This is a genomic window from Flavobacteriales bacterium, assembly GCA_016704485.1.
Lineage (GTDB): Bacteria > Bacteroidota > Bacteroidia > Flavobacteriales_F > PHOS-HE28 > PHOS-HE28.
In genome coordinates this window covers 1,843,929-1,959,271 of the sequence record JADJAA010000001.1, presented here as the reverse complement: position 1 = coordinate 1,959,271, position 115,343 = coordinate 1,843,929, and the positions used below count along the sequence as shown (strand labels likewise).

Below are 115,343 nucleotides of genomic sequence, written 5' to 3'. Positions count from 1 at the left end.
CATCAACAGGATCAGCAGTGCGTAGGGGAAGCTTTGCCGCAGGACTACCCGTCCGAATGTCATATCCCACTTCGGGATCACCTTTCCACTAAGTCGCAGGACCAACACCAGAGCCACCACGGTCGTAATACCATATGAAATGGTCTGGGCCCAAACGAACCATTCGATCCGAAAAGGCGCGCCACCTACCCTGCCCCAAAGTGCCCAGCCAACCATGCCGATCAATAACAGGCGGTCCAACACACTCAGCAAACTATCGGTACGCAAATGTTGGGCACCAGCGATATTGCTACGGAAATAGAGAATGGTGGCTGCTAGGATCTGGTTCAATACCAGCCAACCGAGCATACTTAATTGGTCACCGGAATAACCCAATAGCAACCCGACACCCAAAGAGAGCACAGCATACAGACCAGCCAATACAAAACGAACACCCACCACCCCACTGAAGTACTTGCCCATGAGGTGGGTGTGTTGCGCGATATGGCGCGTATTGTAATTGGTAATGCCCAGATCCAACACGATGTTCAGCAAAAAGCCAAGACTGAGCAATGCCGCGTAGCCACCATAAGCCGTAGCACCTACAGCCTCCTGCACCCCGGCATCAATACCCAGAATGTAGAACGGCTTTACCAGTAGGTTCAACACCAGTATCAGGCCGAGGTTAGTGAGGAAGGTGCGTTGCATTAGCGGCCGTGAAGATGAGAAGATGATCGGAAAGGTGAGCAACGGCTAACTTGGCCGCTTTCTTATCCAGCATTATGAACATAACCCGAAATATTCTTATTGCCCTTGTTCTCGTGATAGGTTGAACTGCCAAAGCTTACAGTTCTAAAGAGAGGACGATGAGAACACTAGTGTTGCAGAAAGGAATAAGGTTCATTGAGTGATCTCAGGTATAAATTCAAGACCGATCCAATAACATTGCTACCTAGCAAATGCGCATCGCCATAAATACACGCCTTCTACTACCGGATAAGCTCGAAGGCATCGGCTGGTTCACGCATGAGATCATATCGCGCATAGTAAAAGCGCATCCGGAACATACGTTCATTTTCATCTTCGATCGCGCATTCGATCAACGGTTCATCTACGCCGAGAACGTTGAACCGGTAGTGATGTGGCCTCCCACTCGCCACCCGTTGCTCTACCGCATCTGGTTCAATTGGCTCTTACCACGAAAACTGAAAAAGCTGAAGGCCGATGCGTTCATAAGCCCGGATGGATACTTGGCGCTGCACAGCACGATCCCCACCTTGGCGGTGATGCACGACATCAATTTCGAGCATTATCCTGAAGATCTTCCTGGAGCCTATGGCAACTATTATAGGAGCTACTTCCCACGGTTCGCAAGGCATGCAACACGTTTGGCTACGGTGAGTGAATTCTCGCGACACGATATCGCCACTACCTATGGTGTCTCAGAGCCACATATCGATGTGGTCTACAATGGTGTCGGTGAAGTTTTCCGACCACTGACTGCTGAAGAGATAGCGAATTCGCGAACCGAATTCGCGCAAGGCCATCCGTACATCACCTGTGTAGGGTCACTCAATCCGCGGAAAAACATTGCACGTTTACTATTGGCGTTTGATGGCTTGATCACGGAACATGGATCCGAACTGCGTTTGGTGATCGTAGGCGAAAAATTCTGGTGGGACGGCAACATGAAACAAGCGTGGGACAAAGTCATCCACAAGGACCGTGTGATCTTTACCGGGAGGCTCGGCCAACCAAAACTACACAAGGCGTTGGGTGGTGCAGAATGCTTGGCGTTCGTGAGTTATTTTGAAGGTTTCGGAATTCCTGTTGCGGAAGCAATGCAATGCGCAGTGCCCGTAGTTGCTGCCGAAGCGACCAGCTTACCGGAGATCGCCGGAGATGCCGCGTACTACTGTGACCCCTTCAGTGTAAGCGACATTACGCGAGCCTTGCATGAGGTGTGTACCGATCCAGAGATCCAGGAAAAGCTTCGCGCAGCGGGTCCTCTTCGCGCAAAGCGCTACACATGGGACAAAGCGGCGACCGAACTTTGGAACAGCTTCGAAAAGATGTTGGATGATGCGGGTATTTCACAATGAAACCTTAGCCTGATCAACTCGGATCATTCCTGAAAAATGCCACTCGCACCTTACCATACAAAAGAGCTACTGGAAGCCGGTTGTGACGAAGCAGGTCGCGGCTGTTTGGCAGGCCCTGTTGTTGCCGCCGCTGTGATCCTACCACATGGAGTGCGCTTGCCGGGTTTGAATGACAGCAAAAAGATCTCGCATGCGAAACGCAGCGAACTTCGTCTCTTGATCGAAGAGCGCGCGATCGCTTGGTCCGTCGCATTCGTTTCCCCTGAAAAGATCGATGAGATCAACATTCTGCGGGCTTCCTTTTTGGCCATGCATAAGGCCATTGCAGTACTGAAGATCGCCCCGCAGCAATTACTGATCGATGGTCACCTATTCGACACCTACGCAGATATTCCGCATGTGTGCATGATCAAAGGGGACGGACGTTACCGCAGTATCGCAGCGGCCAGCATACTCGCCAAGACACACAGGGACGCCTACATGGCAGAATTGCACACTGCCCATCCGGAATACAATTGGGCCGTGAACAAAGGTTACCCTACTGCTGATCATCGCGCTGCGATCGAACGGATCGGATCATGCGTACATCACCGAACGAGTTTCCGGTTGATCAAGATCCGCTAGTTCAAAAAGCGACCAGCGGTATCCACACGCAATTGTGCGAAAGGACAACGGCATTCAACAGCGTTGGTCGAGCATCACGATACCTTCGCTGCCACCATGCGCCGCATCCTTACCATACTGATATTGATCGGGATCGTTGCCGCTGCCGGTTGGACACTTTATCGCTGGAACGGACCCTTGACCAGTGTAAAGGATCCGTGGAGTGCGATCCCTGCACAGGCCGCTGTGATCGTTGAAGTTCCGAATGCGTTGTCCACATGGGATCAATTCACCCATACCTCACAGCTCTGGAATGCAGTTGAACAGGTTCCGGGCGTGGCGGCCAGCGGAAAATTAGTGGCACAGCTCGTGGCCCAATTGGATACCGATGAAGCCTTTTCGAACAGCTTAAAGAATGTACCTGTTCTGATAGCTATACTGCGCGACGGAGGTGAGCAGATCGGCTCACTGTTCATCCTTGCTCCACAAACACCGGACAAGGGTTCCGTAGCAACCATAGCGCGCATTCTGCATGCGGATGAGAACGCTCTTGTAAGTGGAACACAACTGGAAGTTCGCCCGGATACCGCGTTGCCTGCGCTCTCCGTTCGGTTCACGAATGGGCTGTGGATGATCGCCTCATCTTCCAACGTATTGGATGAATCGGAATTCCAATTGGACAAGAACACATCGATCCTCTCGGATAGTGTGCTAACACGTGCGATCAAAACCTTGGGGGGCGGCACGGACGCTCACGTGCTGGTACATACAGGACGTCTGAAAAGCTTGATGAACACCTGGTGGAAACCGGAGGTCATGGAGCAATTCGACCTACCCGTTGGTTGGGCTGCTTTGGATCTTAATTCAAGGCCTGAAGCGCTTTTGCTTAGTGGACTTTTCGTACCCGAAATAAAGCATCCAGCGCTAGTGGCCTTGCAGAACCAAGGAACGCAAAAGATCACCCTATCACGCGTGCTGCCTTCAGCTGTCAATTGGATGGATGCGATGCAGGTGAAGGACCCGATGCGTTACCTCACCGATCGCTGGGGAAACAATGTGGAGGAGAGCAGCACAACGACCGCGCTGTTCGGCTGGGTGAATGGTACCGTGACCTCGGCCCGCAGCGCAACACAGAAGAACACCGATGAACACTGGGCCGTATTGCAGATGAGTGATCCGGGTCTAGCGCAGCGATCCTTGGTGAGCTTATGCGCAGACTCGTGCGATACACTTGCCTATCGGGGCGTGCAGATCACGCAGCTACCGGTGCAGGACCCCTATTCAAAATTGCTCGGGAGCGAATACACGTTCCAACAACCATGGTGGATGATCCTTGGCAACGCTGTGATCCTTAGTGATGATGTGAATTCATTACGAAAGAGCATTGATGGCTGGAATGATGGCAATACACTGGCTGAAGAACCACGAGCTATCGCGTGGTTACAGCAGATCGGAGCAGAGGCGGGAAGAACGATCTGGTGCGATGTGGCCAGAGCAGCACCACTGTTGAGCAGAGGCTTGCGCAAGGGACCATCGAATACGTTCGCCACGTATGATTCGCTCTGGACGCGATTCGGTGGGCTTAGCATGCAGGTCTCTCCGGGACAGCATGGCATGCAGCACATTGCACTGGGTGTCCAACACGCACCGATGGAAGCTAGCGGCACCCGTGAATTATGGAGCGCAACCGTGGGTCCATTGATCCAACGCAAGCCGACGATCCTCATCAATCACACCAACAACACACGAGAGGTCTTCGTGCAAGGCACGGATAATAAGATCCACCTGGTCGGCAGCACCGGCAAACAGCTTTGGTCGCGCGATGTGGGTGGAGCCATCATGGGCGATGTCCATCAAGTGGATCGCTTCAAGAATGGCAAACTGCAAATGCTCTTCAACACAGCTGAGCGGATCTATCTGATCGACCGAAACGGGAAGGATGTGGGTGGGTTCCCGGTTCCACTTACCAGCAATGCAACGGCACCACTAGCTGTCTTTGATTACGACGACAAGCGCGAGTATCGCATTCTATTGCCGACCGCGAATGGCAAGATCATGAACTTCTCGATGGATGGTGTTCCCGTGAGTGGTTGGGATCCAGCGAAACTGAACAATCCGTCGCGCGAGATGATCCAGCATGTTCGTATCAAGAACAAGGACTATTTGGTGGTGGTTGATGGTGACGGAAAAGTTTTGTTACTGGATCGCCGTGGCGAACAACGCGAGCGCGCTTCCTTAGCGCTGAAGAACGCAACCAACGTATTGAAAATATTGCCAGGGCTGGACATATTAACGACACGTGCGATCTGGAGGGACAGCACCGGTGCATTGTTCGAGAGCCAATTGAACGGCACAACAGAGCAGCTGGCTTCCGGAGGAAATGGCCAACTTTCGCTAGGCAACTTAGCAGACGATGGGCACTTCGATCTGATCAGGGTCGTTGCGGATAGTTTGATCGTTTCGCACACGGGTAAGCCAGTTTTCACCAAGACGTTCGGAGCGCCATTAACGATGGATCCCTTGTGCTTCGCAAAAGGAAGTACAGCATTGATCGGCGTTGTAATTCCATCACTCGATCAGGTCCATCTCATCAACGATCGCGGTCATCCACTAGACGATATGCCATTGCAAGGATCCCTACCGATCACCATTGAAGATCTCAATCGCGATGGTCACAATGAACTCATAACGGCTACAGCGGATGGCGTGCTAATGGTCTACCAGCTTTCACTCAGTAACGACCGAACAAAGTGAGCAAGGAAGACATCAAGACCCGAGCGGAGATCCGCAACCTGGTTGATCGGTTCTACGACAAACTTCTGGTGGACCCTTTGATCAAACACTTCTTCGTCGACCTCGATCTGGAGCATCACCTGCCAAGAGTAGCTATGTTCTGGGAAATGGTCCTGTTGGGCGATGCCGGCTACACCACCAATGTCACGGACGTTCACCTTCGGCTCAACCAACAAAAACCAATGAGCAAGGAACACTTCGACCGTTGGCTGGTACATTTCGAAGCCACAATGAATGAACTGCACGAAGGTCCTAAGGCCGAAGAAGCGATCTCCAGAGCACGGTCCATCGCGATCATCATGCACATTAAAGTAGAAGTGAATAATTAGGAGTCGGCAGCCTACAGTTGGCAGTTGGCAGTCCTAGAGCTTCGCGTTGCTAGACTCTGGTATTTGCGAGGTAACAAACAAGTCTGCAGTTGACATCCTACTTTACTCCTTGATGGTTGGCAGGAGCAATATGCAGTCGCGGTAGTTATTTCTTAGTTAAAATGTAGACTTCGGAAAGCGAAACCAGTCATAGCTAGCAATCAGCAAAAACCCAAAATCCGTGTTGATCCCTTCTTTCTGCGTTATCTGCGTGCCATCCCTTCCACCATCCCCGGTTGCAGTCATACGGATCACCGCTGCTTCTTCAACCAGACTTTTTGCCCTACGGTTAAAGGCGCATCCTCACTCACCGCATTGTACTTGGCCAGGCGTGAGAGCTTAACACCATACTCCTGGCTAATGCCCCACAGCGTTTCGCCCTCCTTCGCCACGTGCACCATAGGTCCTTTTGCTGCATTGCGCTTGGGTTGAATAAAGATCATCTGCCCTTCTTCCAACTGGCTATTCTTATCCATATCGTTCCAGCGCGCCAGCATGCCGTGGGTCATTTCCAGTTCCTGCGCCAGCTTGCGGAAATCCTCGCCATTCTTAGCACGCACGTATTTGATACGCCCTTGGAATTTCTCCACTGATCGGCCCATGGCCAAGGTGACGGTGCCACTTTCCACACGATTACTGCGGCCTGAATTTCGTGAAGATGGCTTCTTCCCTGTTGAGGCCGTCGTGTTCTTTGAAGGCTTGTAGGCCACATCGATACCCTTATCCAAATTATCCAACTGATAGCGTTCGATCAACGCGATCAACTTCGATGGATAGTTCGGATCGGTAGCATACCCAGCCTTTTTCAATCCTTTGGCCCAACCTTGGTAATCCGTCGATCTCAGCTCAAAAAGCGCAGCATACCTTGACCGTTGCAGGAATTTCGCATGGTCCTCATAACTATCGGCGGCATTCTTGTATTTCCGGAAACAATCGTTCTTCTTGTCGTCGTCGTGGTAGGTCTTTCCACCGGTCCAGTCGGGCGTGCACTTGATACCGAAGTGATTATTGCCTTCGCGGGCCAAGAGGCTATTTCCGTTACCACTTTCCAGCAACCCTTGAGCAAGCGTAATGCTCGCCGGAATACCATGCTCCTTCATTTTTGTCACGGCCACCTCCTTCCAGAGGGCGATATATTCCTCAGCGGTATACCGTTGACCACTGGGTTGCGCCTGGGCATACGACAAGCCAGAAAGCGCGCAAACGCACGCCAGCACCAACAATTTCATTGATCTGAAGAAGGACATGGATTCCAATTTGGAACGGTATCTCACGAAACTACTGGACTATGCTACACAGCGTATGCCCCTAGGCATCCCGCTATGAACCGCCGATCGTGAATAGTTAACGTAAAAACCAGCCATCTTAGCGCCCAATGGATAAGTCTCATCTACCCGACCCTAACGACCCGCGCAGTACTCGGCTAAAAGAACAGGGCTACGTGGATGGCGATTTCTACTTCAGCCCGGAAGGCTACGTGGTATTCACGGAACAATACCTACTGCGCCGCGGATATTGTTGCCAGAACGGTTGTCGGCATTGCCCGTATGGGAATTCCCCGGTGGACCGATAAAAAAAGAAGGCTCCGTAGGGCGATCCCACAGAGCCTTCTTGAACAAAAATGGAACCTAGCGTTCCAACAGCACCTTTACAAGGCCGACCTTGCCTTTGTACTCACTGCGGACAAGGTACAGGCCAGCGGAAAGTCCGGTGATCGGGAGCTGAACTTGTTCGCTTCGCACATTGTTCTTCCGCGCCACTTCACGTCCCGTGGCATCCAGTAAGCGCACAGCACCAAGCTGTTCAGAACCACGCACTAGAAGTGTTCCACTTCCATCCACCCACGCATTTATCGTGCTGGTACTTGTGTTGGTTTCGGAGATACCCACCACGCCTTCCGTAGCGAACAGTTCCACTCCAACTTCTTCACTGTTGGCAGCGAAAACGAAATGACCATCGAACGCGATCATGTTGGCATTCGAAGGATTAGGGCCTCCGTTCACTACATTCGGTTGGAAGTTGCTGATCATCACAGTGCCTGCTTCGGTACCATCGCTCCGCCAGTACTGACGGTGCGAATCGCCTTCGATCCCGAAGAAATAGAAGTGTGCACCCACCACACGGAAGCCGTAGAAATTCTGGTTGCTACCGGACCCGTTCGTAATGGGACCAAATGCCTTCACCGTAGTAGCTTGGCCCGTGGCCGGATCGAGCCGCAGAAGCGACGTATTGATACCGCCGGTGGTGGCGAAAGCGTAAAGCACGCCATTCAGTTCCGTCATGTATGGGTAGACCTGGGCTGGCACACTGGCATCCAGAACAGTTTCCGTAGTTGCCACGGTTCCTTTGGTCCGGTACAAGCGCCAAGGGCTTTCCGAGGCCAAGAAATACATCCAACCCTCCGCACTTACGGAGTAGGTCAGGCCGGGGATCTTTACGCTCACGTTACTGGCAGGATGCATCAATTCCGTGGTGGTCCCATCCGATGCAAGAACACCTTCTGGAGTGGTTATGATGAAATGATCATCGTTCTTGGACCATTCCAACGTGATGGCTCCGGTTTCGCCCGGATCATTGACCACGGCGAATTGGGTAGTACCCGCTTCGGTTCCATCACTCACCCATAACTGCATGCCATTGCTCTCATCCTGACCAAGGAAATAGGCCCTCCCCTGAAAATCGAATCCTTGGAAAAGCGGAAAGGGATCACCCAAGCTAGTGGAAGCTCCGGGCATGATGTCCTTCACCATATGGGTGCCGGTCAACGTACCGTCGGTCACCCAAGGTTCGTGACCATTCGCTTCGCTATGTCCGGGGAAGAGCAGCTTGCCGCCGGGAAGTGGGATCGCGGCAAAGTAGAACACGATAGCGCCGGGAAAAGTGCCGAGCATCTCCACCGTACCGTTGCGCACTACATAGAGCGAATAGTCGAACACATTGGGAGTGAAAAAGTAAATGTTCTCACCGCTAGTGATGATGCCGCCGTTGGTGGTGGTATAGCCCGCGGGCCCACCTACATGAGCCAGTTCTTCCATGTTTCCGGAAAGGTCGTCCAAGGCGAAAAGCTTCCCCAGTCCATCGCCTTCATTTGCAAAGAGCAACAAGCGATCGTTGTGAATGCGGAAACTGTTGGGCAGGCCGCTATTGAGGATGGTGGGGCCAATGCCACCGGGATAAAAATCACGGACGAGTGTAGGCGTTTGGGCGGTTGCGATCGATGTCTGAAGCAACAAGGCTATCGTGCCAAGGGAGGTAATTAGTTTCATGTTAGCTTGTTTTTGAGTGCTCGCAAGATCTTTCATCCACACCATTGAAAAGTGGTTCTTCACCAAAGTGATACACGATCATTTGTGGAAAATGCGGCAGTTTGTAAGGGCCGTGCAGCGTTTTGTTCGTTCAGTATATCTTGTACTTTAAAGAACAATGCGTTACAACATCCTCATACTCTTCTTGTCGATCGGTGTTCTGGCATCCGCCCAGAATTGGGCACTCATCAATCCCACTTACAAATACAACTATAGCAACGATGGCACGGACACCATCAGCAACCAGATCTTCGTAACGCACGTTGATACGTTGGGGGTTGATAGTTTCAGGTATGAGTTGAATAAGATCGCTAGAGTGTGTGATACTTGTAGCTCAATTGCTCAGATCCTTCTTCTCAACCAGCCGCAATTCATGGAACGCAGGGTGAATGTCGGGCCAACCATTTGGCACTTCCATGATCCGGGTTCCTTGGTTATTCTTCCTCAAGCTGGGATTGGAGAAACATGGGTCTTTGACACGCTGGCGGCGATCACAGCTACAGTAACTTCAGTGGATGTTGCACAAGTCTTTGGGAATGACGAGCAACTCAAATTGATCAGTTTATCAACGGGTGACTCGATCGTGATCAGCGAAACGTACGGATTGCTTAGTTGGAATGGCCGCGACCTCATTGGTGTGAATGGTCCGGATCTGGGGAGCTTAACACCTTCCTTGGAAGAGGTGTATCCTTACCAGGCTGGAGATATTATTGAGTATTCAACATTCGCTAATGAATTTGACGGGACTTGGTACTACAACGGATACGGCAGTAACTACAAGTTCACTTTTGGAGACGGTTTGCCGGGAACGGGTTCGATCACATTCACTGGCATGCGGATCACAAATACATGGGCTTGGACTACCCATTCGTTCGAGGGGGTGGAAATAGGAGCAAATAATTTTCAGGTTTCGTATGACAATACATGGATCGCGGGACCTCAAGAACTACCATGGGCACTGTTGGCAACATCGTATCCCGGTCAATTGGTGCGCTCTCAGCGAGACTTGACTTATGGAGTTGATACTATAGCCTGCATAGCTGAACATAAAATAGATTCATTAGGACGTTACACTTTCGGCTGCCGGTTCATTCCTTACGAATTAGGAGGTAGCTCGCCCTTTGGAGGGAACTTGATCAACTTTGATCCAGCTTTGCTGGAGTCCGCCGACCCCGTGCCATTCATTATTGAAAGTTCAGGAGGTGATCTCGGGCCGGTGCAGTATGCCGCTGGTGTCGGATTGGAATGGCTCGATGCTGGTTATTTCGAACGGTACGAGAATTACATATTGACCGGTGCAGTTATTAACGGCGACACGATCGGCACGGTCCACTCCGATGAATACCTCATTGGTCTATCTGTAGAGGAACATGGTGTTACATCCTCTGTTATTATCGGTCCGAATCCTGCCTCATACTTTATCCAGCTTTCATCCGCCACCCCTAACTCCATCTATTCCATCTTCGACCTCAATGGCCGGGTCCTTGCTACCCAAAAGATCAGGTCCACCAACGAACGCATCAATGTGGAGCAACTGCAACCAGGCGCCTACACGTTGAAAGTTGATGGCTCACTCCCCCAACGATTCATGATCATACGATGAAACTCATCAGGACACTTGCTACACTTTGTCTCTTGTTCATGATCAGCAATGGTCTAGTTGCGCAGAACTGGGCACTCATCAACCCGGCCTATAAATACAACTACAGCAATGATGGCACGGACACCATCAGCAACCAGGTCTTCGTAACGCATTTGGATACGTTGGGGGTTGATAGTTTCAGGTATGAGCTGAATAAGATCGCCGTGCAGTGTGATACATGCAGTGGTGGAAACTGGGGCGTTCTTATGCTCTTGGATGAACCGCAGTTCATGGGTGGGCATGTAACAGTTTCTCAAAGCGCTTGGCATTTCTCTAATGGACTATCCTACTTAATACTGCCGGAGGCGTTGGAGGGATCAACTTGGTTGTTGGATACCGCAAATGGCATTTGGGCCGAAATGGGCCCAACAGAAATTGGTACGATCCTCGACCCGGTAGAACCGCGACGGTCGATATTGCTTTCCGATGGCGACAGTATCGTCATCGGAATAGATCACGGTATTGTTCATTGGCCAGCGAACTACGACCTGCTTGGGATCAACGGACCGAGCTTAGGATCTACGATCCCTGGTATGGCAGATCTATTCCCTTACGCAATTGGCGATGTTTTGGAATACCATTACGGCGTTGGACGTTGCGATAGCGGCTTTGGCTGCTGTGGCGAAACTCATAAATACAAGTTCACAGTTGGGTCCGAAGGTGATCAGCAAGATAGTTCGATCGTATTTGAAGGGTCGACAGTGAGCTGGACCCAATTCCATTATCAAAATGGAGTTCAAAATCCCACGACCTATATAACTAGCCATGGCATTGGTACGAGCCCATGGACAGCTGGTATCCCAACATTCCCTTGGCCAGAACTGATGTTCTCTTATCCTGGACAGCTCATTCAAACCTCACGCTTAGTTCCGCACGAAGAAACTGGACCGTTTGCATGTTTCGATGTTCCATTGCCAATGGTCTGTATTGCGGAACATGGAATTAATGAAAATGGACAGTACATCATAGGATGTCGAAATTTGGGAGAAGGCTTCTTCGTCCATGGATATTCACCTCAACTGCTTCCGAACGGATATACCGAATTTTCCGGACCTGTTGATTATTTTCCCGGTACCACGGAGCCCGGTTGGGGGGTTCGATATGCGGCAGGTATTGGGTTTGAATGGTTCCGTGGAAGTTATTTCGAACAGTGGGAAGAGTACCAGTTGATCGGTGCCGTGTTAGGAGGAGACACGATCGGAACGCTCACTCCGGACGGCATTCTATTGTCGATCAACGAGAATCAAAAATCAGCAGTTGCGCCATATCCGAATCCGGCGAATGACCAGTTGACCATTGACGGTATTTCCCAAGGAACAGACAACTTGATAATTCTAGATGCTATTGGCCACACCTGTAGATCCATTCCTGTAAGTACTCAAGATCGGGTAACCGTCAATGTCTCGGACCTCTCGCCAGGACTTTACTTTTTGCAAGTTGGATCGAGTTCAGTTCCCCAACGTTTCATCGTCGCACGTTGAACTCAACTTCTTGCAAAAGGCGCCACTTCCTCACTTGGCCCTAGCATCGTAGCTTTGTATCCTGTCCTGATCATGACAAAAAAAGCCATTATAGAACGCACAGTTGCGGCATTGGATAAACTACCTCAGCAAAAAGTGGAGGAGATATTCAATTTTGTTGAGTACGTTCTGAGTCAGGTCGATGAGAACCTATTATCGGAAGGGGTCCAAAAAATTGCAGCTGAAGGAAGTTCTTTTGACTTTCTCCGGACGGAAGAAGATCTCTATTCCCTGAAAGATCTTAAGGAGGTTTACAATGGCAAAGGGTGATATCGTTCTGATCGCCTTTCCGTTCACTAACAAATCATTCCTTTAAAAAACTATTGCGTTATTAATCACTTAAGCGAATGCCTGCAATTTCCAGTGACACTGCTCTACTCCAAACCTCCATCCAAGAAGGAATCTCCACAACCCTTCCACCTGCACAACCAATCGATAATTCCGTGAGCCACGCCCCGGTGCGCAAGGACATTCTCAACGCGGAAGAAAAGAAGCTCGCTTTGCGCAATGCTTTACGCTACTTCCCTGCAGCACATCACGCCACACTTGCTCCGGAATTCGCGAAAGAATTGAAGGAATACGGTAGGATCTATATGCATCGGTTCCGTCCGGCGCATGAAATGAAAGCTTATCCGATCGACCAGTATCCGGCCAAGTGCAAACAAGCTGCGGCCATCATGCTGATGATCCAGAACAACTTGGATCCGGCCGTTGCGCAACATCCGCATGAGTTGATCACCTACGGCGGTAACGGGGCAGTATTTCAGAACTGGGCGCAGTACAGGCTCACGATGAAATACCTCAGCGAAATGGCCGATGACCAAACGCTGGTCATGTACAGCGGGCATCCGTTAGGTCTGTTCCCAAGCCATACCGATGCACCGCGTGTAGTGGTCACCAACGGCATGGTGATCCCCAATTACAGCCAACCCGATGATTGGGAACGCATGAACGCATTGGGTGTATCGCAATACGGCCAAATGACCGCTGGTAGCTACATGTACATCGGCCCACAGGGCATTGTGCATGGCACCACCATCACGGTACTTAATGCGTGCCGAATGCTCAAAGGCGATGACAAGACCACCAAAGGCAAACTCTTCGTAACTGCTGGCCTAGGCGGTATGAGCGGAGCGCAACCCAAAGCGGGCAACATCGCCGGCGTAGTTACCATCTGTGCAGAAGTGAATGCCACCGCAGCGCACAAACGGCAAAGCCAAGGTTGGGTGGATGAAGTGATCGAAAATGTGGATGCTTGCATCGATGCAGCACAGGCTTGGCAGAAAAAAGGCGAAGCGCATAGCATTGCATTCCTTGGTAATGTTGTTGACCTCTGGGAGCGCTTGGCAGAACGCAAGGTCAAGGTGGATCTAGGTAGCGACCAGACCAGTTTGCACAATCCGTGGGCCGGTGGATATTACCCCGCAGGTCTGAGTTATGAGGAAAGCAATGTGCTTATGGCGAAAGACCCAGCAACCTTCAGAACAAAGGTGCAAGAAACCTTACGCCGCCATGTTGATGCCGTGAATACACTCACCGAAGCGGGGATGTATTTCTTCGACTACGGCAATGCATTCTTGCTGGAAAGCAAACGTGCCGGAGCATCCATCGGCGGTTTAAATGGGGAAGAGTTCCGTTACCCGAGTTATGTGGAAGATATCATGGGGCCAATGTGTTTCGATCACGGATTTGGCCCATTCCGTTGGGTGTGTTCAAGTGGAGATGCGAAAGATCTGGCCATCAGTGACCGCATAGCTGGTGATGTATTGGAGGCCATGTTGAAGGAAGCGCCAACAGAAATAAAACAGCAGATCGCCGACAACCTGCATTGGATCCGCAACGCGCAACAGAACAAATTGGTAGTTGGTAGTCAAGCACGCATCCTGTATGCCGATAGCGAAGGCCGGATCCGCATTGCTGAAGCGTTCAACAACGCGATCAAGAGCGGCGAGATCAGCGCACCGATCGTTCTGGGCCGCGATCACCATGACGTAAGTGGCACCGACAGTCCGTATCGAGAGACCAGCAATATCCGAGATGGCTCACGCTTCACCGCAGATATGGCCGTCCAGAATTTCGTAGGCGATGCCTTCAGAGGAGCAACGTGGATCAGCTTGCACAATGGTGGCGGCGTGGGCTGGGGCGAGGTGATCAATGGTGGATTTGGAATGGTACTCGATGGCAGTGCCGATAGCGACCGAAGACTAAAAAGCATGTTGCTGTGGGATGTGAACAACGGCATCGCGCGCAGAGCATGGGCTCGCAACCCACATGCGGTCTGGAGCATTGAACAAGAGATGAAGCGGACCCCTGGCTTGAAAGTGACGTTGCCGAACGAGGCAGATGATGGGTTGATCGAGGACTTGATGAACTAAATTTGTGTCACCACCCAACCTTCAATGAAAACGTAACGTGTATAGAGACATAACCTTCGATCTCAACTAAACTACACAACATGAAAAACACATTCCGCTCACTCACCTTCGGAATAGCGACGATGCTTTGCATCGCTGCATTCGCTCAACCCTTACCTCCCTACCCGGTGATCCTTAGCGGGCACGTAAATGGTTGCTCACCAGCGAACAGCGTAGTGACTATTACCACCGTTCAGAACACACAACCGGCGATCACTATGACCGTGCAGCTTGATGCGAATTGTAACTACTTCGAAGTGTACTACATGGACTCGCCGTTGGGTTGGTTCGAAGTAAGTATTCCTTGCCAAGGTGCGATACAGAGCGGAAGCGGCTCGTACACCGTGAATTCCTTCGACACGATGATGGTCGTGATCGATCTGAATTGTGGTGGATCCACTGTCGATTGCCTTGGCGTACTGAACGGTTCCGCACTACCTGGAACAGTATGTACCACAGCATTCGGCTCCCAAGGAACGTGGAGTTCAGCTTGCAGCTGTGTCGCGAACACAGCAAGTTGCCAAGCTTGTTTCACGGTTGAACAAACCGGCACGCCGGTAAACGGTACTGTTCCATTCAGCGCGAGTTTCAGTAATTGTTCCATAGGTGGCGTTGCTCCATTCACCTATGCATGGACATTTGACGGTGGCGTCACGTTCGTTAATGATGCGAACCCGGTTATAGTGTTCACTGCGGGTACGTATTTGGCCTGCCTTACAGTTGCGGATGCGAACGGTTGCGTGAATACGAGCTGCGATAGCTTGGTAGTTGATTCCGATGGCACCATCAACCCAACGAATACCAATGTGGATTGCCTAGGCATACCGAATGGTCCGAATACCCCCGGTTCTGCGTGTTCGCTCACGTTCAACGAAATTGGCACATGGGACAACAATTGTATTTGCCAACCGGATTCAAGCGCAGTATGCGAAGCTGGGTTCTGGGTTTTACAAGCTTATACCATAGATAGTTTGAATCCCAATGGTTCCGGCACACCGATACCGAATGAAGTGTGGGTCTGGAATCTTAGTTCAGGCACCGGAAACATTTCCTATTCATGGGATTTCGGTGATGGAACGACATCATCGGATGCATTCCCAACACATATCTATGCAGATGGAGGCCCTTACCTGTTGTGTTTGACCATGACGGACGCTTCAAATTGCACGTCGACTTTCTGTGATACCCTATCCGTGGATAGTGATGGCTTACTGAGCGGTATGATCGGTCACAACGAAGACCGTGCTGCATTCACCGTGAATGTGTTGCAAGAACTCCCGACTACTATCAACGAACAAGAGCGTATAGAAGAGATCGCGTTATGGCCGAACCCGGTAGCAGATGCTATTACCTTGTCATTGCTTAGCACAACCAGTGGTCGATTGGATGTTAGCATTCTGGACCTCAACGGACGGTTGATCAATACCTTCAGTAACATCGTAAGCACCGGTAAGAACAGCATATCCGTTCCAGTGGAGCAATTGGAAAGCGGCATGTACGTGGTGCGCATCAGCGATGGTAGGACCACGGTAAGTCGTCGTTTCGTGAAGCAATAGGCTTAGTGAACACCTATTAGAAAAGGCCGTCCTATCTTGGTAGGGCGGTCTTTCTGTTTTAGCCATCCACTAAAAATGAAAGTCGGGCTAAAACTATTTTCAATCCCTACCCAACCTATTGCCTCGATGCTCCGTGTATAGAGTTGAAATCCGAACTTCCATTAAACTTTACAACATGAAGATCTCGATCCGCTCCCTAACCTTCGGCCTTGCTGCAACGTTGGCTAGTGCCGTCATGGCCCAAATGCCCTATACTGTAACACTGAATGGCATAGTCCCTGGCTGTTACGCTGGGCAGACCGTGAACTTACAGACCCTACAGAACACAGTGCCCGCGTATAACATAGACATTCCCGTGGAACCCAATTCATGCACATGGTCCGTTACGCTAGGGTTGACCAGCAATTTTATCTGGTACAGATTAAGCACCCCGTGTAATGGAGCCTTGGTCACTGTCGAGCAATCTTTATACTTCAACGGGCAGGACTCACTCTCTCGATTTGAGCTACTCTCCTGCTCTGGTGTTGCGGATTGCAACGGTGTTTTTGGCGGCTCTATGGGCCCTGGAACTTTATGTGGAGATGTAGGCAGTTATGGTCTTTGGAGTACTTCATGCATCTGTGTCACCGATAGTCTTAACCCGATAGACTGCATGGACGTAGCCGGTGGATTGGCGCAACCTGGAACGGATTGTACTACAGCACTTGGGCTACCCGGAACGTGGAGCGTAAACTGCACCTGCGAACCTCTTTCATCCATCTGCCAAGCTTGTTTTACGTCTACGCAGGCCAGCAACAACCCAAATGGCACTGACCCCATTCCCTTCACGGCAAATTTCAATAACTGTTCCCTTAGTAGCCTATATCCTCCATATGCGTATTCATGGTCTTTCGATGGTGGCCTTAACTACACCAGCTCAGAAGTCTCACCACAACACACGTTTAGCGTCGGCACCACGTTGGTATGCCTTCAATTCAGCAACTCAGATGGTTGCACATCGACGATATGCGACAGCGTTGTATTCGATGCCGCAGGCACACTTTTCCCGACTAGCGTCAACGAATGCAATGCAGGTTATTGGGCGATACAGGCTTACCAGAACGTGGATAGCACAGGTAGCAACCCCGGTGGAGTAGAACCTATCCCGAATGAAGTGTGGATCTGGAATACGAGCACAGGATCAGGTAACTATCAGTTCCTCTGGAATTTCGGAGACGGCACAACATCAACTGAAGCGTTCCCTACCCACGTGTATGCCAACGGTGGCCCATACGTGCTGTGCTTGACCATGTCTGATGATGCCAATTGTACTAGCACATTCTGCGATAGCCTATCGATCGACTCCGATGGTTTACTTGAAGGAATGATCATTGATGGCAACCAACATGGAAATACGAACGCCAGCGATCGTGCAGGTTTCACGCTGAACGTAATAAGTGAACTGCCGACCGCGATCACTGAACGAGAAACCCTGAATGATGTAGCATTGTGGCCGAACCCGGTTTCGGAAGCGATCACACTTACATTGATGAGCAGCCATAACAGCAAGTTGGAGCTAAGTATCCTGGACCTGAACGGACGGTTGGTCAGCGTAACCAATAACACCATTAACTCCGGGAACAACCGCTTAACGCTTCGAGTAAGTGAGCTGGAAGGTGGCATGTATATCCTACGGATCAATGATGGTTCAACAACCGTAAGTCGTCGCTTCGTAAAGCAATAACAATGATGGTTGTTTCCAAAGGGTCATTGCTGAAAGGTGATGGCCCTTCGGTACATCCTTGATCATGGTAAGTGAAGCCCTCATAGCCCGCTGCATCCGGGAAGAACCCAAGGCGCAGTATGAACTGTACCGGGTACTTCATGGGCTGATGATGTCCGTATGTAAACGATACGAACGCAATGAACAAGATGCAGTAGCATGCATGAATCAAGGTTATTTGAAAGTACTGAAGAATCTAAAAAAGCGCCGTCCTGAAGTACCCTTCGAACTCTGGGTTCGGCGGATCATGATCAACACCATGATCGATGCTTTCAGAATGAACAAAGAGCGAAAAGCACACGAAAAAATGGAGACGCCCATCGAAGAAAGTCGGTCTTCCGATGTGAACGAGTACCTGAAGCAAATGGAATCGGAAGCCTTTGCACAGTTACTTGACCGCGTCCCGGACATGTCGCGCAAGGTCTTTAACTTATTCGTGATGGATGGCTTTTCGCACAGCGAGATCGCGGAACTTTTGGGCATCAGCGCAGGCACTTCAAAATGGCATGTAAGCCATGCACGTCAAGTATTGCAGCAAGCTATTTCCCAACTCGCCGGCCGCAGCACTGTTAATACCGCTACCCTATGAGTACAGAGAACGAATTCGACGAATTGGCAAGGCAGAAGTTGGAAGGGCGCAGCATCCCTTTCGATGAGAACCACTGGGTGGAAATGCAAGCCGTACTGAATGCGCAGAAAAAACGCAAGAAACGGTTTGGTTTCTGGTTCGGTGGCGGAGCTGCGTTGTTGTTATTGATCGGTGGTGCTTGGTATTTGAATGGAACGTACAAGACGGATGATGATATACGGAATGAAGTGACTGAGTTGATAACGAAGAACGCGACCAATGCGAAGATCGAACCTTCGAATACTGCAGTAGACGGAGAGAACAATGGCAATTCAAGAACTGAAGGGAATAACCGCATCAGATCAGAAAATGTGGGTAGTGTTGATTCGACCTCAGCATCTGCAACGATTACGAATATTGAGTTGAATGACCGGCATGAAACCGCACCATCCAAGCAGGTGAACGTACCAACATTAAAAAGCGAACGCAGTACTGAAGTAAAGGCTAGATCACATCGTACTACAGGATCATTGGAGAGTAAGCCAAACTCAAACAACATACCTCGCGCTTCGATCGATCCTTCCATTGAAGAAGGAAACGGTCAAGTACGTCCAGATCCAAAAGTTGCAACGATCAAAGAACCAACGTTCAAGAAAACCAATGACCCAGTGGATAGCGCAGATATGAACCCTACAGACAAAAGAGTTAATGGTGATCCCGAAATTGATCACACTGGAACGGGTTCAGAGGTTCCACGTGCTGGGAACACCATTCGACCAGACCCTCAGATTCCGAATCCTGGATCTGCTGTTGGGTCGGACACTGTGACCAACATGAAAGAGCCCAACATTAATAATGAAAAAGGGTTCACGGCCAATACTGAAAATGGCGTTCCACCTGCTTTTGCCGATAGCACGTTGACGGAAAGAACAGAACTGCAGGTGGACAGCCCGGCAGTCGAACAAGCAGCAAACGATACATCACCAAAAACGCCTATGCCCACAGTTCAATTGATCACGCCAGCATCACCATGGGAGGTCAGTGCACTTGGAGGCATAATGCGCACCATCACACGATACACAGGCGCGAATAGTGATACCTGGAACAGCGGAGTACAACAACAATGGTCCATGAATGCGGGTATTGAAGTCATGCACATGGGCAGCCATATCGGTTTGGGTGCCGGTCTACATTACGGTACTTATAGCGAACGGATCAATGCTAATGCGGTCGACAACACGACATTCAACGTCACCAATTTCTGGTACTTGGTGCCTGTGGATACGACCATACTTACCATCACCGGAACCACAACGGTGGGCACGAACGAATACTTCACAGGCATTTCCATTGATACTACGATCAATGTGATAACGCGCGGCTCGGATTCAACGGCCGTGACAGAGCACATGCGGGACGCACGAGAGATCGCGAACAAGGTCAGTTACCTTGAAATACCCTTGCTGTTGGATGGTCATTTGTTGCAAGGCCGTTGGAGCCTCGGCCTACGCGGTGGACCAACGATCGGTTTGCTCACAGGGCGTCGAGGGTCATTACCGAACGGAACAGGAAATGGGTATACTGACTTTGCCGACCAGGCCTTCCGAGAAGTGGTATTCGGATGGACCGCGCGGGCATACGTTCGTTATCGGTTCAACGCCGCTTGGTCCATTGGTGTTGAGCCTATGGTGCGTGGCCAGTTCAACAATACACTTGGTAATGGCGATCTCATGCGCAGATCAACGGCCTATGGCGTTCTGTTGAGCCTAAGCTATCGGTTGCGTTGAGCTACTTGCGAATTTTCTGGGTTTCCTGTTAGCTAGAGCTACTTCAATGGAAAGCTCAGAAGTACCGCGTTGATCAGCCTCTCAACACTGCACCCACTTCCTTCTCCAATGCTTGGCGGATCCTTCCCATGGACTTATCCACTACCTGATCCGTAAGCGTTTTGTCCGGATCCTGGAGGATCAAACTCACTGCGTAGCTCTTCTTTCCGTGCGGCAGTTTATCACCTTCATAAACATCGAAAAGGTCAACGTCCACAAGTAGCTTCTGCTCTGCATGGAAAGCTGCTTTTTTGAGCGACTCGAATTTCACTTTCGCGTCGATCAATAGACTAAGATCACGCCGCACTGCCGGGAACTTGGACAACTCACTAAAGCCGATCTTTTGCCTCTTGCACACCTTCAAGAATACCTCTTCCGCTAGTTCAGCGAAGAACACCGGCTGAGAAATATCGAAGGATCTCAGTTGTGCTTTAGCCACTTCGCCGAGCACACCAGCTTTTCGGCCATTCAAATTAAGTGTGTACGCATTGCTCAGGAGCGGATGTCCGATCTCTTCCCAACTCGCTATTCCCATAATGCCCATTCGCTCCAACAACGACTCCACTTCTTCTTTCAGGTCAGCCAATTCCACTTTGCGATCAACACTGCGCCAGCGCTCACGGAAGCGATCTCCGGTAATGACCAAGGACAACGACTCTGTTTCAGTGATCACTTTTTCGCTCTGCACATAAACGCGTCCGCGCTCGAAGAACCGCAGATCACGTTGTTGCCGATTGATGTTGTAACCCGCCGCCTGCAGTGCACCATGCAAGAGCGTTGGACGCAACACATCAAGTTCAGCACTCAACGGATTCGCCATACGGATCAGCGCATTCATTCCGTCTGCAGAAGCGTGCTGCGCCTTTTCTCCGTTGGTGAGTGACGGTGTCATGATCTCCCGAAAACCACGTGCGGCCAAATGTTGACCGGTTCGTTCACGCAAACTTTCCAAGGTGAGCGCATCCTCTAGGATCGGTGGGCACAACAAGCGGTCAGGAACTGGCACTTGATCGAACCCATGTATGCGAAGGATCTCCTCGATCACATCTGCCGGTCGGGTTACATCTGCTCTGAACGAAGGCACGGTCACCACTACACCTTCATGATCGCGCTCTACGATCGTGAAATCCAGCAATTCCAACGCTTGTATGATGGCGTTGTGCGGTATCCGTATACCGGTCAGCGCATCACATTGTGCAAAACGCAGGTCAACTTTACGATCCACGTGCTGTCGTTTATCGACATCAATGATCTCCGAGACAATGCTCGCCCCCGCTACTTCCTTCAACAATAACGCAGCACGTTTCAAGGCATAGACAGTGATCTCAGGATCAACACCGCGTTCAAAACGGAAAGAGGCATCAGTGCTGAGTCCATGGCGGCGTGCAGTACGTCGTATGGTCGTCGGCTCAAAATAGGCGCTTTCCAGAAAAATGGATGTCGTTGACCCTGTTACGCCGCTCGTTGCACCACCAAAAACACCTGCAATACAAGCTGGTGCAACTTCATCCGCGATCACGAGGTCCTGTTCGCTCAACTTACGCTCCTTCTCATCCAATGTTGTAAAGGCTTCATTCTCGGTGGCCAATCGTACAACGATCTTTCCGCCCTTCAATTTATCCGCATCGAAAGCATGCAATGGTTGCCCTAGTTCATGCTGAACAAAATTGGTGACATCCACTACGTTATTGATCGGCTTCAGACCAATTGCTTTCAATGCACTCTGAAGCCATTCCGGTGACGGATCGACTTTCACATCCCCAAGTGTAACACCAGCGTACCGCGGGCAAGCAGTGCTATTCTCTACGGTCACTTCCACCGCTTTACCATCGCCATCCTTTCTGAAACCATCAACATTCGGCCATTTCACGCTAACATCAGCACCAGTGCGATAGACCATGGCAGCAACGAGATCACGGGCTACGCCGACGTGGCCCATTGCATCCGTTCGGTTCGGAGTTAGACCGATCTCCAAGAAATGATCGCTCTTCAAGCCCATTTGATCCACGGCGGGGGTACCCACTTTCGCCGATGCGGGCAGCACAAGAATGCCATCATGGCTTTGCCCAAGTCCTAGCTCATCCTCGGCACAGATCATTCCGTTGCTTTCCTTGCCGCGGATCTTGCTCTTTTTGATCACGATACAGGTACCATCCTTCATACACAGATCAGCGTCAACAGTGGCCACCAATACTTTCTGACCAGCTGCAACATTGGGTGCACCGCAAACGATCTGCACAGGATCACCGGTTCCAAGATCCACTTTACAAACGCTCAACCTGTCGGCATCCGGATGTTTCGCACATGCCAGAACATGCCCCACAACTACACCACGTAACATACCCTTGATCGGCTCATGCACTTCCACACCTTCAACCTCAAGCCCTGTGCTGGTAAGTATTTCAGCGGCTTTTTGAGGAGAGATATCGGTATCGATGTATTGCTTGAGCCAATTCCAGGAGATGCGCATTCGGGATCAAATTTTTACCGCTGGTTGCCAACGGGGCTGCAAAGAAAGCGGATCCGGCCGGGTGTTGATCCGTAATTTCGTAGCAGCACTAACATGGACTACATCGTTTATTCCATTCCCGTATTCCTCGTATTGATCCTGATCGAGCTCGGCTGGAGTGCATGGTCGGGCAACAAGGTGTACCGTTTCAATGACCTGATCTCCAATATCGGCTGTGGTATCGGTTCACAAGTGGTAGGAGCATTCACGAAGACCACGATCTTCACGGCCTACCTCTGGACCTACGATAATTGGCGCTTATTCACCATCGAGAACTCCATTCTCACGTGGATCGTCGCATTTCTACTTGTCGACCTGCTTTATTACTGGTTCCATCGACTAAGCCATGAAGTGAACTTTTTATGGGCGGCCCACATCGTTCATCATCAGAGCGAGGAATACAATCTAAGCGTGGCATTGCGCCAAAGCTGGTGGCAAGGTTTGTTCAGTTGGTGGTTCTATGTGCCGATGGCGATCATGGGTATTCACCCATTAATGATCGTAACGGTCGCTGCATTCAATACGCTCTATCAGTTCTGGATCCATACGAAGGCCATATCAACCCTTGGTCCATTGGAGTTCATCTTCAACACACCAGCGCATCACCGCGTACATCATGGAAGCGACCCTAAATACATTGACCGCAATCACGCAGGAACGTTGATCATCTGGGACAAGCTCTTCGGAACCTTCCAACAGGAAGAGGAAGAACCGGTTTATGGGATCACTGAGCAACTCGGTTCGTGGGATCCGGTCAAGGCCAATTTTCATTATTGGGGCGATCTTGGCGTACTTGCTGGCCAATGTAACAATTGGTGGGATAAAGTGCGCGTGTTCCTGAAGCCTCCCGGTTGGCGCCCGCTTCAACTGGGCGGGTTCCAAGGTCCAAAGAAAAAAGACCGGGCTACCTATCAAAAGTTCGATACGGTAACGGCACGTGCCATGGCCATTTATGTGCTTGTTCAGTTCATATTCTTACTTGGTGCAACATCCTTCTTTCTATTCCAGCAAGATCAATTGCGAACATGGCAGCAATGGGCGTTTTCCGCCCTGATCGTGTTATGGGTGATGGACCTTGGCCTGTTGCTGGAAGGAAGTCGAATTGCTAATTGGTTGGAGGTCTTACGGATCGCTGCGCTTGCGCTGCTTCTACTAAGTTGTGGCAACATGTTCCCTGATCCGATCACTTTCGGGTTGAATGGTGGTATAGTTCTGGTTTCACTTGCAATGCTTTGGTTGGGGATACGGAACCGATCGAAGATCACCTGGATCAATAAAGTGAAGGCCTTAGGATCCAGCCCTTAACAGACCCCTGTGAATGACGGGCCGCGAGTGATATTGACCTGATCCTACACAGAACCATACATTCACTCCCCGATCGGCTCTCCTCAACAAGCTCCGATCATTTTTCCGAATGAGAATTTTTAAGAACGATCTGGTCATCGGCATATTGTTCGCGGCAATTACGTTGAGTACGATAATTGCATTAGTACAGGGTTGGCATGGCCTGCTCTTTGTCAGCAAACCATTGCTGATGATCACGCTTTCGCTTTGGTTCTACTTCAAGAGCAGACGCGTAGGCGATCGATTCACCATTCTGATCCAAGCGGGGTTGTTCTTTTCCTTGATCGGTGATGTAACGCTGATGTTCGAGCACCTTGATGAATTCTATTTCATGATCGGTCTGGGAGCATTTCTGATCGCGCAGCTCTGTTATACCATCGCCTTCGCGCATAACATTGCGAATGCCGCAGCGCCGTTCTCTTTTCTGCCCTGGTTGATCGGAACCGGAATAACTGCCTACGGCGTATTTTTCGCAATGGACCTGATGCCACGCATAGATGAAGAGATCAAGGTTCCGGTGAGTGCTTATGCAGTTGCAATAACGTTGATGGGCCTCGCTGCTACATTTCGATTTGGACGCACATTCCCCCGCAGTTTCGTTCTTGTATTGATCGGCTCATTCTTGTTCATAGCATCGGATAGCCTACTCGCAACGAACCGTTTTCTTCGCAACCTTGATCATGCATCGTGGTCGATAATACTCACGTATGCCGTTGGTCAATACCTGATCGTTGCCGGATGTTTGGCGCACGTACTGGACCCCGAAGAGATCCGCCGACGCGCGTCCCTGACCACGTGAACCCAGAAGCACTTTAACTGATCCGCCCCCAAAGTGGGCGCGACTTCATGATAGCGCGTAATGTTCCGGAGATGCGAACATTGGCGGGATCTTTCAGGTCAGGATCGCGATCAAGGATCCGCAAAGCCAGTTCCCTTGCTTGTTGAAGAAGGCTAACATCCTTCACCAGATCAGCAATATGCAATTCGGGCAAGCCGCTCTGTTGTGTGCCCATTAGGTCTCCGGGCCCACGCAAACGCAGATCCGCCTCCGCGATCTCAAAACCATCGTTGGTGCGCACCATTGTGGAGATCCGCTCACGTGCATCATGTCCCAGTTTATCGCCGGTCATAAGTATGCAGAAACTCTGCTCCGCACCGCGGCCCACCCTGCCGCGCAATTGGTGCAATTGTGAAAGGCCAAAGCGTTCTGCATTCTCGATCACCATCATACTTGCATTAGGCACATCCACGCCAACTTCAATAACAGTGGTGGCAACAAGCACATTGGTCTCGCCTTTCTTGAATCGGGCCATTTCGTAGTCCTTGGTTGCTTGATCCAAACGCCCATGCACCATGCTCACAGCATATCTCGGCAACGGAAATCGCCTTGAAATACTTTCGAAACCATCCGTGAGGTCCTTCAGTTCCACACCGCGCATTTTTTCAGGATCCCCTTCCTCGATCAAGGGATACACCACATACACTTGGCGGCCTTTGGTGATCTCTTCTTCCATGAAACCGAAGACCGCATTGCGCGAACCATCGAACCGATGCACGGTACGGATCGGTTTGCGACCTGGTGGCAATTCATCGATCACACTGGTATCCAGGTCCCCGTACAACGTCATAGCAAGTGTGCGTGGGATCGGTGTTGCCGTCATGACCAACACATGAGGCGGCACAGTGCTCTTCGCCCACATACGGGCACGTTGGGCTACTCCGAACCGGTGTTGCTCGTCGATCACGACCAAGCCAAGCTTATCGAACACCACACGATCCTCGAGCAGCGCATGCGTTCCAACAATGATATGGATCTCGCCAGCTTTCAGCGCCATAAGAATGCTCCTACGCTCAGCGGTCTTTACACTACCAGTAAGCAACCGAATGGTGATCGGTAATCCTTCCAGGAACTTGACCAGCGTGGTATAATGTTGTTGGGCCAGGATCTCCGTGGGTGCCATGAATGCGCTCTGGAAGCCATTATCGAGCGCTATCAGCATACTCAATAATGCGACCAACGTTTTACCACTGCCAACATCTCCTTGAACAAGACGGTTCATCTGGTGACCGGTCACCATGTCCTTTCGGATCTCCTTAACCACACGTTTCTGCGCTTCGGTAAGTTCAAAGGGCAAATGATCGCTGTAGAACGAGTTGAAATGGTCACCAACATTGCTGAATACTTGTCCGCGGAGGCTCTGTTGCATCAACAGTTTTTGCTTCAGCAGTTGTAGTTGAATGAAGAACAGCTCTTCGAATTTCAAACGAAGAACGGCTGCATCCAACGCGGCTCTTGTTTGTGGAACATGGATCTGTCGGAACGCATCTTCGCGTGACATGCCACCTTGCAGATCGATCAAGTGCTGATCCAAAGTTTCAGGGATCAACCCTTCGCCTTGCAATAGAGCGGCTTTTGTGAGTTTACCGATCGCCCGACTGCCAAGCCCTTTGGCGGTCAATTTCTCCGTAGTGCTATATACGGGTTGTAATGCAGCCTGAAGTGCGGGCTCCACTCCTGCGGTCAGTTCCATTTCCGGATGGGGAATACTGTATCGCCCATTGAAATGGTTCGGCTTTCCGAAAACGATGTATTCCTGTCCAGGTTTCAGGGACATTTGCAACCAACGCGCACCTTTGAACCAGACCAGTTCTATTGAACCAGTTGCATCTTTAAGCGTTGCAGTTAATCTCCGGGAACGCGCTTCACCAACGGTTTTCAATGGCCCTAGCACACCTTTCAACTGCACTTGTTCCAGGTCGGCATTTATCTCCTTCACGGTATGGAACACGGTGCGATCCACATACCGGAATGGGAAGTGGGTCAGCAAATTGCCGATGGTCGCTATGCCCAATTCCTTCTCGAGCAGTTCAGCTTTTTGAGGGCCAACCCCTTTCAGGAACGCGATCGGTGTGTTAAAGAGATCCAGCACGCGGTGAAATTACGAGCACGCGCCAGAAAGTATTCTTGAGTTTGGCATCAAGCACCCGCTCACCAAACGAATGGGAACAAACGGGCAACACCTTTCATCAATTTCGGATATTCCGGATGAACTGTAGTTAGATGCTGTTCTTCAAAACGGATCTTCAATACCAGAACTACAAGACAAATCGCGAGCGCAGACCAACGCCAAACACTTGGAGCACCAAATGCCATGGCGCTTCCGCATATCAGCACAGCCGTATACATCGGATGCCTGATTACGCTGTAGACACCACGCTTCGAAAGGCTGTTCCCGGCTCGCGGGATCGGCATGATCGTGAAATTATTGGTACCGAGTGATGTTGCCGCTGCGAGAAAGACGACCAATCCCGTGCTGAAGATCAGCCATCCCCACCATGGCAATTCAAAACTCCCGCCGAACAACAATACGGCAATGCAGGCGAACTGGCAGAATACGAGAAGTCGGGATATCATTTCAAACTGGATCGGATCGAAACGTCCACTTTCTACAGTGGTCCTATGGACCGCATTACACCACACCAACCGAGAACAACAACGCCGGCTCCTCCATAAAGCTCTTGAATGTATTCAAGAAAGCAGCTCCCGTAGCGCCATCCACCACACGGTGGTCACAGCTCAACGTAACTTTCATGGTATGGCCAACAGCAAGTTGACCATTGCGCACAACGGGTTTCTCAATGATACCACCGACTGCCATGATACAGGCGTCCGGCGGGTTGATGATCGCAGTGAACTCATCGATACCGAACATGCCCAAGTTGGAAATGGTAAAGGTATTTCCCTCCCAGTCCGCAGGTTGCAATTTCTTGTCCTTGGCTCTGGCGGCGAGATCACGCACTTCACTACCTATATCACGCAAGGACTTACCATCTGCAAAGCGGATCACAGGAACTAGTAATCCCTCGTCAACTGCAACAGCTACGCCAATATGTACATGCTGATTGTAACGGATGCGGTCACCCAACCAACTGCTATTCACCTTTGGATGCTTCTTCAACGCGACAGCGGCAGCTTTTACGACCAGGTCATTGTAGCTGATCTTTTCCGGCTTTATCTGGGCATTGATCGCTTCACGCACTTGCATACCGCGATCCATATTCATCTCAATGGTGAGGTAGAAATGCGGCGCAGTAAATAAGCTTTCGCTCAATCGCTTGGCGATCGTCTTGCGCATTTGGCTCACGGGCACCTCCTCGAACGCTTCTATCTGTGGAACGCCATAGAGCGCACCGCCAGTAAAGTCCTCTATATCCTGTTTCACCACGCGACCATCATCACCAGTGCCTTGAACGCGCGCAATGTCAATTCCTTTTTCCTCTGCCAATCGCTTAGCTAACGGACTCGCTTTTACACGACCATTGGAATTTGCTGCGCTGCGAGCTGCGGGCTTCGCGGGCGCACTTGTTGTAGCTACCGGCGCACTAGTTACTGGACCTGGTGCTGCCTTTGGTTCTTCTTTTACTTTTTCAGCAACAGGTTCCGGTTTCTTGGTCTCTTCCTTCGGCGCACTGGCCGCTGCATCTGATAACAACTTGGTGATATCCTCACCCGCTTTTCCAAGGATCGCCAATATGCTATCCACGGGTGCGGCCTTTCCTTTTTCCACACCGATGTGAAGTAGAACGCCATCCGTGAAACTTTCGAATTCCATAGTAGCCTTGTCGGTCTCGATCTCCGCCAGAACTTCACCGCTTTTCACGGTATCACCCACTTTTTTATGCCAAGCTGCCACAACCCCTTCGGTCATGGTATCACTCAATTTGGGCATACGTACGATCTCTGCCATGGTCTAGTCTTGATCTATTCTGAATGCGTTATTCTTTTCGTAGGCGATATCATCAATCAATGATGAACGGGTAATCCCGCTCGAAATAGACATCATTATAAAGTTCATCAGCAGTTGCCATAGGGCTTTCCTCGGCGAACTTCACCGCTGCAAGAACTTCTTTTTTCGCTGCCTCGTCCAGTTTATCCAACTCAACTTTGGTAGCGTACTTTTTTTCAAGAATGGTATCTCGCACGTTCTCGATCGGATCCTGCTTTTTGTAGCCTTCCACCTCTTCCTTGGTGCGGTACTTCTGCGGATCGCTCATGCTGTGCCCCTTGTAGCGATAGGTCTTAATATCCAATAGATATGGCCCATTGCCGGCGCGGGCATGCTCACAAGCCATGCTAATGGCATCGTGTACATCTTCACAGCGCATACCGTTCACACTAAGGCCAGGCATGTCATAGCTCTCACCCAGCGTACTCAGGTCATGTACATTGCTTGTGCGCTCCACACTGGTCCCCATCGCATAGTTGTTGTTCTCTATGATGAAGACCACCGGCAATTTCCAGGTCATTGCAATATTGAACGTTTCGTGAAGGATGCCTTGGCGTGTGGCCCCATCACCCATGAAACAAAGCGTTACATGGTCTTCACCGCGGTATTTGTCCGCGAATGCGATCCCGGCACCTAGACCGATCTGTCCACCAACGATGCCGTGCCCTCCGAAAAGGTTCCGTTCCTTACTGAAGAAGTGCATGCTTCCGCCTTTGCCCTTGCTCGTCCCGGTGGTCTTGGCGTATAGCTCAGCCATTACGTTCTTGGGCGAAACACCCAGAACCAACGGGTGCGCATGGTCACGATATCCGGTAATGAAACGATCCGTTGTTCGCACCGCTGTGATCATACCGGCAAGAATGGCTTCCTGTCCAATGTATAGGTGGCAGAATCCACCGAATTTCTGCATTGTATAGAGCTGACCCGTCTTCTCCTCGAAGCGGCGCATCATGATCATTTCCTTGAACCAACGCAAATACGTTTCCTTACCGAACGTAGCTTTCGCTGGCGCTTTGATAGGTTTGTCCATTTTGCTTTTTAATACGGTCTTCGTGGTCATTTCAATCTCTGCGTCGATAGTGTACAAATATAGCCCTGCCTAAACAGCCGTTCTTCGTGTTGAACTCAACCTTTCAAAAAGGAGACGTCGAAAGAAAGAGGCAATAACGCTCTTGCGCTGGCAACTTCCTTCACCGGACCTTTGGGTAGACCCATGATGATGCGCATGGGTGCATTCTGTCTTACCTCCTGCTCCAATAAGGCTTGCCTACAGATCCCACAGGGCGACACAGGATCCTGTCCATGGGCGGTGGTTACGACAACGGCGATCTCCTTCACCACGGCATCAGGATCAAGGGACATTGCGGCATGAAGAGCTGTACGTTCAGCGCAGATACCCGCTGGGAACGATGCATTCTCCTGATTATTTCCGGTAACGACCTTGCCATTGGTCAAGCGAAGCGCAGCCCCAACATAGAACTTCGAATACGGAGCATAGGCACGCATTGCAGCCTGCTCTGCTTGATGCAGAAGATCGCGGTCCGCTTCTGGCATTTCTGCGCTGGATGCGTATTTGAGAAATTGTAATGTTAGGGAACCGTGTTCAGCCATTTTTCAAGAAAAGGATATCAAAAGTAGCAAGCAAGTAATGAACGCGTATCATGGTGGGGTGCGAACCAAAGGGTTCCATTAGCTTTGGCCTCCTTCACCGTGGATATAAAACACCAACATATCGCTGAATTCGACCCCATTTCATTGGAAGAAATGGATAACGTGAAGCTCCAGGATCGTGTGGACACCAAGTATGTTCTGGGAGCTGCTGAGCTTGATGACGTGTTGAAGGCAATGCTTCCGGATTATCGATTACTGGAGGTAAAGGGTTTGCGAGGCACCAATTACCGCAGCTTGTATTTCGACACACCGGACCTCAAGCATTATCAGGATCATCACAACAAGCGCACGTTCCGGGTGAAGGTCCGTTTCCGTGAATATGTCGGAAGTGGCCTCGCATACTTGGAGGTGAAACGCAAAACGGGGACAGGCCGCACGGATAAAGCAAGAATCAAGGTAACAGGCATTCCGGAAATGTTGGATGCTGTACAAACGGAGTTCGTTACGAAAGCCAGTAATTCGGATCAGGCGTTGCAGCCTTCGATCTGGAACAGTTTCATGCGCTACACGTTCGTGAACAAGCACACTCCGGAACGGTTGACCATGGATGTGGACCTAAGGTACAGCGATGCGGACACGGAAAAACAATTAGGGCCTATCGTAGTAGCGGAACTGAAACAATCACGTGCCGATCGAACATCACCTTTCGTGCGGATCATGCGATCGCGCGGAATACAGCCCAGCGGCCTGAGCAAATATTGCATCGGCGTTTTGATGCTTGGCAAGAACGTAAAATACAACGCATTCAAACCGGTCCTGCTCATGCTCGACCGTATCCGCAAAGCGGCTTAAATGAACACTACACGTAAATGAAGATCTTCGGTATGCCTGTTTTCCACGCGGATATGTGGGAACTCCTGTTCAAATTCGGGTTGGATGCAATTGTGCTGTTCATCCTGATCCGGCTGATCTACTATCCTATCCATCGCAAAAAGGATTATTTGTTCACTTATTTCCTGTTCAACATATTGATCTTCTTCCTGTGTGTTCTCTTGAACAGCGTGAAGTTGAGCATCGGTTTCGCGTTCGGTCTTTTTGCCATATTCGGCGTTCTGCGGTATCGAACGGAACAGATCAGCATCAAGGACATGACCTACTTGTTCGCGGTGATCACTGTGGCAGTGATCAATTCCTTGGCAAGTAAGAAGATCAGTATTGCTGAATTGGTGTTTACCGATGGCATGATCCTGATCTTGACCTATGCTTTGGAGCATTTATGGCTTACGCGTCACGAAGCGGTGAAGTTGTTGATCTACGAACGCATTGAGTTGATAAAGCCAGAGAATCGCACAGCACTCTATGCTGACCTGCATGACCGCTTAGGTGTAAAGGTTTCCAGGGTAGAGATCGGTAAGATCGATCTGCTTCGGGACACTGCGCAAATGCGTGTCTTCTATTTCGAAGATGAACAGGGGCATGGCTCGTTCAACGAGATGCCTACGGACGATGATGATTGAGTGCGCAAAGCACTAGTGGACCGAGCCGACCTACTTACGCTCTATCAGCGCCACTGCGTGCGCACAAGCGCCTTCTTCACGGCCTACAAAGCCCAGCTTTTCATTCGTTGTGGCCTTGATGCCGACCGCATCTTCTCCAACACCTAGGATCGCTGCGATCACAGCGCGCATGGCAGGTACATGAGGCATGATCTTCGGGCGTTCCATGACCAACGTGCTATCCACGTTTCCCACGGACCAACCTGCCTCAGTGAGCTTGATCATGACCAGCTTAAGAAGTTCTTTGCTATCCGCACCTTTCCATTCGGCAGCGGTATCCGGGAATTGAGTGCCGATATCGCCCATTCCTGCAGCGCCTAACAGCGCATCGCACAAAGCGTGAAGCAATACATCAGCATCGGAATGCCCTAGCAGACCTACGGAATGTGGAATTAAAATGCCACCTAGCCAGAGTTCACGGCCTTCTGCAAAGCGGTGAACGTCATACCCAAGTCCAACACGGATCATCCGTCCGTGCCTGGCTTCTTGGTGCCTTTATCGAATCGGAAACCGAGCGTGAAGCGCAGCGTGTTCGCAAGTGGGCTACGAGCGGTATTTGCAATGAGGTAACTGAGATCCAACGAGAAGACCTTGTAGCGAAGACCTGCTCCCAAGGTGAAATACTTGCGATTTCCTTTTGTGTAATGCTCCCAGAAATAGCCTGTACGGAAGGCGAATTGATCGGCGTACCAATACTCCAATCCACCAGCAACATTGATCTCGCGCATTTCCTCGCGGAACTTACTGCCTGACTCCACCACTACATTGCCATCGTCGTCATAACTCACGTTCCCAGGTGCATCGTTGAATGAACCGAAGATCCCAGTTGCCACTCCTACGTCCGGGTTGCGACCGCTTGCTACTTGCGGACCACCAGTTACCGGGTCTATCACCACAGCTCCATTCTGATCCAACAAATAAACCGGCGGGGTTGGCACAAGCAGTTTATTTGCGTCCACGTTGATAGTGATGCTGTTGAAATCATCAAGGTCCACCTTGAAAGAAGGTCCCAAGCGGAGGTTGATCGGTATGAAATTCTGCACGGAGGTCTCGGAGTAGGACATTTTTGCTCCGATGTTGCTCACATTGAGGCCAAAGTTGAACGTACCCTCTTTATCCCCAATTTCGATCTCCGGTTTATGATAGAAGAACGAAACATCGGCCGCGACCGTTTGGCCGGCCTTCGTATTAGCACCAGCAACACTAAGACCACCGGTGAGGTTGCTGTTCACATAGCGCAAGGCAAGTCCTCCCGCGAAATGATCACCGAACTGCTGTGCAAATGAAACATCAACCGCGAATTCCGCAGGTTTGAAATCACGAATGGCGGCGCCCGTATTGTCCGTGAAAAGGATGCTCCCCAAGTTGAAATAGCGCAACGAGAAACCTATCGCACTTCGCTTATTCTTCAATCGCTTGTAACCGGCCAAGTATGCCAAGCTCATGTCCGGCACAAGGTTCCTGAGCCATGGACTGTAGCTTGTAGTGAATTCAGCGTCGTGCTCCGCAAATGCCAATTTGGAAGGATTCCAGTGAATGGAATTCGCATCCGGCGATAGAGCTACTCCGGCGTCGCCCATACCACCAGCGCGCGAATCCGCATTGATCAGTAAAAAGGGGACAGCGGTGGTGATGGTATTCAATTGGTCGCCGCATTGCTGTCCAGCGGACTGGAATTGCGGATCACAGGGCTGAGCATGAAGTGCACCAGCTGCTGCAAGCACGAGAAGGGAACTGAAAAAGAAACGCTGCAAAAATGATCTCATAAGGGTAGTTCGGGCAAAAGGACGGCAAATATACGCCGGAAGGGGGGCGCTTATTGTGCAGCCTATCGTAGGATCACCAGTTTCTCAAACTTATCGGCCTTTTCTCCTTCGGGAGTCGTAACGCTCAATCGGTATACATAAACGCCTCTTCCGATCTTGTCTCCCATATCATCTCGCCCGTCCCAGGCCATCGGATCAGCACGGAACCCTTCGCATGCAATTTGACGACTAATGGTCTTTACCAATTTACCACTTACGGTGAAGACCTGCACCTGAACATCCAAGGATGTGCAAGCGCGGTTGTGCTCGAAATAGAACTCCGTATGTGTTGTGAACGGGTTCGGATAGTTCAGAACATGGGCCAATGCAAGTTCAGCGCTTTCAGCGACCACGAACTCCGTAGTGGCATCGGAAGAGTTGTTGAACACATCCCAAGCCTTGAGGGTCAGTGTATGTGATCCTTCCTCAAGGTTCTCGTACCTGTATCTCACCTCGCCACTTTTGTAGGCATCCAGATCGGCCTCGTACAGATCATTCAGAACCACGGCTTGTTCCGTGTTCACATCCAATGTTGCCACCAGGTCATGCCCAATGCTGTTACCCACCGTATTGATACCATTCTCGTCGAACAGTTTAGCATAAAGCATAGGCGACTCATCGGTCAATCCACCATGAACGAATTGATCGTCGTTCAAGTAAAGGTCTATCTGCGGCCCCTGCTCATCCAACGCCACGTCCGTTGCAGTGCCGCCCACCAAGGGATCATTCGTATATCCGCTCGCGTTGTACCATCCGCTTTCAGCATAACAGCTAACACGGCCAGGACCTATCTGGTAATTGATATCCTTCGGAACCACGAATGTGAAGTTGAACGTGCCATTGGTCACAGTGGCTTTTCCACGGTAAATGACATTCTTACGGATCTTGAACTGGAACGGTGTGGACTGCGGCGTAGGGTCGTTCACCAACGTAAGTTGAAGCTGTTCCTTATCATAGACCGTTGGCATTACAATTCCATTGAAATCCGTAAGTGGCTGGCCTGAACCGTCATCCACGAACCCACTGATACGGATCGTGGAAAGCGCTTTCAAGGTATCAACAGGGTTCCCAAGGGTATCCGCGATGGTAGTAATTCGAACATCGCCACGGGGCATGGCCAGTCGTTGACTAGGATCACCGAGCAAGCTGAAGTTCCGATGATTCACGGATCCGCTCACTGCCGCGGTTATATCCCGCTTCGTTTGCTCAAAAATATCTCCAAATCGTTGGTCCCTACCCAAGGCATCCTGGGTCACAAGCACGTGATCATAGAATTTTTGACCGAGAAGAAAATTATCATTGGAATACGCCAATCGTGTAGTGGTCATCAACGCAATGCCCCCACCATTCGGATTCAACAGGACGAGCTCGCCTGCTGAAGTACGCGCGGGGTCATCCCAACGGGAGAATTCACAGGTCGCGGTCATGAACAGTGGCAGACGGTCCTTATTGGTCCATCCTTGGATCGTACCATTATCCAAAAAGCGCTCATGGGCCCATCCTACCTCACCACCATGGCCAACATAGTTAACGATAAGAAGCCCTTTCTGAACTTTGTCCTTCAGGTCATCAGCACCTTGAGGATAGCGCTGGCCACCAGGGGTGCTAACTTGTTGATACGCATCCAAATAAACCTTGTCCACATTGAATTTCGGGTACGCGATCTCGATCTTTGATGCTAAGAAATCGCTTTGGAACATGTGAATATGCCCTTCATTGTTGTCCCCATCCTGATCATCCGATGCGAACAGAACATGCGTGCGCCAATCGGCTATACCCCCGTCACTAGCATCGGAACACACCGCTCCTGTAGCTGTAAGGAGTCTCAAACGATCATAATTCAGGACTTTGTTGACCACTTCATTTGCTTGTTGAGCGCTAGAAACACAGAACCGACCAATGCCGATATCAACCATATCCGACGGTAATTCTCCCTCACTCACATCCAATAGGCCGAAATAATCATCTGACGTATATGATCTCGAAAGATCAAGTGATTCCGCGGTCTGATATGCGGGTAGCCAATTCTGATTGACCGCACTGGTAGAGACGGTATTATAGGACCCATCACCGAACAACAATAAGTATCTCGGTAGTAGCACTGGATCGGTCCCTGCATTATCGTACAACAAACGCATGTACCGTTTTATGGCCGCCGCATCCCGGGTTCCACTGGAGAACTCGTTGTAAACCTGCTCAGGGGTCACAACTACCACCGATAGACCTTCATTGGCTCGAGCATCTGCCAACCGCATAGCATGAGAGATGAAAGGTGTAGGGCATACGATCACAAGGTCGGTAGGCAGTGAAGTAGCATGGAGGTTCTGCGCAGGAACCCGGCCAATTTTTACGGGGGTCAAATAACCACCATCCCGAAATGCAATGAACTGCCTTAGTGAATCCGAATTGAAACGGAACTGTTTCTGGCCACCATTGTCATCGAAATTCACGTTCCGAATAGCTGTAGGATCGGTTATTTCCCAAACACGGTAAACACTCTGTGCTTGGTCAAGGACCATCTCGGCCACGTTACCCATACCGATGGAACTAAGGTCCCGGAATGAAAGTTGATCCCCTATCATGCGCAGGTCCCTGCGGCAATTCAACTCCAGATAGTTCAACCAACCCTTGGACGTTATGGGGTCGTTCTTCGTGAATGTGATGGATACCGGCACGGCGCCTCCGGTAGGTTGAAAAGTGAATTCTTCATTGAATGGTCTCGCCTGAGCGTTAATGGAACTATTTGAGATGCCGACCACTGGGAAATCTTCATTCAATGCCGAGCCGGAATTGATATTGAAACTACTGCTACTTCCCGTACCAATGGTGCGAGCAATTCCATTGAACACAAGTACGGCATCTTCGCCTGGCGTAAGAAATGGTGTCGGGAACGAGAAATTATAGTTCAGTACGAGGTCGAACAATTCTCCATACCACGTACGCCCACTTTTGATCATGTTTATCAGATCGCGTTCAATGAACTGACGGTCATTGAAGCTTGTAACCGTATGCGTGGCTGCATCAGAAGAAAGCAAAGCTTGTTCGATCCGCTGTGGCAGATCCGTTCCGATCCCTATGAAGTAATGGGCAGAATCAGAGTAAACATGTTTGGTATGAACGAATAGGCCGTTGACCAGGTCCCAACGTTGCGGACCGGACGCATAGAATAAGATATGATCACCTTGACCAAAGACACCATCACCACCGTCTTCCACCTGTATGGCATTCAACGGAAGATCAGTAGGGCGATAGACATCATTCCTGAAAGGTAATAGACCCAAATGCCCTCCGTAGATATTGATCTGATCGGATGCCAGGTCAGACGACCCTACTCCCAATGACTGCAAGAACTCATAGGTGAGCTTATGAACGCCATCAGCTGCAACACTGAACTTGTACCAATCGCCATTCGCTAGTTTCGAATTTGCCGGATAGGCTTTTGGCGAGCCCATACCACCGCCTTTAGTGGTATTCACTTCCAACTGGAACGCAACTAATTTTTGAAGTTGTCCATTAGCTGGATCCCTACGGAAAGGCACGATATCGATCAACGCCTGAGGAATTTTCTTATGGATACCGACCATAGCGGTGATCACAGGTTCTGGACCTATGGAGTCCAATGCTGGCCACAGACCTAACTCTTCCTTGGTGAGCGGTTCAAATCGTGGATCGATAAGGCCAACGGCAATACCGGTAATATTACCTGAAAGCGGCATTCGTTCGTGATAGAATGGTAATCCACCACGTTGAGGATCCAAGAATGCGCCTTGAAAGGGTTCCACGACCAGTAAATGATCTTGTTCGGTCAACTTTTCACTTTTTGATGCAATCGCATCGTTCTGAATGCGTTCTTTGCTGACGATGTCAGAACTCTTCCACATCAACTTTCGGTCCGAACGAAGCTGCGCAAATGAGCCGAATGCTAGGCCCATGGCGAGAAAAGCAAGAAAAATGCGTCGGATGGTCATATGGTCTTTCAACAAGTTATCAACAGCGTTGGAGCGAAAGTACTACCTTCGACCCTTGTGTTCGGAATACCCCAACAACGACATGTTAAATGGATTATTGCGAAAGGAAATTGGAACCGAAATGCAAAGTGATCCGTATACTTGGCGCTGGCTTCCGAGCCCTGATCGATCGAGCATGAAGGAATGGACCGTTAGCCGTGCGGTACTCGGCTTAGTACTGTGCGTGTTTGCGAGCTTCACAGCAATCGCACAAGACCCGCAATTCACGCAATTCTACGCGAACCCGTTGTACCTGAATCCGGCGTTCGCAGGTACGGCCCGTTGCCCGCGTGTCACCATGAACTATCGTAACCAATGGCCTGCTCTTACAGGAACGTTCGTTACCACCAGCGCTAGTTATGACCAACATGTGGATGGGCTTATGGGCGGTTTGGGCTTTTTGGTCACCAATGACCAGGCTGGAAAGGGAACTTTGAACACGACGACCGTTAGTGGCATTTATTCTTATCAACAAGCCATCTCTCGAAAATTTTCTTTGAAGGTGGGCTTCCAAGCCACATACTTCCAAAAATCATTGGATTGGAGCAAGCTCACTTTTGGTGATCAGATAGACCCTCGCCGGGGCTTCATTTACAATACGAACGATGTACCACGGGGCGGAAGTGTTGGCAATGCCGATTTCAGCGCAGGTGTATTGGGTTATACCGATATTTTCTTTGTTGGAGTTGCAGTTAACCACCTTACCGAACCAAATGAATCACTGATCGTAGGAACCAGTAAGCTACCTATGAAGATCACCGGCCATGCTGGGGCAGCCATCCCTATCGGTCAAAGAGGAAAATATGGCGATGCACGCACAAAGATCTCCCCCAACGTACTATTCCAGCAACAAGCTGCGTTCCGTCAATTGAATATTGGTCTTTACGTGGACCATGGACCGATCACTGCGGGCGTTTGGTACAGAACGCGTGATTCGTTTATCGCATTGGTCGGTTTCCACACGGAAAAGTTCAAGTTCGGCTACAGTTACGACGTTACAACAAGCAAGTTAACAACCGCTACCGCAGGCTCTCATGAGATCAGTCTGCAACTTCAATTCAACTGCAAGCGTAAACAAAGAAGGTTCAGGCAGGTTGCTTGTCCTACCTTCTAAACCATTACCAAACCACAGGACCATGAGTTTTGTAAGGAATATAGGTATCGTAATAGTCGGGGCGACGCTGTTCAGCAGTTGTCAATTCGAAAAAAGCGGTGCCACAGGATGGAATTTCAATGATTCCAAGAATGGCGGATTTGAAAAGACCGGGTTTGAGGACCAAGAGACCGGTCCTGGGCTTATACTGATCGAAGGTGGCCAGTTCACCATGGGTCGTGTGACGGATGATCTGCGGCATGATTGGGACAATATCCCACGCACTGTAACGGTCTCGTCATTCTATATGGATGAAGTGGAGGTGACCAATCATTACTGGTTGGAATACCTGTATTGGCTGGATCGGGTGTTCGCGGCCGACTTTCCGGAGATCTTTAAGAAAGCACTACCCGACACCTTGGTATGGCGCAGCAAATTGGCATTCAATGAACCTTATGTTGAGTACTACCTCCGTCACCCTGCATACCGTGATTATCCGGTGGTCGGTATCAACTGGTTGCAAGCGAACGATTATTGCGCTTGGCGTACCGATCGCGTGAATGAGGTGATATTGATCCGTGAAGGTCTTTTTGAACACTATCCGAACCAGATCAACGAAGATCATTTCACAACGGATGCCTACTTGGCCGGCCAATATGAAAGCGGTAAGAAAGTAGATGGTGTAAGCGATTTCAATCCGAACCGTGATACGCGTAATATCAAGATCGAGGATGGTATTCTTATGCCCCGCTACCGCCTACCAACTGAAGCGGAATGGGAATATGCTGCATACGGTTTGGTTGGCAATACCGTTGATGAACGCGTCGTGGAGCGCCGTATCTATCCTTGGAATGGCCATTGGGTGCGTTATGATAGCAAAAAGAAAGGCGGTTCATTTTATGGAGATTTCCGTGGAAACTTCATGCGCGGCCGTGGTGACTACATGGGTGTAGCAGGAAGCCTTAATGACAATGCGGATGTAACAAGCCCTGTTTTCAGTTACTGGCCTAATGATTATGGTCTGTACAACATGGCAGGTAACGTGAGCGAGTGGGTTATGGATGTCTATCGCCCTCTAAGCCCAGAGGACAAGGATGATTTCCGTCCATTCCGTGGAAATGTATTCAAGACCAAGGTTCTTGATAGTGATGGTGCGATTCAGGACAAACATGATCTGGTCGTGTACGATGTGAATGGTATCAAATATTACCTCACTGAGTTCCAAACAACTATGCAAGGGCGCGCCACGGATGAGGAAGCAGCACTTATTGATCAGCTGTTGACCATGATCGAAGAGGCGATCGAATTCGACAACACCCGCAAACATGATCAGGGGATGCAGCGCGTGCAAGAAATGGTGGAAATGGTAAAATCATCGGAGATCCCGAGTGACATTCAACCAAAGTTGCTCAGTGGCATTAGCGATTACCAAGCTGACCAGCCCGGTGATATCCGCTGGAGGAACGTAACGCAAGAAGAGAATATCGACCGTCGTAATTACCGTGCTGCTGACAATATCGATTTCCTCGATGGGGATGTGGAAAGCAGCATTTATTTCGATCCAGGTGATTTCGAGGGTAATGCGATGTATGACTGGGGAAAGACCTCCTTGGTGAACGACCGCAGCCGGGTATACAAAGGCGCATCATGGGCAGATCGTATCTACTGGGCGAACCCGGGAACACGTCGCCACTTGGATGAACGTCAAAGCACTGCAACCATTGGTTTCCGTTGCGCGATGACCCGTGTAGGAAGCCCTGTTGGAATGGGTGATGATAAACGCCGTGAAAAATTGAAGAAATAAGTTTCTGCAGGAACCCCTAATTATCTTGGACCCCATCCGCTGAAAAGCAGATGGGGTCTTTAAGTTTATAAAAAAGGCATGCTTTCGATCGAACAGCTCCATTCCAAATTTCATGAGTGCTCAGGAATAAGTACCGATACTCGTTCCATTGCACCCAAGAGTCTGTTCATCGCACTCAAGGGTCCTAACTTCAATGCCAATGCCTATGCATCGGAAGCGCTACAGAAGGGCGCTCTTTATGCGGTTGTGGATGATCCGAGCGTTGTGAAGGACGAACGCTACCTCCTAGTAAATGACGGATTGGAAGCATTGCAGCAATTAGGACTTTACCACCGTCGAACCTTCGACATACCGGTCATTGGCATAACAGGCACCAATGGAAAGACCACAACAAAGGAATTGGTTCATGCGGTGTTAAGTTGTGACCGACGTACACTCGCTACATCCGGGAACTTGAACAACCACATCGGTGTACCGTTGACCCTGCTGCGGCTTAATAAAGAGCATTCCATTTCCATCATTGAAATGGGTGCGAACAAGATCGGGGATATCGCAGAACTTACCTCACTGGCAGAGCCTACGCATGGTTGCATCACCAACATCGGAAAGGCACACCTGGAAGGGTTCGGGTCATACGAAGGCGTTATCAAAGCCAAAACAGAGATGTATGCTTTTATTGACCACCACAAAGGCACCCTGTTCGTGAATGCCGATGATCTAGTGCTAATGGCGAAGAGCGAAGGTTTGAAACGAACCACCTATGGAAACGGTACCAATTCCGACTTCTCAGGAAAGATCACCAGCAACGGTCCGTTCTTGGGTATCTCGTTCATGGGAAAAGATGCAAAAGAGTATGCGGTTCAGACAAAACTGATCGGTGCCTATAACTTCAGTAATACGATGTTGGCCGTTGCGATCGGCCAGTACTTCGAAGTACCAGACGCAAAGATCGCTGAAGCGTTGTCCACTTATTCGCCTAGTAACAACCGCTCTCAGTTCACGGATACAGGCAAGAACCAATTGATCCTGGATGCGTACAATGCTAACCCAACAAGCATGGTGGCTGCGTTGGAGAATTTCGCTGTGATGCACAGTGAGCGACCAAGAACAGTGATCCTCGGAGATATGCGAGAGCTCGGCGCGGTGAGTAGCGCGGAGCACAAAGCCATTGTGGCATTGGTCGATCGGCTGAATTTGAAAGCGATCTTCGTCGGGACTGAATTTGGAGAAGCAGTGCAGCAAAGTGACCACGCGCATTACGCTACTTCGTCGGAATTGCTCTCCAACCTTGAAGAAAAGCCTGTCTCGGGGGAATTGATCTTGATCAAAGGCTCGCGCGGGATCAAGTTGGAAACGATCGTACCGGCACTATAGGAGGATCTGGCGGGGTAGCCACAGGCTACCTTATTCTGATCGTATTTCGCGTAGCCAAAGGCAACGCGATGTACCGTAACCGAACGCAACGCGCTGTTCCGCAGCCACAGGCGAAACACTGCAATGAAGCCTCCGAAGCGGTCTGAGAAAAACCAAATAAGATTCATACTACGAAGGCGGGGTCACAAACCGAGCCATCCACCAACAACAACCAACTAGTCCTTCAGCACACCGCGTGAGATCACGATCCGCTGAACCTCGCTGGTACCCTCATAGATCTGTGTGATCTTGGCATCGCGCATTAAGCGCTCCACGTGGTACTCTTTAACGTATCCGTAGCCACCATGCACTTGAACTGCTTCAACCGTGGTTCTCATCGCTACTTCACTGGAGAACACCTTTGCCATTGCGCTGGCTTGGTCGTAATTCAAATGTTGGTCCTTCAACCAAGCTGCTTTCAGGCATAACAAGCGAGCTGCCTCGATCTCAGTAGCCATATCCGCCAGTTTGAATGCGATCGCTTGGTGCTCGCTGATCGCTTTACCGAATGCTTTGCGCTCCTTGCTATAGGCCAAAGCCAATTCATATGCACCGCTCGCAATTCCAAGGGCTTGGGCTGCAATGCCGATCCTTCCACCACTCAATGTTCTCATTGCGAAGGTGAAACCGAAACCATCCTCACCAATACGATTTTCCTTGGGAACTTTCACATCGGTGAACATCAACGTATGCGTATCGCTACCGCGAATGCCGAGCTTGTCTTCCTTAGCCCCAACAACGAAACCGGGCATCCCTTTTTCAACGATCAAACAATTAATGCCTTTGTGCTTTTTGCTGGCATCCGTTTGGGCCATCACCAGATACGTGCTTGCACTGTTGCCGTTCGTGATCCAGTTCTTCGTACCGTTCAACAGATAATGGTCGCCCATGTCGATGGCTGTAGTGCGCTGACTGGTTGCATCACTTCCCGCTTCAGGCTCGCTCAGGCAAAATGCGCCGATCATCTCACCCTTGGCCAACGGCACCAAGTACTTCATTTTTTGTTCTTCGTTCGCGAACTCCTCCAGGCCCCAACAAACGAGACTATTATTCACGGACATCACGACTGAACAACTCGCATCCACCTTACTGATCTCTTCCATGGCCAGCACGTAGCTCATGGCATCCATGCCGCCACCACCGTATTTAGGGTTCACCATCATACCCAGAAAACCCAACTCACCCAATTGCTTGATCTCATCCTTCGGAAAGCGTTGCTCGCGATCACGGTCAATGACACCGGGCTTCAGCACGTTCTGTGCAAAATCGCGCGCAGCATCGCGTACTGCGATCTGTTCTTCTGAAAGTTCGAAATTCATTCCGGCTTGAGTGAGGGTCTCTGACATGGTATTCTTTTTGATCGAGGGATGCAAAAGTAGCCGATACCTTCGCCCAAAGAAAGCCCTATGAAAAAGCACTACCAAGCCATCGGTGTAATGTCCGGAAGTTCACTGGATGGGATCGACCTTGCTTGGTGCGAATTCGTTGAGGAAAATGGGCGTTGGGAGTATAGTATCCGCGAGGCACGGACGATCCAGCATACCGCGCAAATGCGACAGCGCTTAACGGGGGTCATGCATGGCTCCGCATTGGATCTGGCCCGGTTACACCGTGATCTTGGTATAGTAATAGGTGAGGAATGTGGAGAGCTATTACAGGGGGAGAAAGTCGATGTGATCGCGTCACATGGACATACTATTTTCCATAACCCGGATGAGGGGCTGACCGCTCAGGTCGGCTGTGGAGCACAGATCGCGGCTTTAAGTGGCACCAACACGGTTACGGACTTTCGTACGATGGATGTAGCTCTAGGTGGCCAAGGCGCGCCATTGGTACCGTTGGGTGAAGAGTTGCTCTTTCCGCAACACATGGTGTTCTTGAACATTGGAGGGATCTGCAATATTGCGCTGCACCACACTGATCGGATCATGGGTTACGACGTTTGCATTGGCAACCAAGCTTTGAATTACTTGGCAGAAGAAGCTGGAGAGCGCTACGACGCCGAAGGAACGATCGCACGTTCAGGAGTGTTGAATGGTGCGCTGTTGCAAAGTTTGAACGCCCTACCCTTCCATGAGCGTGCAGCACCGCGTTCGTTGGGTCGTGATTGGTTCAACGAAAACGTACTTCCATTGATCAAAGACCCATCGACCCCACTCCCGGACCGCATGCGAACGGTCGTGGAACATATTGCCATGCAACTGGCCACTGCCCTGAAGGACTCGAACTCCAACTGTTTGGTAACCGGTGGAGGTGCGTACAACACTTTCTTGATGGATCGCATCCGCGCACATTCCGGTGTTTACCTGGATATCCCCGGGCCTTCGGTGGTTGAATTCAAAGAGGCCTTGATCTTTGCGCTCTTGGGTGTCTTGCGATTGCGCGAAGAGAGCACCGCGTTGGCAAGTGTTACGGGAGCAAAGCGGGACAGCGTAGGTGGGGCGGTATATTTGGGTAACCAAGATCCGAAAGAATGATCAGTCATCTGAATAATTGGGACGTTGTAAAACAACAATGCTCTGCTATTATCGCGTGTGCGGCATTTCTAATTCTACCAACGGTAGGAAAAGCATCACATAATATCGGTGCTGAGATCCGATTCATCGCACTTAGCGCATATACATACCAAATAGAGGTGGTCCATTATAGTCGGTTAGCCGCTGTTTCCGCCGACAATGAATGGTTGTTAGTAGAATACGGTGATGGATCCGTAGACTCTATTTTTCGAACCGGTCTTATTGATTATCCGGAGTACGACCTGAGGGTATCATATTATGCTTCCCAACACATGTACTCTGGTAACGGCGCATTCACTATATCATGCCGTATTCCGAATCGAAATGTCGGAATCATAAATATCCCGAATTCGGTGACCGAGCCTTTGTCGGTAGATGCATTGATCGTGATCGACCCAGTTCTCGGCATGAACAACTCCATTCGTTTCGATTCGCTCCAGACCAATTGGTACATGACATGGAACACGCTCGTACACGAACCCGGCGCGTACGAAGTAGATGGTGACTCCGTGGCCTATGAGCTAGTAACACCCCTTGGCACGGGCAACTCACCTATCCCCGGCTATGCATATCCATCGGTTTTTGCCAGTAACTACGTTTGGGTGAACCCCTTGACCGGGAGATTACTCTGGGACCAACCTACCTTGTCTGGGGAATACGTGGTCGCCATCCGTGGCAGCGAATACCGCAATGGACAATTGATCGGGCAGGTTACACGGGATGTGGAGATACAGGTAATATTCGACATGTTGATCGTCGGCGTTACAGAACTCGAACCCTCTGAGCCATTGACCATTCAACCATCGCAAGCTTCTTCAGTGATCCAATTCGACAGCGGTTCCGCTGGAAATTGTACAGCACAACTATTCAATACAACCGGCGCATTGGTTTCCACACTATCGATAACCACCAGGCTGAACACATACATAGTGAACGATCTTGACCCAGGCATGTACGTATTGCGTATTCACACAACCGAGGGCAACACGCAGATCGGCCGATTCGTTAAAGAATAAACGCCGACGCTATTAACACCCCTATTGGATAACCTTGCCCAGTTGGCAAGTAGGCCCCGACCCCACTTCGCTACATTTGGCCGTTACTAGCCAAGGAACTGTAGATGCGCGATGCCCTGCGCCGCTTCGAAGAGCGCGCCCCTGAAATTGTTTTTGAATGGACCGATACCCCCACGGGTGCTCGCGGCTGGGTTGTGATAAACAGCCTGCGCGGTGGTGCTGCCGGTGGTGGAACCCGCATGCGCAAAGGGTTGGATAAGCGTGAAGTGGAAAGTCTGGCCAAGACAATGGAAGTGAAGTTCAGTGTTTGTGGCCCAGCGATCGGTGGTGCCAAAAGCGGTATCGACTTCGACCCAGGAGACCCGCGCAAGAACGAAGTATTGGATCGCTGGTACAAGGCGGTAATGCCTTTACTGAAGAATTACTACGGTACCGGTGGAGATCTTAACGTGGATGAACTGCACGATGTGATCCCGATCACGGAACGCTATGGATTGAGACACCCCCAAGAAGGCGTGGTGAACGGCCACATTGGCGGCACGGAGAAGAGCAAACAACAAGTGATCGATCAGTTACGCATAGGCGTAAGCAAATTGGTTGACGACACCACATACGTTCCCGTAGCACATAAATACGCCGTGGCCGACATGATCACGGGCTGGGGAGTTGCTGAAAGCGTGCGGCACTATTACCGCGTCTATGGCGGTGATCTGAAGGGCAAACGGATCATCGTGCAAGGCTGGGGCAATGTGGCTGCTGCGGCAGGATATTATTTGGCACGTGAAGGCGCAGCGATCGTGGGCATCATTGATCGTCACGGTGGTATATTGGAGCCGAACGGTCTTACTGCAGAGCGAGCAAAAGTCCTCTTCGAAGAAAAGGATGGCAACAGACTAAAAGCCCATGAAGCCATGCCTTTTGAGGAAATTAACGCTAAGATCTGGGATATAGGTGCCGATGTATTCCTACCCTGTGCGGCCAGTCGGCTCGTGACCCAGGAACAAGTGGATCGTATGACCGCCAAAGGTTTGGATGTGATCAGCAGTGGAGCGAACGTACCCTTTGCGGACAGCGAGATCTTTTACGGCCCGATCGCCGAACACGCCGACTCCAAAGTGAGCGTGATCCCTGATTTCATTGCCAATTGCGGCATGGCCAGAGTATTCGCTCATTGCATGCAACTCGGCGCAGACCTGAGTGACTATGGAATTTTCCAGGACGTAAGCAAAGTAATTGGTACGGCTTTGGAAGAAACACATGCCAAGCATCCGGAACGCACTTTTTTGACCCGTACAGCCTTCGAGATCACCCTTCAAAAACTATTGTAGAAAATTTTTCGGAGCCTTTCTCCGTTATACCGAACATGCCGATGCTACCAACCCTTTTCGCCCAGATCCAAGAAGGCACCGATGCTGCCGCACAAGCTGCACAAGCCGCTTTAGCAGCGCAAACGATAGTTCCACCAACACAACCACTTCCGGACACCATCACCCTCTGGGATCTGCTTTCCTACGGCGGTTGGCCCATTATGGTACCGTTGGCATTGATGTCGCTTGCGGTGGTGTACATCACCATTGAACGCATTCTCGCGCTGGGCAAAGCACTGAAAAGTGACAAGGACATGATGGCTCGTGTTCGGGACTATGTTCACGAGGGCAAGATCGATTCGGCATTGAACGCCTGTGCATCCAATCCCACCCCAAGTGCGCGCATGATCGAGAAAGGTCTGCAACGCGTTGGCAAACCGAGCAAAGAGATCGAAAGTGCAATGGAATCCGTAGGACAGTTGGAACTGGCTCGATTGGAAAAAGGGATCGGTGTACTAAGCTTGGTCGCCAAACTTGCACCCATGTTCGGGTTCATCGGAACCATTATCGGTGTGATCAAGATCTTCTACGACATATCACTTACGGACAACATCAGCATTGGCGTTATCTCCAGTGGTCTTTACCAGAAAATGATCACCTCTGCAAGCGGTCTGATAGTTGGTATCATTGGTTTTGCATGCTATTTCATCGTAAGCAGTATGTTGAACCGCGTTGAGACCAAAATGGGCACAGCGGCATTGTCGTTCATGGATATTTTACAGGAACCCTTGAAAAAGTAACCGCATGAAGTTCCGCAGAAAACCACGGGAACATGCCGAAGTGAGCACAGAATCGCTCAACGACATCATGTTCTTTTTGCTCCTGTTCTTCTTGATCGTGAGCACGCTTGCCAATCCTAACGTGGTAAAGCTTACCCTTCCGAGCAGCAAGCAGAGCATGCAAATGAACAAGCAGCCGCTCACGGTCTCGGTAACAAAAGACAAGCAATATGCCATTGATAAAGTACCTATTGCCTTTGCTGATCTTGAGAACGAATTGAAGACCCGTTTGGTCGGATTGGACCAAGCCACGGTGGTGTTGCGGTTCGATCAGGAATTGAGCGTACAGGATCTTGTCGATGTGCTTACGATCGGCAACCGCCTGAAACTTAAAATGGTGTTGGCTACGCAGACACCGAGCTAATGGCTTACGCAATACCACAGGACGAATCAGGTAAACGCAAGAGCGTTGCGCTCACGATCTCGGTCGTGTTCCATGCCTTGTTGGTGTTGTTCTTTCTGTGGTGGAAGATCATTACACCTATACCACCATTCCCTGAATTAGGAGGAGGTGGAGGTGGTCTGGAGATCGACCTTGGCTTTAGTTCAGAAGGGATGGGCGTGGATAACACGAGCATGCCCACACCGCAGAACAACACTGCCCCACCTGTAGTAGGCACCGAAGAGTTGTTGACCGATGAGGACCCGGAAGCACCCGAGATAAACGTACCAAGTAAACCCGACAAACCCAAGCCGGACAAGCCCAAGCCCGATAAACCGAAACCCGAGAAGCCAAAGCCTACGGAAGCGGAATTGCAACAGGCCGCGATCGACCGTATGAACGCCTTGTACAATAACCCGGGCAGTGGTCAAGGCAATGGGAACAAACCGGGCAACCAAGGTAGCCAGAACGGTTCCGCGAATGGTGGTGGTACGGGTACTGGTGGCGGAACAGGAACCGGTTCAGGTACCGGAACAGGAACGGGCGCCGGCCCAGGCTCGGATGGCATTGGTTACAGCTTAGGTGGTCGTTCCATGCGTTTCAAACCGCCCATCAACGACAAGCCTGGAGTTGCTGGAACCGTGGTTCTGGACATTTACGTTGATAAGGATGGCAACGTAATGAGCGCTGAACAGAACCTGAGCCAAAGCACTACCATGGCGCACAACTTGGTACAGATCGCGAAAACAACTGCGTTGCAGTGCAAATTCGAAAAACGAACAAGCGGCCCTGACGAACAAAAGGGAACCATCACCTTTAAGTTCAAGGTCAGTTAAGATCCTCTTGCAACGCTCTCATCCGTTTTCCTGATCCAACATGCTAGTGAGAAGCGGTCAGGTATCTCGAAAATGACCTACGCTGAAACGCTCGACTACCTCTTTGCACGCCTGCCAATGTACCAACGGGTGGGTAAGGCAGCTTACAAAGCAGACCTGAGCAATACACATGCCCTGATGGAGTTCACCGGTCATCCGGAACGAGGCCTGAAATGCGTGCATGTCGCAGGCACCAACGGAAAAGGCAGCACCACCCATTTCATCGCAAGCGTACTGCAAGAAGCTGGGTACAAAGTGGGACTGCATACAAGCCCGCATTTAAAAGACTTTCGGGAACGATTCCGGATCAATGGTGTAATGATCCCGGAACACATTGTAACGCGTTTTGTCGAAGAATACAGGACGGCCTTAGAGCCGATCGATGCATCGTTCTTCGAATGGGGCGTAGCATTGGCTTTCTGGTGGTTCAAGCAAGAAAAGGTCGACATTGCGGTGATCGAAACAGGCATGGGAGGTCGGTTGGATAGTACCAACGTGATAACACCGGAAGTCAGCGTGATCACCACGATCGGTTTGGACCATATGGAATTCCTGGGTAATACACTGGAAGCCATTGCAGGTGAAAAGGCAGGGATCATCAAACCAGGCATAGCCGTGATCATTGGCGAAGCAGATGGTCCTGTTGCAGATGTGTTTCGTACTAAAGCGCTGTCGGTGAATGCCCCCATCCTGTTCGTGGATCAGTCGATACCATTAACGGAAAAGATCGGGTTACACGGAGATCATCAGCAACGCAATGCCCGAACGGCAAAGGCCGCAATTGCGAAATTGCAAGAAAGCCACTGGCAGATCAACGAAGCAGCAATATCCGCTGGTCTACAAAAAGTGGTCGAGAACACTGGCCTACAAGGCCGATGGCAGCAGATCACACCTAACACTTACATAGACGTCGCGCACAATGCGGATGGCTTCCAAGTTCTCCTGCAATTGCTGAAGGAATACACCTATGATCATTTGCACATCGTCCTAGGCATGGTAAATGACAAGGACATCGCCAAAGCACTGGCTATACTACCGAAAAATGCCACTTACTACTACTGCAAAGCTGACATTCCCCGAGGCTTGGACGGAAGAGCCTTGCAGGAAATGGCCTTGGTACATGGGCTCTTTGGCAGGGTATATTCATCTGTTAGTGAGGCCTTCAGCGCTGCCCGGACGATCGCAACGGATCAAGATATGATCGTAGTTACGGGAAGTGTTTTTATTGTTGCTGAGGTAATATGAAAGGAACATCTATATTTGCCGCCCGTTAGTTAAGAATGGAGGCATAGCTCAGCTGGTTTAGAGCATCTGCCTTACAAGCAGAGGGTCGCTGGTTCGAATCCGGCTGCCTCCACCCTCAAAGCCATCACGTGAAACCGTGGTGGCTTTTTCTTTGCTACTCAGAAAAGGCATAGCTCATCTCACAAGGTATTAGAGCATCCCGCATACCTGCGGGAGGGTCGCTGGTTCGTCCCGCAAGAATATGCGGGACCGGCTGCCTCAGTGCAGACTTTACAACATTGAAGGCAGATCTGGTCGCTACGAACCGATAGTGCCGAAATGTCAGGTTATCCATTTTTGGGTGTACAGGATATTACCCATTTATAAATGATTGATAAACAGATATTTACAATTTACCAGATTCCATTGGGCAATTTGCTCCACACTATATGCGCCTTCCAGAAGTTCCATCACTGCCAGACCGCTAGTGATCTTACGCGATCTGCAATGGAAAATAGAAGTTGACGTATTGCGCTCAACTCCACTGTTTCCGGGCATTCAACCCAAATTCGACGCTTTTGCAGTTCAGTACGGGGTTAAATAATGTGAAGGTTCAGGTAACAGGATACGATTCGGCAAGCTATATGCGTAGTCCTAATCACAAGCGCAAAACCAGTCTGGATGCGACGGATTCATGGAAAAACTGAATGATCCTGGTTGCGTTTGTTAGTTAGGAAAACGAACAAAAACAAAAAATAAAATGCCACGTAAGAAAAAACAGCTTATCCTTACCCAGCCGGTGAAGGAAGGACTCAAAGCCATAAAGGTCCGTTTAGATGCTAGAACCGTTATCACTTTAGCGAGTAAAAAGGCGCTCGAATTTTGGAAACAACGCTACCCGAAGCTGGAGATCATTGGGTGAATCTCCTAGAGGGAAAAGAAGAATGCCACGTAAGAAACCACCGATCATTTTGGAACGTCCGATAAAACCAGGCGTGAAAGAGATCAAAGTGCGATTGGATTCGCGCACGATAATAACCGTATCAAGCAAAAAAGCGCTCGCTTCTTGGAAGGAACGCTATCCGAAGTTAGAGGTGATCGGTTGATCAGCCTCCTACGACCTGCGGCTTTAATGCTGCCGAGATCACACAATTTATTGACGTTTACAGAATCAGTAACGCGGACCAAGCCCTGTTTCAGGAATTGTGGCCCGCGTACTTTTTTGGATGGTCATGAATTTCCTCAGCGGTGTGGCGTTTCTTACTTTTGAGCATATTGTGGGTTCCATGCTGCAACGGATCACGAGCTACATCGGGCATTGGGGCACAGCCACCGATCGCCACGGAGTGCACAGTCCATTCGTGTACAGGTTGATCGCTGAGGTTCTCCGCAAAGATGAGTTACGTCCCGAATTTGTAGCCATCGAAGCACTCCGAGAAGAGCTGTTGCAGAACGACGAAAAAATTCGTGTACACGATCTCGGAGCCGGATCGACCAAGCTGAAGAAACCGGATCGTCGGATCTCATCGATCGCCAGAACAGCACTAAAATCACCCAAGGAAGCAAGGCTCCTTAACCGGTTGGCACAATTCAGCTCCGGATCAACGGTGCTTGAACTAGGCACATCTTTCGGGATCTCCACGTTATACATGTCACGCGCATTGCCTGATGCCAAGGTGTTCACCATTGAAGGTTGCCCCAAGACCGCATGCATTGCACGATCGAATTTCCAGCAATCGACTGCATCGAATATCACTTCCGTGGTCGGTGATTTCAGAACTGAACTACCTAAGGTCCTTGACCAGATCGATCAATTGGATCTTGTTTTCATTGATGGTCACCACGCGCAAGAACCTACACTAACCTATTTTGAACAATGCCTCGCGAAAGCCCATAACGACACCCTATTTGTATTTGACGATATCCACTGGAGCAGCGGGATGGAAGCGGCATGGGAACATATCAAAGCACATGAACAAGTAACCGTGAGCATCGACCTTTTTGATCTTGGATTAGTATTCTTGCGCTCTGGGCAAGCTCGAGAGCATTTCAAACTGCACTACTGACAATTGGACCGATCGTTCTTCCCAACCTTTGCACCCCATGAAGATCTATACCCGTACAGGTGATAAAGGCCAGACCAGCTTATTGGGTGGCGACCGTGTACCTAAGGACAGTTTGCGCATAGAGTCATATGGTACGGTCGATGAGCTGAACAGCCACATCGGATTGTTACGCGACTTTGCGAAAGGCGAACTGGATGCGGAACTGATGCCGATCCAAGCAACGTTGTTCAGTCTAGGATCGCGGTTAGCAAGTGGAACCGAAGAGCAAGCCGAGAAATTCAAAGTACCTGCGATCACCGAAGCGCACATCACGCAGTTGGAATCCGAAATGGATCGGATGGATGCCGAACTTCCACCAATGCGGAATTTTATTCTTCCGGGAGGCGACATGACATCGTCACAGGCACATGTTTGCCGCACCGTGTGTCGAAGAGCGGAGCGGTTGATCGTAAGACTAGCTTCGGAAGAACCTGTTCCCGAGATCCTGGTACGGTATCTGAACCGTCTCAGCGACCTCTTTTTCGTACTTGCCCGCAGCATTGCTCACCACAATGGAGTGGCAGATACGCCATGGACCCCGCGCCAGTAGCGGATCTCAGGTCGGTTATCAACGCCTCGTCGGGCGAAATAACATAGAACCTATATTTGCGGCCGATTTCACAGACGCTAAGAAGGCGAATACATGTACTGGACCTTAGAACTTGCTTCATATCTGGAGGACGCCCCTTGGCCTGCCACCAAGGATGAACTTATTGATTTTGCAATGCGTACAGGCGCTCCATTGGAAGTAGTGGAGAACCTTCAAGCAATTGAGGACGATGAAGAAGTATTCGAGACCATTGAGGACATATGGCCGGATTACCCATCGAAGGAGGACTTCTTCTTCAATGAGGACGAATACTGAACATACATGATCCACAAAAGCCCTCTCGCCATTGGCGAGGGGGCTTTTGCATTTAGATGCTGACGCCTTGGCAGACTCATTGTTCCGGCAAGGTCTATGCACACCCTGATCCCGTTACCTTTGCCATCCTTAAAAAGGAGCCTATCATATTGCGATACGCCCACCAACACCAATACACCATCGATCCATGTTCGGTACATTGATAAAAAAAGTATTCGGCGATAAAGCCACTCGCGACCTAAAGGAAGCCACTCCGATCGTGGAACTCACCAATACGGAATTCGTGAAGTTGGCTGGTTTAAGCAATGATGAATTGCGTGGACGGACCGCCACGCTGAAAGCACGTATTGCTGAACGCACCAAGGAGAGTGATGATAAGGTGGTTGCACTTCGAAATGAGATAGAGGCGGATCCGCATATGGATATCCAGGATCGCGAACAGCGGTACGAAGAGATCGACAAGATCCTGGAGCAAAGTGTAAAGGATATTGAAGGAGTATTGTTGGAGATCCTACCAGAAGCATTCGCTGTAGTAAAGGAAACCGCGCGTCGTTTCAAGGAGAACAAGGAGATCCGCGTGCGGGCTACTGACATGGACCGCGAGTTGGCGACCAAACGACAGAATGAGATCCGCATTGAGGGTGATCAGGCCATTTGGAAGAATTCATGGATGGCCGCCGGCGTACCTGTTACCTGGGATATGTTGCATTATGATGTGCAGTTGATCGGTGGTTGGGCCATGCATAAAGGCAAGATCGCGGAGATGAGCACCGGTGAAGGAAAAACACTGGTGAGCACACTACCGGTTTACCTGAATGCCTTACCAGGTCGCGGAGTGCATTTGGTTACCGTGAATGACTACTTAGCGAAACGTGATGCGGAGTGGATGGGGCCATTGCACGAGTTCCATGGGCTTAGCGTTGATTGCATCGATAAGCATGAACCGAACAGCGCTGAACGCCGTAAGGCCTATTTAGCCGATATCACGTACGGAACGAACAATGAATTCGGCTTCGACTATCTGCGTGATAACATGGCACACGCGCCAAGCGCGCTCGTACAACGCAAGCACCATTTTGCGATCGTGGATGAAGTGGACAGCGTACTTGTGGATGATGCGCGTACACCGTTGATCATTAGCGGACCTACTCCGAAAGGCGAGATCCATCAATTCGATGAGTACAAGCCACGCATTGAGAACTTGTACAATGTGCAGAAAAAACTCGTGACCAAATTGCTTACGGAAGCAAAAGAGAATCTCAAAGGCATCAACGACGGCACGGCAACAAAGCAGCAGTTGGAAGTTGGGGGGATGGCATTGTTACGTGCGCACCGAGGTTTGCCGAAGAATAGTGCGTTGATCAAATTCCTAAGCGAAGGAGGCGTTCGTGCGCATTTGCAAAAAACGGAGAACTACTACCTCCAGGACCAAGGCAAGGAAATGCCGAAGGTGGATGCCGAACTGTATTTTACCATCGATGAAAAACAGCACGGCATCGAGCTCACGGAGAAAGGTGTTGATCTGATCAGCCACGATTCGAACGACACCAATTTCTTCATCATGACCGATGTAGGAGCCGGCATTGCGGAGATCGAAAAGAGCGGCGTGGACACGGAGGAAAAGGCGAGGCGGAAGGATGCATTATTGCGCGATTTCGGCATCAAGAGCGAACGGATCCATACCGTGAACCAATTGATCCGTGCATACGCACTCTACGAGATGGATGTGGAGTACGTGGTCATGGACGGCAAGGTCAAGATAGTTGACGAACAGACCGGACGTATTCTGGATGGTCGCCGCTATAGCGATGGCTTGCACCAAGCAATCGAGAGCAAGGAAAAAGTAAAAGTTGAAGCAGCCACTCAGACCTACGCTACGGTGACATTGCAGAATTATTTCCGCATGTACCACAAGTTGGCCGGTATGACCGGAACTGCGGAAACCGAAGCACAGGAATTATGGGACATCTACAAATTGGATGTGATGGTGATCCCGACCAACCGACCCATCGTGCGTAAGGATTCGGAGGACATGGTCTTCAAGACCAAGCGTGAGAAATACAATGCCGTGATCGACGAGATCAGCGCGTTGCGTGAAAAAGGCCGCCCAGTTCTGGTAGGAACGACCAGTGTTGAAGTAAGCGAACTGATGAGCAAGATGCTCAAAATGCGCAACATCCCGCATAACGTGTTGAACGCTAAACAACACCAACGTGAGGCGGAGATCATACAGCAAGCTGGACTATCCGGCACGGTAACGATCGCTACCAACATGGCTGGTCGTGGTACGGACATCAAATTAGGGCCTGGCGTAGTTGATGCCGGTGGACTTGCCATCATCGGCACGGAGAAGCATGACAGTCGTCGCGTGGATCGCCAGTTGCGCGGTCGTGCTGGACGGCAGGGAGACCCGGGATCGTCACAATTCTATGTGTCGTTGGAAGATGAATTGATGCGTTTGTTCAATAGTGAGCGGATCAGCAAACTGATGGACCGTTTGGGCCTGAAAGAAGGCGAAGTGATCCAACACAGCATGGTCACTGCGAGCATTGAACGTGCACAGAAAAAAGTAGAGGAGAACAACTTCGGAATACGAAAGCGTTTGCTGGAATACGATGACGTAATGAACAGTCAGCGTACCGTTATCTACAAACGCAGGCATCACGCCTTATTCGGTGAACGATTGAAGTTGGACATCCTGAACATGTTCTACGATGTAAGCGCCAACTTAGTGAATGAGTTTCATCAGGAAGGTGATTTCGAAGGATTCGAATTGGATCTTTTCCGCAGACTTTTCACGGAAAGCCCCGTCAGCGCAGAGGAATTCAAGCGCATGAAGATCGATGAGGTTACCGAGCGTGTATACGCTGCTGCATTAAAAAGCTACGAACGTCATACGCACCAGATCGCGAAACAGGCCATGCCGGTATTGACCGATGTGTTCTTGAACCAAGGCCAACAGTATGAGAATATCGTGGTGCCGATCACCGATGGTGTGAAGACCATGCAAGTCGTAAGCAATCTGCAGAAGAGCTACAAGAGCGAAGGACGAGAGTTGATCGCAAGCATCGAGAAGTACATCACCTTGGCGACCATCGACAACGAGTGGAAAGAACACTTGCGCGAAATGGATGAACTGCGCCGTAGCGTACAGAACGCGAGTATTGAGCAAAAAGATCCGTTGCTGATCTATAAGTTGGAAAGTTTTGAATTGTTCAAATCAATGATGGAGCGCATGAACGGCGATGTGATCGGGTTCTTGGCTAAAGCCGGACTTCCCGCAGCACAGCCGAAAGTTCAGCAAGCACCCGAACCACGCGCACCACAGCAGCGTTTGCAGACCAGCCGCACGGATGTTCCCGTCCAAGGTGCATCTTCAAGTACGGCAACGGCATCCCGCCCAGCTGGTACATCACGATCCGCAGCACCTGGTTCTGGCGCGATGCCACCTCCACAAAAGCGCCAGCCCATTGAGCCCGTGCGCGTAGAAAAGAAAATAGGACGTAATGATCCATGTCCTTGCGGAAGCGGCAAGAAATACAAGCAGTGTCACGGATAAGATCACGGGTGTCCTAATTACATGGATCGGTTGACGATCACCGCGTGCGGCGGTAACGTAGATTTACGTTATGCGCCGCACGCTTTGTTTTGTAATGATCCTATTTGTTTTGGGATCCGTTTGCGATCTTCATGGACAAATGACATATGGTTTTGATCTCCGGATCGGAGCGATCATGCCAATTGGAATCAGTAACGATACCTATACACAATTCAATTCTAGGAGCCTTGGGTTATCTACGGAAATGCGTGGCACATTTACCAAGCAGCTCGGTATACGATCCAAGGTGCAGTACGCTTTTGGATACCAACAGCAGTGGTTAGGGATAAAAAATAAAAGTTCTGGTCGTGGTGGCTCGACCAATGAAAGCTGGAAAGTCAGTGCTGGTTGGTTAACGCTAGGTGCTGCACCGATCATACCGCTAAGTACAGATGACGGCACCCGCTTGAAATTCGGGCTTGAACTTGTGATACCGTTATGGGCTATTAGTACAGGTTCAATAACGTACAGTAATGGTGCTGAAGATCTAACCTTCACCAGGGAACGGGTAAAGTATGGCAACACCTACGGGCAATTTATTTTCGATATTCATCAGAACATCAAGGGCAACTCGAACTACACCGTATTTTTTGGCCCCGGAGCAGCGGTTTGGTTTACGCAACCGTCTAAGTTCATAGGGCAAATTTCGCAGGTGTATCTCACTTTGACGCTCGAACGGAAGATCGCTAAACGCCAGGAATGATCAAAACTGGAACATTGTGGAAGTATGCTTTAGGTCAGTTGCTCTGTGTTTCAGGAAACTTAGCCTTGATCGACCACTGTTCAGCACAACGGAATATTAGTGTTGGTCCATTCTTAGGAAGGTCGTAACAACCTACGGCAATGTAGTTCGCACTAGTGCATCGACGGATGGTCGTTCGGGTTACGGGGCACAGTTGCTTTATGCAGAGCCTATGACGGAAAAAGCGGAGAACTTTGTTGGGTTCGGCTACCATGTACAAAATGTAGAATGGAACATAATCAGTGGGGGGCAAATTGGTTCGCCCACGAATAGTATGACCGTACGGGCAAGCTACTTTTCAATGATCCTTGGTGCTAAGTGGTATGTGGACAATACCAAGCATTTCTCATTCTGCCTTGACGTTCAAGGAGATCTTCCGATCACGAATAAGGCAACTGGTCGACGGCTCGCCTATATCCCATGAGTTGTTGACAGCAACACCGTTATCAATGGAAAATTGAGCAACTACGGAAATTTCAACGTCATACCGACCATTGGGTTCGATTATCAACGGCCTATCAATGCAAGGTATAGTTGGGGTATTGGCTGTTACTTCCAATATGGTCTCACAGCGCAATGGGATGATCATTTGCCAACCGGGGAAGGTGGTATCCGGATCTTCGTGAAACGCAATTTTATCAAAAGGATCAAAACCTGAACAGCGAAGCTCCTAGTTGCTCGTATAAGTTCGCCCACCCTACCTTTCGGCCATGCCAATTTTGGAAGGACTTGGTTATGGTGTGATCACCGCATTCTTGATCGGCCCTGTGTTCTTTACGTTGCTACGCGCAGCGATGGACTATGGATTCTGGGGCGGTGCATCCGTGGCGCTCGGTATCATTACTTCGGATGTTCTCGTTGCGCTCATTTGTATGACAGGTGCCATTGCATTGTTCGAGGGCAACGTGAACGAAGGATGGCTTGCATTGGCGGCAGGAATTATTCTCGCAGTCCTAGGGGCGTGGTACACCTTCAATTCCAACGCGAATAAGGATCAGGAAGTACGGCTGGGGAGTAAGAATGCACTTGGCCTCTACACTGCTGGTTTCCTCGTGAACTTCATCAATCCTTTCGTGTTCGTGGTATGGACCGGATATTCATTACGCGCAAGTGCTGGGTATGCTGCGGATCACAATGAATGGTTGTTCATCATCTCCATTCTTGTAGGGATCTTCTTGACCGACATCGTGAAATCCGCACTAGCGCCGAAGCTTAGAAAAATACTTGCTCCTCACCTATTGAAGAAGGTGTATCGCGGCATCGGCATCGTGCTTTTGCTTTTCAGTATTCGGGTGTTCATTCATGCATACACCCATTGGTCATGATGTACGGCCCTTCAGATACACGTGATCGAAGCATTTGAATTCTTGAATACAGAACTGCACAGGTTGTTCAATATCCCAGCTGCACTGCACGCTCTGACCCATTGGCCCGGAACAATTCATTCCCCCTTTATCCTTTGCCAAAGCTCACCCATCACTGCCTTGAATAGTTGACCATCAACCGCAGGTGGTGGCTTCAATTCAACGCGTAGGTCATTGCCATCGGGTATCAGCTTATAAGAGTATACAAAAGGTTTATCGACGGAAGGTGCTCCCATTTGACCGAACCGTAGATCACAGAATACCAGCGTGTCATTCTCAAGTTTGATGACGTAGTTATCATCGGATAGTCGGATCAGTCGTTCAATTTTATCATGACCGGACCACTTGCAAAGTAGGCCATGGTTCTTTGGGATCGTAACTAGATCAACCTCAGGTTTCGTATCGAGCAAGGAATGGTATCCAAGAAAGTAATTATCGCCACTGTTGATATTGGTTGTCCAAAGGATCGAATTGAATGGCGTGGGTCTTGTGGATATGCCCGAATACGACAGGCCTTGACGTTCAATGGAATCGCGAATGTTCCTATAGCCAATGAATTTGAATGCGATCGTCAGGACCATGTAGACCGAGCTCAAGATCAGCCCGAAGTTGTTGATCAGCCGCCGTCGTGGATCCGTGCGCTTGAAGAACATGGCTAGCGCAACACAGATCAAGAACGGCACCGTGTAGAGCGGATCCACAACAAAGATGTTATTGTATGCGACCTTAACCGGAAGCGGCCAGAACAATTGCGTGCCCCACGTAGTATGGCAGTCAAGTAATGGGTGTGTTATGAGGCTCCACCAGAACAATTTCGTCCAATCCACTATTGATGCCTCGTCAGTCCTATTGCCTTTCCACACGATCAGTGCGACGATCAATGACGTACCGGCCATGAGCATGACGTAGGCACTGGTCGTCGCCAACCCTTGGAGGAAGACCCATGCGATGAGCAGAATAAAAACCGCCAGAAGTGATCGTCTGTTATTCTTCACCCACCAACCAAGCACTGGTGCCATCACCGCAGAGAAGAGGATGGAATGCGTTATACCGCGATGCAATTCATTGGCTCTAAGGTCATCGAACAGCGAGCGGTTCAGAACATCAAGATCCGGTATTGTACCAGCGATGGCACCCCACAATATGGCTTTGTTCCCAAGTTTTTTTCCGAGCACAAGTTCCCCTACCGCGGCTCCCAACACGATCTGCGTTAGTGAATCCATTTTACGCCGTCACCTTCTTGAAGGGTTCACGTAGTTCGAATTTGTTCGGGACCACTCCACGGATGAATGGCCCAATGACCTTGTTCGCTAACCGGTTACGGTGTTTTACGTACCACACCAACGGCTGTGGTAAGGCGCCGATGTTGCTTTTTGCTTGTTCCGCGGTCCGCCCGAATTTGATGGTTCGAAGATCGTTCTCCAGCGCGTATTCCAGCAGATCGATCAACATGCGCTGATAGATGAAATGTTCTTGATCCAGATCATAATTGATGCCTACGAACTGTGCATCAAGCGTATCGTGATGAATGAACGCTGCACTGAATCCGACCAGCTCATCATTCAAATAGAAACCATGGAACATCAACTTATCCCCTAACAGCGTTTTCCATGGCGCATATACCGCAACGTTCAGCCTTCCGAAAATGAATGGTGCCCGGTCAAGCACTTCGTTGAACAACTTTTGAAGATCAGGTATCGCCTGCTGGATCGCTTCACTTGTGAGGTCTTTGATCTCCAATGCAGATGACCGGCCCATGATCGAATTAATGCGCGTTCGCGCCTTTGAATTAAGAGCATTTGTGTATCCGTTGAGATCCTTCCAACCTGGATCCACGTTCATTACCATGTTCACGTCCATGGCCAAGGGGTGATACCCTTTATTTTCAAGGACCTCCGCATTATTGATCTGTCCGGCTCCGACTTCCTTGAAGATCATGACGGAAGGTTTCGGCCCTGATCGCTCGTCGGATCGCAACTGGCGCATTGCTGTTTCCAGTGCTTTCAATTGCTCATCATGCGGGATCCCGTTGATGAAGTGAGCGCCGTGTTCCCCGCAATGAAAGATATTCCCGCAGACAAGACTCCGCACCTTCAGATCCTTAACGATCCTTGCACCTAATCCAGCGCCCAACCTGCGCACGGCATCGCGATGATCGCTTCCGTTATCCACAAGCTCAGCCAATTGAAAATAGGCTATCCCGATCGGCTGATATTGCTCGCAATAGAACAAAGCGTATCGGAAACCCATCGATCCGACCATCACATCTTCCAATGCCATTAGGTGATCATAACACAGATACGGCCTTGCATCGTTGGCCACTTTCTCCCAATCCTCTCGATGGATCAAGTGGATCGAATCATGTATGCTCAGTCTCAGAGCAGGCCTATCCACTGGACAATGTGGTAAAAATGACATGTGATGCTAAGTCCGATTCAAGGAGCCCCTATTTACACAGCAAAACTAACGGTTGCGATCAGTAGGAAGCTCCCCAATGGTTGAACGGTCTCACGGAACATCGAATGGTACTTGAAAAGCGCGCAAACCACAAAAAGCCTCAAACAAAGAGGCTTTCAAGTGGTCTCAATATGTAGACCGGGTTCAGAATTTCACTGGCACGTCCAATTGAACACGCACTGCACGCCCTTTTTCCACTCCTACATCCCAAGGAGAACTGGCTTGAACTGCTTCAATAACTTTCGCTCGAATGACCTTGTCGTCGTTTCCGACCACTTTGATATCACTCAATTCACCGTCCTTCTCAACAATGAAGCTGGCAGTGATCTCACCCTTCACTTTCGTGCGGACCGAGTTGGCCACAGAACTTTTGACGTAGTGCTTGAACACCTTTTCATTACCTCCTTTGTACTTTGGCATGGTCTGGACCATTGTGTAGACAATATTCTCCAGAACCTTCGTGTCGTAGATCTTCTCCGCTAGTTCGTTTCCATTCGCATCGAAACGTTCCCATAGGCCCGATTTCAATCCCATTTCATACGTACCGCGGCTTTCCACCTTTCCATTCGGGTGGTAGTAAGTAAATAGCCCATCTTCTATCGATAACGCCTTATCGGCATAGACTCCTTCCACTTTCAATACACCTTCTATGGAATATGTCTTGCCAACAAAATGATCTCCTTGCTTTCCATCAGCATTCCGGAAATAGGCGGCCTTTTTCTTTTCCGTAGTGGTGAGAACGTTGCTCAAATACTGCGGTTCTGCGTCTTGAGCATTCAGGGTCAATGACAGGATCGATGAGGCGATCAAAATGACCAAGGAGGAGGCGATACTTCGTAGCGTGTAATACATGTCGTTGCCCGTAGTACGTATGGCCAACGAAGATTGTTTCGATAGTTAGGCAACTGGTCTCCAGGAACGTGTGCTAAAGGCCATAGTTATTGCGACACTATTGGTGGATCGCACAAACTGGATAGATCATTCCATGAGAGCTCGCGACCAAAAAATGATGGCACGAACATGTTGGAATCGATCATGGCCAGATTGTATACCAGGATCTCCAAATGGCTACCCGGCCCACCCTTCCCTATCCAAGCTCCGGTATTGGATCGCTTCCGCCAAATGCTCTGTTCGGATATCGTCGCTACCACCCAGATCAGCGATCGTACGTGCAACTTTCAGGATCCGATCATACGCTCTTGCGCTTAGACCAAGCCGGTCCATGGCTTTCTCCAGCAGATTCTTCCCGACTTCATCGATCCGACAGATATCCCTAAGCTCTTTACTACCCATTTGTGCGTTGCAGTGTATCTGGGTATTGGCGTATCGATCCTGTTGCACGTTTCTTGCTACGATCACGCGTTCACGCATAGTCACACTTTTCTCCGTGGCACGTTCTGCACTCAGTTCACTGAAAGGAACGGGGGTTACTTCAATGTGGATATCAATGCGATCCAATAATGGACCACTAACCTTGTTCAAATACTTCTGCACCACACCGGGACCACATACACAGGCTTTATCCGGGTGATTGTAATACCCGCATGGACATGGGTTCATGGCCGCCACGAGCATAAAGCTGGTCGGGTATTCCACGGAGAACTTTGCCCTACTGATCGTGACCGTGCGATCTTCCAATGGCTGCCGAAGAACCTCTAGGACCTGCCGTTTGAATTCAGGCAATTCATCCAGGAACAATACACCGTTGTGCGCAAGGCTTATTTCACCGGGTTGCGGATATGAACCGCCACCGACCAATGCGACGTCGCTGATCGTATGGTGCGGCGAACGATAGGGGCGTACGCTCAGTAAGCTGTCGTTCTTATTCAGTTTACCTGCCACACTGTGGATCTTTGTGGTCTCCAATGCTTCATCGATGGTAAGCGGCGGAAGGATCGTTGGCAAGCGCTTTGCGAGCATGGTCTTTCCGGAACCCGGCGGGCCTATCAGGATGATGTTATGCCCACCTGCAGCAGCGATCTCAAACGCTCGCTTAATATTCTCCTGCCCTTTCACATCAGCAATATCCACCGGGTAATTACGACTGCTATTGGCAAACTCAGCAGCAATATCCACCACGGTCGGTTGCAGGTCACTACGGCCATTCAATAGGTCCACCACCTCCGTGAGGTGCGAAACACCATAGACCGTAAGATCATTAACGATGGCAGCTTCCCTCGCATTCTCGAATGGCAGTATAACGCCTTTGAATCCTTTGGCCTTCGCCTCGATCGCAATTGGCAATGCACCTTTGATCGGCCTTATGCCACCATCCAAGGACAATTCACCCATCACCAAATACGATTCCAACATTTCCGCAGGCACTTGATCGGTAGCGGCCAATAACCCAACAGCAAGTGGTAGGTCATACGCCGTTCCTTCTTTACGGATATCTGCGGGCGCAAGGTTGATGGTTACTCCTTTGCCTCTCGGGAAATATAAACCGTTGTTACGGAGCGCTGCGTCCATGCGCTGCTGGCTCTCCTTAACGGCACTGTCCGGCAGGCCCACCAAAAAAAAGAAAGCACCATTCTCCACATTCACTTCAGCCGTAACAATTGTGGCATTGATGCCGAATACCGCTGATCCGAAAACTTTAACGAGCATTTAATCTTTGGGTGAGTGGTAAGCGGTAACAGGTAAATAGAACACAGATGACGCTGAAAGGGATGATCAACGCAGATACTAATTGGAGCAGTGAAATACGATATGGTTCTCGGTATGTGTTATGACAGGTAGGTTTTTCATTCTTCATTTCCTTTCACCATTCACTTTTCACTTTCTTGGTTTCCGAGCGTAGTCGAGGCACACTTCTCAATAGATCTCCGATCGTTTCGGCAACGCCATATCACGCTCTATGTGATCAATGAGCGCATGGATCACTTTGATGTGTACTTCTTGAATGCGATCTGCAAAGCCATCATGCGGCACGCGCACTTCGACCGTACACAGCTCAGCCAGTTTCCCTCCGTCCTTGCCTGTAAGTCCGATCACATGCATGTTCTTAGCACGCGCCACTTCTGCTGCGCAAAGAATATTTGGACTATTACCACTGGTACTGATAGCGAGCAGGACATCACCTTCGCGACCATGTGCTTTTACGAAGCGCGAGAAAACATGCTCCCAACCATAATCGTTCGCTACACAGGTAAGATGGCTCGGGTCGCTGATGCTGAGTGCTGCAATTGGTTCGCGACCTCCGCGAAAACGTCCAGTGAGCTCTTCCGCAAAGTGCATAGCGTCGCACATGCTCCCACCGTTGCCACAACTGATCACCTTGGCACCTTGTTTCAGGCAATAGGACATGAACGCTGCAGCTTGTTCGATAGCGGCAATGTTCGCCGGGTCTTCCGAGAACCGCTTCAGTACATCGGCAGCTTCGGCAAAATGGGATCGGATGCGGTCTTGTGTCATCTCGTCAAAGATGCGGGTTTATTGGTTGTTAGGGGCTTAGAAAAGTAAGAAAGCGAGAAAGTGAAAAAGTGAGGTAGAATGCCACAGCAGTTCACCTACTCACGAAAGACGATCCGGTAGTTTCATGAATATGATCATCTTCCTTGCAATGATCAAGAATGTTTGTTGGGAACAAGGCTCACTACCGCTCAGCGCGCAACCCCAGTTTAGTCATGCCTTGCAGACCGCGATCCAGGAATACACCGTAATCCGCCTTGTCCGGCGTATAGCCCACGGGGTCCGTCAGCAGCTTACCATCCGGGCTCAGAAGAACATAAAGCGGCTGGCTTACCTGACCAAAGGACTCACTTTGCAAGGTTGCCCACTTGTTGCCTTCGGTCAGGATCAATTTTTTTTGTCCTCGGCAGTTGATGTAAATGTGTTGGTCCTCTTTCGCCAACTCGCGTTTATCATCGACGTACAAGGAGACAAGCACATATTCGTCGCGGATCACTTCCAGGATCTCGGGTTCGCTCCAGACAGTCTCTTCCATCTTGCGGCAATTCACGCAGGCCCAACCGGTATTATCCACCAGCATTGGTTTGCCGCTTCTTCGTGCAACGGCCTGTCCTTCTTCAAGATCGTGATAACATTCCAATGCCAACGGGCATTCACTATCCTGATGATACAAACTATAGAAGAGCGGTGGCGGGAAACCGCTGAGTAGTTTCAGGTTACGCATGGAACTGTTCGTAAGGCCAGGGACCAAATACAACACGAACGCAGTTACAAGTGCACCAAGCGCCATGCGCATTTTTGTTGGTTTTGCCGGTCCGTCGTGCGGAAATTTGATAAAGCCGAAAAGGTATGCCGCGAGTCCGATACCGATAATGACCCACAGGGCAATGAACACTTCGCGTTTAAGCAATCCCCAATTCATTACGAGATCGGCATTGCTTAGGAATTTGATAGCCAATGCCAGTTCGATGAAACCCAATACAACCTTTACAGTGTTCAACCAACTACCGGAACGTGGCAAGGAGTTGAGCCATTGCGGAAACAACGCAAAAAGCGCAAAGGGTAATGCCAACGCCAGACCGAAGCCACCCATTCCTGCGGTCAGTTGCCATGCACCACCATCTGCTGTGAGCGCACCGGCCAGCAAAGAACCCAGTATTGGACCCGTACAGCTGAATGAAACCAGTGCGAGTGTGAGTGCCATGAAGAAGATCCCGATCATACCTCCGGACTTGCTCGCATTGGCATCCATCTTGTTCACCCAACTACTCGGCAATTGTATCTCGAAATATCCGAAGAACGAGATGGCGAAAATGATGAAGATCACGAAAAAGAAAACGTTCAGCCACGGATTGGTACTCACCTCGTTGAATATCTCCTCGTTGACGCTACCCAGCAAATGGAAGGGTAAGCTGAAGAGCAGGTAGATCAACAGAATGAAGCCTCCGTAAGTGATCGCGTTGGTCATTCCTTTCTTACGATCCTCACTTCCCTTGGTAAAGAAGCTCACCGTTAACGGGATCATCGGGAAAACGCAAGGTGTAAGTAGTGCAACCAATCCACCAATGAACCCAAGGAAGAAGAGGGTCCAAAGACTGCTGTTCTTATGGTCCGTACGCTCGCCTGGTATCACTGGTGCTTCCAGGTCCAGACCCGGTAATTTGTAGATACCATCCGCGCAGGAAACAACATTATACCCTGTAAGGTCGTAGGGCACGGAGCTTAGGTTAAAAGATGCACTATCCGTACTGTATTGCCAGTATACGACTTGAGGAGGCAGACACGTAACATCGTTACAGGTCATGTATTCGAACTGCCCCTGAAGCGGCACTTCGTTCACCAAGAGATCGACCTTGCGCTTGAAATCAACGTTGTGCTTGAATTTTTTCACTTCCATATCGAACACGGGATCGTGTCCTTGGATGGTGTGTTCGCTCACCTCGATCACTTCCCCTTTGGCGTTCTGGTGTGCGAGCGAATCGAATTCAAAGCGGCTCGGCAACGGCCCCATCTCTCCGAAATTCTCTACGGAATAGACCGACCATCCTTCATCGATATCCGCATGGAAATTCACTTCCCATTCATTCCCGGTGGTTGATGTTGCACTAACGGACCACGCCACTTTATCCTGAACTGGATCCAGTTTGATCGACCTGGCATCTTTAGCCTTAGGTGCATCCACGGCGCAACCGACCAATAACAAGGAGGTGAGAACCGCGTACAAAAATTGCTTGACCATCTACTTCGCTGAACTGGCAGGGACAACAATGCTAAAAGGAACCACTTTCGGTGGTAAACATGTTTTGTCGTTACAGACCATATATTCCAATTCGCCTTCAACATTAAAGGCATCATTCGTTGCGCGTTTTATTGGTAGAACGAAAACAGGGCTACCGGAATGATGTCGAACATCCATAGCGAAATTGATATCATATTCTTCCACTGGTTCAGGTTCGATCAATTCACCGGAAGCCACCCAATCATTTGTTTGTTTGAATGTGAAGGATGTGGCGATCGGTCCTTGATCACTGGGTAGTGAGATCGAATAAAGATGCCAACCTTCCTCCAATGTGGCCTGCAACTGCACGTTCACGATACCATCAGCACTCGGTTCGGCTGAGAACATCCACTTTGCTGGGTCACTAGGTGTAGATTGAAGAAGCGTGAGAAGAAATAGTAAGTACATCATGTTAGGTACAACAAAAATAGCCCATTCCGTTGGAAGAGACTCCAAGGGCTTCAGAAGATCCTTGTTTTCCTAAGGACAGGAATTTCCTAAGGGATGTACACACTAAGCACCCTTGCGATCGGAATGGACATACCGTATTTCAGGACGATATTGTCCGGATCGAAGGTCCAGATGGTGGTTTCTACCGCCTTCATACCTTCATCATCCTCGAAAACTATGCGGCATTTTCCATGCTCCGCATTCCCTAAACGGGTAGCACGCTGCATACTGGAATAATTTGCATTACGCTCCTCATCCGTAAGGGAGAGCGGTTGCTTTGGAAAGCGCAAGGAAGATATCAATTCCTTAGCGATCAATTTAGCATTCGGGAAAAGCATGTTGGTTGGAATTGTGGCCTTAAGATAGGCGATCCACAGCCCGTTCGACACTATCGGGATCAAATTCCTTTCCACGTTATTCGGAGCACTTTATCCGAAAAGTCCGATCCTTGTGATCCTTCCGCAATACGATGCCCACATAACCATACGATCCGCTCTCGCGCAACAAGAACATAGGTCCGTTCTTTAACATTTCTAGGGGTCTTCTGATCGATCAATAGATCGCTCACCAACTTGGAACCACCAAGGCCTATGGGGTTCATACGATCGCCAGGTTTCCATGGGCGAAGGGTCCATGGAAATGGTACGTTGACGGCATCCAGCCATGCGACGCTATTTCCCTGGTCTAAGTCCATATCCTTCGCATCCACAATTGAAACAGAGATCGGCAACGATCCATTCAGATCATCCATGGAACCGATCCTGAATTCCGGTGGTGTTGGCTGAACCTTTTCCATGATCAACTCATCCCGATCAACTACAACGGTATAGCCACCATCCATGAAATGCGCACCCGTATTACCCGTTTCGATGGCCGAAAGGATATCCGCGATGCGATCTGGATGATACCCTTTGTCCCGTAGAAGACGATGAAGGATCAAGCCTGGCATATGCGAAGTCCGGAGCAGTTCGAATGGTACGCGCAATGCTCCATGGCTATCCGGGATCAACGACATCATCGCTTCATTCAACCGTGATCCAAGAACAACGGTCATTTCTCGCAAAAGCTGAACATTGCGTTGCATAACAATTCTGGTTCCTGGTCTTACCTCCTCCAACAAAGGCAACACCTCATGTCGAACACGATTGCGCAAGTATTTCGGGTCGGTATTTGAGCGGTCCTCACGAAAGGCAATATGGTATTTCTCCGCGTATTCCAGGATCTCCTTGCGTGAGATCTGCAATAGTGGCCGTACGAATGGACCGTTGCGCGGAGGAATGGAGCCCCACCTGGATGGGCCAATGCCTTGCATCATATCCATTAGCAGTGTTTCCACAGCGTCATCCGCATGATGTGCGGTTGCCAGAACCGATGGCCCTAGATCCACAAGTGAATTGAACCACTCATAACGCAGTTCCCGAGCGGCCATCTGCACGGACCGTCCTTGGCTTATGAGCTCTGAAAGATCCACACGAGTTGAACTGAATGGGATATGCTTTGCCTTACAATGCGCTTCGACGAAGTGAAGATCCGCAGCACTTTCCGCACCACGTAGACCATGATCCACATGCGCTACATGACAAACGTGGCCAAGCTTCCGGAGTGCATCCAACAACACCATGCTATCCACCCCTCCGCTTACGGCTACCCACATGGGCTGGCCGGGCAACGCCAATTCCTGCGAAGCGATAGATCGTTCTACGCTAGCGATCATTGCAAAGCATCAAGGACGGAACGCGCTTTCAGCTCACACTCATCCCATTCCTTTTCAGGATCACAATTTGCTGTAAGCGCTCCTCCTGTTACTAGGGTCACCATGTGTTGAGCCGCATTGAAGAATAAGGTGCGGATAACGACATTAAGGTCTGCGGTTCCATCCGGCGCGAAAAACCCCATTGTTCCACTGAAAAGTCCACGACACTGATCCTCCAGTTCATCGATCAATTGCATTGAACGGTACTTCGGTGCACCAGTCATGCTTGCCATTGGGAATGAAGCTAGAACCGCATCATAAGGCGTAATTCCTTCCTTCAATTCAGCCCTAACGGTGCTTGTCATTTGAAATACTTTCCCATGCGGACGCACCGCACAAAGTTCGTCCACGATCACTGACCGGCGCTTTGCAATACGCGAAAGGTCATTGCGCATTACATCCAGCGCCATTATGTTCTCTGCACGTTCCTTTGGGTCCTTGGCCAACTCGATCGCGATCCGTTCATCTTCAACAGCGCTACCGCTCCTTGCCCGTGTGCCCTTCATCGGTTGTGCCATTACTTGGTCTCCCTTGAATGCTAAGAATCGCTCTGGACTTGCACATAAAGCAAACCGCTCGCCTATTCGCAAGAATCCAGCATGTTCTGCATTCGTTCTTGAGAACAAGTGTATGAATGCATTGAACGGATCCCAATCAGCATCAACTTCCGCGTGCCGCGAGGTACAGTAATTCACTTCGTAGATATCTCCGCGGCGGATGTACTTCAATAATGCATTCACGGCGTCGATATAATTCGTTCGCGGGGTACGTGAGATCCACTTCCTGACCCGCCCACCCTGAACTTCGGAGTCATTCCGGAACAGCACGTTGGCAAGCTCCCTACCTGCACTTTCATCCGATCCGTGCACATGCAACACACATCCCTTATCATTCATCTCGAACACGAAACGGGGCACGAACCAATAGCTCGTTGGGTAACCCAGTTCATCCTTCGATCGGGAGTGAAGGCCTTCCAACGAATTCTTCATTTCGTAGCTCAGGAACCCGAATACCCATTCCTGAATGGCCTTATTTTTAGCAAGATCCGGGCTTTCAATAGCGCTCAGTTCATCAATACCTAGGACCCAGCGCCGCTCATCGCCTACATTTCGGAACATGAACCGTTGATACTGACGTAGAGCGGAAAAGTCGATCACCGGGTCGACATTCAAGGCAATTGTGCGACGCATTCAAGGGGCCAAGTTATCGGGAAGTGGCATAATTTGAGATAAATCAGACCTTGATCGTAGTTCGTAACAGATCCTTATGCTATCTTTATTATTGGTTTGGGATTATTCCTCAATGATCTCAGGCCACTTTTTCGGGGTTTCTACGTCTATACTATGACCCGCTCATGAAATACAAAGACCAGCTAATTCCATCTGAAAGCATATGCCCATCACTGAATTGGGCATTGCCGCTCATGGCATGTGTAATACTAAGTCTCTGTCCTGCTCTTATGAATGCACAAGGAAGATTGTTCCTGAACAACGATGTTCGAGTGGTGATCGATAATGGAGCATGGCTGGTTATTCAGAATCCCGCACAGGATGCGATAACGACCATGGGTACGGGAGGAATGATCATTAGCGAGGCCGAGAATGATCGGATCCGCTGGAACGTAGGTAACGCAGCGGCGGGTAACACGTACGTAATTCCTTATGCTTCGGCGCTTGGAACTAAGATCCCCTTCACCTGTGCAGTAACCGGAAGCGGTACCGGCACAGCAACCTCTTCAATCGTTTTCGCCACGTACAACCACACTGTTGGTGCGGCCACTTGGGATAATAACTCCTACCGACCGAGTGATGTTACGCATATGAACAACTGGCAGACCGGCACTGCTTTGACGCCAATTGCCACGAATGAGTCGCGCCATGTTGTGGACCGGTTCTGGATCGTTGATGTGAATGTTTTTGGTTATGCGTTCACCGGTAATCCCAACCTGACCTTGGGTTTCACGTATAGCCCTACCGAAGATATTCAAGCCGGGAACTTGATCGCTGGAATTCCGTTGGGAGCGCAAAGATTCAATTCCGGTGTAAATAAATGGGGCGACTTTGCACCCGGTGTTGGAGCTTGGGCATTAGGTACCGTAACCAATGCTGTGGTTCCTCCAGGCGACTTGTTCAGATCCTGGACACTTTCTGACATTCTAAACCCGCTTCCCGTTGAACTGATCCGTTTCGATGCTCAATGTGATGCGAATACCGTAACCGTTTCGTGGACGACCGCCAGTGAACGAGATAACGATTTCTTCACCATCGAACGAAGTACTGATGGCGAACAGTATATTTCGTTGGGACAAGTGGCTGGAGCGGGCACGAGTCTTCAAGTGATCGAATACAGCTTCGTTGATCAGGCTCCACCAAGCAATGCGTTCTACAGACTACGCCAGACCGACACGAACGGAGACGAGAAGGTGAGTGATGTAAGAACGACTTCTTGTTCAGGTAGTGGCGAGACAGCGATCATCAATAGCTGGGACGATGGCTTGAACCTGAATGTTCTTGTTACTATGGCGCATGATCAGAATCAGGTCATTCGGTTATTCGATGCAAGCGGAAAAATGGTTTGGGAGCAGAACACGGTTGCGTTCCCGGAAGGGTTGAGCACGATCAAGATCCCGAAAAGTTCACTGAACAGCGGTATCTACGTTGTACGGTTCGATGGACAGAACGGGGTGATGTCACGAAGGGTTCCGTTGGTGCGCTAAGGCCGGATGCTATGCGGCGAATCTAATGCTGATTCAGGCTTCAAGTTAGCAGCTACGCCCCCTCATCCCAGCTCAAATCAAGGAGCAGCCGATAGACCAAACGGAGGTTTTTCATGGATCGGCGGTGGTTGAAAACAACTCCAATGCCTGCATAACTCGACGCTCCAATTCAGCGTCGTCATAGTACTCTGGAGCCTCAGACCTCAGTTGCACATCTGGTTCGTAGTAGTCCAAGTCCACCGCCAGTTCTTGAACCACTTCGGCGTATTTCTCTGGAATTTCATCAGGTGTATTCCACGCAAGAAATTGAATGCTGCGGATGTGCTGCATTCGATTGCTTGTATCGGTCAGTATCCCACGGATGGTATCTACCACTTCGGTCATGGCAAAGGCAATAGGTGCTTAAGTATTCTGCTTCTAGGCATGACCGTAGTAACTAGGCTAAGAAGCGGATTAGTACCTAAATCGCTGCAGGGTCTGTCCGCACTTTGGCGGACGACCCTGTGGCTTGAAAGCGCAATTGATAGGTATGTCATCACTTTTCAGATCACCTGCAAGATAACCTTCACCTTGCATCGGCTTATCTAAGGTCCGAATTTCTTGCTTGGTTTTCGACTGGTGTGGCGAACTTGGAAAACCAAAACGGTTTGACCCTTAATGTCATAGACCACACGGTACTTCAGCTTATATAAAAACACATAGCGATAAGGTGATTTTCGCACTTGACAACCAAAAGGGTTCGCACAGATACTTTTATAGCATGCATCCAACTCCTTCAAGAAGCGCATTCCTGAACCCGATCTGATTCCTTCGCAATCGAAATAGATCCTTGTTACTTCCTTAATAACACTAGGTGAAACTTCTAGGTCGTAGTTCATTTACGCTCAGCAGCGATCAATCGGGCAATCTCTTCCTTCGCCTCCTTTTCCGTGAGGAACTTCACCTCTCCGGTATCACGTTTAGACCGCATTTCTTCGAATTCTGCATATTCCTCATCTGTGATATCATCCTCCTCAGCAACGACCGGCACCTCCTTTTTAAAGAAGTTGGCCACCTTGCGAAGCGTCTTCTCGTCTGCAATGGATAACAGTTGTTGCACTAGTTCCAGTTTGGTAGTTGCGATATTCATGACGAGCCAGTTGTATCGGTAAAGTTAGGGCGAAATGGAATGGAACGTGATAGCCATTCATTCTGTGCCACTTTCAGATCTAAGGCATAAACCGTTTCACCACCAACGCCACAAAGAACCCGGCTGCAAAGAACATCGCTACCAATCCGATGAGATCTCCGTGGGCAGCATAGAAGGTGATCTTTTCGTTCAAGTTGACAGTGGATCGGATCACGGTGGGCACCCACCAATCCGTGTGATCGCGCAACACGCCGCGTTGATCGCTAAAGCAGGAGATGCCTGTATTTGCGGAACGTGCAACATCCCTGCGCATTTCAATGGCACGGATGGTCGCGAAGGTGATGTGTTGCTTGTAGCCAGGTGAATCACCCCACCAACCATCATTGGTAATTACCGCAAGCAGATTCCCACCATTGCGCACGTGCGCTGCAATGTGTTCTCCGAATTCGGACTCGTAACAGATCGCTGGAATCACACGAAGGTTAGAATTTCCATCCTTCAGGACCGAGCGGATCTTCTGTTTCCCAAGCGACCCTGTGGTGCCGCCAAGATCAACTACTAGCGCACCGATAGGTCCGAGAACGTTCTCGAACGGGAGTTGTTCTACACCAGCTACCAGTTTGGATTTATGGTAGCTTTCGATGGGGCCTTTCGCAGGAACCCATAACGCAGCATTATATGCAACATACCATCGTTGTTCGGCTTCCATCCCCGGAGGTATATCTCTGTACAGCGGTCTTGCAGCCATGGGTCGTGGTCCTGTTGCGGGATAGAGGCTATCACTGTTCATGCCCGCCAGAATGGATACGTGTGGAAACTCTGCTTGGAACTTTTTTATGCGCTGTACGCTTTTGGAAGCGGCCAGGTCATTCTCCCAAAGTCCCAGGAATTGTTGTGTTCCGGAACTGCCATCCACGGTTGCGTTCTCTTGCAAGGCGGTCTCGGGCAACAGGACCAACCGCGTGCTATCGGTGATCATCATCTTTGCCAAGGATAGCATCCGGTCCAATTGAATGAGCGCATCCACCCCACCGAATTTTTCGTTGTACGGATCGATGTTCGGTTGCACGACAACCACTTCCGCAGTTGAACCTTCTTGCTGATACGTGTAGAACCGCGCTAATGAGATCGACAGCGGGATGGCAACCAGAGCTACAACAAATGAAACGTTCGCAAGGATCCTTTTTCGAGGAGCATTTCCGAGCCACGCAACAATTGCCTGATCAAGGATCAGTGTGACCAGTAGTACCCAAAGTGTTCCACCCAACATTCCAGTGATCTCATACCACTGGACCCACGCAGGTTGTGTGCCGAAGACATTGCCAATGGAGAACCATGGCCATTGAAGGTCCCAGCCGTGATGCAGCCGTTCGAATGCGATCCAGAATACGATGAATGCCCAAGTAGCCCATTGCATTCCGAACCGTTTGTTCACGACACGCTTCAGCCACCACGGGATGGTCATCAACAATGAATTCACGACCAGCGGTGCGGTGCCACTTACCAGGCGTGTATCCAGCGGTTCGCTAACATTGTAGAACCACCAAGCACCTAGTCCATTCCAGATCAGCGTTGCGATCCAGACATAAGGGAAGAACGATCGTGCCTTGTTCGCGGTGCGTTGCGAATGCAATCGTTCGGCGTGAAGCAGTGGTAACCATGCAAAAAATGCGACCCACGTAAAACCACCAACATAGGGCCAAGCCAATGACCATAGAAGTCCGGATCCCGCAGCCCATGCCGCAACACGGGCACGGGTTATCTCCATCCTTTGGCCATTACAATTTGTACATCTTGCCGAAACCCTTCTTGAAGTAGTCACTGGCACCGGTCTCCCGGTATTCGATCTCTTGTCCGTTCAGTTGCGAGATCACACGGTAGATATACACACCGCGCGCAAGCTTGTCACCGAACTCGTCGGTACCATCCCATGCGTATTCCGTGATGTTCCGGCCAACGTGTATTGGTCCGAGTTCGTGCATTTTGATCTCGCGCACGACCCTACCCGTTACGGTCATGATCTGGATCTTCATGTTCGTTGGCGGTTGAGAGCCGGTGACCGTGAATACGAAGCGTGTACTTGTGGTGAAGGGGTTCGGGTAATTCAGCGTTTCCGTGATGGTCGGTTTATTGATCACCTCGAAACTGATCATCAGATCCTTATCGCCGGAATTGTTGTTGCTCAGATCTCTGGCGCGCACACGGAGTTCATACGTGCCATCGATCTCGAAATTCCCGAAATGGCGAATGTGACAAATGTTATTTGATCCCGTGGAAGGTTCAAACAGGAGCTGATCCATTCCATTCGCTCTGAAATACAATCGTTCCTCATTCCCATTCGGCGTTTTCATGAAGACCTGGAACAAAGTCGTATCGGTCACGTTATTCATTAACAGGACCGGATTCTCATCATCAAGCGTGATATAGATCTCCGGTTTCGCGGAAACGATATCGCCATCAAGGATATGGATCCCATCAAAGGTCACATCCAACAACGGGTTCTCGATATCCATCTCTATGTTGAACCGCAGTTGCGCAATGTTGTTGATGTGCGTCTGTTCCAACTGATCATAAACACTGGTCAGCGTGTCCTCCGGGTTGGCTTCGATGATAATGGTATTTGGGCCACCAAATCCCAACGTGGAGAATACGATGGTATCCATCAGTATACCACCTACCAATAAAGGCGCATTGTACTTGTAATGCACGCGCCGCCTTATGTTATTCCTATCGATCACCCAAGCGGTCATCAATAAACTGTCCATATCCACTTCGCCGATATTATGGACCGCAATAGCGAGCGAAGCGTTCTGTCCCTCGAACAGATCATCCAATCCGTTCACATAACCTACCGGAGGATCGATCGCGCATTCCGGTGCTTGGGAACTGAGCAGTTGCCAACGCTCTTGTTGTGCTGGTTTCGGAACCAACGCACCCAAATCGTGATAACTGCCGGAGATCTTCAAATACGGATACATTCCTGCATCCACGGAACTGAGATCAGGGACTGAATCCCAAACAGAAGGCATCGTCATCAGCGTATCCTGGGTCAAGAGGTCTTCTCTAACACCGATGAGTGAGATCGTCGTACTATCCGTTGGGCTTACGGGCACCTCGTTCCAATAAAGTGCATGCCACGCGCTTGCAGGACCTGCAATTACGGAGGAAATAGAACCAAGGTTCCACTGTCCGGTAATGTATACGGAAAGGTCGATCACACCATCCTCACTTGTATTGCCGGGCTGCGGAAATATCGCTGGTGCCAGCGTATCCTGGAACGTTGCTGGAAAACCTTTCTGCACGTATAATATATAAGCAGCGCTGTCATACATACTTGCGAAACTCATATTACCACCGCTCAGGTTCTCGATCGCGGGCATCAATCCTGGGTTGTTGGTCTGCATACCATCTTGATCCATGTATCGCCACGTATACATAAGTACGTGATGACCTAAGGGTATCTGGTTCTCCAACAGATCCTGCATTGCGACCATCTGTGCAGGTATTGTTGTGTTGTAGCTGAACACTTTTTCAGGCCGGTCTCTACAAGCGGTATTGTTATTCATATTTCCGAACTGATGGTCGGCATTGTATTGGGTTCCATCCGATGCGGTCCAGAAGGTTTCCCAAGGTTCGAATGTGATAGGGTCGATGATCGCCACCATCCAAGCAGTTGGAACTTGACAACCGTTATTATATTCCTGCGTAACATTATCCTTGTACCAACCCGTATTGTTATCAGAGATGCTATCCCGTACGGAAGCACGCACATGTCTTGCACCAGTAAAGAAGTCGAAATCGCGTTGCGGTCGATCATAAACAACGCCGTTGAAATGATCATTCTTGAACTGGAAATAGTGGGCTTGTCCCCAGCCGCTCTTTCCTTCGATGTACTGGAACGAACGCTCATACCAGTTGTACCCACCATTCCCAGTGCTATCAATGGTACACCGCCAGAAGAACACGGTACTGTCCTGGATCGTATTGATGTTATAAATGGCCTGAGGCTGCCAATTCACTACTCCGCCCGGCGCTGTTAACGTTGTAGCCTCGCGAATTGGGCTGTTGAACAAGTCGGTCGTATCGATCTCGAACAAATAAATACGTGGAGGTGCTAAAGGATCACCCGTACTTGCTTTCAGAATTGGCGCAGCATCCGGAACGATGGCGTAGGCATAGGGATATACTGGGACCAGATCTCCGGATGTGATGAACAATGAAGTTGATGTGACGTTATTTCCTAGGTCATCCAATTCTGGAACAACATCCGGATCCAGGTCAGCGCGAACGGTCAATTGATTCACACCGGCTCCTCCGCTGAATACTTGAGTTGCCACATGGAAGTATGCGGTATCCGTATTGTACACGCTCGACAATGTGGTATTCTCTGTTTGCGTTATGGCGCCAAGTCCTGGATTATCCCGATCCAGTGCTACGTTGAACGATGCATTCGTTGCTTTACCGATATTGCGAACAACGGCTTTTACCAAGAACGTATCAGCATCCGCGGTAACCGGGTCCGGGTCGAAATAGATGTCCTGTGCAGAAACTGAATAATCCGGGAGCAACGGTGAATTCAAGCGTATGAGCGGGTCGCCTGACAACGTAAAGGCATGTGCGTTACTAACAGAGATCACATCCGTTGAGCTGAGCAATTGTCGATTAAGGGCAAATGCCATGTGGTCTCCGATGGTGCCGCCGTAATTCAACCTGCTGAAGCTCTCATACCAACTTAGTGCATATGGCGAAAGTGCAACAGGATAGCCACTGATCACAGTGCTCATGAACGCAATGGGGCCTTTGGCCGGCATGAGTACCCATTTCTCCGCTGCACTCAAATTGGAGTTCAGGTGAATATTACCGATATAACAAGAAAGGCCGAGAACAGCAGGGTGCTTTCCGTTCCAATCATAATTCGCCGGATTATCAATGGTCACTTCGAAATTCTCACCGTAGGCATGCGATAAGAACGTCATCAGCGTTACGCCTTCATCCTCGATGAAATGTTTCACCGAATCTGCAGATGCTTGTTCAAATACATCAGAGCTGGATTTCACAAAATCTGTTACCACTCCGCCGAAACAAGTGTCAACAGCGATGTTTTCGAGGTTCTGCAAAATGTATGCGAACGTCGCTGACTCACCAGGAGTTGTACCGCCTCTGAAATGCAAGATGTTCTTCATCCATGGAGCTGGCGGTTGATTCTCCATGGCACTCACTTTATCACGGTAAGCGTAAACGTCGTTATCCGTATACGCACTTATGCGCCCCACGGGGAAAGCCAACCTGTTCGGGTCCGGGCCAATGGCCAACGTAAAGCATACATCACTGCTTGGGTAACCGTATGAGGGAACCAGGCAACGTGCATAGGCTCCTTGCGCATCCGGTCGATAACCGACATCGTAATTATTGATGAATGCCGTCTGCACGGATTTACCAATGAGCAACAATGCTTTAGGGTGCGTATCCCATGTGTCATAGGCAAACTTGCAATACTTACGTATCGCAATTGCATGCTTGGGTATGCCACCACCGAACTGATCATACAATTCATCGACATCAGCGATCACCACGTTATACCGATTTCCATCGGGCGCCATGTTCTCCCTGTAGTTCGCATAGGCCATAGCGCCTTGCATCAAGGTGCTGTGCGTAACGATCAATTGCGCGGAATCTTCCTGCACAGCGCTGAAGTCGGTAAAGTATCCATTCTGTCCTGCCTGCTTGATCGTACCAACGGGTATAACGGGTACCCGATGCAGAAAAACGTAGGTATCATTCCCGGATGGGTCCGTAGGGAAAAGGGCCTGCCGCGTGGAAAGATTAAGTGTTGGAATTACACGACGCACCGAATCACCGTACGCATACATGATCGGTTGGCCAGAAAAGTTCGTGAAATCAACACGTGCGATCGGGTCGCTTGGATCTTGCGGGATCCACATGTTCATTGATCCTTGTGCATACATGTGCATCTCCTTGGCATAGCGGATGCGCGTATTCGAGACGTCCTGGTAATCCGTGTAATTGGAATCTGAAAGGAAGCCGAGCATGTATAGATCATGCGGCACCTTGTAATTGATCACGAGGTTCGCACCCAGAGCAGAAGCCGGCACATCGAAATCGGCCTTTATCGTATGCACACCATTGAATATGGAGTCGACCATTTCGGTTCCTGGTGCCGGTCCGTAACTGATCACGGAATGATGATCCAATAAATTATTTGCAGTTTGATAATTCAGCGAAGCCACGGCTGTGGAAACACGAGCATCCGGCGCATCGGGTCCTTGATAAGCACGTGGTGTTAGTATGGTATGCGGTTGCGAAGCTCCGTTAGGCGAATTGGATGTGATCGCAGCTTGGTGTAACCTGCCTTCACCTTCAACATAAAAACCGCTGGTAACCGCAACACCATTGGGCTGGTTGTAACCCATCCTATAAATGCCGGTCAAGGAACTGATCGTCTCTCCCCAATACCAAGGACGTGGCGTATGACCAGCAAAGTCCGTATTCACATACGGCACTACCCTTTCCTTCTGAGCTGTTGCGCTCCACGTAATGAAGTAGTTGATCGTATCGTTATACAGGCTGTAATACGGGTTTGGCTGAAATGAAGGTTGTGCATAAAGCTGCGCATCCAGCCATCCATCGTTCTTCTTGGCTTGGAATTCAATGAAATCCGCACCGTTCAACACGCCATCACCACCATCTTCGATATAAATGGGCACTTGTTGCTCGCGCCCAAAGACCATGAGCTCCTGTGGGTCGATCGTTGTTATTGGAAACCCTGCATCAGCGAGTGCAGTGGAATCAATTCGATAGAGGCCATCCGCCACGATACTGAACTTCCAATACTGTAAGCTATAGTCTATCCATTGGTTTCCTGGAGGAACCTGGGCTGCGCTATGTAATGCGCTGGATAGAAGAATAACGAACAGTAACGTTCTTCTCATTGGCTGGCTTTCTTGTACAGATCGAACCGAAGCGAAAAGATATTGGAATACAATGCTACACTGTTATCGCCGATATCGGTAAGTGCATAGTCAAGCGACACGCTCTTGATCTTCAACCCCAGACCAATGTTCGGCTGCACATTCAATGTTCGCTTATCGTTGATATCCGTGATGTATTGGAAGTAACTGACACCGGTGCGCACAAAAACCACGTTGGCGTATCCGAATTCAAGACCAACCCGTGGATCTGAACTGAAGGTGCTGGACTGGATCAATGTGTTCCGTTTACCATCGAATGTATTCTCCAGATCGATGGCGGCCAGAATATTGAACTTGCTACCGATCTTGAATTGGCGTGCCACACCAAGCATCAGTCTTGGGAGCGTAACCTCTACGGAGTTCACCGGAATTTCATTTCCGGTCTGCGCAAAGACTTCAATTGTGCGCTGATCCAACGTATAGCTCCACGCGTTGAAGGTGCTGGTAACATCACGGGCAACCGCAGCAAACCGCCATTGGTTACGTTGATATTGCAAGGCAGCATCCAAGCCGAAACCCCAAGCCTTGCCGAATTCACCAACGCGGCGATAGATCACTTTCACATTACCTCCTACTTGCAGACCCGGAGTACGCAGCTTGCGCGCATAGGTCAGTATGAACGCATGGTCCGAGGAGCTAAAGGAAGTAATGCGATCGTAATCGATGTTCCCGGACGGATCGAACAGGTCGATGGTATTGGGTATATTATCGATACCGAAACGGACGAACGTGAATCCGATCGTACTTACGGAATCGATCGGTTTCGCCAGACCGATGTAATCGTACTTGGCAATACCCGCAAAATATTCACTGTGCATCGCACCCACTTGGAGGTCGCTGTTCACACCGGTAAGCCCTGCCGGATTCCAGTAACCACTGGTAACATCATTGACCGCCGCAGTGTAGGCATTGCCCATACCCAAGGCCCTGGCTCCTACACCAATTGCAAGGAATTCGTTGCTGTATTTTGGCGCATCCGATTGTGCGAATGAAACGCCGAAAAGGGCCACAAAGGCCACAATAAATAATGATACGCGATGTGCGATGGTGATCGAACTCATTCTATTTATCTTCTAGTAGACGCACATATTAACTGAGGGTGGCCTCCGATATTGTCCTAAATTACTCAACTTCGACGCGCCGCTGGATCTTATGGTCCTCGGCGATACAAAAATATGCTCCGTTTGCCTAAACTACCTGACCTATTGACGAGTGCGAACCTATGTTGTGGGGTCGCATCCATACTCTTGGCTTCACAAGGACAGCTAACAATGGCGTGTTGGTTGGTATTCGCCGGTGCATTCTTCGATGTGCTGGACGGCTTTGCTGCTCGGGCCACTGGCGGCGGTAGTGCTCTCGGTGCCCAATTGGACAGTTTGGCCGACCTGGTGACCTTTGGCGTAGCGCCGGCCATGATCATTTGGTTCATGGTCCTTATGCCATTAGCTGAACCCATGCAGTTCCTATCCATCATGGCCGTGTCTTTCGAAGGCCCCGTGAATGTGGGCGGTAAGTTGGAGGATGCCAACCAGCTATTCGCTCTAACGGGAATAACTGTATTGATACTGGTTGTCGCATCGGCTTGGAGACTTGCCAAATTCAATGTGGATACGCGCCAGACGCATGGTTTTCTCGGGTTGGCAACACCGGCCAATGGTCTATTCTGGGCAAGTTTACCGCTAGCGATCACGGGTTCTGGAGGGCTTGTGGCCCCGTTCGGGGGTTTGCTAAAGTCCTTCCTACTTCTCCTATTGTACAGTCCTTATCTAATGATCATAGCGCTGATCATGGGCGGACTCATGCTTTCCGAGCTTCAGCTCCCTGGGCTAAAATTCAAGCATTACGGATGGCAGGGTAATCAAGTGATCTACATCCTATTAGGCATAGGTATCCTCCTAATTGCCTTATTCGGAATGCAAGCTGTTCCAATGGTTTTACTTTTGTACGTGTTAAGCCCGTTATGGGGTAAGCTCTTTAACGCTTAACAAGCATCAACACACCGAATTCAACATTATCCAGCAGTACCTATCCTAATGAAAACCTTCCGCGCCTCCATCGATGTAATGCCACACGACAACTTATTGGACCCGCAGGGAAAAGCTGTAAGCGGGACCATGCAGAATCTAGGTCTTGAAGAAATTACCGGTGTTCGAATTGGGAAGCACATTACCTTGAATGTGGAGGCCAAGGATAAAAAAGCGGCCACTGCGAAAGTGGAGGAAGCGTGCCAGAAGTTGCTGGCGAACAAGGTCATGGAGAAGTACAGTTTCTCCGTTGAGGAATTGAATTGACCCTACAACTTCGCCCTACGCAGTTCGAAGTTCTTACCCAGATAAACTCTCCGCACGGTTTCGTCGGCAGCGAGTTCCTCTGCTGTTCCTTGTTTGAGGATCTTGCCTTCGAAAAGCAAGTATGCGCGATCGGTAATGCTTAAGGTCTCCTGCACGTTATGATCGGTGATCAGGATCCCGATGTTCTTCTCTTTCAACTTTGCTACGATGGCCTGAATGTCCTCCACTGCGATCGGGTCAACTCCTGCGAAAGGTTCATCCAGCAGAATGAAACGCGGCTCCGTGGCAAGGGCGCGGGCAATTTCCGTACGTCGACGTTCTCCCCCGCTCAGCACATCACCCATGTTCTTGCGGACGTGTTGCAGACTGAACTCATCAAGTAGTGATTCCAACTTTGCCTCCTGCTCCTGCTTGGACATTCGTGTCATTTCCAGGATCGCCTTGATGTTGTCCTCCACGGATAATTTGCGGAACACGCTTGCTTCCTGTGGTAAGTAGCCGATCCCTTTTTTTGCGCGTCGGTACATCGCCAGATCGGTGATCTCCTGGTCGTCCAGGAACACATTTCCTTCATTGGGTTTGATCAACCCAACGATCATATAGAAACTGGTGGTCTTGCCAGCACCGTTGGGTCCAAGCAGCCCAACGATCTCTCCTTGATCCACTTCAATACTTACGCCGTTGACAACGGTCCTGCGCTTGTAGCGCTTGATCAAGTTTTCTGCCCTTAGCATTAGAAATTGAATACGAATTTACCCCTGATCGCAAAAGGCGCCGTGTTCGGGTGGTCATTGTACCGCAATCGCCATACCACATCCACCCGCAGGACCTTGAGAATATTCTCTATTCCAGCACTGGCTTCCATGAACGGTCCGTTGCTCAGCGTATACATTCCAGGGAGAAGAAGAAGTTCTTCCGAATGCTTTGGGTCCAGGTCGCCCGCTACGGCTTTGAAGGTAACGACCTCGCGGAATTTCAATCTGCGCAATAAGGGTATCCGATTGAAGAACAATCCATCGAAGTGATGTTCTGCGAACAATTGAATATACCGATCGCTCAGGAATTCAAAGAAATTCATGGTATTGAACGCGGCATCGTTGTAATACCACGTTTCGTTCCCGATATGAATGATCAGCAAAGGGTACGGCAATTTGCCATAGACGCGGCCACCTTCCAGGGTTGTACGCGACCATCCGAGCGTACCTAACTGCCAACGCTTGTATATGCGCCCAATGATCTTGGTGTATTCATAATCACTTTCAAGGAACCCCGGAATACCATAGGCAAGGTGCATTTCCAGAGTTGGGAATTTATTGTATCCTACCGAGATACGATCGAACTCACCGCTCACGAATTTTTCCTTGTACGCGAAGTGGGTATTGAAGCTGACCTCAGCGGATCGCAAACTTCCAACGGTCTCAACCGAGAACAACGGGTCAAATACGGGGTGTTCATAGGACAAAGACCCCAAGGCTTGAAGGGTGCGAAAGCGGAATCGGACCTCATTGGAGAACCCGCTGAACCATTCACGCTCCAGCCCGATCATCCATTCCTCAACATCGGTCAGCTTGTTGTTGGGTCCTCTTCGGAAAACACTACCGAGCAAATTATTGGTAACGAACGCATTGGTACCAGCACCCAATTGTTCCACATCGTGTTTATAAGAAGCTCTATAAAGCAGACGCGGTTGTTTGCTGATGAAGCCGCGCGTGGCCAATCCGTATTTGAATCGTTCATCCTTGAACCCATATGCCGTGAATCCCTCGAACTCCACCCACGTGCTGAAGGTGTTGCTCGTACGCAGACCCAATCTTAATCGGGGACCTTCGACCTGATTGAAACTGAAGATGGAGGAATAGGGACCAATTTCCACTTTGCCCTTCACGTAATAACCGGTCACCAACGTGGAGATCAGATCCACGTAAGTACGGAACCGTGGAATGGTTTTCATGGTATCCACCATTTTGTAGATCGCATCCTCTTTGGCCGTCAATTGGATATGGCGGTTCGTATCCCAATAATCCGCTCCTAGGCTCAGCGGATCGAGTTCAACTATGACCTGATCCACACCTTCATAGAATTCCGGCTCGCGTGGCTTGTTGATCGAAAAGTCCCGATAGGTCGCTGTACGTCGGCCATAGAACCCTTGAACAGGTTTATCGTCCTTCAGCAATTTATCGTTCACTACGTTCAGGTCCACAACGAGTTCGTCACGGGTCAGCATCCATACTTCGTTCTGCACTTGGTCATACTCCTGAACGACCCGGAATGCTTGGACGAAATTGAGATTGGCATCCTCTGCAATACCCGCTTCGACATGTTTTACAGCGTATGTGGTATCGTTGATCCACATCGTGCCTTTGAAGGCAAGTTCCTGTACCCGTTTGGGTTTGAACTCGATCTTGTAACACCAGAATTTATCGTAATAAGCGCTGTCGGTCAGGTAGTAATCGTAATAGCCACGGCCACCATCGGCAATAGGACTGATGAAGTTCTTACCAAAGATCACCAGGAAATTCTCGTAGATGTTCACATTCTGGTACATATCACCCAAGAACTGTGAAACGCTTTCGTTCTCGATACCACTCACTTTGGTACCGCGGATGTATTCTTTCTGTGTTTTAGGTTTTTGGCGGTAGTACACTTCGGAAAGTGTTTCCGTCATAAAGATCGGCAAGTAGGGTTTCGCATCCGTACTATCAATGTTATCGAAGATGAATGCGAAATGCTTGAATAGTTTCTTCTGTGTGAACTTCTCCGTAATGTTATTGATATCGAATTCCACTTTGTTGTAAGCATCATACTCATAGGCTTCCAACTTTTCCCGGTTGTTCACGGGTTTGTGTTGTACCACTCTACGTAGGATCGGAAACGCAGGGTTCTCGTCCGGTGGGCGGATCACGACGGCAGTTAATTCCACTCCCGCATTCATCTTGATGTCGATCACCTGTTCACGATCCTTCTTCACCGCATAGGTAACCGGAACATATCCCACCGCAATTGCTCGCAACGAATCCGTGGCGTAGTATGTATCCAGAACATAATTGCCATCGAGATCCGTAACCGTACTGATCTTACTATCAATGAATGCGACGTTGACGAATGGAAGCGTTTCACCGGTTGCCGCATCTGTTATCAAGCCGGCCACCTTCGTTGTTTGCGCGAAGATCAGGATCTGCGAAAAGCAGAAGGATCCTATAAGGCACCACCGTATCAACCCATCTCGAACCTTCATCCTCAAGCACCAGGTGTACCTACTTCGATGGCCTTGCGCTCGTTCCTTTTCATCTGTCTCAAAGCGCGTGCGGAGAGCATGATCCCACCTTCATATAACAACATCAACGGTCCGGATACGATCAATTGACTAACAACATCCGGAGGTGTAAGGACGGCGGCGAGTACCAGTACGATCACGAATGCATGCTTACGGTATGTGCGAAGCACCGAAGGTGTAACCAAGCCTATCCGGGTAAGAAAAAGCACCACAAGGGGCAATTCGAAAGCAACTCCGGTCCAAAGTGTAACCGAAGTAAGCATGGCGATATAACTATCCAAGGCTACGGCATTCTGCACAGTAGTACTCACTTGGTAGCTACCAAAGAACTGCAGACTCAGCGGCGCCAGGACGTAATATCCGAATGCCACACCAGCAAAGAACAGGACCGACGCAAAGAGAACAACACCGCGTAGTGAAGCCCTTTCCTTCGGGTGCAGCCCTGGAGAAAGGAAGCGCCATATCTGCCATAGGAAGAATGGGAACGCGATGATGAATCCGGCCACGAACGAGACCATGAGGTGCGTGAAGAACTGCCCGCTCATACTTATGTTCTGCAAGGTGAACTTGAGATCGCCAACGCACATGCCATCATCCAGCCCCACCTTATGGCCCAAAGCACACATCAAGCGATAGGTAATGAATGATGCGTTCTTGGGCGCCAACACCACATTATCGAACAGCTGTTCCTTCGCCACGAACGCCGCAAGCATGCATACGACGATCGCTATGACCGAACGCACCAAGGTCCAACGGAGCTCCTCGAGGTGCTCCAAAAAGGTCATATCACTGCGCTGCTCCAAGGAATCCAATGGAAAATGTTGCGCCAAAGATAGCCGCGGTATATTGGCAATTAAGCTTGCCACGAGCAGTTATCAACTGAACCATGGCTTGATCCCGGAATTCGGTGCAATAGTTCAGGTTGCGCATTAAGCTAATCAAAAGGAGTTTCACAATTCATGAAAAAGATGGTAGGACTTAACTGCTCCATGACTTACTTTTAAGCGTTCAAATAAAAACCAGCCATTTTCGTCCGTCCCATTCGTCATGATCAAAGTAGCAGTTACCCCAAAGGATGCATTGGAACAATTCTTCGGGTTCACAAAGTTCAAAGGAGAGCAAGAAGCCATAATTAAGAGCGTCCTCCAAGGAGAGAACACGTTCGTAATAATGCCCACCGGAGGTGGCAAGAGCCTTTGTTATCAATTACCGGCCCTTATGAGCGAGGGCACCGCGATCGTTGTAAGTCCATTGATCGCGCTTATGAAGAACCAGGTGGATGCGCTGCGTGGTTTCAGTTCTGACGATGGTGTTGCGCACTTCCTGAACAGTTCATTAACACGCAATGAAGCGTTGAAAGTGAAAGAGGATATCCGCAGTGGACGGACCAAGATCCTGTATGTAGCACCTGAGTCTCTCACGAAAAAGGAGAACGTTGAGTTCCTTTCCGAGATCAAGATCAGCTTCTTTGCTATTGACGAAGCACATTGCATCAGCGAATGGGGCCATGATTTCCGCCCGGAATACCGCCGGTTACGCACCATATTCGATGAGATCAAGCGTGTACCCGTGATCGCACTAACGGCAACTGCAACCGAAAAAGTGCAAGAGGATATCCTGAAGAACCTGGATATTCCGAACGCGAAAACATACAAAGCATCCTTCAACAGGCCGAACCTGTATTACGAGGTACGACCTAAACGCGATGTGGCCCGTGAGATCACCCGATTCGTGAAACAACACGATGGCCGCAGCGGGATCATCTATTGCCTTAGCCGCAAGAAGGTAGAGGAAGTAGCTGAAACGTTATGCGTGAACGGTATTAAGGCATTGCCCTACCATGCTGGTCTGGATGCGAATCAACGTGCAAGCCATCAGGACAAGTTCTTGATGGAGGATGCCGATGTGATCGTGGCTACGATCGCCTTCGGAATGGGTATTGATAAGCCGGATGTCCGTTTTGTGATTCACCACGATATTCCAAAAAGTCTGGAGAGCTATTATCAGGAAACCGGTCGTGGTGGACGTGACGGAGGTGAAGGCAAATGCATAACTTTCTACTCTTACAAGGACATTGAGAAGTTGGAGAAATTCCTACAAGGCAAGCCCGTTGCGGAACAGGAGATCGGTAAACAGTTATTGCAGGATACGGTGAGCTATGCTGAAACCAGCATGTGCCGACGCAAATACCTGCTGCATTATTTCGGAGAAGAACTACCTGGGGATAACTGCGGCAGTTGTGACAATTGTCTGAATCCGCAGGAAACCGTTGATGCGCAGAAAGATGTTGCGTTGATCCTTGAAGCCGTGCTGGAGAGCAAGGAGCGTCACCGGGCTAAATTCATCTGCGACCTGCTCACCGGTACGGAGACCAGTGAGATGAAGACCTACAAAGGTGAAAGCTGGAAGACCTACGGCAAGGGAAGTGATAAGGATGTTCGACATTGGTTGGCCGTTATGCGCCTAACGGTGGTGAATGGCTATTTGCTGAAGGACATTGAGACCTACGGAAATCTGAGCTTGACCGAAAAGGGGAAGAAGTTCCTGAAGAAACCGACCAAGATCCTCTTCGCCATAGAACGGGATTACAGTGCTGATACCGTTTCGGACATGGACAATGCGCCTGTTCGAACCACCGCTGCTGATGAAACCTTGATGAAGATGCTCAAGGAACTTCGCCAACAGATCGCCAAGAAAAAGGGACTGCCACCGTACGTTCTCTTCCAGGATCCTTCGTTGGAGGAAATGACCATGCGTTACCCGATCACCATGGAGGAGCTGACCCAAGTGACCGGTGTTGGTCCCGGTAAGGCGCAGAAATTCGGAAAGCCGTTCGTTGAACTGATCGCGCAATACGTGGAAGACAACGAGATCGAGCGCGAAGAAGAGGTCACGGTGCGTTCAGTTGTGAAAAAGAGCGGTAACAAGGTCCACATCATTCAGAACATCGACAAGCGTATACCCTTGGATGGCATTGCGCGGTCGAAGGGCCTGAGCATGGATGATCTGCTCACTGAATTGGAAAGCATTGTCACCAGCGGAACCAAACTGGACATTGTTTACCACCTCAACGAAGTCTTCGAAGGGGATACTCAGGATGAGATCATGGATTATTTCCGTGAGAGCGAAACGGACGATATTGAAGCAGCCCGCGTAGAGTTTGATGGGGACTACAGCGAGGAGGAATTGCGCATGGTACGGTTGCGGTTCATGAGTGAAGTAGCGAACTAGACGATCAGAAAATCAGACGATCAGAAAATTAGAAGATCAGCCTCGGATGGTCGTTTTTGCGCTCTCCGGGTGATTCATCAGATGATGGAGCACTTTTAACGGCAGATCTTACTTAGGAACGATCGGCAGCTTATTGCCATCCGGAATTGAGAAGTTGAAAATATGGATCCATCCAGTATTCAAATGATCGCCCGCCACGTGATGAAACTATTGGTGGAACGCCGGTTCGATGAATTGGAAGAAGCCACGGACGGTGTGCAGCTATATGCTTCGGAGATCGAGGATGTGGTGGATGAGATCGGCACCTTGGTGCATCCGCCGGAGCAAACTTGGCATGCTCTACACATTCAAGCAGTGCGCAATTGGCCCGGCGCATTCAACGTGCGCATGGACCTGTACAAAACGAACGGTCGCTCGGACTACACAGTGGAAATGACCTTATCCGACAAGAACGGAAAGCCGGTAATTGAGTTGGAGGAGATCGGGTTGCGGTGAGGTGATTGCGGTTTGGCGAATTGAATTCCAACGCCTTATCGTGTTCAGGTACTTTCTTGTTTGGGTCATAATCCGCACCCACACACGTTGTACACTTATGCTCAATTTATTAATAACTCCAGTCATATGGGCTATCTTGCAATGAATATGGAAGCCAATAAGAAAGTGAGCCGCAGGGTCCCGAATCCGGAGACCCAGCGGTGGTTTGAAAAGAATGGCCGCTCCAACTATACCGTGGAAATGACCCTATCTAACAAGAACGGAAAGCCGGTTATTGAGTTGGAGGAAATCGGGTTGCGGTGACAAGTTGTTGATTACCTTTCGTTTCATTGTTGCAAAATGATTCGGATAACATCTTTATTTGTCTTGGGCTTCTATAGCCTATTCTTGAATGCACAGCAAGCTTGGGTAGTGGATACGACCTTTAAAACAAACGTAGAGCACAAGTCTGTTACCGACATTGAATTTTATGATGATTACATTCTGATCTCCGGACTATTACAATTTGAAAGCGAAATCACCCCGTGTTATTCTGCTAAAATTGACTACAACGGGAATATGACGGGCTGTTTCTCAGGGGGGGGATAGTTCCGTGGTCAAATCGGTACTATATCGGAATTGGTCAATCAATCTTGCGAAAATTCGAATCCGGTGTGACTGATAATTCCTTTAATACGAATAGTATCTTTTATAATCCAATACATGCCGGTCAATTCGTAGTCTTACCAGATGATAAGGTGTTGGCAACTGGCGGGCGAGATCTTTACAGCACCGAAGACACCACCTTGATCGGCAGCAATTTTTGCCTAACTCGGTATGACACATTAGGTAACTTGGATAGTTCCTTCCAGCACCGGCAGTGCCAATTCGGTATTGCACAACGGATCGTGGCGCACCCGGATGGTAGGTTTTTAGTAAGTGGTGTTATGGACGTTTTCGATGGCGAACCGGTGGGTCATATCTTCAAAGTAAACTACGACGGTTCATTGGATACCACCTTTCATACCAACATTGATTTTGGTAGCGCATCTGACTATTATTTCTACAACGATGGGCGCATATTGGCTAGCGGGTGGTTTCACTCACCAGAGTTTCCCAACGATACCATTCCATTAGTACGGCTTATGCCAGATGGCGCTATTGACCATAGCTTTAATTACGATATACGGATGCGGTTATTCCCCAACAGTAATTGGCCCGGTATTGTGCAGGGCATGTACACGCTGGACTCTGCCACAATTTTCCTTGCTGGTTCATTTGCCACACTGAACGATGAATGGGTGGGTGGCGTATTTGCTATTGACACGGCAGGAAATATCCTACCTGAATACTTCCCTGGAACAAATTGCGATACGGTCATTGGGCCCAATACCATCATTACTTTAGCCATGCGCGATTTCGAGATGGGGCCAGATGGAATGCTCTACGCGTATGGTTCTTTCCATGGCTTTGATGATGGATACCAGAACCACCCGGACCAGACCATGATCATACGGCTGAAGCAGGTTAATGTGGGGGTGGAGGACCACGCGAATGAATTGCCTTTGGCAACACTGAGCCTCTTTCCCAATCCAGCAACAAACACGGTTACGTTCGACTATTTTTTGCAGCATAAACCTACAGATGCTTATTTGGTTGTGCGTGATGTGCTTGGGCGTGAAATGTTCCGCCAGAAATTAACTGACCAGAAACGGCAACTTGCTTGGGATACGGAAGATGTTGCGCCCGGCACCTATGCAGTTACACTAGTAAACAAAGCCCGCACCCTGCGTGCTGAAAAATTGGTCATCCATCATTGAGCCAAATGGAAACTCCCCCATCCAAAGCACCACTATTCAGAGCGATACAGCTCACGCTAACGTTATGCCTACCGATGCTGCTACTAGCGCAAGCATATATACCCACATTGAACGAAAATGCGACTTGGGATATTGAATGCTTGGCCTTTAGCGGAACACCACCTTATTGTGGGGACCTGACCGGAACAGGCACATACCATATTAGCGGTGATACAACAATACAGGATGTGGATTACAAGATCGTTAGTGGACTTTGGAATGATATTGATCTCGATGAAAGATACCTTAGGGAAGATCCTCTAGCACGAAAGGTGTTCGTGCTTGACCCTTATGGTGCTCCGGATGAAACTGTATTGTACGACTATAACGCTGTGATCGGGGACTCAATAAACTGGTACGATTTTCACATAGGCACACTATATAGTATAGACAGCATTACGTTAGCAAATGGCATGGTTCGCAGACGCTTTAACGTAGAACCTGGCCATGACTACGTAGAAGGCATCGGTGGCATGAACGGGATCGGCTTTCCATTATTCCCTGGCTTGGGAGTTGACTTGGCCTTGAGGTGTTACAAGATTTCGGGTGTTCCATTGATCGACCCCAATGATCTTTGGACGATCACGTGCGCCATTAATATAGGTATTGATCCTGTTGGATCCTTTGTCCCTAGCATAGTTTCGCCGAACCCTTCAACTGGGCAAATAACGATCAACCGGAAGACCGAGCTTATTCAAACGTTTAAGATCATTGATATGAGCGGGCGTTCTGTTCATACCGAAACACTCTCGAACCAAATTGAACAGATCGACCTCAGCCATTTGCAGGCTGGTGTTTACTTGTATATGCTGAACGAACAAGACCAAGGAAAATTGATCCTGTTCAGATAAGAGGAATTGATCCTATACCGTTGCAAAAGCGAGAGCCGAAACAACCAATGCCTTCTTTCGGCACAAAGAAACGAGCACTAAGAATCAGGAATGTCATTCCGGGCTACGACCCGGAAAGGAATCAGCAATTTTTCAATTCACCAATAGCCGACCAAGCCATCAACCCCGCACCGATCGCAAGTGCATCCTCATCGATATCGAATTCTGCGCGATGAAGTCCTGAGGTAGAACCTGGTTTGTTGGGGTTTCCAGTTCCGAGTCGGAAGAAGCAACCGGGCATTACTTGGGTGTAGTAGGCGAAATCCTCTGCGCCCATGCGGATATCCATTTCCACGACGTGTTCTTCGCCAACGTAGGCTATGGCGGCTGCGCGGATGCGTTCGTTCAGCGCCGGGTCGTTCACAACTGCCGGAGACCCCTTTACCAAATTGAATTCCACATCACCGCCCATGCTCTTTGCAAGGTCCTTGGAAAGTTGAGGGATCAGAATGTGCAACTCACTACGCCATGCTTCATCGAAGGTTCGTAGCGTGCCAGCAATATGGACTTCGTCCGGAATGATGTTGGTTGCACCTTGTGCGATCACTTTACCGAACGAGAGCACCATGGGTCTGCCCGGTTTGTTGCGGCGGCTAACCACTTGTTGCAAACTGGTGATCAGGTGTGCTGCGATGAGGACCGTATCAATTAGCATGTGAGGAGAAGCAGCATGACCACCCTTCCCTTTCACAGTAATGTACAATTCATCCGCAGCAGCCATGAATGGGCCAGAGCGAAAACCGACCTTGCCGATGGCGAGTTCAGGCGTTACATGCTGGCCTACGATCCCCGATGGTTTGGGGTCGTTGAACACACCTTCTTTGATCAACAACGATGCGCCGCCCGGTTCTTTTTCCTCACCCGGTTGGAACACCAACATCATCGTACCGGACCAATGCTTACGAAGCCGATGCAATGCGATACCCGCACCAAGCACCATGGTGGTATGTGCATCGTGTCCGCATGCATGCATCACACCAGGAGCAGTGGAACAATAGCCCTCTTTTCCGATCTCGGTGATCGGTAGTGCATCAAGGTCCGCACGGATCGCGAAGCATGCATTGGAGGTTGCTTTTTCACCCTTCACCAAGGCGATGAGTCCTGTTCCTTTTGAATCCGCGTTCAGCTTCCCAACGCCTTTCCGGACTTCGATCCCTTCGGCTTCCAACTGCTCGGTCACATAGGCCACAGTATTGTGCTCTTGGAACGAAAGTTCGGGGTGCGCATGCAAATGCCTTCGCCACTGCACCATCTTAGGGTGCAACTCAGCAATACCTTTTTTGATGCGGTCGATCACTTGCCGAAGATCATTTTAAACGAGGCCAAAAGCATAACAACACCGAACACTTTTCGCACTGCATCAGAAGGTAACACCAGCGCCCATTTGCTTCCGAAATAGCCACCGATAACGAACGCTGCGGCAATAATGGCAACGGTCTGCACATCGATCTGCCCAGCTCTGTAATAATTCCGGGCTGCAAGAAATACCACAGGTAGCAATAGCACGGCGAGGCTGGTTCCCTGTGCTTGGTGCTGCGAATAACTGAGCAACCAGACCAACGCTGGTACCATGATGATTCCTCCACCAACACCAACGAATCCACTGAGGATACCAGCGGCCAACCCAACAGCGAGCAATGCGGCTATGGTTTGTGGCGTAAGGTCCATCAACTCAAATATCCAGATTGAGCGAGAAATAGAACACCCGCGGTAGGACGATGCCATCATCCACTCCCCAAGCCCAATCGGCACGTACGAAGTATCCAAGCAAGCGAGTACGCACCCCGAAGCCATAACCGGCTATGATCGGTTCGCGCGTATTATTGAGTGTAATGGTCAATGGATTGTTGTTCGGAAGTGTACTCTGGTTGAACGAATTCTCGGAAGAATAAGGATCGCTTCCCGTCCATGCGGCACCCACATCCGCGAAAGTGGTAAGTTGCAAATGATTCAGGAAGTCGGACCGGATCGGTCTATTCAAGAGATACCTAAGAATGGGTACACGGAATTCAGTGTTGAGGACTGCGAAGCTCGAGCCATTGCGTGAATTATAGAAAAAGCCGCGCATAGGGACACCCATGGTCTGGTAAAAATAATTCTGAGAAAAATCAATCGGGATCGCGTCCAAAGGCTGAGACTGCGAGAACAACCAATTATCCACGCCACCCAAATAATGGATCAACTTCCGACTGCCGAATGAACTGGATCCAGCTAAACGCGATACCCAGATCAATTCACGGTGTACTTTTAACGAATGCCGAAGGTCCATTCCTACGACCTGCATATCCGTCTTCTTCGCATCGGGCTGTTGGTAATACTCAGCGAACCATTTCAGTTTCCAGCCTGTCCAGAAGTTGAGGCCATGCGGCATGGAGCTATCATACACATACTCCAATTTACCGCCGACCATATGATCACTGACATTATCAGCCCTAAGCGTAGTGCGATCCGTAGCCTGCAATACATAGCGATCGTTCCGATAGACTGCCGAAAGTCGTAAGCTGGCCAGTTCGCTGAATGGGTAGCTCAATTGATACCTGAAGTTATGCGTAACGATCTTCACAACGCCTGCACCGTTCGCGATCAACTGCTGTTGGGCTTGGCGCTGGAACGTGAACCGTTTATCGATACGGCGCTTCAGGTTCTCGTAAACAAAGAGATAGTCGTTGTTATTCAAGTTCAAGGCTAATCGGAATCCACCAACAATGCGATGATCCTCGAATAGATCCGTGATACCCATTCGCGTAAGCGCACTTAGCCCTGGGTTCAGTGCATCCGGACCGATGAACGGTTGATAGAACTGGCTACTGTAAGTATTATCCACTTGTGTAACGACCTGATCAATTGTAAAATTCAAATTGTAGTTCCGCTGATCGGGGTAGCTGAATGGAACCGCTGCCAGGGTATCGAGCGGAGATGGTTCGCCCTCCGTCAAAATGGGTTCCGGTTTGGTCGGAGTCTCAACAGGTTTAACACCACCGACCTCATCCTGGAATACGTAATCCTTCACATTCACGGTATTGTCTCCGGTAGGTCGTGGTCGTTGTAGTTCGATCTTCACCACCGGGCTCATATCATCTGAAAGCGATGTTCCATTTGCAGGATCCTGTTGTCCGGGACCGGGTTGATCATCACCTCCATTCCCGGAAGTAGGTCCGGCATCAGTGCGGCCGGTGTAGAACCAATACTTGTTTGCGCTGAATTGCAATTGTGCGTACCGGTTATGTTTCGCACTAACGTCCTGTTCGAGTATTGAACGCTTCAGATCAGTGAGCCGCTCTTCCACCGTGAAATAGCGGTAATGGATCGTGGTATCGATATGGCTAACGGCACTGTCATACTTCACGAGGAATCGATTACGGATCCCATCCCCTTCGCTCAAATACGTGTAGCTGGCGGAATCGTATTGCATGGGTTGCACCTCGTTCACTCCTGGCGTACTGCTTAACCGCGTGAGTAATGGGGAGCGAGTCGCAAGGTCCAACAGGAAAATGTCCTTGCTGCCATTGATCAAAGCCACATCCGCATTCACCAAACTCAGTGTATCATTCGTTCTATCGCTGCTGAAAATGACCCGTTGATCACCATCCACAAAATGAGGATCCAGATCATCGTATTGATCATTGGTCAATCGCTCCTGTCTGTTCCCGATCACGTAGTACAGGAACAGGTCGGTACGTCCATCCTCAACCGCACTGAACACCATGTTCTTACCATCGTTCGAGTATGCCATGCTCAGGATCTTGTTCAGCATGAAGACCGGTTTCTGTGTGGTTTTTTATCATCCAGCGTGTAAGTCCGCAGGAATAATTCGCCTTTGCGTTCGATCGCATATGTCAGCGCTTGTCCGCTTGGATGCCACGCGATCACGGGATAGGACCGATCGACAATGCGGTCCAATTTCTTTTCTCCCTTAATGATCCTCTTGATCTTACCGGTGGAAATATCCTGAATGAACACCTTGTACTGCCCGAGTTCGTTGCTCACCCACGCCAGGTGACGGCCATTGGGACTTTGTTTGAATTGGCTGTATGTCCTTCTTTTCTTGGTCTTGATCGCTAATGGTTCCAACGGGATATCCTGCCGAAACCGATCCTCTTCCGAGAACCGACCTCGATAGTATGCGAGGCTCTCTTCCTGTAGTGTTTTCAGGGATACACCGAGAACGAACAGAAAGCCGCTTTCAGCACTTCGGCTCACTCTGGTCATGTAGAGAATATTCGGTATCACCCCTGGACCATATACATCAGCCACGTATTTCCAGATCGCATAACCTGCGTACTTCGCATCAAGACCATTCAATCGATTGAACTTATCGTATCGGCCGCTCATGACGGCGTCCCGTATCCGGTTATTCAGTTCGGCACCCCACGGTTCGGAACGATAGGCGATGATGCCATCGGTATACCATGCCGGCAAGCTCATGAACGTGCTGCTCTTAAGCATATCACGCCAATTGCCACCGAACATCATCTGGTCGATGATCACATGAGAGATACCACTTCTTATCTGTTGATCAAGCAGCGTGTGATCACCTTCGTAATAGACAAAGATCTTGGTGCCGACTATCCTTGTAAGGCCACCGATGTTATTCTGTCCATCGGTGCTACTGAGTCCGATATTGCTCTGTCTGAAATCCGTCAGTGAATTATAAACGATGAACTGAAGTCGTTCATCCAACGCGAAATCAAAGTCCTTTTCCAATTCCTTGATATGCTCCGTAGCGGCTTGGGCCGTATAGCGCGCCAGATCTCTTCCTTCTTCATAAAAATACACTTCCATGGTCGGGAAGCGATATTGCTGCCATAGGAATTCGCGGTACTGCACCCGGTTCTTACCATATTCCTGCTGTGAACCGGAATAGAACTGTGCTTCCACCAGACCAATAAAGATCAGACACTGTGCTGTGAGCACGGTCTTTCGGAGGATGTAAGAAGTGGTATGCACGATATGATGTCTACTTTCGGAGCGCCGACGGCGCAAATTTTCCTACACTGGGATAGGATGCGAATTTCGGGCTTTTATTGCCATGCTCCACATTGCAAAGTTCACCTTTAACCCTTTTCAGGAAAATACTTACGTAATTCATGATGGTTCGGACGCCATTTTGATAGACCCTGGATGCTGGAATGTACCTGAACAGCACGAACTTGAGCAGTACATTGAAGAGAACGGTCTTTCCTTGAAAAAATTGGTGCTTACCCATGCCCACATCGACCATATTCTAGGTAATTCTTGGGTACACAGCCGCTACGGATTGTTGCCGGAAATGCATAAGGCGGACTTGCCTTTACTGCGGAATGGCCCAAAACAAGCGAGCATGTTCGGCGTTCCACTGGATCCGTCGCCGGAGCCAACGCACTTCATTGAAGAAGGCGATGTGATCACATTAGGCGGCCATGACCTGCATGTATTGTTCGTACCGGGTCATGCACCAGGGCATATCGCCCTGTACAACAAAGAGCAGAAATTCGTGATCAATGGCGATGTGCTCTTCATGAACAGCATTGGCCGAACGGATCTTCCAGGAGGTGATCTGGATACGTTGCTTAAGAGTATCCGAGAACAGCTTTTTCCGCTAGATGATGATGTGAAAGTCTATTGTGGTCATGGCCCGGAGACCACCATAGGAATGGAAAAGCGGACGAATCCGTTCTTGCGTTAAGATCAGTAATTGACCACCGCTATTTCCGGAACTATTTCGGGTGATAACCGTCCTGTTTGTAGGACTTCTCTATTCCGTTATGCTTTATCGGCGGCGGGCATTCGAACCCCTTCCGCGCTCGCAGGAACATGAACCGGACACTCAGTATTAGTGGCCTATAGTTGCTACTGAACCACTGCATTGCGCCAAAACGGCCTTCATCCGCAGGGGTAATGCTGAAGATGGGCGTTTCAATAGCGGGAATGATCAAGAGGTTTCCGGTCACTTTGAACCCATAACCCAATTTGAAATGGGCTTGACCAACAAGATCAGGAGGGAACTCATGTCGGTTCAGCAAAGGATCACCTGTATGCGCATAGGCGGAACCGATCCGGTAATCCGCATTCAAGCCCAAAGAGATCTGAATGAATTGATAGTTCCGCACCTGAATGAACTTATTCGCGTTGGCGTGAACGGTCAAGAATTGTTCAGCGAACTCCCCTTCCCCGGCAATGTCCAATGTGCTATCTCCTCGTGCAAATACACCGGTATACGATTCATTTCCACGAAGATTCTTATAGGCTAGGCCAAAATCCCAGTAATCAAGGATCACAGGATTGCGTGTTAGGTAGAACCAGCCAGCTTCCAAATAAAGCCCGGGCCTTCCGTTCGGGTCATATACGGCGGTATAGCTCGTATCGCCAGCACGAAAAACCTCTTCTTCGGGGTTCTTACCTCGCGTTAATGTATAGGTAACGCCTGGAGCAAAGTAGAACCCTCCACGCCTTGCTTGACCTTCCAATGGGATGATATCCGGGCGTTTGCGTTGCGAGAAACGCTGGGCCATGGCGGGTACAGCCATCAACAGGATCAACACAAAACCGAGCGACCTTTTCATTGCAACGAAGGTGGTGACGTGCATGCATTGTTAACGCATGGAATGCTGGAAAAGTGTCAACGTATGGGTGTGAGTGATCGTATTAATCCTCCAAACGAAAACGGCCCGCTATGGAATTCCATAACAGGCCGTTTTAATCCAGTTTTAAATTTACTGAAGTATCCGCTTTTTTACTTCAGGATCTGTACTGGTCTACTGATCATAGTGTTACCATTACTAATTCGCACAATGTACTGACCTTCATAAAGTGTGCGTGTATCGAGGTGCCAGATGGAACTGCCTTGCACAATAACAGCTTGGCGAACCACTTTGCCGGTCATGTCGATCAGGCTTACATCAACATCTTCACGAGTTAATCCGCTCACTTGGATCGCGATGAGATCGGTGGCTGGGTTCGGGTGGATGTTGACGGTGAGGTTCGACGCATCCTGATCTGCAACTGCAAGCGTCAACGGATCAACAGTGGTTGTAGATTCAGTGATCGCTGTCACTTTACCGCCAGTAACGTTCCCATAGAAAGTGGGACCGATCACATACGGGTAGGCGCTGTTCCAATTCTCATCTACTGTGCAATAGTAGGCGTAGGTGCCATTCGGATACTCCGGAGTTACTGCAAAACGGCCGTTGTGTTCATCCAAATAGAACGGCTCCGTATGTGCCACATACTCGTTGTCCTCACGGAAATAACCCAATGGGTATGTGGTATTGATCGGTGCGCCGCTGGTAACTGAAGCGCCTGTAGGACTTGTATTACGAACCGTGATGTTACGCAACTGATAGCCTGAACGGATCCGTGTAATGCCACCTGTTCCGTCCGTATTTGCGTAACCATACGCGCCATAGATCGGGAAGCCATCGTAAGAGTATCCTACCAACGGTGAGTGTTGGGCAGCGTCGATCACGTAAAGACCATCGGCTGCGTAGAGGTCGCACACATCCGAGACCACAACAAGATCCAAGTTGAACGCACTTGGGTTCTGGTGGTGATGGTAATTACCCATTGCAGGATGTGCTTTTGCGCAATCAAAACCGTCACGTTCTGCAGGAATTGCATCACGGTTCCATGGAAGGTTGGCATTAGGTCCTCCGGGACACGTTGGGTTGCCCGGACCTCCGCAAAGTGCATTCGTGTTCGCGTTCCATGCAACACCATCACGGTAATCGAACAACGAAACGCCGTTGATGAAGAAGCCGATATTTCCCGGGGTTGTAGCTGTAGCCGTTCCGGTATTCTGGGTTGGCACACGCGGGATCCGGTAGATCGCGTTCTGGTCGGTAGCAAGTGAAGGGTTTCCATCCTGGAATGGACCAGTGATGTATGCCGGAATACCATGAGTGGTTACATAAACCCAATTCGCAGAGTACTGGACTGTTTGCACGTTCGCGAGCACATTGTCTTGGATCGGTGTGGAATTTCCAGCTACATAATGCTGGCCCATAATGCCAGTGGTATTAAAAAGCCAACTCGTAATGTTCGGCTCGGTTTGCGCGTTTGCTGATGCCGATAGCACAATTGCTAACGATGCAAGGAAAAGGCTTTTCATGGAATTGGTCAGATGTTGGGTCATAAGGTTTGACGACCATGTGGTGTTAATCCTTCGCGTGGGAATTATTGTTCTCTCGGATAGCCGTGATCCTGGTTGAAGCAGAACTCCCGATCACTCAGCGTAAGCAGGAAAGCGACGACATCGGTCCGTTCATTTTTCGAGAGCGTTAACCCATTTTGCAATTCGGGAGCAAGTGTTGAACTATGCTGAATGCATTCCGTGTAATGATCCAGCACGTTCCGCAAACTCTTGAAACGACCGTCGTGCATGTAGGGGAAAGAGAATTCGATGTTGCGCAATGTTGGGATCTTGAACTTCAGGGAATCCGCAGGGTCCTTAGTGATCAGCATTCTTCCAAAATCATTGAAGACCGTGTCGATGGGCAACCCGTTGTTGGCGAATTCACCCGTGGTGAACAATGGTTCTTGGTGGCATGCACTGCAATTCGTTTTGAACAGCGCATACCCGTTGGTTTCTTGTTCCGTGAATGCTTCAGTCTTCTGCATTACACGATCGTACTTTGAGTTGGCCGATATCAATGTCAACTCGAATTGCGACAGTGCCTTCAGCATTCGTTCACCGGTAATGGTTGCATCGCCGTATACGTTCTCGAACAATTGCGGGTAGATATTAGTTCGTTGCAGCTTGGCAACAACATGCGCAGTGGTCTCCCCCATTTCATCCGGATGGTTGATTGGAGCCAAGGCTTGCATGTCCAGATGGTTCACGGCGCCATCCCACATAAAGCTTCTGCTCCATGCCAGGTTCATCAACGCCAATGAATTCCGTGTGCCGATGCTATCTCCTACTCCATGGCTAACAGCATGATCCACGTGTGTGAAAGCCGTGAATGACAAGTGGCAGCTGCTACAGGACACGATGCTATCCGAAGAAAGAATGGGATCGTAGAACAGTTTGCGTCCTAATGCGATGCCCTCAGCGGTTAGCGGGTTTGTCGTGAAATCATATGTAGGTATTGGCCAGCTTTCAGGGAACTTCAACTTTACATTTATAGGTGATGGCACATTCGCGGCGCACAACACCAAGAGGGCAACACACACAACAACTATGGAAGCGTTCGACCTCACTGTGCAACGTGAAATGAACGAGCGAGTATCGCAGAAAGTTCGACTGCTCGTGCACTTGGCGACATGATCGTATGGTCCTTGGCGAGATCCACCTCAGCGAAGAATTTCGAAAGATCAAGACGGATGATCACTTCATCAGTGGTCATAACACGCGATCCAACTACTTGGGCCGATCGGAATGGTGCCATGTAGCCACCCAGATGAAAATTGAAGGCGTTCTTGGTCGTGTTACAAACAAGGCTTGTGCCTTCCAGTTTGAAATTAATGTAGCCGCTATTCCATGTCCAGTACATTCCATTGGTGGGATCAAGATCACCACCGAATACACCTGAAACACTCGTAATACTATCCGCGCCAAACGTGAATGAAAGGGAATCGAACTTGAGACCCTCCGTTGTAGTTAACAAGACAGTGAGCGACTCTGGATCTGTCGCATCGATCAAGTGGTAGATATTGTCTTGCAGAACGACCTGCCCATTTTCGAAAAGTGTCGCGTGCCCAACGAAGAATTTAAACGTCTCAACAGTCAACGATCGCCCATCTGCTAGTAAATGATCCTTGTTCAACTGCAGGTCCTCATCTTCAAGTACGGGTACGAACCTTAGGCTTTGGGCCGTAGCATTCAATACACTGAAGGCCAGAAAAAGCGCAAGCGGAAACCACTTCATCGTCCTTTTGACCGCGGTCCTATTCTCCCAAATACCTTAGAAAGGTCATTGGCCAATGCGTTGTAGTCATTCAATTGATCCGGGCGGCAAATGCCTTTGATCGCGGCGAAATGCGCGACGTGAATACGTTCGATCTCCGTTTGGATCTCAGCAACACGATCAAATAATGGATCGGGGTCTGAATTGGGTTTGGCCAAGGTTGCATAAAGAGCTTTACGTGCCGCATTCATTTCTTCCATCTTCGCTGCCAACATGGTCTGGTGCACTTCGATCAATCTGGAATACCCTTCCACTTGCGCCTTATCAAAATGCAAACGTTCTATCACGATCTTCTTAGGGCCGTCATGTCCAGGACCACTGAAATGTCCGAAAGTCAACAGACCGATATTCATACATAGCAATACGACCACCGCAGCGGTCAACCACTTTACCTTACTCATAATACAATTGGTTTGAAGTGGACATACCCATGCCACGCGAAAGCTCCGCTACGGGATCACTGTTGCGTGTCGTTCGGTTACCGAACAAAGTCACTGTATTGACCAAGAGGACCAGAGCCATCGTTGTAACACCTGCCAGAACCCAGGACCGGGTCGGGGTTTCAGCTATGGTTGCCTCTATTCGCGCTTCAACCCGAGTGCGCAGAAATGGCGGCGGATCCACTTTGTCAATGTGCTGCAACAGATCTATTGCTTTGTCAACTTCCATTTGGTTCTTGGTTTATTCGACGACGAATTTTCTTCAATCCTTCGTTAGATCCTGTTTGAGTTTCTGTTTCCCCCGCGCCAGAAGGGCCTCCGCCGATTTCACGGTAACCCCCATTACCTCAGCGATCTCCATTTGGCCCATTCCCTCAGTGGCCTTAAGGAGCAAGGCTGTGCGTTGCTGCGATGGAAGTCGATCGATACACTCAAATATCTTGGCTGTCGCTTCCTTATTCTCCAACGCAACACCGGGGTGATCGAATTCGGAACCCGACAAACGATCAACATGATCATCCACTAGACCGAGCCTACCTAGGAACGATCGCTTCTTCCGTTTTCGCGCTTTAATATGATCCAAGGAAGTGTTGATCGCCACGCGGTATATCCATGTGCGTACCGCGGCCTCTCCTCGGAATTTCGAAAGCCCTTCATGCACTTTCATGAACACATCCTGGGTTGCCTCCTCAGCATCTTGCGGGTTGTGCAGGTAATTCATACAGAGGTTGTAAACCATGCGGACATGGCGGTCATATACCTCGTTGAATGTGGTTTGCTGCATGCTCGATCAGCCGCAAAGCAAAGGAATTCAGGGTCTGAACAACATGAAACCTGAGCATTTACTGCTCAAATTACGCAATCCAGTACAGCCCGATCTTGATATGCGGACTTCTGATCCTCGAATAACTTTAACTGAATAAATTCGAAGCCTGGCATGAAAGTTAGCACTTCAAATTCTCGATGGTCAATACACCCGAGCTGTAATTGATCATAAAATGGATCTACTTCAATTGCTTTCAACTTCAGCGAATACCACTGTTGAGCGGGATGATATTCTGGCATCCGTTTGGGGAGACTAGGATGATCACGTTGGAAGAACGCTGGACGTATTCATATCCAAATTACGCAAGAAGCTTGAGGCCGATGCGAGCGTGCAGATCGTGAATATTCGGGGCGTTGGGTACAAGTTGGTGATGGGGGTGTAGGTGAACGAAAGCGTTTCGATCAACCCTTCATTTTTCGCGGATCCTGCCGAGTGTCGAAGATGTCCGTAACATGGATCTCATTGCCAACGATCTTGTAAACCACCTTCAAATGCCAAACAATCACTCTTCGGTACCGGAACCCATCTTTGCCTATGGTCACAAGGTCTTCAAAAGCACCTGTTTTCGGGTGATTGGCCAAATACCTTAATTGTGCCTTCAATTCCGAATCAACCTTTGCCAGAGCAACATCGCTCCATTCTTCGGAATAGAAGAACAACGTCCTTAGATAACTCTCCCAAGCTTCCGGTGAAACAACAACCTTCACGACTTCCGTGCGATCGGTTTACGAGAAGCTGCATTCTTAGCCTTCGGCCTTGAAGCCGCGATCTTTTCCAACACCTTAGTGCTTTTACTCGAGAACTCTTCCAACGACAAACCTCTGCCTGCCTGAATCGACTTATCCGATGCTCTGGCTATATCATTCATCCTCCGATGGATCGTCTCAGCTTTCGTTTCTGTACTTATCGCTTTATAAACGCGCGCCAATTTTTTCTCGTTGGTCTCTTTATCCACGAGCGCTTTGATCTTCTTTTTTAAGGCGGCGCTTGTCATTGTTGCAATACTTGTAGATCCAAAGATAAGGCAAGCGAAGTGCTGGCACTTCGCATTGCACTAGATCACTTGTTACTTGGCCCGCAACAATGGCGGAGACAACGCTTGGTCATTCACTTCAATATGATGTACGTGTCTTGAGTTTTCAGCCACAGCGGACCCCGTTCATTCAATTCGGATATGAAGTTCTTCGTCTTTCGTGCCTGATCATCCCAGGTGAAGTGATCGGTAAGTATACAACCGATCAAGCTAGCTCCATCGAATAATTCATAGCCAGTATAACTAGGCACCGCAGGTATCTTCGGAGTATCGTATTTCCGCCAGTTCAGACGGCTGTATGGAACCATGGTGACCTTTAGCGAGGATCTTCTTCTTCCTCTTACTTCAAGCCGCAACTGTTGATTCGTATCATCCAGCTCAGCGGAAACGATCAACGCAATGTTCCTTACCGCAATTACCAACAAATTAACCAATACCGCAACAACTGCCACTATGACCATCAACGTAACTCCTTCGTTTGTGAACACGGTATCGAACATGTCAACCGAAGATTCGCTATTCCGACGACTGGACATCATGATCCCGAAAAAAAGCATGGCCGGAATTCCTGCACCCAACAACACGGTAATCATAGCATGTTCGAAAAGAGTGAACTTCAGGAAGCTCTTGGTTCTAATTCCCGATGTGATCTTCATGTCACTAGTTTATTTACTTTCCAGCATCCCCAACGCCATTTTCTCCACCTCGGCACTATCCCACTTCTTTTCAATGTCCGGCATGGCAAGAACGCGCGCCATGATCGCATCGTGACGTCGGCCTTCGCTTAAGGCATCCACGTACGGCGTGTCCGTGAATTTCACTTGGCTATAGAGCGGTAGCCATTGATCCGGGTGATTGGCTTGCAAACGCCCTTCGATCTTTTTGCGGAGGATGAATTGAGGATCGGCAACGAGGTCGCGCATTTCTATGAAGTTGCGCATGCTTAGATCAGCGATCGCATCGCCGTTCGGTTTGCGCTGTTTGCCGTATTGATGCAAGACTTCGCCCCAGTTATCGTCGCCGTATTGATCGAGCAGGTCGTTGAGCACTTTACAATCCTCGTAGCCACTGTTCATGCCCTCACCGTAGAACGGAACGATCGCATGAGCAGCATCGCCGATCAGCGCAACCTTGTCCTTGTATGTCCATGGATCGCAACGCACGATCACCAAATTGCTTTGCGGGTTGCGCATGTATTGATCCACCAGATCAGGAACGATCGGCATGGCGTCTGCGAAATGCTCGGCGAAAAACTTCTTCGCCTGTTCCTCCGTGACAACAGTATCAAAGCCTGGATAGGAAGTGAGAGTTGGGCTTTTGTGAGATTCCGGATATGCGGGGCCCTTCTGCTTCGCAGCACCCGCATTCCGGAATGACGCCTGCGGCGTAAAGGCTGATGCCGTGTGTGGCATGAACAATGTCCCTGTAAAACCACCGTCCTGGTTCGCGAGACCCATCATCATGTAATGCTGCCGCGGCCAGATGTGCAAACACTGCGGATCCATCTTCGGTGTGCCATCCGCGTTCGCAGGAAAGGCCACCTCTTTGTAATCATGCTCGATGTATTCTTGGCTGTAGGAGAAACGACCCATCATCATTTTGGAGCGCACCGCACTGAATGCACCATCACTACCGAAAACAACATCCGCCTTTACTTCAGCAACCATGCCACCAACGCTCTCGAAGGTACACGTAGCATTTTCCAGATCAACATCCATACACCGCTGATCAAAATGTAACGTAACATTCGGCAGCTTTTCTGCTTCGACGAGCAGACGCCGATTCAATTCGCTACGGCTGACACTGAAGATCGCTTTGTTATCGATGCTGTACGGCACCTTGTTCAAGTTGCCTTGGCGATCGTGCATCATCCGCGCATACACGGGAACTACGATCTCCCTCACTGCCTTCTCAACACCAGCGGCACGCAAGGCCGTCCACCCGCGATGGCTTACCACCAGGTTGATGCTTCGACCAGCATATACATCGGTACTTCGTGGATCGGCGCGACGTTCATAGACGTTCACTTTGTGTCCACGCTTTGCAAGAAAGATGGCGAGCAGGCTACCTACTAATCCGCCGCCTACGATGGTGATGTTCTTCATTATTCGATCCTGCAACTAATACTTCCGCTAAACATAAATGGCGTTCCACATGTATTCCGGGTCGGTCATGACCGACCCCTACATACATTCCTGTAATATTTGCCCGAACCGATATACGTCTTCGAAAGAATTGTACATCGGCACAGGTGCCATGCGGATCACGTTCGGTTCGCGCCAATCAGCCACTACACCCTTTGTCGTTAATGCGTCGAAAAGGTACTTGCCTTTTCCATGCGCTAACACGCTCAGTTGCGCTCCGCGTTGTTTCGGGTTACTTGGTGTGATGATCTCCAAATTCGTGTTGGTGGATCTCGCCACTTCGTGAACAATGAATTCCAAATACCCGGTGAGTTGTTCGCTCTTAGAACGCAAGCGATCCATACCGGCACGATCGAATTGTTCTAACGCAACACGATGAACCGCCATGCTCAGCACTGGAGCATTGCTTACTTGCCATGCTTCGGCGGTGGGCATGGGTTTGAAAACCGGCTCCATTTTGAATCGGTCCTGTTTGTCGTGTCCCCACCAACCTGCGAACAGCGGTAAGCCTTTGCCATGATGCCTTTCGTGTACGAACACACTAGCCACGCCACCCGGACCGCTATTCAGGTATTTGTAGCTGCACCAGCAAGCAAAGTCGGCATTCCAATCGTGTAATTCCAATTTGAGATTACCAGCGGCGTGGGCCAGATCGAAACCAGCGTTCGCACCAACTTCATGCGCAGCTTTGGTGATCGCTTCCATATCGAATGCTTGTCCGGTGTAGAAATTCACTCCACCAAAACAGACCAATGCTAATTCATCGCCGAGTTCGTTGATCTTGGCGACAATGTCCTCCGTACGCAAACAATACTCACCTTTTCTGGGTTGCATTTCTACAAGGTCAGTAGCGGGGTCGCCACCATGGAACTGGATCTGCGAAGCAAAAGCGTACGTATCACTAGGAAATGGGCGTTGCTCGGTAAGGATCACTTTGCGCGCACCTTTTGGACGGAAGAAACTCACGAGTAAAAAGTGAAGGTTGCTTGTGAGCTGGTTCATCACCACCACCTCACTCTCTTTGGCTCCAGCGATCCGCGTAGCACTTGCGGTCAACTCTTCATGGTAACTGAGCCATGGATGTTTCGCGTGGAAATGTCCTTCCACACCGAATTTGGCCCAATCATCCAGTTCCTGTTTCAACGCGTCAGCGGCAGCTCTAGGTTGGAGACCAAGGGAGTTCCCGGTGAAGTAGATCACTGGTTCGCCCGCGAGTTGTGGGAAGTGGAATTCTTCTCGGAACGAACGCAAAGGGTCAACGACATCTTGTGAGCGTGCAAAGTCGAGCGAGTTCTGGAATACGGTCATGACGTAACGCAAAAGTAGTTAGAGCAAGCTACCCAGCCAGCCCAATAGCGGGATCAGTATCAGTGTGCCATCAAGCCAGATCTTATAGTACCATTCATTGGTTCCTGGCTTGGCGCCCGTAATAATGAAAGCGGTCATAACAAGTCCGGCCAATGGTAACAAGTACATGAAGTCCAACCCCGGACCATTTCCTACCGGATCTAAAAGGGCATGACCCAAATACATTGATATGATGTAGAACGCGAACCACGGCACCATTAGAAGGATGGCGAGCAACTTGGTTCCTGTAACACCGAATAATTGCGGGAAGGTCTTAAGACCATGGTCATCATAGTGAACATCGGCGATATCATAAGTAGTAGTGATGGCAAGGAAGAACGCGAACTGCGGGATCGCGATCCATTTTAGCATTTCACGTTCAACATCGAAAACAACATCAGCCGAAAGGCCGATCGTAACGAGCGCACAAACACCAGCGATCAATGGAGCTTTTAGGACCGGGACATTTCTTATCCCGATGGAACTACCCATCTTATTGCGCAAGGGTGTTATGTATAAGGCTACCAGCGCAGCTGCAACCAACGTCCACCTGCCAAAAACAAAATGCAATGGATACACCGCGATCAATGAAATAATGGCCGCGCAGATCGTTAGCACGGTCATGATCGATCTGTTCTGCATTACCCAATTAATGTGAGGCGATGGGATCGGGTGTGGCTCCAGTGATCGTAGGATCCGCATGGTTCCGTAAGCAGCTATCAGTCCCGCACCAATAGCGACCGCAGGACGAAGAGCTGAAAAGTTGAACAGTTCTCCCATCCAGAGCACCTGCGCGGCCATACCTATTGCCAGCCAGATGTGTGAGTATATCAGGAATCGCAACGCCTTTGATCGCAGCTGACCCTCAGCCGGGTCAACGAATGGAATGTTCCTGACTGGACCCATTTCCGTTTAACTATTCATCGGACCCCGGCCAAGCAACATAAGATCTATTCCGGCCTGGGTTCGTTCTTAATATCCTTCCAAATTCGGATTGATGATCAGTTGCCTCACCGCCAACCCTGCAACTACACCGGCTGCCGTAGCGATCAGGGTACGCACAACACGTTTGGTCTTCCCCACTTTAGCGTATCCCGTGGCGTAGTATTCATCCCCTTCCATGATGGGATCGGTTATTGACCCTTTTGTTACATGAACGCGAGGCAAAGCCATGACACCGGAATACAGCGGAGGAAGAAAAAGTGAATTCACTTCGAGATTCAGACCGATCGTCACTCCTGCGCCAACAACAAAGCCACCGACCATAGGCCAGAACGGTTTGTAACCGGCGCGTGCATCCTGTTCTCCTTTAATGAACCAACGCATTTGATCGATCGAAAGATCATTCCCGAATGCGGTATCATAGAAATACCATATCCGCTCCCGCCCTAAGCTATCCGTCACCGAGAACACCTCTTCTGTGGGGATCTCACGCACCTTCATCTTCCCTTTACGCAAGGTCTGATACCGGACCTCCAACGAACTTTGCCCAAGGATCTTAGCCGGGATCACCTGGCCATTCATCAACTGGATCATCTCCTGTGCGTTGATCAGGGAACCGAAGCACAGAATACAGAGAAGAAGAATGAACCGTCGTTTATCGCACATGGTCGTTGGCGGCCAAAGATAGCGGTCCACCGGAACCCTGACATTGGTCATGTTCACCGTTTGATCGCGAAGCGCACCGGTTCGCCCGGTATATTTGCAAACTATTACCTAGTTGAATTATGACACCTTCCACCTATCAAGAGCGCCACATAGGCCCCAACGCGAAAGCCACATCTGAAATGTTGACCGCCATTGGTGTGGCGTCATTGGATGAATTGATCGACCGTACGGTACCTGATCGTATACGATCACCAAAGCCGTTGGATGTAGGACCGGCCTTGACCGAGCGCGAGCATTTGGACCGTATGCAACAGCTAGGTGCATTGAACAAGGTGTTCCGTAGTTATATCGGCTTGGGTTATAGTGGCACTCTTCTACCACCTCCTATTCAGCGGAATGTTTTCGAAAATCCGGGCTGGTACACGGCTTACACGCCCTATCAGGCGGAGATCTCACAAGGTAGATTGGAAGCATTGTTGAATTTCCAAACGATGACCAGTGATCTGACCGGACTTCCTATAGCCAATGCATCGTTGTTGGATGAAGCCACCGCCGTGGGTGAGGCCATGCACATGTTCTACGCGGCTCGACCAAAAGAACTAGTGGGAGCGAAAAAATTCTTTGCGGACAGAGGCCTGTATCCTCAGAACATCGAGGTGCTGAGAACCCGTTGTGTACCGATAGGTGTGGAATTAGTTGTTGGAGACGTGAAGGACTTTACGCCTGATGGTTCTTACTTCGGTCTTGCGCTACAATATCCTTCTTTGGATGGAGGAGTGCAGGATCTGCGTTCGGTCGTAGCGCAAGCTAAAGAGGACGGTATCCGCACCGTGGTAAGCGCGGATATTCTGGCCCTGACCTTGTTGACCCCACCGGGAGAATGGGGAGCTGATGTTTGTGTTGGTAATACGCAACGTTTCGGTGTACCCATGGGTTATGGAGGGCCGCATGCCGCCTTCTTCGCAACTACTGAAGAATTCAAACGGATCATTCCTGGTCGCATCATTGGCGTAAGTCAGGATCGTCGTGGACACAGTGCATTGCGCATGGCATTGCAGACCCGCGAACAACATATCCGCAGAGACAAGGCCACCAGCAATATCTGCACTGCACAAGCATTGTTGGCCGTAATGGCGAGCATGTACGCGGTGTATCATGGTCCCGAAGGCCTTAAGCGCATTGCGCATATCGTGCATGATCATACTCACCGCGTGGCAGTAGCAGCGCACAAGTTGGGTTACTCACTTTCCAATGCTGTCTATTTCGATACGGTAACATTCAGCTTACCTGCAACCACTTCCATTGAGAAAGTGAGAACTGCTGCAGAGTCAAGAGGCATCAACTTCAGGTACGGAAAGGACAGTGTAACGATCGCGTTCGATGAGACGGTAAGGGATGAGGATGTGAACGATGTTATTGCAACATTGGCAGAAGCGTGCGGTGAAAAACCGTTCTCAAGTGCAAGCCAAGGAGCGCCCACTGTACTTCCTGAATTTCTTCAGCGACACAGCCGCTTCATGGAACATCCGGTCTTCAACTCATACCATACGGAGCTTGAATTGCAGCGGTACATCAAGAAATTGGAGAATAAGGATTTCAGTTTAATGCATGGTATGATCCCGTTGGGTTCCTGTACCATGAAATTGAACGCGGCAAGCACATTGATCCCATTGACATGGCCGGAATGGGCGAATATCCACCCGTTCGTACCCGTGGAACAAGCAGCCGGTTACCAGCAGGTATTCGCAGAACTTTCCGATGCGTTGGCGAAAGCTACCGGAATGACAGCAGTGAGCCTTCAACCGAATAGTGGTGCACAAGGCGAGTACGCGGGACTTCTAACGATACGCGCATACCATGAAGCGAACGGCGACCTGAAACGTAATGTCGCGTTGATCCCGAGCAGTGCGCACGGAACAAATCCGGCGAGTGCAGTTATGGCCGGTATGCAAGTTGTAGTTGTAAAGGCCGACGAAGAGGGTCGCATTGATACGGTTGACCTAAAAGCCAAGGCGGAACAATACAAGGACACCCTTTCGTGTTTGATGGTGACCTACCCAAGCACGCACGGGGTATATGAAAGCGCTATCCTTGATATTACCGCTGCCATACACGCCAATGGTGGTCTGGTGTACATGGATGGTGCGAATATGAATGCGCAAGTAGGCCTTACCAGTCCGGGTGGAACAGGTGCGGATGTTTGCCATTTGAACCTGCACAAGACCTTTGCGATACCACATGGAGGAGGAGGCCCGGGAATGGGACCGATCTGTGTGAACGACAAATTGAAGCCATTCTTGCCTGGACATCCGTTGATCAAGACCGGAGGAAGTAAAGCAGTGCCAGCAGTGAGCGCTGCGCCATGGGGAAGTTCATTGATACTCTTGATCAGCTACGGGTATATAAAAATGCTCGGCGGAAATGGCCTTACGGATGCAACACGGTATGCGATCCTGAACGCCAATTACCTAAAAGTGAAACTGGCCGATCATTATCCTATTCTGTACACCGGTGATGAGGGTATGGTAGCGCATGAAATGATCCTGGATTGCAGAGGCTTCAAACGCACTTCGGGAATTGAGGTGGAGGATATTGCGAAACGCTTGATGGATTATGGTTTCCATGCACCTACAGTAAGTTTTCCTGTTGCAGGAACGTTGATGGTAGAGCCTACGGAAAGTGAAGGAAAGCCGGAACTGGATCGGTTCATTGAGGCCATGAAAAGTATTCGCAAAGAGATCGCGGAAGTAGAGAATGGTAACGCGGACAAGTTGGATAACGTTCTCAAAATGGCTCCACATACCAGCAGCGAGATCTGCGCAGATACGTGGTCGCACGATTATGGCAGAGAGAAGGCCGCATATCCGATGAAGAGCATGCATGACTGGAAATACTGGCCTACAGCAAGCCGTGTGGACAGTGCTTTTGGTGATCGCAATCTGGTATGTACCTGTCCACCGATCGAAGATTACGCCGCCGTAGAAGCATAACAACATCCAACACACAAGGCAGCGTGCATAAGGCTTTGATCTTGACCGCACTGCATTCTGTGAATGTAGGCTCAGAAGGAGACGGCTTCCTAACCGGTACTTTCGTGCCGTGAAAACTCAAACCATGTCCATCAGATCCATAATCTTGATCGCTTTATGCCCTTTACTGAGCGCAACTACTAGCACCTATGCGCAATCGGGTGAGAGAGCACAAGCCTGCTTTTTTGAGCAGACCTTTGAAAATGGGTTGCCTGGTGATTGGGACTTCGGTGGCATGGTTGAGCAGCAGACCGAAAATGGTGTCGGTCTAGGGGAATTCGTGCCCGCTTGGACCGTTGGGACCTCCTCACAACTGAACGGCAGCAGCTATTTCCCTGTTCCGAACGTGCCCAATGGCAATTCATTTCTTATGGCGAATGATGATATTCTGCCATGCAATTGTGACTTGAACGATGTGATCGCGACCACTCCGATAATTGACCTGAGCGCTCGATCTCAGGTATCATTCGCGTGCCGTGCATTCAATGAAATGAATCTCGGTGCAGGATCTGCGCTTATACAAGCAACTAGTAACGGTGCGGATTGGGATACGCTTTTGACCATTCCAGCAGTGGCGGGTGTGTGGCAGAATATCTGGTTGGACCTTAGCTCATATGACGGAGCAACGAACTTCCAGATCCGGTTCCGTTGGAGTGACGGCGGCGGCTGGGCCAGTGGGTTTGCATTGGATGATGTTTGCCTGCGTGAATCATTCGTGCATGACCTTTCTATTATTAAAGCATACACACATGACGTTGCTGTTGGTCCCTTCATGGGTGGCGACCAGAGCTTGCGATACAACCAATTACCCTTGGAACAAATTTCTCCTCTGGTGGTTTCTGCTGAAGTATTGAACAACGGCACCATGACGGAGGCTGTGATCGCTACGGTTACGATCTGGCAGAATGGCGCCCAGGTATTCAGCATCTCACCGCAACCAATAGGCGACCTCGATCCAGGCGAGCGGCTCATTGCCTCCATCGAGACTGAATGGGTGCCTACGACAACTGGAGAATTGGAAATACAAATTGATATTCAGCCCGTTGAAACGGATATGGACCCAACGGACAATCTGGGCACGGCCTCGATGCGGATCACAGGTCAAGGGTGGGATAATGGATATTCAGTGATGGCGGCAGATGAAGATAGCATCACAGGGGAAGTGGGAAGCAGTGAACAATTCGTGGCTTCGGTCCGAATGGAGGTTCCCAATTCCGGAGGCACAAATAATGGCATCAGTGTTGCACTTAGCGCATCCTCTACTATTGGAGAGGAGGTCCGTGCGATCCTCATGGATGGCAATCTGGCGTTCTTGGACACATCGTTCCGCCATGTAATAACACAGGAAGACCTGAACACAGCCGCAGCGTATGGCTTGCTGTACCTTCCATTGTCCGATCCCATGGAACGTGGGCCCGGTGATTATTTTGTTGGTATTCAACATTTGACCACAGACAGTAGCGAGTATGTAGGCATTTACACTAGTGGCACACGTCCGTTAGGGGCAAATGCAGTTCTGCAGGGTGCCACATTCAATGTAAATTACATATTGGAAACCCCTATTGTCCGGTTGCATTTTGCTGAGTATCCTGTCGGTCTTAGCGAGAATGACCCAAATGATAGCAACGCATTACACGTGTATCCTGTTCCAATGAGAGATCGGGGTACGATCCAGGTCGACTTCACCGGACCTGCTGACCTATTGATGTTGGATGCAACTGGACGCGTGGTCAAGAAGCAGAACCTGGGTTACTTCGGAATGTCCATGGCCCGCATCGACCTTGATGTTAGCACCTTGTCCTCTGGGATCTATACGGTAATAGTGCGGGGCGAAAGGAGCCAAGCATCCGGAAAGATCATTGTTTCACGCTAGTATTTGATCTGTGAGAAGAATTGAAAAGGGGCCGTTTCCGGATCGGAATCGACCGCTCCTCGTTCCCGCGATCCAAAAAGTCGAATTTACATGGCCATCGTACCATTTCAATAATATCCGAAGATCTGGAAAGACCGATCTCTGTAACTTAGGCCGCTCGAAAGTGTCTTTAGAACAAAAACAAATCACAACATGAACTTCCGTTACACAACGTTAAGCATAGTAGCAATGGCCATTACGGGCAGCGCTATGGCTCAGCTTGCTACCCCGCGTAGTGCTGTGCACAGTTTCAGCACAGCCGCTGAAGCTCAATTGACCCCACGCGAACCACAACATGCTGCTGCGAATGCACAGCGTGGTAACGGCGTGGTTTTTTCTGAAGATTTTGCAAATGGCATAGCTGGAAATAATGGAGGCGCAGGAGCCTGGACCGTAGAAGGCCCGAACGGCAATATTTGGAAATTCCAGAACACTGGACCGAATGGAGCCTACACCACTGGAAATCAATACATTCAATCCACTACTGCTGCAAATGGAGCAGCGATCTTTGCGTCGGATTCAGCAAATACGGATTGGAGTGTAACGCCGATCACTATCGTTGCTTCACCGGTCAATTGGGAAGCCTCCTTGGTTTCTCCTTTATTGGACCTGAGCGCATCTCCTTATGTAGAGATCGAATTCCAGCAAAGGTCCAGATTCTGCTGCGATCAATCTCCATTTTTTCTTGAAGTAAGTACGGACGGTGGTTTTTCATGGC

Annotated in this window: 99 protein-coding genes, 1 tRNA gene and 1 pseudogene (2 of these 101 cut by a window edge); 51 read left to right on the top strand and 50 right to left on the bottom strand. The window is 49.8% G+C overall.

Annotated elements, in window-relative coordinates; genetic code table 11:
• Positions 1 to 687 carry the 5' portion of a polysaccharide biosynthesis C-terminal domain-containing protein gene (locus tag IPF95_08300; GenBank protein ID MBK6474699.1) on the bottom strand. The gene continues 810 nt to the left of window position 1, outside the view, so the window shows 687 of its 1,497 coding nt (coding positions 1-687); its start codon is at positions 685 to 687; the stop codon falls past the left edge of the window.
• Between the two features lie 251 nt (positions 688 to 938).
• Here IPF95_08300 and IPF95_08295 point away from each other — a divergent pair, with 251 nt between their 5' ends.
• From IPF95_08295 to IPF95_08280, 4 genes are all read left to right on the top strand, one after another.
• Positions 939 to 2,081 (top strand): glycosyltransferase family 4 protein, encoded by a 1,143-nt coding sequence (locus tag IPF95_08295; protein MBK6474698.1) that lies wholly within the window; start codon positions 939 to 941, stop codon positions 2,079 to 2,081.
• A 36-nt stretch (positions 2,082 to 2,117) separates the two neighbouring features.
• Positions 2,118 to 2,705, top strand: coding sequence for a ribonuclease HII (locus tag IPF95_08290; GenBank protein ID MBK6474697.1), 588 nt, complete (start codon positions 2,118 to 2,120; stop codon positions 2,703 to 2,705).
• A gap of 96 nt (positions 2,706 to 2,801) precedes the next feature.
• Positions 2,802 to 5,438, top strand: coding sequence for a hypothetical protein (locus IPF95_08285; GenBank protein MBK6474696.1), 2,637 nt, complete (start codon positions 2,802 to 2,804; stop codon positions 5,436 to 5,438).
• Positions 5,435 to 5,806 carry a group III truncated hemoglobin gene (locus tag IPF95_08280; protein MBK6474695.1) on the top strand — a complete coding sequence of 124 codons (372 nt, stop codon included), beginning with the start codon at positions 5,435 to 5,437 and terminating at the stop codon, positions 5,804 to 5,806. The genes IPF95_08285 and IPF95_08280 overlap by 4 nt, the downstream gene beginning before the upstream one ends.
• 290 nt (positions 5,807 to 6,096) lie before the next feature.
• On the opposite strand, the gene IPF95_08275 is transcribed toward IPF95_08280, so the two are convergent.
• Positions 6,097 to 7,092: a glucosaminidase domain-containing protein gene (locus tag IPF95_08275; protein MBK6474694.1), complete on the bottom strand. Its 996-nt coding sequence runs from the start codon at positions 7,090 to 7,092 to the stop codon at positions 6,097 to 6,099.
• 128 nt (positions 7,093 to 7,220) lie between these two features.
• On the opposite strand from IPF95_08275, the gene IPF95_08270 reads away from it, so the two are divergent.
• Positions 7,221 to 7,418 (top strand): hypothetical protein, encoded by a 198-nt coding sequence (locus IPF95_08270; GenBank protein MBK6474693.1) that lies wholly within the window; start codon positions 7,221 to 7,223, stop codon positions 7,416 to 7,418.
• Positions 7,419 to 7,473: 55 nt separating this feature from the next.
• On the opposite strand, the gene IPF95_08265 is transcribed toward IPF95_08270, so the two are convergent.
• Positions 7,474 to 9,111, bottom strand: coding sequence for a hypothetical protein (locus IPF95_08265; protein MBK6474692.1), 1,638 nt, complete (start codon positions 9,109 to 9,111; stop codon positions 7,474 to 7,476).
• Positions 9,112 to 9,268: 157 nt separating this feature from the next.
• Between IPF95_08265 and IPF95_08260 the strand changes: the two genes are divergently transcribed.
• The 8 genes from IPF95_08260 to IPF95_08225 all read left to right on the top strand — a co-directional run bounded on the left by IPF95_08260 (position 9,269) and on the right by IPF95_08225 (position 20,399).
• The gene (locus tag IPF95_08260) at positions 9,269 to 10,753 is read left to right on the top strand and encodes a T9SS type A sorting domain-containing protein (protein ID MBK6474691.1); all 1,485 of its coding nucleotides are present in this window, start codon (positions 9,269 to 9,271) and stop codon (positions 10,751 to 10,753) included.
• Entirely contained in the window at positions 10,750 to 12,273 is a 1,524-nt protein-coding gene (locus tag IPF95_08255; protein ID MBK6474690.1) for a T9SS type A sorting domain-containing protein, read from the top strand. The genes IPF95_08260 and IPF95_08255 overlap by 4 nt, the downstream gene beginning before the upstream one ends.
• A 72-nt stretch (positions 12,274 to 12,345) precedes the next feature.
• Positions 12,346 to 12,582, top strand: a complete 237-nt coding sequence (locus IPF95_08250) for a hypothetical protein (protein MBK6474689.1) — start codon at positions 12,346 to 12,348, stop codon at positions 12,580 to 12,582.
• A 77-nt stretch (positions 12,583 to 12,659) separates the two neighbouring features.
• Positions 12,660 to 14,687, top strand: coding sequence for a urocanate hydratase (locus IPF95_08245; GenBank protein MBK6474688.1), 2,028 nt, complete (start codon positions 12,660 to 12,662; stop codon positions 14,685 to 14,687).
• 80 nt (positions 14,688 to 14,767) lie between these two features.
• Complete coding sequence (locus IPF95_08240) at positions 14,768 to 16,282, top strand: T9SS type A sorting domain-containing protein (protein MBK6474687.1); 1,515 nt, start codon at positions 14,768 to 14,770, stop codon at positions 16,280 to 16,282.
• 175 nt (positions 16,283 to 16,457) lie between these two features.
• On the top strand, positions 16,458 to 18,005 hold the full coding sequence (locus IPF95_08235; GenBank protein ID MBK6474686.1) for a T9SS type A sorting domain-containing protein: 1,548 nt from the start codon (positions 16,458 to 16,460) through the stop codon (positions 18,003 to 18,005).
• 64 nt (positions 18,006 to 18,069) lie between these two features.
• Positions 18,070 to 18,633: a sigma-70 family RNA polymerase sigma factor gene (locus IPF95_08230; GenBank protein ID MBK6474685.1), complete on the top strand. Its 564-nt coding sequence runs from the start codon at positions 18,070 to 18,072 to the stop codon at positions 18,631 to 18,633.
• Positions 18,630 to 20,399, top strand: a complete 1,770-nt coding sequence (locus IPF95_08225) for a hypothetical protein (GenBank protein MBK6474684.1) — start codon at positions 18,630 to 18,632, stop codon at positions 20,397 to 20,399. The genes IPF95_08230 and IPF95_08225 overlap by 4 nt, the downstream gene beginning before the upstream one ends.
• A gap of 73 nt (positions 20,400 to 20,472) precedes the next feature.
• Here IPF95_08225 and IPF95_08220 read toward each other — a convergent pair whose 3' ends face one another.
• A complete protein-coding gene (locus tag IPF95_08220) occupies positions 20,473 to 22,908 on the bottom strand; it encodes a phenylalanine--tRNA ligase subunit beta (protein ID MBK6474683.1) in 2,436 nt (811 codons plus the stop codon).
• Positions 22,909 to 23,001: 93 nt separating this feature from the next.
• Here IPF95_08220 and IPF95_08215 point away from each other — a divergent pair, with 93 nt between their 5' ends.
• Together IPF95_08215 and IPF95_08210 are read left to right on the top strand one after the other, a co-directional pair.
• Positions 23,002 to 24,252 carry a sterol desaturase family protein gene (locus tag IPF95_08215; GenBank protein MBK6474682.1) on the top strand — a complete coding sequence of 417 codons (1,251 nt, stop codon included), beginning with the start codon at positions 23,002 to 23,004 and terminating at the stop codon, positions 24,250 to 24,252.
• Positions 24,253 to 24,361: 109 nt separating this feature from the next.
• Positions 24,362 to 25,090, top strand: a complete 729-nt coding sequence (locus IPF95_08210; GenBank protein MBK6474681.1) for a lysoplasmalogenase — start codon at positions 24,362 to 24,364, stop codon at positions 25,088 to 25,090.
• A 13-nt stretch (positions 25,091 to 25,103) separates the two neighbouring features.
• On the opposite strand, the gene recG is transcribed toward IPF95_08210, so the two are convergent.
• The 5 genes from recG to cdd all read right to left on the bottom strand — a co-directional run bounded on the left by recG (position 25,104) and on the right by cdd (position 30,689).
• Positions 25,104 to 27,221: an ATP-dependent DNA helicase RecG gene (recG, locus tag IPF95_08205; protein MBK6474680.1), complete on the bottom strand. Its 2,118-nt coding sequence runs from the start codon at positions 27,219 to 27,221 to the stop codon at positions 25,104 to 25,106.
• Positions 27,222 to 27,280: 59 nt separating this feature from the next.
• A complete protein-coding gene (locus tag IPF95_08200) occupies positions 27,281 to 27,706 on the bottom strand; it encodes an isoprenylcysteine carboxylmethyltransferase family protein (GenBank protein ID MBK6474679.1) in 426 nt (141 codons plus the stop codon).
• A 55-nt stretch (positions 27,707 to 27,761) separates the two neighbouring features.
• Complete coding sequence (locus IPF95_08195; GenBank protein MBK6474678.1) at positions 27,762 to 29,039, bottom strand: pyruvate dehydrogenase complex dihydrolipoamide acetyltransferase; 1,278 nt, start codon at positions 29,037 to 29,039, stop codon at positions 27,762 to 27,764.
• A 52-nt stretch (positions 29,040 to 29,091) separates the two neighbouring features.
• A complete protein-coding gene (gene pdhA / locus IPF95_08190) occupies positions 29,092 to 30,138 on the bottom strand; it encodes a pyruvate dehydrogenase (acetyl-transferring) E1 component subunit alpha (protein MBK6474677.1) in 1,047 nt (348 codons plus the stop codon).
• 65 nt (positions 30,139 to 30,203) lie between these two features.
• On the bottom strand, positions 30,204 to 30,689 hold the full coding sequence (cdd, locus tag IPF95_08185; protein ID MBK6474676.1) for a cytidine deaminase: 486 nt from the start codon (positions 30,687 to 30,689) through the stop codon (positions 30,204 to 30,206).
• A 99-nt stretch (positions 30,690 to 30,788) separates the two neighbouring features.
• Between cdd and IPF95_08180 the strand changes: the two genes are divergently transcribed.
• Both IPF95_08180 and IPF95_08175 read left to right on the top strand, forming a co-directional pair.
• Positions 30,789 to 31,541: a polyphosphate polymerase domain-containing protein gene (locus IPF95_08180; GenBank protein ID MBK6474675.1), complete on the top strand. Its 753-nt coding sequence runs from the start codon at positions 30,789 to 30,791 to the stop codon at positions 31,539 to 31,541.
• A gap of 17 nt (positions 31,542 to 31,558) precedes the next feature.
• A complete protein-coding gene (locus IPF95_08175) occupies positions 31,559 to 32,206 on the top strand; it encodes a DUF4956 domain-containing protein (protein MBK6474674.1) in 648 nt (215 codons plus the stop codon).
• A gap of 30 nt (positions 32,207 to 32,236) precedes the next feature.
• Here the strand turns inward: IPF95_08175 and IPF95_08170 are convergent, their stop codons facing one another.
• From IPF95_08170 to porU, 3 genes are all read right to left on the bottom strand, one after another.
• Complete coding sequence (locus tag IPF95_08170; GenBank protein ID MBK6474673.1) at positions 32,237 to 32,713, bottom strand: 2-C-methyl-D-erythritol 2,4-cyclodiphosphate synthase; 477 nt, start codon at positions 32,711 to 32,713, stop codon at positions 32,237 to 32,239.
• A complete protein-coding gene (gene porV, locus IPF95_08165) occupies positions 32,710 to 34,011 on the bottom strand; it encodes a type IX secretion system outer membrane channel protein PorV (protein MBK6474672.1) in 1,302 nt (433 codons plus the stop codon). The genes IPF95_08170 and porV overlap by 4 nt, the downstream gene beginning before the upstream one ends.
• 62 nt (positions 34,012 to 34,073) lie before the next feature.
• On the bottom strand, positions 34,074 to 38,018 hold the full coding sequence (gene porU, locus IPF95_08160) for a type IX secretion system sortase PorU (protein MBK6474671.1): 3,945 nt from the start codon (positions 38,016 to 38,018) through the stop codon (positions 34,074 to 34,076).
• A gap of 121 nt (positions 38,019 to 38,139) precedes the next feature.
• On the opposite strand from porU, the gene IPF95_08155 reads away from it, so the two are divergent.
• The 3 genes and pseudogenes from IPF95_08155 to IPF95_08145 all read left to right on the top strand — a co-directional run bounded on the left by IPF95_08155 (position 38,140) and on the right by IPF95_08145 (position 42,328).
• On the top strand, positions 38,140 to 39,171 hold the full coding sequence (locus IPF95_08155; GenBank protein MBK6474670.1) for a type IX secretion system membrane protein PorP/SprF: 1,032 nt from the start codon (positions 38,140 to 38,142) through the stop codon (positions 39,169 to 39,171).
• A 22-nt stretch (positions 39,172 to 39,193) separates the two neighbouring features.
• Positions 39,194 to 40,309: pseudogene (locus IPF95_08150) on the top strand (SUMF1/EgtB/PvdO family nonheme iron enzyme).
• Positions 40,310 to 41,032: 723 nt separating this feature from the next.
• Positions 41,033 to 42,328 (top strand): UDP-N-acetylmuramoyl-tripeptide--D-alanyl-D-alanine ligase, encoded by a 1,296-nt coding sequence (locus IPF95_08145; protein ID MBK6474669.1) that lies wholly within the window; start codon positions 41,033 to 41,035, stop codon positions 42,326 to 42,328.
• A 215-nt stretch (positions 42,329 to 42,543) separates the two neighbouring features.
• On the opposite strand, the gene IPF95_08140 is transcribed toward IPF95_08145, so the two are convergent.
• Positions 42,544 to 43,686, bottom strand: a complete 1,143-nt coding sequence (locus tag IPF95_08140) for an acyl-CoA dehydrogenase (GenBank protein ID MBK6474668.1) — start codon at positions 43,684 to 43,686, stop codon at positions 42,544 to 42,546.
• An 87-nt stretch (positions 43,687 to 43,773) separates the two neighbouring features.
• Here IPF95_08140 and IPF95_08135 point away from each other — a divergent pair, with 87 nt between their 5' ends.
• The 18 genes from IPF95_08135 to IPF95_08050 all read left to right on the top strand — a co-directional run bounded on the left by IPF95_08135 (position 43,774) and on the right by IPF95_08050 (position 59,161).
• Positions 43,774 to 44,844 (top strand): anhydro-N-acetylmuramic acid kinase, encoded by a 1,071-nt coding sequence (locus tag IPF95_08135; protein ID MBK6474667.1) that lies wholly within the window; start codon positions 43,774 to 43,776, stop codon positions 44,842 to 44,844.
• Positions 44,841 to 45,899 (top strand): T9SS type A sorting domain-containing protein, encoded by a 1,059-nt coding sequence (locus tag IPF95_08130; GenBank protein ID MBK6474666.1) that lies wholly within the window; start codon positions 44,841 to 44,843, stop codon positions 45,897 to 45,899. The genes IPF95_08135 and IPF95_08130 overlap by 4 nt, the downstream gene beginning before the upstream one ends.
• Positions 45,900 to 46,003: 104 nt before the next feature.
• Positions 46,004 to 47,227: an amino acid dehydrogenase gene (locus tag IPF95_08125; protein MBK6474665.1), complete on the top strand. Its 1,224-nt coding sequence runs from the start codon at positions 46,004 to 46,006 to the stop codon at positions 47,225 to 47,227.
• Between the two features lie 35 nt (positions 47,228 to 47,262).
• Positions 47,263 to 48,006: a MotA/TolQ/ExbB proton channel family protein gene (locus IPF95_08120; GenBank protein MBK6474664.1), complete on the top strand. Its 744-nt coding sequence runs from the start codon at positions 47,263 to 47,265 to the stop codon at positions 48,004 to 48,006.
• Between the two features lie 4 nt (positions 48,007 to 48,010).
• Positions 48,011 to 48,409: a biopolymer transporter ExbD gene (locus IPF95_08115; GenBank protein MBK6474663.1), complete on the top strand. Its 399-nt coding sequence runs from the start codon at positions 48,011 to 48,013 to the stop codon at positions 48,407 to 48,409.
• Complete coding sequence (locus tag IPF95_08110; protein ID MBK6474662.1) at positions 48,409 to 49,263, top strand: energy transducer TonB; 855 nt, start codon at positions 48,409 to 48,411, stop codon at positions 49,261 to 49,263. Before IPF95_08115 ends, IPF95_08110 begins: the two co-directional genes overlap by 1 nt.
• Positions 49,264 to 49,335: 72 nt before the next feature.
• Positions 49,336 to 50,547 (top strand): bifunctional folylpolyglutamate synthase/dihydrofolate synthase, encoded by a 1,212-nt coding sequence (locus IPF95_08105; protein MBK6474661.1) that lies wholly within the window; start codon positions 49,336 to 49,338, stop codon positions 50,545 to 50,547.
• A gap of 37 nt (positions 50,548 to 50,584) precedes the next feature.
• A tRNA-Val gene (locus IPF95_08100) sits at positions 50,585 to 50,659 on the top strand.
• A 627-nt stretch (positions 50,660 to 51,286) separates the two neighbouring features.
• Positions 51,287 to 51,448: a hypothetical protein gene (locus tag IPF95_08095; GenBank protein ID MBK6474660.1), complete on the top strand. Its 162-nt coding sequence runs from the start codon at positions 51,287 to 51,289 to the stop codon at positions 51,446 to 51,448.
• A 22-nt stretch (positions 51,449 to 51,470) separates the two neighbouring features.
• Positions 51,471 to 51,632, top strand: coding sequence for a hypothetical protein (locus IPF95_08090; protein ID MBK6474659.1), 162 nt, complete (start codon positions 51,471 to 51,473; stop codon positions 51,630 to 51,632).
• Between the two features lie 126 nt (positions 51,633 to 51,758).
• A complete protein-coding gene (locus tag IPF95_08085) occupies positions 51,759 to 52,592 on the top strand; it encodes a class I SAM-dependent methyltransferase (GenBank protein ID MBK6474658.1) in 834 nt (277 codons plus the stop codon).
• A 37-nt stretch (positions 52,593 to 52,629) separates the two neighbouring features.
• Positions 52,630 to 53,181, top strand: a complete 552-nt coding sequence (locus IPF95_08080) for a cob(I)yrinic acid a,c-diamide adenosyltransferase (GenBank protein MBK6474657.1) — start codon at positions 52,630 to 52,632, stop codon at positions 53,179 to 53,181.
• A gap of 93 nt (positions 53,182 to 53,274) precedes the next feature.
• The gene (locus IPF95_08075) at positions 53,275 to 53,496 is read left to right on the top strand and encodes a DUF2795 domain-containing protein (protein MBK6474656.1); all 222 of its coding nucleotides are present in this window, start codon (positions 53,275 to 53,277) and stop codon (positions 53,494 to 53,496) included.
• A 187-nt stretch (positions 53,497 to 53,683) separates the two neighbouring features.
• Positions 53,684 to 57,055 carry a preprotein translocase subunit SecA gene (gene secA / locus IPF95_08070; GenBank protein MBK6474655.1) on the top strand — a complete coding sequence of 1,124 codons (3,372 nt, stop codon included), beginning with the start codon at positions 53,684 to 53,686 and terminating at the stop codon, positions 57,053 to 57,055.
• Between the two features lie 70 nt (positions 57,056 to 57,125).
• Positions 57,126 to 57,797: a hypothetical protein gene (locus IPF95_08065; GenBank protein MBK6474654.1), complete on the top strand. Its 672-nt coding sequence runs from the start codon at positions 57,126 to 57,128 to the stop codon at positions 57,795 to 57,797.
• Positions 57,798 to 58,008: 211 nt separating this feature from the next.
• Complete coding sequence (locus IPF95_08060) at positions 58,009 to 58,260, top strand: hypothetical protein (GenBank protein ID MBK6474653.1); 252 nt, start codon at positions 58,009 to 58,011, stop codon at positions 58,258 to 58,260.
• 33 nt (positions 58,261 to 58,293) lie between these two features.
• Positions 58,294 to 58,494, top strand: coding sequence for a hypothetical protein (locus IPF95_08055; GenBank protein ID MBK6474652.1), 201 nt, complete (start codon positions 58,294 to 58,296; stop codon positions 58,492 to 58,494).
• Between the two features lie 52 nt (positions 58,495 to 58,546).
• Positions 58,547 to 59,161, top strand: coding sequence for a LysE family transporter (locus tag IPF95_08050; protein ID MBK6474651.1), 615 nt, complete (start codon positions 58,547 to 58,549; stop codon positions 59,159 to 59,161).
• A gap of 116 nt (positions 59,162 to 59,277) precedes the next feature.
• Here the strand turns inward: IPF95_08050 and IPF95_08045 are convergent, their stop codons facing one another.
• The 10 genes from IPF95_08045 to IPF95_08000 all read right to left on the bottom strand — a co-directional run bounded on the left by IPF95_08045 (position 59,278) and on the right by IPF95_08000 (position 70,739).
• On the bottom strand, positions 59,278 to 60,423 hold the full coding sequence (locus IPF95_08045) for a metal-dependent hydrolase (GenBank protein MBK6474650.1): 1,146 nt from the start codon (positions 60,421 to 60,423) through the stop codon (positions 59,278 to 59,280).
• Position 60,424: 1 nt separating this feature from the next.
• Complete coding sequence (locus IPF95_08040; GenBank protein ID MBK6474649.1) at positions 60,425 to 61,618, bottom strand: GNAT family N-acetyltransferase; 1,194 nt, start codon at positions 61,616 to 61,618, stop codon at positions 60,425 to 60,427.
• Positions 61,619 to 61,801: 183 nt separating this feature from the next.
• Positions 61,802 to 62,536 carry an energy transducer TonB gene (locus IPF95_08035; GenBank protein MBK6474648.1) on the bottom strand — a complete coding sequence of 245 codons (735 nt, stop codon included), beginning with the start codon at positions 62,534 to 62,536 and terminating at the stop codon, positions 61,802 to 61,804.
• Positions 62,537 to 62,725: 189 nt separating this feature from the next.
• Entirely contained in the window at positions 62,726 to 64,264 is a 1,539-nt protein-coding gene (locus IPF95_08030; GenBank protein MBK6474647.1) for a YifB family Mg chelatase-like AAA ATPase, read from the bottom strand.
• Between the two features lie 207 nt (positions 64,265 to 64,471).
• A complete protein-coding gene (gene lpcA / locus IPF95_08025) occupies positions 64,472 to 65,071 on the bottom strand; it encodes a D-sedoheptulose 7-phosphate isomerase (GenBank protein ID MBK6474646.1) in 600 nt (199 codons plus the stop codon).
• Positions 65,072 to 65,252: 181 nt separating this feature from the next.
• A complete protein-coding gene (locus tag IPF95_08020) occupies positions 65,253 to 67,307 on the bottom strand; it encodes a thioredoxin family protein (protein ID MBK6474645.1) in 2,055 nt (684 codons plus the stop codon).
• The gene (locus IPF95_08015; protein MBK6474644.1) at positions 67,308 to 67,757 is read right to left on the bottom strand and encodes a sugar transporter; all 450 of its coding nucleotides are present in this window, start codon (positions 67,755 to 67,757) and stop codon (positions 67,308 to 67,310) included.
• 86 nt (positions 67,758 to 67,843) lie between these two features.
• Positions 67,844 to 68,209 (bottom strand): hypothetical protein, encoded by a 366-nt coding sequence (locus tag IPF95_08010; GenBank protein MBK6474643.1) that lies wholly within the window; start codon positions 68,207 to 68,209, stop codon positions 67,844 to 67,846.
• Positions 68,194 to 69,510 carry a tRNA lysidine(34) synthetase TilS gene (tilS, locus tag IPF95_08005; protein MBK6474642.1) on the bottom strand — a complete coding sequence of 439 codons (1,317 nt, stop codon included), beginning with the start codon at positions 69,508 to 69,510 and terminating at the stop codon, positions 68,194 to 68,196. Before tilS ends, IPF95_08010 begins: the two co-directional genes overlap by 16 nt.
• The gene (locus tag IPF95_08000; protein ID MBK6474641.1) at positions 69,507 to 70,739 is read right to left on the bottom strand and encodes an anthranilate synthase component I family protein; all 1,233 of its coding nucleotides are present in this window, start codon (positions 70,737 to 70,739) and stop codon (positions 69,507 to 69,509) included. The genes tilS and IPF95_08000 overlap by 4 nt, the downstream gene beginning before the upstream one ends.
• Before the next feature lie 164 nt (positions 70,740 to 70,903).
• Here IPF95_08000 and IPF95_07995 point away from each other — a divergent pair, with 164 nt between their 5' ends.
• The gene (locus IPF95_07995; GenBank protein MBK6474640.1) at positions 70,904 to 72,265 is read left to right on the top strand and encodes a T9SS type A sorting domain-containing protein; all 1,362 of its coding nucleotides are present in this window, start codon (positions 70,904 to 70,906) and stop codon (positions 72,263 to 72,265) included.
• Between the two features lie 111 nt (positions 72,266 to 72,376).
• Here IPF95_07995 and IPF95_07990 read toward each other — a convergent pair whose 3' ends face one another.
• The 6 genes from IPF95_07990 to IPF95_07965 form a co-directional block, all read right to left on the bottom strand.
• The gene (locus tag IPF95_07990; protein MBK6474639.1) at positions 72,377 to 72,649 is read right to left on the bottom strand and encodes a hypothetical protein; all 273 of its coding nucleotides are present in this window, start codon (positions 72,647 to 72,649) and stop codon (positions 72,377 to 72,379) included.
• A 200-nt stretch (positions 72,650 to 72,849) separates the two neighbouring features.
• Positions 72,850 to 73,143, bottom strand: coding sequence for a type II toxin-antitoxin system RelE/ParE family toxin (locus tag IPF95_07985; GenBank protein MBK6474638.1), 294 nt, complete (start codon positions 73,141 to 73,143; stop codon positions 72,850 to 72,852).
• Positions 73,140 to 73,394: a hypothetical protein gene (locus IPF95_07980; protein ID MBK6474637.1), complete on the bottom strand. Its 255-nt coding sequence runs from the start codon at positions 73,392 to 73,394 to the stop codon at positions 73,140 to 73,142. The genes IPF95_07985 and IPF95_07980 overlap by 4 nt, the downstream gene beginning before the upstream one ends.
• 79 nt (positions 73,395 to 73,473) lie before the next feature.
• Entirely contained in the window at positions 73,474 to 75,162 is a 1,689-nt protein-coding gene (lnt, locus tag IPF95_07975) for an apolipoprotein N-acyltransferase (GenBank protein MBK6474636.1), read from the bottom strand.
• 10 nt (positions 75,163 to 75,172) lie between these two features.
• Complete coding sequence (locus tag IPF95_07970) at positions 75,173 to 80,344, bottom strand: hypothetical protein (GenBank protein ID MBK6474635.1); 5,172 nt, start codon at positions 80,342 to 80,344, stop codon at positions 75,173 to 75,175.
• Entirely contained in the window at positions 80,341 to 81,444 is a 1,104-nt protein-coding gene (locus IPF95_07965) for a PorV/PorQ family protein (protein MBK6474634.1), read from the bottom strand. Before IPF95_07965 ends, IPF95_07970 begins: the two co-directional genes overlap by 4 nt.
• A 123-nt stretch (positions 81,445 to 81,567) precedes the next feature.
• Here IPF95_07965 and IPF95_07960 point away from each other — a divergent pair, with 123 nt between their 5' ends.
• A complete protein-coding gene (locus tag IPF95_07960) occupies positions 81,568 to 82,368 on the top strand; it encodes a CDP-alcohol phosphatidyltransferase family protein (protein ID MBK6474633.1) in 801 nt (266 codons plus the stop codon).
• 48 nt (positions 82,369 to 82,416) lie between these two features.
• Positions 82,417 to 82,674 (top strand): phosphoribosylformylglycinamidine synthase subunit PurS, encoded by a 258-nt coding sequence (purS, locus tag IPF95_07955; protein MBK6474632.1) that lies wholly within the window; start codon positions 82,417 to 82,419, stop codon positions 82,672 to 82,674.
• Positions 82,675 to 82,676: 2 nt separating this feature from the next.
• Here the strand turns inward: purS and lptB are convergent, their stop codons facing one another.
• From lptB to tatC, 3 genes are read right to left on the bottom strand one after another with little or no spacing between them, the layout of a single operon-like run.
• On the bottom strand, positions 82,677 to 83,408 hold the full coding sequence (gene lptB / locus IPF95_07950) for an LPS export ABC transporter ATP-binding protein (protein ID MBK6474631.1): 732 nt from the start codon (positions 83,406 to 83,408) through the stop codon (positions 82,677 to 82,679).
• The gene (locus IPF95_07945) at positions 83,408 to 85,909 is read right to left on the bottom strand and encodes a carboxypeptidase-like regulatory domain-containing protein (GenBank protein MBK6474630.1); all 2,502 of its coding nucleotides are present in this window, start codon (positions 85,907 to 85,909) and stop codon (positions 83,408 to 83,410) included. Before IPF95_07945 ends, lptB begins: the two co-directional genes overlap by 1 nt.
• A 2-nt stretch (positions 85,910 to 85,911) precedes the next feature.
• The gene (gene tatC, locus IPF95_07940; GenBank protein ID MBK6474629.1) at positions 85,912 to 86,751 is read right to left on the bottom strand and encodes a twin-arginine translocase subunit TatC; all 840 of its coding nucleotides are present in this window, start codon (positions 86,749 to 86,751) and stop codon (positions 85,912 to 85,914) included.
• A 244-nt stretch (positions 86,752 to 86,995) separates the two neighbouring features.
• Between tatC and recQ the strand changes: the two genes are divergently transcribed.
• The 5 genes from recQ (at position 86,996) to IPF95_07915 (ending at position 92,363) form a co-directional block, all read left to right on the top strand.
• Positions 86,996 to 89,179, top strand: coding sequence for a DNA helicase RecQ (recQ, locus tag IPF95_07935; protein ID MBK6474628.1), 2,184 nt, complete (start codon positions 86,996 to 86,998; stop codon positions 89,177 to 89,179).
• 183 nt (positions 89,180 to 89,362) lie between these two features.
• Positions 89,363 to 89,674 (top strand): hypothetical protein, encoded by a 312-nt coding sequence (locus IPF95_07930; protein MBK6474627.1) that lies wholly within the window; start codon positions 89,363 to 89,365, stop codon positions 89,672 to 89,674.
• A gap of 126 nt (positions 89,675 to 89,800) precedes the next feature.
• A complete protein-coding gene (locus tag IPF95_07925; GenBank protein ID MBK6474626.1) occupies positions 89,801 to 89,977 on the top strand; it encodes a hypothetical protein in 177 nt (58 codons plus the stop codon).
• Positions 89,978 to 90,306: 329 nt separating this feature from the next.
• Positions 90,307 to 91,473, top strand: coding sequence for a T9SS type A sorting domain-containing protein (locus tag IPF95_07920; protein MBK6474625.1), 1,167 nt, complete (start codon positions 90,307 to 90,309; stop codon positions 91,471 to 91,473).
• Between the two features lie 5 nt (positions 91,474 to 91,478).
• Positions 91,479 to 92,363 (top strand): T9SS type A sorting domain-containing protein, encoded by an 885-nt coding sequence (locus IPF95_07915; GenBank protein ID MBK6474624.1) that lies wholly within the window; start codon positions 91,479 to 91,481, stop codon positions 92,361 to 92,363.
• Between the two features lie 121 nt (positions 92,364 to 92,484).
• On the opposite strand, the gene IPF95_07910 is transcribed toward IPF95_07915, so the two are convergent.
• The 4 genes from IPF95_07910 to IPF95_07895 are packed head-to-tail and all read right to left on the bottom strand — an operon-like array spanning position 92,485 to position 97,349.
• The gene (locus tag IPF95_07910; protein ID MBK6474623.1) at positions 92,485 to 93,654 is read right to left on the bottom strand and encodes an amidohydrolase; all 1,170 of its coding nucleotides are present in this window, start codon (positions 93,652 to 93,654) and stop codon (positions 92,485 to 92,487) included.
• A 41-nt stretch (positions 93,655 to 93,695) separates the two neighbouring features.
• The gene (locus IPF95_07905) at positions 93,696 to 94,070 is read right to left on the bottom strand and encodes a sulfite exporter TauE/SafE family protein (protein ID MBK6474622.1); all 375 of its coding nucleotides are present in this window, start codon (positions 94,068 to 94,070) and stop codon (positions 93,696 to 93,698) included.
• Positions 94,071 to 94,074: 4 nt separating this feature from the next.
• The gene (locus tag IPF95_07900; GenBank protein ID MBK6474621.1) at positions 94,075 to 96,156 is read right to left on the bottom strand and encodes a hypothetical protein; all 2,082 of its coding nucleotides are present in this window, start codon (positions 96,154 to 96,156) and stop codon (positions 94,075 to 94,077) included.
• A complete protein-coding gene (locus IPF95_07895; GenBank protein ID MBK6474620.1) occupies positions 96,150 to 97,349 on the bottom strand; it encodes a hypothetical protein in 1,200 nt (399 codons plus the stop codon). The genes IPF95_07900 and IPF95_07895 overlap by 7 nt, the downstream gene beginning before the upstream one ends.
• Positions 97,350 to 97,431: 82 nt before the next feature.
• Between IPF95_07895 and IPF95_07890 the strand changes: the two genes are divergently transcribed.
• Positions 97,432 to 98,067, top strand: coding sequence for an MBL fold metallo-hydrolase (locus IPF95_07890; protein MBK6474619.1), 636 nt, complete (start codon positions 97,432 to 97,434; stop codon positions 98,065 to 98,067).
• Between the two features lie 31 nt (positions 98,068 to 98,098).
• On the opposite strand, the gene IPF95_07885 is transcribed toward IPF95_07890, so the two are convergent.
• The 7 genes from IPF95_07885 to IPF95_07855 form a co-directional block, all read right to left on the bottom strand.
• Entirely contained in the window at positions 98,099 to 98,944 is an 846-nt protein-coding gene (locus IPF95_07885; GenBank protein ID MBK6474618.1) for a hypothetical protein, read from the bottom strand.
• A 170-nt stretch (positions 98,945 to 99,114) separates the two neighbouring features.
• Complete coding sequence (locus IPF95_07880; protein ID MBK6474617.1) at positions 99,115 to 100,488, bottom strand: YHYH protein; 1,374 nt, start codon at positions 100,486 to 100,488, stop codon at positions 99,115 to 99,117.
• A 65-nt stretch (positions 100,489 to 100,553) separates the two neighbouring features.
• Complete coding sequence (locus tag IPF95_07875; protein ID MBK6474616.1) at positions 100,554 to 101,561, bottom strand: c-type cytochrome; 1,008 nt, start codon at positions 101,559 to 101,561, stop codon at positions 100,554 to 100,556.
• Positions 101,562 to 101,575: 14 nt separating this feature from the next.
• A complete protein-coding gene (locus tag IPF95_07870; GenBank protein ID MBK6474615.1) occupies positions 101,576 to 102,247 on the bottom strand; it encodes a hypothetical protein in 672 nt (223 codons plus the stop codon).
• Entirely contained in the window at positions 102,244 to 102,687 is a 444-nt protein-coding gene (locus tag IPF95_07865; GenBank protein ID MBK6474614.1) for a periplasmic heavy metal sensor, read from the bottom strand. Before IPF95_07865 ends, IPF95_07870 begins: the two co-directional genes overlap by 4 nt.
• Positions 102,680 to 102,955 carry a hypothetical protein gene (locus tag IPF95_07860; GenBank protein MBK6474613.1) on the bottom strand — a complete coding sequence of 92 codons (276 nt, stop codon included), beginning with the start codon at positions 102,953 to 102,955 and terminating at the stop codon, positions 102,680 to 102,682. Before IPF95_07860 ends, IPF95_07865 begins: the two co-directional genes overlap by 8 nt.
• A gap of 33 nt (positions 102,956 to 102,988) precedes the next feature.
• Positions 102,989 to 103,510, bottom strand: coding sequence for an RNA polymerase sigma factor (locus IPF95_07855; protein MBK6474612.1), 522 nt, complete (start codon positions 103,508 to 103,510; stop codon positions 102,989 to 102,991).
• Between the two features lie 319 nt (positions 103,511 to 103,829).
• On the opposite strand from IPF95_07855, the gene IPF95_07850 reads away from it, so the two are divergent.
• Positions 103,830 to 103,934, top strand: a complete 105-nt coding sequence (locus IPF95_07850) for a winged helix-turn-helix domain-containing protein (protein ID MBK6474611.1) — start codon at positions 103,830 to 103,832, stop codon at positions 103,932 to 103,934.
• Positions 103,935 to 103,953: 19 nt separating this feature from the next.
• Here the strand turns inward: IPF95_07850 and IPF95_07845 are convergent, their stop codons facing one another.
• The 7 genes from IPF95_07845 to IPF95_07815 form a co-directional block, all read right to left on the bottom strand.
• On the bottom strand, positions 103,954 to 104,259 hold the full coding sequence (locus tag IPF95_07845; GenBank protein ID MBK6474610.1) for a type II toxin-antitoxin system RelE/ParE family toxin: 306 nt from the start codon (positions 104,257 to 104,259) through the stop codon (positions 103,954 to 103,956).
• Positions 104,256 to 104,546: a hypothetical protein gene (locus IPF95_07840; protein ID MBK6474609.1), complete on the bottom strand. Its 291-nt coding sequence runs from the start codon at positions 104,544 to 104,546 to the stop codon at positions 104,256 to 104,258. The genes IPF95_07845 and IPF95_07840 overlap by 4 nt, the downstream gene beginning before the upstream one ends.
• A 113-nt stretch (positions 104,547 to 104,659) precedes the next feature.
• Positions 104,660 to 105,241, bottom strand: coding sequence for a hypothetical protein (locus IPF95_07835; GenBank protein MBK6474608.1), 582 nt, complete (start codon positions 105,239 to 105,241; stop codon positions 104,660 to 104,662).
• Between the two features lie 9 nt (positions 105,242 to 105,250).
• Positions 105,251 to 106,690, bottom strand: coding sequence for an FAD-dependent monooxygenase (locus IPF95_07830; protein MBK6474607.1), 1,440 nt, complete (start codon positions 106,688 to 106,690; stop codon positions 105,251 to 105,253).
• Positions 106,691 to 106,768: 78 nt separating this feature from the next.
• Positions 106,769 to 108,037, bottom strand: a complete 1,269-nt coding sequence (gene kynU / locus IPF95_07825) for a kynureninase (GenBank protein ID MBK6474606.1) — start codon at positions 108,035 to 108,037, stop codon at positions 106,769 to 106,771.
• A gap of 18 nt (positions 108,038 to 108,055) precedes the next feature.
• Entirely contained in the window at positions 108,056 to 108,982 is a 927-nt protein-coding gene (locus IPF95_07820) for a hypothetical protein (GenBank protein MBK6474605.1), read from the bottom strand.
• A 66-nt stretch (positions 108,983 to 109,048) separates the two neighbouring features.
• The gene (locus tag IPF95_07815; GenBank protein MBK6474604.1) at positions 109,049 to 109,735 is read right to left on the bottom strand and encodes a hypothetical protein; all 687 of its coding nucleotides are present in this window, start codon (positions 109,733 to 109,735) and stop codon (positions 109,049 to 109,051) included.
• A gap of 68 nt (positions 109,736 to 109,803) precedes the next feature.
• Between IPF95_07815 and gcvP the strand changes: the two genes are divergently transcribed.
• From gcvP to IPF95_07800, 3 genes are all read left to right on the top strand, one after another.
• On the top strand, positions 109,804 to 112,674 hold the full coding sequence (gene gcvP / locus IPF95_07810; GenBank protein ID MBK6474603.1) for an aminomethyl-transferring glycine dehydrogenase: 2,871 nt from the start codon (positions 109,804 to 109,806) through the stop codon (positions 112,672 to 112,674).
• A gap of 124 nt (positions 112,675 to 112,798) precedes the next feature.
• Entirely contained in the window at positions 112,799 to 114,586 is a 1,788-nt protein-coding gene (locus tag IPF95_07805; protein ID MBK6474602.1) for a T9SS type A sorting domain-containing protein, read from the top strand.
• Positions 114,587 to 114,778: 192 nt separating this feature from the next.
• Positions 114,779 to 115,343, top strand: the 5' portion of a protein-coding gene (locus IPF95_07800) for a T9SS type A sorting domain-containing protein (protein MBK6474601.1). 1,364 nt of this gene lie beyond the right edge of the window; the window shows 565 of its 1,929 coding nt (coding positions 1-565); its start codon is at positions 114,779 to 114,781; its stop codon lies beyond the right edge, outside the window.

Excerpts from the sequence above, each read along its gene's own strand:
- IPF95_08295 (MBK6474698.1), top strand. The coding sequence starts at position 939 with ATGCGCATCGCCATAAATACACGCCTTCTACTACCGGATAAGCTCGAA.
- IPF95_07915 (MBK6474624.1), top strand. The coding sequence starts at position 91,479 with ATGGAAACTCCCCCATCCAAAGCACCACTATTCAGAGCGATACAGCTC.
- IPF95_07980 (MBK6474637.1), bottom strand. The coding sequence starts at position 73,394 with ATGAATATCGCAACTACCAAACTGGAACTAGTGCAACAACTGTTATCC.
- IPF95_08090 (MBK6474659.1), top strand. The coding sequence starts at position 51,471 with ATGCCACGTAAGAAACCACCGATCATTTTGGAACGTCCGATAAAACCA.
- IPF95_07835 (MBK6474608.1), bottom strand. The coding sequence starts at position 105,241 with ATGAAGATCACATCGGGAATTAGAACCAAGAGCTTCCTGAAGTTCACT.
- IPF95_08080 (MBK6474657.1), top strand. The coding sequence starts at position 52,630 with ATGAAGATCTATACCCGTACAGGTGATAAAGGCCAGACCAGCTTATTG.
- IPF95_07820 (MBK6474605.1), bottom strand. The coding sequence starts at position 108,982 with ATGGGTCCAGTCAGGAACATTCCATTCGTTGACCCGGCTGAGGGTCAG.
- IPF95_07970 (MBK6474635.1), bottom strand. The coding sequence starts at position 80,344 with ATGAGAAGAACGTTACTGTTCGTTATTCTTCTATCCAGCGCATTACAT.
- IPF95_08195 (MBK6474678.1), bottom strand. The coding sequence starts at position 29,039 with ATGGCAGAGATCGTACGTATGCCCAAATTGAGTGATACCATGACCGAA.
- IPF95_08120 (MBK6474664.1), top strand. The coding sequence starts at position 47,263 with ATGCCGATGCTACCAACCCTTTTCGCCCAGATCCAAGAAGGCACCGAT.
- IPF95_07965 (MBK6474634.1), bottom strand. The coding sequence starts at position 81,444 with ATGAGTTCGATCACCATCGCACATCGCGTATCATTATTTATTGTGGCC.
- IPF95_08285 (MBK6474696.1), top strand. The coding sequence starts at position 2,802 with ATGCGCCGCATCCTTACCATACTGATATTGATCGGGATCGTTGCCGCT.
- IPF95_08170 (MBK6474673.1), bottom strand. The coding sequence starts at position 32,713 with ATGATCCGTGTTGGACTTGGGTATGACGTTCACCGCTTTGCAGAAGGC.
- IPF95_08275 (MBK6474694.1), bottom strand. The coding sequence starts at position 7,092 with ATGTCCTTCTTCAGATCAATGAAATTGTTGGTGCTGGCGTGCGTTTGC.
- IPF95_08260 (MBK6474691.1), top strand. The coding sequence starts at position 9,269 with ATGCGTTACAACATCCTCATACTCTTCTTGTCGATCGGTGTTCTGGCA.
- lpcA (MBK6474646.1), bottom strand. The coding sequence starts at position 65,071 with ATGACACAAGACCGCATCCGATCCCATTTTGCCGAAGCTGCCGATGTA.
- IPF95_07830 (MBK6474607.1), bottom strand. The coding sequence starts at position 106,690 with ATGAAGAACATCACCATCGTAGGCGGCGGATTAGTAGGTAGCCTGCTC.
- IPF95_08125 (MBK6474665.1), top strand. The coding sequence starts at position 46,004 with ATGCGCGATGCCCTGCGCCGCTTCGAAGAGCGCGCCCCTGAAATTGTT.
- IPF95_08040 (MBK6474649.1), bottom strand. The coding sequence starts at position 61,618 with ATGTCATTTTTACCACATTGTCCAGTGGATAGGCCTGCTCTGAGACTG.
- IPF95_08155 (MBK6474670.1), top strand. The coding sequence starts at position 38,140 with ATGCAAAGTGATCCGTATACTTGGCGCTGGCTTCCGAGCCCTGATCGA.
- IPF95_08085 (MBK6474658.1), top strand. The coding sequence starts at position 51,759 with ATGAATTTCCTCAGCGGTGTGGCGTTTCTTACTTTTGAGCATATTGTG.
- secA (MBK6474655.1), top strand. The coding sequence starts at position 53,684 with ATGTTCGGTACATTGATAAAAAAAGTATTCGGCGATAAAGCCACTCGC.
- IPF95_08270 (MBK6474693.1), top strand. The coding sequence starts at position 7,221 with ATGGATAAGTCTCATCTACCCGACCCTAACGACCCGCGCAGTACTCGG.
- IPF95_08065 (MBK6474654.1), top strand. The coding sequence starts at position 57,126 with ATGCGCCGCACGCTTTGTTTTGTAATGATCCTATTTGTTTTGGGATCC.
- lnt (MBK6474636.1), bottom strand. The coding sequence starts at position 75,162 with ATGGAGATAACCCGTGCCCGTGTTGCGGCATGGGCTGCGGGATCCGGA.
- IPF95_07945 (MBK6474630.1), bottom strand. The coding sequence starts at position 85,909 with ATGAAGGTTCGAGATGGGTTGATACGGTGGTGCCTTATAGGATCCTTC.
- IPF95_07925 (MBK6474626.1), top strand. The coding sequence starts at position 89,801 with ATGGGCTATCTTGCAATGAATATGGAAGCCAATAAGAAAGTGAGCCGC.
- kynU (MBK6474606.1), bottom strand. The coding sequence starts at position 108,037 with ATGACCGTATTCCAGAACTCGCTCGACTTTGCACGCTCACAAGATGTC.
- IPF95_07870 (MBK6474615.1), bottom strand. The coding sequence starts at position 102,247 with ATGAAGTGGTTTCCGCTTGCGCTTTTTCTGGCCTTCAGTGTATTGAAT.
- pdhA (MBK6474677.1), bottom strand. The coding sequence starts at position 30,138 with ATGACCACGAAGACCGTATTAAAAAGCAAAATGGACAAACCTATCAAA.
- IPF95_07865 (MBK6474614.1), bottom strand. The coding sequence starts at position 102,687 with ATGAGTAAGGTAAAGTGGTTGACCGCTGCGGTGGTCGTATTGCTATGT.
- IPF95_08050 (MBK6474651.1), top strand. The coding sequence starts at position 58,547 with ATGCCAATTTTGGAAGGACTTGGTTATGGTGTGATCACCGCATTCTTG.
- IPF95_08030 (MBK6474647.1), bottom strand. The coding sequence starts at position 64,264 with ATGCTCGTTAAAGTTTTCGGATCAGCGGTATTCGGCATCAATGCCACA.
- IPF95_08200 (MBK6474679.1), bottom strand. The coding sequence starts at position 27,706 with ATGATATCCCGACTTCTCGTATTCTGCCAGTTCGCCTGCATTGCCGTA.
- IPF95_08245 (MBK6474688.1), top strand. The coding sequence starts at position 12,660 with ATGCCTGCAATTTCCAGTGACACTGCTCTACTCCAAACCTCCATCCAA.
- IPF95_07840 (MBK6474609.1), bottom strand. The coding sequence starts at position 104,546 with ATGACAAGCGCCGCCTTAAAAAAGAAGATCAAAGCGCTCGTGGATAAA.
- IPF95_07815 (MBK6474604.1), bottom strand. The coding sequence starts at position 109,735 with ATGACCAATGTCAGGGTTCCGGTGGACCGCTATCTTTGGCCGCCAACG.
- IPF95_07855 (MBK6474612.1), bottom strand. The coding sequence starts at position 103,510 with ATGCAGCAAACCACATTCAACGAGGTATATGACCGCCATGTCCGCATG.
- IPF95_07880 (MBK6474617.1), bottom strand. The coding sequence starts at position 100,488 with ATGAAAAGCCTTTTCCTTGCATCGTTAGCAATTGTGCTATCGGCATCA.
- IPF95_08265 (MBK6474692.1), bottom strand. The coding sequence starts at position 9,111 with ATGAAACTAATTACCTCCCTTGGCACGATAGCCTTGTTGCTTCAGACA.
- IPF95_08130 (MBK6474666.1), top strand. The coding sequence starts at position 44,841 with ATGATCAGTCATCTGAATAATTGGGACGTTGTAAAACAACAATGCTCT.
- cdd (MBK6474676.1), bottom strand. The coding sequence starts at position 30,689 with ATGGCTGAACACGGTTCCCTAACATTACAATTTCTCAAATACGCATCC.
- IPF95_08135 (MBK6474667.1), top strand. The coding sequence starts at position 43,774 with ATGAAAAAGCACTACCAAGCCATCGGTGTAATGTCCGGAAGTTCACTG.
- IPF95_08235 (MBK6474686.1), top strand. The coding sequence starts at position 16,458 with ATGAAGATCTCGATCCGCTCCCTAACCTTCGGCCTTGCTGCAACGTTG.
- IPF95_08045 (MBK6474650.1), bottom strand. The coding sequence starts at position 60,423 with ATGGATTCACTAACGCAGATCGTGTTGGGAGCCGCGGTAGGGGAACTT.
- recQ (MBK6474628.1), top strand. The coding sequence starts at position 86,996 with ATGATCAAAGTAGCAGTTACCCCAAAGGATGCATTGGAACAATTCTTC.
- IPF95_07910 (MBK6474623.1), bottom strand. The coding sequence starts at position 93,654 with ATGGTGCAGTGGCGAAGGCATTTGCATGCGCACCCCGAACTTTCGTTC.
- IPF95_07990 (MBK6474639.1), bottom strand. The coding sequence starts at position 72,649 with ATGACCGAAGTGGTAGATACCATCCGTGGGATACTGACCGATACAAGC.
- IPF95_07885 (MBK6474618.1), bottom strand. The coding sequence starts at position 98,944 with ATGAAAAGGTCGCTCGGTTTTGTGTTGATCCTGTTGATGGCTGTACCC.
- IPF95_08105 (MBK6474661.1), top strand. The coding sequence starts at position 49,336 with ATGACCTACGCTGAAACGCTCGACTACCTCTTTGCACGCCTGCCAATG.
- IPF95_08220 (MBK6474683.1), bottom strand. The coding sequence starts at position 22,908 with ATGCGCATCTCCTGGAATTGGCTCAAGCAATACATCGATACCGATATC.
- IPF95_07985 (MBK6474638.1), bottom strand. The coding sequence starts at position 73,143 with ATGAACTACGACCTAGAAGTTTCACCTAGTGTTATTAAGGAAGTAACA.
- IPF95_07805 (MBK6474602.1), top strand. The coding sequence starts at position 112,799 with ATGTCCATCAGATCCATAATCTTGATCGCTTTATGCCCTTTACTGAGC.
- IPF95_08175 (MBK6474674.1), top strand. The coding sequence starts at position 31,559 with ATGAAGATCTTCGGTATGCCTGTTTTCCACGCGGATATGTGGGAACTC.
- IPF95_08215 (MBK6474682.1), top strand. The coding sequence starts at position 23,002 with ATGGACTACATCGTTTATTCCATTCCCGTATTCCTCGTATTGATCCTG.
- IPF95_08145 (MBK6474669.1), top strand. The coding sequence starts at position 41,033 with ATGCTTTCGATCGAACAGCTCCATTCCAAATTTCATGAGTGCTCAGGA.
- IPF95_08115 (MBK6474663.1), top strand. The coding sequence starts at position 48,011 with ATGAAGTTCCGCAGAAAACCACGGGAACATGCCGAAGTGAGCACAGAA.
- tilS (MBK6474642.1), bottom strand. The coding sequence starts at position 69,510 with ATGATCGCTAGCGTAGAACGATCTATCGCTTCGCAGGAATTGGCGTTG.
- IPF95_08020 (MBK6474645.1), bottom strand. The coding sequence starts at position 67,307 with ATGGTCAAGCAATTTTTGTACGCGGTTCTCACCTCCTTGTTATTGGTC.
- IPF95_08075 (MBK6474656.1), top strand. The coding sequence starts at position 53,275 with ATGTACTGGACCTTAGAACTTGCTTCATATCTGGAGGACGCCCCTTGG.
- IPF95_08290 (MBK6474697.1), top strand. The coding sequence starts at position 2,118 with ATGCCACTCGCACCTTACCATACAAAAGAGCTACTGGAAGCCGGTTGT.
- IPF95_08255 (MBK6474690.1), top strand. The coding sequence starts at position 10,750 with ATGAAACTCATCAGGACACTTGCTACACTTTGTCTCTTGTTCATGATC.
- porV (MBK6474672.1), bottom strand. The coding sequence starts at position 34,011 with ATGAGATCATTTTTGCAGCGTTTCTTTTTCAGTTCCCTTCTCGTGCTT.
- IPF95_07860 (MBK6474613.1), bottom strand. The coding sequence starts at position 102,955 with ATGGAAGTTGACAAAGCAATAGATCTGTTGCAGCACATTGACAAAGTG.
- IPF95_08140 (MBK6474668.1), bottom strand. The coding sequence starts at position 43,686 with ATGAATTTCGAACTTTCAGAAGAACAGATCGCAGTACGCGATGCTGCG.
- purS (MBK6474632.1), top strand. The coding sequence starts at position 82,417 with ATGAAAACCTTCCGCGCCTCCATCGATGTAATGCCACACGACAACTTA.
- IPF95_08240 (MBK6474687.1), top strand. The coding sequence starts at position 14,768 with ATGAAAAACACATTCCGCTCACTCACCTTCGGAATAGCGACGATGCTT.
- IPF95_08230 (MBK6474685.1), top strand. The coding sequence starts at position 18,070 with ATGGTAAGTGAAGCCCTCATAGCCCGCTGCATCCGGGAAGAACCCAAG.
- IPF95_08015 (MBK6474644.1), bottom strand. The coding sequence starts at position 67,757 with ATGATGTACTTACTATTTCTTCTCACGCTTCTTCAATCTACACCTAGT.
- IPF95_07930 (MBK6474627.1), top strand. The coding sequence starts at position 89,363 with ATGATCGCCCGCCACGTGATGAAACTATTGGTGGAACGCCGGTTCGAT.
- IPF95_07890 (MBK6474619.1), top strand. The coding sequence starts at position 97,432 with ATGCTCCACATTGCAAAGTTCACCTTTAACCCTTTTCAGGAAAATACT.
- IPF95_08095 (MBK6474660.1), top strand. The coding sequence starts at position 51,287 with ATGCCACGTAAGAAAAAACAGCTTATCCTTACCCAGCCGGTGAAGGAA.
- IPF95_08060 (MBK6474653.1), top strand. The coding sequence starts at position 58,009 with ATGACGGAAAAAGCGGAGAACTTTGTTGGGTTCGGCTACCATGTACAA.
- IPF95_07995 (MBK6474640.1), top strand. The coding sequence starts at position 70,904 with ATGAAATACAAAGACCAGCTAATTCCATCTGAAAGCATATGCCCATCA.
- IPF95_08250 (MBK6474689.1), top strand. The coding sequence starts at position 12,346 with ATGACAAAAAAAGCCATTATAGAACGCACAGTTGCGGCATTGGATAAA.
- porU (MBK6474671.1), bottom strand. The coding sequence starts at position 38,018 with ATGACCATCCGACGCATTTTTCTTGCTTTTCTCGCCATGGGCCTAGCA.
- gcvP (MBK6474603.1), top strand. The coding sequence starts at position 109,804 with ATGACACCTTCCACCTATCAAGAGCGCCACATAGGCCCCAACGCGAAA.
- lptB (MBK6474631.1), bottom strand. The coding sequence starts at position 83,408 with ATGCTAAGGGCAGAAAACTTGATCAAGCGCTACAAGCGCAGGACCGTT.
- IPF95_08000 (MBK6474641.1), bottom strand. The coding sequence starts at position 70,739 with ATGCGTCGCACAATTGCCTTGAATGTCGACCCGGTGATCGACTTTTCC.
- IPF95_07905 (MBK6474622.1), bottom strand. The coding sequence starts at position 94,070 with ATGGACCTTACGCCACAAACCATAGCCGCATTGCTCGCTGTTGGGTTG.
- IPF95_08110 (MBK6474662.1), top strand. The coding sequence starts at position 48,409 with ATGGCTTACGCAATACCACAGGACGAATCAGGTAAACGCAAGAGCGTT.
- IPF95_08225 (MBK6474684.1), top strand. The coding sequence starts at position 18,630 with ATGAGTACAGAGAACGAATTCGACGAATTGGCAAGGCAGAAGTTGGAA.
- IPF95_08210 (MBK6474681.1), top strand. The coding sequence starts at position 24,362 with ATGAGAATTTTTAAGAACGATCTGGTCATCGGCATATTGTTCGCGGCA.
- IPF95_07900 (MBK6474621.1), bottom strand. The coding sequence starts at position 96,156 with ATGCTGAACAAGATCCTGAGCATGGCATACTCGAACGATGGTAAGAAC.